Annotated in this window: 115 protein-coding genes, 3 tRNA genes, 6 pseudogenes and 1 riboswitch (2 of these 125 cut by a window edge); of the genes and pseudogenes, 72 read left to right on the top strand and 52 right to left on the bottom strand. The window is 57.9% G+C overall.

The genetic code is table 11. The features are described 5' to 3' along the window. Positions 1 to 229: the 5' portion of a manganese efflux pump MntP gene (locus E0E29_RS06760; protein WP_130849222.1), read on the bottom strand. 326 nt of this gene lie to the left of the window's left edge; 229 of the gene's 555 nt are visible here — the first part of the coding sequence; the start codon lies at positions 227 to 229; its stop codon lies off the left edge, out of view. Positions 230 to 346: 117 nt separating this feature from the next. Between E0E29_RS06760 and E0E29_RS06765 the strand changes: the two are divergent. Further along, positions 347 to 1112, top strand: a pseudogene (locus E0E29_RS06765) (IS5 family transposase). Between the two features lie 220 nt (positions 1113 to 1332). Here E0E29_RS06765 and E0E29_RS06770 read toward each other — a convergent pair. From E0E29_RS06770 to E0E29_RS06790, 5 genes and pseudogenes are all read right to left on the bottom strand, one after another. Further along, entirely contained in the window at positions 1333 to 2187 is an 855-nt protein-coding gene (locus E0E29_RS06770; RefSeq protein ID WP_130850812.1) for a cation diffusion facilitator family transporter, read from the bottom strand. A gap of 86 nt (positions 2188 to 2273) precedes the next feature. Continuing rightward, a complete protein-coding gene (locus E0E29_RS19215; protein ID WP_130849223.1) occupies positions 2274 to 2954 on the bottom strand; it encodes a transposase in 681 nt (226 codons plus the stop codon). After that, positions 2936 to 3319 (bottom strand): annotated as a pseudogene (locus tag E0E29_RS06780) (transposase); the annotation flags it as partial. The gene E0E29_RS19215 and the pseudogene E0E29_RS06780, both read right to left, overlap by 19 nt. A gap of 87 nt (positions 3320 to 3406) precedes the next feature. Continuing rightward, positions 3407 to 4798, bottom strand: a complete 1392-nt coding sequence (locus tag E0E29_RS06785) for a WG repeat-containing protein (protein ID WP_130849224.1) — start codon at positions 4796 to 4798, stop codon at positions 3407 to 3409. Further along, positions 4761 to 5526: pseudogene (locus E0E29_RS06790) on the bottom strand (IS5 family transposase). Before E0E29_RS06790 ends, E0E29_RS06785 begins: the two are co-directional and overlap by 38 nt. Before the next feature lie 234 nt (positions 5527 to 5760). Between E0E29_RS06790 and E0E29_RS06795 the strand changes: the two are divergent. The 7 genes from E0E29_RS06795 (at position 5761) to E0E29_RS06825 (ending at position 12824) form a co-directional block, all read left to right on the top strand. Continuing rightward, complete coding sequence (locus E0E29_RS06795; RefSeq protein ID WP_207303583.1) at positions 5761 to 6600, top strand: carbohydrate ABC transporter permease; 840 nt, start codon at positions 5761 to 5763, stop codon at positions 6598 to 6600. 49 nt (positions 6601 to 6649) lie between these two features. Next, positions 6650 to 7939, top strand: coding sequence for an extracellular solute-binding protein (locus E0E29_RS06800; protein ID WP_242622417.1), 1290 nt, complete (start codon positions 6650 to 6652; stop codon positions 7937 to 7939). Positions 7940 to 8064: 125 nt separating this feature from the next. Continuing rightward, complete coding sequence (locus tag E0E29_RS06805; RefSeq protein ID WP_130849226.1) at positions 8065 to 8958, top strand: carbohydrate ABC transporter permease; 894 nt, start codon at positions 8065 to 8067, stop codon at positions 8956 to 8958. Positions 8959 to 8992: 34 nt separating this feature from the next. Beyond that, complete coding sequence (locus E0E29_RS06810; RefSeq protein ID WP_242622418.1) at positions 8993 to 10003, top strand: ComEC/Rec2 family competence protein; 1011 nt, start codon at positions 8993 to 8995, stop codon at positions 10001 to 10003. After that, complete coding sequence (locus E0E29_RS06815) at positions 9990 to 10904, top strand: PfkB family carbohydrate kinase (RefSeq protein ID WP_130849228.1); 915 nt, start codon at positions 9990 to 9992, stop codon at positions 10902 to 10904. Before E0E29_RS06810 ends, E0E29_RS06815 begins: the two co-directional genes overlap by 14 nt. A 175-nt stretch (positions 10905 to 11079) precedes the next feature. Continuing rightward, positions 11080 to 12210, top strand: a complete 1131-nt coding sequence (locus E0E29_RS06820; protein WP_130850814.1) for an ABC transporter ATP-binding protein — start codon at positions 11080 to 11082, stop codon at positions 12208 to 12210. Beyond that, positions 12207 to 12824, top strand: a complete 618-nt coding sequence (locus E0E29_RS06825; RefSeq protein ID WP_242622419.1) for a YczE/YyaS/YitT family protein — start codon at positions 12207 to 12209, stop codon at positions 12822 to 12824. The genes E0E29_RS06820 and E0E29_RS06825 overlap by 4 nt, the downstream gene beginning before the upstream one ends. Before the next feature lie 165 nt (positions 12825 to 12989). Here the strand turns inward: E0E29_RS06825 and E0E29_RS06830 are convergent, their stop codons facing one another. The 4 genes and pseudogenes from E0E29_RS06830 to tnpA (E0E29_RS19220) form a co-directional block, all read right to left on the bottom strand. Further along, positions 12990 to 14267, bottom strand: coding sequence for a tyrosine-type recombinase/integrase (locus tag E0E29_RS06830; RefSeq protein WP_130848405.1), 1278 nt, complete (start codon positions 14265 to 14267; stop codon positions 12990 to 12992). Between the two features lie 79 nt (positions 14268 to 14346). Next, the gene (locus E0E29_RS06835; protein WP_130849229.1) at positions 14347 to 14550 is read right to left on the bottom strand and encodes an excisionase; all 204 of its coding nucleotides are present in this window, start codon (positions 14548 to 14550) and stop codon (positions 14347 to 14349) included. Positions 14551 to 14984: 434 nt separating this feature from the next. After that, entirely contained in the window at positions 14985 to 15092 is a 108-nt protein-coding gene (locus E0E29_RS06845; RefSeq protein ID WP_479723853.1) for a helix-turn-helix domain-containing protein, read from the bottom strand. Between the two features lie 101 nt (positions 15093 to 15193). Then, positions 15194 to 15427, bottom strand: a pseudogene (tnpA, locus tag E0E29_RS19220) (IS66 family insertion sequence element accessory protein TnpA); the annotation flags it as partial. 222 nt (positions 15428 to 15649) lie between these two features. Here tnpA (E0E29_RS19220) and E0E29_RS06855 point away from each other — a divergent pair. After that, positions 15650 to 15769, top strand: a pseudogene (locus E0E29_RS06855) (IS256 family transposase); the annotation flags it as partial. 89 nt (positions 15770 to 15858) lie between these two features. Here the strand turns inward: E0E29_RS06855 and E0E29_RS06860 are convergent. Beyond that, positions 15859 to 16071 (bottom strand): hypothetical protein, encoded by a 213-nt coding sequence (locus tag E0E29_RS06860; protein ID WP_130849231.1) that lies wholly within the window; start codon positions 16069 to 16071, stop codon positions 15859 to 15861. Positions 16072 to 16125: 54 nt separating this feature from the next. On the opposite strand from E0E29_RS06860, the gene E0E29_RS06865 reads away from it, so the two are divergent. Genes E0E29_RS06865 through E0E29_RS06875 form a run of 3 tightly spaced genes read left to right on the top strand, consistent with a single transcriptional unit; the run spans position 16126 to position 18439 of the window. Continuing rightward, on the top strand, positions 16126 to 16842 hold the full coding sequence (locus E0E29_RS06865) for a P-loop NTPase family protein (protein WP_207303584.1): 717 nt from the start codon (positions 16126 to 16128) through the stop codon (positions 16840 to 16842). Continuing rightward, positions 16829 to 18163 (top strand): FtsK/SpoIIIE domain-containing protein, encoded by a 1335-nt coding sequence (locus tag E0E29_RS06870; protein ID WP_130849232.1) that lies wholly within the window; start codon positions 16829 to 16831, stop codon positions 18161 to 18163. The genes E0E29_RS06865 and E0E29_RS06870 overlap by 14 nt, the downstream gene beginning before the upstream one ends. A 30-nt stretch (positions 18164 to 18193) precedes the next feature. Further along, on the top strand, positions 18194 to 18439 hold the full coding sequence (locus E0E29_RS06875; RefSeq protein WP_130849233.1) for a helix-turn-helix domain-containing protein: 246 nt from the start codon (positions 18194 to 18196) through the stop codon (positions 18437 to 18439). A gap of 125 nt (positions 18440 to 18564) precedes the next feature. Here E0E29_RS06875 and E0E29_RS06880 read toward each other — a convergent pair. Further along, a tRNA-Gly gene (locus E0E29_RS06880) sits at positions 18565 to 18638 on the bottom strand. Between the two features lie 632 nt (positions 18639 to 19270). On the opposite strand from E0E29_RS06880, the gene E0E29_RS06885 reads away from it, so the two are divergent. From E0E29_RS06885 to hisE, 20 genes are all read left to right on the top strand, one after another. Further along, on the top strand, positions 19271 to 19585 hold the full coding sequence (locus tag E0E29_RS06885; protein ID WP_130848458.1) for an imidazolonepropionase: 315 nt from the start codon (positions 19271 to 19273) through the stop codon (positions 19583 to 19585). A 50-nt stretch (positions 19586 to 19635) separates the two neighbouring features. Continuing rightward, the gene (locus E0E29_RS06890) at positions 19636 to 20439 is read left to right on the top strand and encodes an IS3 family transposase (protein ID WP_242622339.1); all 804 of its coding nucleotides are present in this window, start codon (positions 19636 to 19638) and stop codon (positions 20437 to 20439) included. Positions 20440 to 20958: 519 nt separating this feature from the next. After that, the gene (gene pyrH / locus E0E29_RS06895) at positions 20959 to 21681 is read left to right on the top strand and encodes a UMP kinase (RefSeq protein WP_130849234.1); all 723 of its coding nucleotides are present in this window, start codon (positions 20959 to 20961) and stop codon (positions 21679 to 21681) included. A gap of 1 nt (position 21682) precedes the next feature. Then, positions 21683 to 22237 (top strand): ribosome recycling factor, encoded by a 555-nt coding sequence (gene frr / locus E0E29_RS06900; RefSeq protein ID WP_130849235.1) that lies wholly within the window; start codon positions 21683 to 21685, stop codon positions 22235 to 22237. Between the two features lie 120 nt (positions 22238 to 22357). Further along, positions 22358 to 23104 carry an isoprenyl transferase gene (locus tag E0E29_RS06905; RefSeq protein WP_130849236.1) on the top strand — a complete coding sequence of 249 codons (747 nt, stop codon included), beginning with the start codon at positions 22358 to 22360 and terminating at the stop codon, positions 23102 to 23104. 3 nt (positions 23105 to 23107) lie between these two features. Beyond that, positions 23108 to 23926 carry a phosphatidate cytidylyltransferase gene (locus E0E29_RS06910; RefSeq protein WP_130849237.1) on the top strand — a complete coding sequence of 273 codons (819 nt, stop codon included), beginning with the start codon at positions 23108 to 23110 and terminating at the stop codon, positions 23924 to 23926. Between the two features lie 3 nt (positions 23927 to 23929). After that, entirely contained in the window at positions 23930 to 25093 is a 1164-nt protein-coding gene (locus E0E29_RS06915; protein ID WP_130849238.1) for a 1-deoxy-D-xylulose-5-phosphate reductoisomerase, read from the top strand. Positions 25094 to 25108: 15 nt separating this feature from the next. Next, a complete protein-coding gene (locus E0E29_RS06920; RefSeq protein WP_130849239.1) occupies positions 25109 to 26194 on the top strand; it encodes a M50 family metallopeptidase in 1086 nt (361 codons plus the stop codon). Positions 26195 to 26265: 71 nt separating this feature from the next. Further along, the gene (gene ispG, locus E0E29_RS06925; protein ID WP_130849240.1) at positions 26266 to 27303 is read left to right on the top strand and encodes a flavodoxin-dependent (E)-4-hydroxy-3-methylbut-2-enyl-diphosphate synthase; all 1038 of its coding nucleotides are present in this window, start codon (positions 26266 to 26268) and stop codon (positions 27301 to 27303) included. 36 nt (positions 27304 to 27339) lie between these two features. Further along, positions 27340 to 31617: a PolC-type DNA polymerase III gene (locus tag E0E29_RS06930; protein WP_130849241.1), complete on the top strand. Its 4278-nt coding sequence runs from the start codon at positions 27340 to 27342 to the stop codon at positions 31615 to 31617. Positions 31618 to 31730: 113 nt separating this feature from the next. After that, positions 31731 to 32897 carry an ATP phosphoribosyltransferase regulatory subunit gene (hisZ, locus tag E0E29_RS06935; RefSeq protein WP_130849242.1) on the top strand — a complete coding sequence of 389 codons (1167 nt, stop codon included), beginning with the start codon at positions 31731 to 31733 and terminating at the stop codon, positions 32895 to 32897. Beyond that, positions 32894 to 33535: an ATP phosphoribosyltransferase gene (gene hisG, locus E0E29_RS06940; protein WP_130849243.1), complete on the top strand. Its 642-nt coding sequence runs from the start codon at positions 32894 to 32896 to the stop codon at positions 33533 to 33535. The genes hisZ and hisG overlap by 4 nt, the downstream gene beginning before the upstream one ends. After that, positions 33532 to 34818, top strand: coding sequence for a histidinol dehydrogenase (hisD, locus tag E0E29_RS06945; protein WP_130849244.1), 1287 nt, complete (start codon positions 33532 to 33534; stop codon positions 34816 to 34818). The genes hisG and hisD overlap by 4 nt, the downstream gene beginning before the upstream one ends. Next, positions 34818 to 35429 carry an imidazoleglycerol-phosphate dehydratase HisB gene (hisB, locus tag E0E29_RS06950; RefSeq protein WP_130849245.1) on the top strand — a complete coding sequence of 204 codons (612 nt, stop codon included), beginning with the start codon at positions 34818 to 34820 and terminating at the stop codon, positions 35427 to 35429. The genes hisD and hisB overlap by 1 nt, the downstream gene beginning before the upstream one ends. Further along, a complete protein-coding gene (gene hisH, locus E0E29_RS06955; RefSeq protein ID WP_130849246.1) occupies positions 35429 to 36037 on the top strand; it encodes an imidazole glycerol phosphate synthase subunit HisH in 609 nt (202 codons plus the stop codon). The genes hisB and hisH overlap by 1 nt, the downstream gene beginning before the upstream one ends. Next, a complete protein-coding gene (gene hisA / locus E0E29_RS06960; protein ID WP_130849247.1) occupies positions 36034 to 36759 on the top strand; it encodes a 1-(5-phosphoribosyl)-5-[(5-phosphoribosylamino)methylideneamino]imidazole-4-carboxamide isomerase in 726 nt (241 codons plus the stop codon). Before hisH ends, hisA begins: the two co-directional genes overlap by 4 nt. After that, entirely contained in the window at positions 36753 to 37508 is a 756-nt protein-coding gene (gene hisF, locus E0E29_RS06965; RefSeq protein ID WP_130849248.1) for an imidazole glycerol phosphate synthase subunit HisF, read from the top strand. Before hisA ends, hisF begins: the two co-directional genes overlap by 7 nt. Before the next feature lie 12 nt (positions 37509 to 37520). After that, positions 37521 to 37787: a hypothetical protein gene (locus E0E29_RS06970; RefSeq protein WP_130849249.1), complete on the top strand. Its 267-nt coding sequence runs from the start codon at positions 37521 to 37523 to the stop codon at positions 37785 to 37787. Between the two features lie 7 nt (positions 37788 to 37794). Continuing rightward, positions 37795 to 38136 carry a phosphoribosyl-AMP cyclohydrolase gene (gene hisI / locus E0E29_RS06975; RefSeq protein ID WP_130849250.1) on the top strand — a complete coding sequence of 114 codons (342 nt, stop codon included), beginning with the start codon at positions 37795 to 37797 and terminating at the stop codon, positions 38134 to 38136. Next, complete coding sequence (hisE, locus tag E0E29_RS06980) at positions 38133 to 38459, top strand: phosphoribosyl-ATP diphosphatase (protein WP_130849251.1); 327 nt, start codon at positions 38133 to 38135, stop codon at positions 38457 to 38459. The genes hisI and hisE overlap by 4 nt, the downstream gene beginning before the upstream one ends. A 62-nt stretch (positions 38460 to 38521) precedes the next feature. On the opposite strand, the gene E0E29_RS06985 is transcribed toward hisE, so the two are convergent. From E0E29_RS06985 to E0E29_RS07015, 7 genes are all read right to left on the bottom strand, one after another. Beyond that, positions 38522 to 39004 carry a YbaK/EbsC family protein gene (locus E0E29_RS06985; RefSeq protein ID WP_130849252.1) on the bottom strand — a complete coding sequence of 161 codons (483 nt, stop codon included), beginning with the start codon at positions 39002 to 39004 and terminating at the stop codon, positions 38522 to 38524. Position 39005: 1 nt separating this feature from the next. After that, the gene (locus E0E29_RS06990) at positions 39006 to 39401 is read right to left on the bottom strand and encodes a thioesterase family protein (protein WP_130849253.1); all 396 of its coding nucleotides are present in this window, start codon (positions 39399 to 39401) and stop codon (positions 39006 to 39008) included. A 116-nt stretch (positions 39402 to 39517) separates the two neighbouring features. Continuing rightward, the gene (locus E0E29_RS06995) at positions 39518 to 40654 is read right to left on the bottom strand and encodes an ABC transporter substrate-binding protein (protein ID WP_130849254.1); all 1137 of its coding nucleotides are present in this window, start codon (positions 40652 to 40654) and stop codon (positions 39518 to 39520) included. A 60-nt stretch (positions 40655 to 40714) separates the two neighbouring features. Continuing rightward, positions 40715 to 41605: an ABC transporter permease gene (locus E0E29_RS07000; protein ID WP_207303585.1), complete on the bottom strand. Its 891-nt coding sequence runs from the start codon at positions 41603 to 41605 to the stop codon at positions 40715 to 40717. Beyond that, on the bottom strand, positions 41602 to 42459 hold the full coding sequence (locus E0E29_RS07005) for an ABC transporter permease (RefSeq protein WP_130849255.1): 858 nt from the start codon (positions 42457 to 42459) through the stop codon (positions 41602 to 41604). Before E0E29_RS07005 ends, E0E29_RS07000 begins: the two co-directional genes overlap by 4 nt. Beyond that, complete coding sequence (locus E0E29_RS07010) at positions 42446 to 43651, bottom strand: ABC transporter ATP-binding protein (RefSeq protein ID WP_130849256.1); 1206 nt, start codon at positions 43649 to 43651, stop codon at positions 42446 to 42448. Before E0E29_RS07010 ends, E0E29_RS07005 begins: the two co-directional genes overlap by 14 nt. 100 nt (positions 43652 to 43751) lie before the next feature. Continuing rightward, positions 43752 to 44732 (bottom strand): RluA family pseudouridine synthase, encoded by a 981-nt coding sequence (locus E0E29_RS07015; protein WP_130849257.1) that lies wholly within the window; start codon positions 44730 to 44732, stop codon positions 43752 to 43754. 125 nt (positions 44733 to 44857) lie between these two features. Here E0E29_RS07015 and E0E29_RS07020 point away from each other — a divergent pair, with 125 nt between their 5' ends. The 6 genes from E0E29_RS07020 to E0E29_RS07045 all read left to right on the top strand — a co-directional run bounded on the left by E0E29_RS07020 (position 44858) and on the right by E0E29_RS07045 (position 50142). Continuing rightward, the gene (locus tag E0E29_RS07020) at positions 44858 to 45367 is read left to right on the top strand and encodes a YceD family protein (protein WP_130849258.1); all 510 of its coding nucleotides are present in this window, start codon (positions 44858 to 44860) and stop codon (positions 45365 to 45367) included. A gap of 41 nt (positions 45368 to 45408) precedes the next feature. Further along, on the top strand, positions 45409 to 45609 hold the full coding sequence (rpmF, locus tag E0E29_RS07025; RefSeq protein WP_130849259.1) for a 50S ribosomal protein L32: 201 nt from the start codon (positions 45409 to 45411) through the stop codon (positions 45607 to 45609). 129 nt (positions 45610 to 45738) lie between these two features. Then, entirely contained in the window at positions 45739 to 47106 is a 1368-nt protein-coding gene (locus tag E0E29_RS07030) for a DUF512 domain-containing protein (RefSeq protein WP_130849260.1), read from the top strand. 28 nt (positions 47107 to 47134) lie between these two features. Further along, complete coding sequence (der, locus tag E0E29_RS07035) at positions 47135 to 48460, top strand: ribosome biogenesis GTPase Der (RefSeq protein ID WP_130849261.1); 1326 nt, start codon at positions 47135 to 47137, stop codon at positions 48458 to 48460. Between the two features lie 3 nt (positions 48461 to 48463). After that, the gene (locus E0E29_RS07040; protein ID WP_242622420.1) at positions 48464 to 49144 is read left to right on the top strand and encodes a glycerol-3-phosphate acyltransferase; all 681 of its coding nucleotides are present in this window, start codon (positions 48464 to 48466) and stop codon (positions 49142 to 49144) included. Next, positions 49141 to 50142 (top strand): NAD(P)H-dependent glycerol-3-phosphate dehydrogenase, encoded by a 1002-nt coding sequence (locus E0E29_RS07045; RefSeq protein ID WP_130849262.1) that lies wholly within the window; start codon positions 49141 to 49143, stop codon positions 50140 to 50142. Before E0E29_RS07040 ends, E0E29_RS07045 begins: the two co-directional genes overlap by 4 nt. Before the next feature lie 96 nt (positions 50143 to 50238). On the opposite strand, the gene E0E29_RS07050 is transcribed toward E0E29_RS07045, so the two are convergent. From E0E29_RS07050 to rpmB, 3 genes are all read right to left on the bottom strand, one after another. Beyond that, positions 50239 to 51096, bottom strand: a complete 858-nt coding sequence (locus E0E29_RS07050) for an IS3 family transposase (protein WP_130849263.1) — start codon at positions 51094 to 51096, stop codon at positions 50239 to 50241. After that, complete coding sequence (locus E0E29_RS07055) at positions 51093 to 51365, bottom strand: hypothetical protein (RefSeq protein WP_080907005.1); 273 nt, start codon at positions 51363 to 51365, stop codon at positions 51093 to 51095. The genes E0E29_RS07050 and E0E29_RS07055 overlap by 4 nt, the downstream gene beginning before the upstream one ends. 166 nt (positions 51366 to 51531) lie before the next feature. Continuing rightward, positions 51532 to 51720 carry a 50S ribosomal protein L28 gene (gene rpmB, locus E0E29_RS07060; RefSeq protein WP_130849264.1) on the bottom strand — a complete coding sequence of 63 codons (189 nt, stop codon included), beginning with the start codon at positions 51718 to 51720 and terminating at the stop codon, positions 51532 to 51534. A 222-nt stretch (positions 51721 to 51942) separates the two neighbouring features. On the opposite strand from rpmB, the gene hprK reads away from it, so the two are divergent. The 4 genes from hprK (at position 51943) to E0E29_RS07080 (ending at position 55046) form a co-directional block, all read left to right on the top strand. Beyond that, positions 51943 to 52890, top strand: coding sequence for an HPr(Ser) kinase/phosphatase (gene hprK, locus E0E29_RS07065; RefSeq protein WP_130849265.1), 948 nt, complete (start codon positions 51943 to 51945; stop codon positions 52888 to 52890). A gap of 28 nt (positions 52891 to 52918) precedes the next feature. Next, positions 52919 to 53851, top strand: a complete 933-nt coding sequence (locus tag E0E29_RS07070; protein WP_242622421.1) for a nucleoside hydrolase — start codon at positions 52919 to 52921, stop codon at positions 53849 to 53851. Between the two features lie 14 nt (positions 53852 to 53865). Next, positions 53866 to 54813: a nucleoside hydrolase gene (locus E0E29_RS07075; protein ID WP_165449831.1), complete on the top strand. Its 948-nt coding sequence runs from the start codon at positions 53866 to 53868 to the stop codon at positions 54811 to 54813. Between the two features lie 156 nt (positions 54814 to 54969). Further along, positions 54970 to 55046: transfer RNA gene (locus E0E29_RS07080), tRNA-Pro, on the top strand. 12 nt (positions 55047 to 55058) lie between these two features. On the opposite strand, the gene E0E29_RS07085 is transcribed toward E0E29_RS07080, so the two are convergent. After that, positions 55059 to 55451, bottom strand: coding sequence for a recombinase family protein (locus E0E29_RS07085; protein ID WP_130849268.1), 393 nt, complete (start codon positions 55449 to 55451; stop codon positions 55059 to 55061). A gap of 14 nt (positions 55452 to 55465) precedes the next feature. Continuing rightward, on the bottom strand, positions 55466 to 56086 hold the full coding sequence (locus tag E0E29_RS07090) for a DUF4368 domain-containing protein (protein ID WP_242622422.1): 621 nt from the start codon (positions 56084 to 56086) through the stop codon (positions 55466 to 55468). Here E0E29_RS07090 and E0E29_RS19225 point away from each other — a divergent pair. Then, positions 56076 to 56147, top strand: a pseudogene (locus E0E29_RS19225) (recombinase family protein); the annotation flags it as partial. The gene E0E29_RS07090 and the pseudogene E0E29_RS19225 overlap by 11 nt on opposite strands. 182 nt (positions 56148 to 56329) lie before the next feature. On the opposite strand, the gene E0E29_RS07100 reads toward E0E29_RS19225, so the two are convergent. The 12 genes from E0E29_RS07100 to E0E29_RS07155 all read right to left on the bottom strand — a co-directional run bounded on the left by E0E29_RS07100 (position 56330) and on the right by E0E29_RS07155 (position 68764). Continuing rightward, positions 56330 to 57187 carry an IS3 family transposase gene (locus tag E0E29_RS07100; RefSeq protein ID WP_130848459.1) on the bottom strand — a complete coding sequence of 286 codons (858 nt, stop codon included), beginning with the start codon at positions 57185 to 57187 and terminating at the stop codon, positions 56330 to 56332. After that, positions 57184 to 57498 (bottom strand): imidazolonepropionase, encoded by a 315-nt coding sequence (locus tag E0E29_RS07105; RefSeq protein ID WP_130848458.1) that lies wholly within the window; start codon positions 57496 to 57498, stop codon positions 57184 to 57186. The genes E0E29_RS07100 and E0E29_RS07105 overlap by 4 nt, the downstream gene beginning before the upstream one ends. A gap of 162 nt (positions 57499 to 57660) precedes the next feature. After that, complete coding sequence (locus E0E29_RS07110; RefSeq protein ID WP_242622423.1) at positions 57661 to 58011, bottom strand: recombinase family protein; 351 nt, start codon at positions 58009 to 58011, stop codon at positions 57661 to 57663. A 514-nt stretch (positions 58012 to 58525) separates the two neighbouring features. After that, positions 58526 to 59890, bottom strand: coding sequence for an 8-oxoguanine deaminase (locus E0E29_RS07115; protein ID WP_130849269.1), 1365 nt, complete (start codon positions 59888 to 59890; stop codon positions 58526 to 58528). Between the two features lie 5 nt (positions 59891 to 59895). Next, positions 59896 to 60687, bottom strand: a complete 792-nt coding sequence (locus E0E29_RS07120) for a nucleoside phosphorylase (RefSeq protein WP_130849270.1) — start codon at positions 60685 to 60687, stop codon at positions 59896 to 59898. Positions 60688 to 60698: 11 nt separating this feature from the next. After that, positions 60699 to 61616 carry an ABC transporter permease gene (locus tag E0E29_RS07125; protein WP_130849271.1) on the bottom strand — a complete coding sequence of 306 codons (918 nt, stop codon included), beginning with the start codon at positions 61614 to 61616 and terminating at the stop codon, positions 60699 to 60701. A gap of 2 nt (positions 61617 to 61618) precedes the next feature. Next, positions 61619 to 62617: an ABC transporter permease gene (locus tag E0E29_RS07130; protein WP_242622424.1), complete on the bottom strand. Its 999-nt coding sequence runs from the start codon at positions 62615 to 62617 to the stop codon at positions 61619 to 61621. A gap of 60 nt (positions 62618 to 62677) precedes the next feature. Next, entirely contained in the window at positions 62678 to 64168 is a 1491-nt protein-coding gene (locus E0E29_RS07135; protein WP_130849273.1) for an ABC transporter ATP-binding protein, read from the bottom strand. A gap of 97 nt (positions 64169 to 64265) precedes the next feature. Continuing rightward, positions 64266 to 65312, bottom strand: coding sequence for a BMP family lipoprotein (locus E0E29_RS07140; RefSeq protein WP_242622425.1), 1047 nt, complete (start codon positions 65310 to 65312; stop codon positions 64266 to 64268). 55 nt (positions 65313 to 65367) lie between these two features. Continuing rightward, positions 65368 to 66312, bottom strand: coding sequence for a nucleoside hydrolase (locus tag E0E29_RS07145; RefSeq protein WP_130849275.1), 945 nt, complete (start codon positions 66310 to 66312; stop codon positions 65368 to 65370). Between the two features lie 92 nt (positions 66313 to 66404). After that, positions 66405 to 67247, bottom strand: a complete 843-nt coding sequence (locus E0E29_RS07150) for a YjjW family glycine radical enzyme activase (protein WP_130849276.1) — start codon at positions 67245 to 67247, stop codon at positions 66405 to 66407. Next, positions 67244 to 68764, bottom strand: coding sequence for a YjjI family glycine radical enzyme (locus E0E29_RS07155; RefSeq protein ID WP_130849277.1), 1521 nt, complete (start codon positions 68762 to 68764; stop codon positions 67244 to 67246). The genes E0E29_RS07150 and E0E29_RS07155 overlap by 4 nt, the downstream gene beginning before the upstream one ends. 112 nt (positions 68765 to 68876) lie before the next feature. Here E0E29_RS07155 and E0E29_RS07160 point away from each other — a divergent pair, with 112 nt between their 5' ends. Beyond that, positions 68877 to 69611: a Crp/Fnr family transcriptional regulator gene (locus tag E0E29_RS07160; RefSeq protein WP_130849278.1), complete on the top strand. Its 735-nt coding sequence runs from the start codon at positions 68877 to 68879 to the stop codon at positions 69609 to 69611. 127 nt (positions 69612 to 69738) lie between these two features. Here the strand turns inward: E0E29_RS07160 and E0E29_RS19005 are convergent, their stop codons facing one another. The 3 genes from E0E29_RS19005 to rbsK are packed head-to-tail and all read right to left on the bottom strand — an operon-like array spanning position 69739 to position 71465. Next, complete coding sequence (locus E0E29_RS19005; protein WP_278045148.1) at positions 69739 to 70194, bottom strand: IS5 family transposase; 456 nt, start codon at positions 70192 to 70194, stop codon at positions 69739 to 69741. 27 nt (positions 70195 to 70221) lie between these two features. Continuing rightward, complete coding sequence (locus E0E29_RS19010; protein ID WP_278045149.1) at positions 70222 to 70503, bottom strand: transposase; 282 nt, start codon at positions 70501 to 70503, stop codon at positions 70222 to 70224. Between the two features lie 59 nt (positions 70504 to 70562). Then, positions 70563 to 71465, bottom strand: a complete 903-nt coding sequence (gene rbsK / locus E0E29_RS07170; protein WP_130849279.1) for a ribokinase — start codon at positions 71463 to 71465, stop codon at positions 70563 to 70565. Positions 71466 to 71896: 431 nt separating this feature from the next. On the opposite strand from rbsK, the gene E0E29_RS07175 reads away from it, so the two are divergent. Continuing rightward, a complete protein-coding gene (locus E0E29_RS07175) occupies positions 71897 to 72856 on the top strand; it encodes a transposase (RefSeq protein WP_242622426.1) in 960 nt (319 codons plus the stop codon). Positions 72857 to 73271: 415 nt separating this feature from the next. Here E0E29_RS07175 and tnpC (E0E29_RS07180) read toward each other — a convergent pair whose 3' ends face one another. The 4 genes from tnpC (E0E29_RS07180) to tnpA (E0E29_RS07195) all read right to left on the bottom strand — a co-directional run bounded on the left by tnpC (E0E29_RS07180) (position 73272) and on the right by tnpA (E0E29_RS07195) (position 76775). Beyond that, complete coding sequence (tnpC, locus tag E0E29_RS07180; protein ID WP_130849280.1) at positions 73272 to 74684, bottom strand: IS66 family transposase; 1413 nt, start codon at positions 74682 to 74684, stop codon at positions 73272 to 73274. Beyond that, positions 74656 to 76017 carry an IS66 family transposase gene (gene tnpC / locus E0E29_RS07185; RefSeq protein ID WP_130849281.1) on the bottom strand — a complete coding sequence of 454 codons (1362 nt, stop codon included), beginning with the start codon at positions 76015 to 76017 and terminating at the stop codon, positions 74656 to 74658. The genes tnpC (E0E29_RS07180) and tnpC (E0E29_RS07185) overlap by 29 nt, the downstream gene beginning before the upstream one ends. A gap of 57 nt (positions 76018 to 76074) precedes the next feature. After that, positions 76075 to 76431, bottom strand: coding sequence for an IS66 family insertion sequence element accessory protein TnpB (gene tnpB, locus E0E29_RS07190; RefSeq protein WP_130849282.1), 357 nt, complete (start codon positions 76429 to 76431; stop codon positions 76075 to 76077). Further along, positions 76425 to 76775: an IS66 family insertion sequence element accessory protein TnpA gene (gene tnpA / locus E0E29_RS07195; RefSeq protein WP_130849283.1), complete on the bottom strand. Its 351-nt coding sequence runs from the start codon at positions 76773 to 76775 to the stop codon at positions 76425 to 76427. Before tnpA (E0E29_RS07195) ends, tnpB begins: the two co-directional genes overlap by 7 nt. A 1342-nt stretch (positions 76776 to 78117) precedes the next feature. Here tnpA (E0E29_RS07195) and E0E29_RS07200 point away from each other — a divergent pair. Beyond that, positions 78118 to 78657 (top strand): ParB N-terminal domain-containing protein, encoded by a 540-nt coding sequence (locus E0E29_RS07200; protein WP_242622427.1) that lies wholly within the window; start codon positions 78118 to 78120, stop codon positions 78655 to 78657. An 8-nt stretch (positions 78658 to 78665) separates the two neighbouring features. Continuing rightward, on the top strand, positions 78666 to 78923 hold the full coding sequence (locus tag E0E29_RS07205; RefSeq protein WP_130849284.1) for a DUF4368 domain-containing protein: 258 nt from the start codon (positions 78666 to 78668) through the stop codon (positions 78921 to 78923). Between the two features lie 51 nt (positions 78924 to 78974). On the opposite strand, the gene E0E29_RS07210 is transcribed toward E0E29_RS07205, so the two are convergent. Together E0E29_RS07210 and E0E29_RS07215 are read right to left on the bottom strand one after the other, a co-directional pair. After that, a tRNA-Leu gene (locus tag E0E29_RS07210) sits at positions 78975 to 79061 on the bottom strand. A 94-nt stretch (positions 79062 to 79155) separates the two neighbouring features. Beyond that, positions 79156 to 79428, bottom strand: coding sequence for a DUF6514 family protein (locus E0E29_RS07215; protein ID WP_130849285.1), 273 nt, complete (start codon positions 79426 to 79428; stop codon positions 79156 to 79158). Positions 79429 to 79716: 288 nt separating this feature from the next. Between E0E29_RS07215 and E0E29_RS07220 the strand changes: the two genes are divergently transcribed. The 9 genes from E0E29_RS07220 to E0E29_RS07260 all read left to right on the top strand — a co-directional run bounded on the left by E0E29_RS07220 (position 79717) and on the right by E0E29_RS07260 (position 88205). Continuing rightward, positions 79717 to 80664 carry a 2-hydroxyacid dehydrogenase gene (locus E0E29_RS07220; RefSeq protein ID WP_130849286.1) on the top strand — a complete coding sequence of 316 codons (948 nt, stop codon included), beginning with the start codon at positions 79717 to 79719 and terminating at the stop codon, positions 80662 to 80664. 135 nt (positions 80665 to 80799) lie between these two features. Further along, a complete protein-coding gene (locus E0E29_RS07225; protein ID WP_130849287.1) occupies positions 80800 to 81393 on the top strand; it encodes a cytidylate kinase-like family protein in 594 nt (197 codons plus the stop codon). Continuing rightward, positions 81390 to 82757, top strand: coding sequence for an MATE family efflux transporter (locus E0E29_RS07230; RefSeq protein ID WP_130849288.1), 1368 nt, complete (start codon positions 81390 to 81392; stop codon positions 82755 to 82757). Before E0E29_RS07225 ends, E0E29_RS07230 begins: the two co-directional genes overlap by 4 nt. 134 nt (positions 82758 to 82891) lie before the next feature. Then, complete coding sequence (locus E0E29_RS07235) at positions 82892 to 83608, top strand: DUF554 domain-containing protein (protein ID WP_165449832.1); 717 nt, start codon at positions 82892 to 82894, stop codon at positions 83606 to 83608. Positions 83609 to 83843: 235 nt separating this feature from the next. Beyond that, positions 83844 to 84620, top strand: a complete 777-nt coding sequence (locus E0E29_RS07240; RefSeq protein ID WP_130849290.1) for an enoyl-CoA hydratase-related protein — start codon at positions 83844 to 83846, stop codon at positions 84618 to 84620. A 300-nt stretch (positions 84621 to 84920) separates the two neighbouring features. Continuing rightward, entirely contained in the window at positions 84921 to 85772 is an 852-nt protein-coding gene (locus E0E29_RS07245) for a 3-hydroxybutyryl-CoA dehydrogenase (protein WP_130849291.1), read from the top strand. 84 nt (positions 85773 to 85856) lie between these two features. Then, the gene (locus E0E29_RS07250; RefSeq protein ID WP_130849292.1) at positions 85857 to 86930 is read left to right on the top strand and encodes a M24 family metallopeptidase; all 1074 of its coding nucleotides are present in this window, start codon (positions 85857 to 85859) and stop codon (positions 86928 to 86930) included. A 106-nt stretch (positions 86931 to 87036) separates the two neighbouring features. Next, on the top strand, positions 87037 to 87351 hold the full coding sequence (locus E0E29_RS07255; RefSeq protein ID WP_130848458.1) for an imidazolonepropionase: 315 nt from the start codon (positions 87037 to 87039) through the stop codon (positions 87349 to 87351). A gap of 50 nt (positions 87352 to 87401) precedes the next feature. Then, positions 87402 to 88205, top strand: a complete 804-nt coding sequence (locus E0E29_RS07260) for an IS3 family transposase (RefSeq protein WP_242622339.1) — start codon at positions 87402 to 87404, stop codon at positions 88203 to 88205. Positions 88206 to 88295: 90 nt separating this feature from the next. Here E0E29_RS07260 and E0E29_RS07265 read toward each other — a convergent pair whose 3' ends face one another. The 3 genes from E0E29_RS07265 to fumC all read right to left on the bottom strand — a co-directional run bounded on the left by E0E29_RS07265 (position 88296) and on the right by fumC (position 92101). After that, entirely contained in the window at positions 88296 to 89318 is a 1023-nt protein-coding gene (locus tag E0E29_RS07265; protein ID WP_130849293.1) for an aldo/keto reductase, read from the bottom strand. Between the two features lie 14 nt (positions 89319 to 89332). Then, the gene (locus tag E0E29_RS07270; RefSeq protein ID WP_130849294.1) at positions 89333 to 90505 is read right to left on the bottom strand and encodes an NAD(P)-dependent malic enzyme; all 1173 of its coding nucleotides are present in this window, start codon (positions 90503 to 90505) and stop codon (positions 89333 to 89335) included. 228 nt (positions 90506 to 90733) lie between these two features. Next, entirely contained in the window at positions 90734 to 92101 is a 1368-nt protein-coding gene (fumC, locus tag E0E29_RS07275) for a class II fumarate hydratase (RefSeq protein ID WP_130849295.1), read from the bottom strand. A 325-nt stretch (positions 92102 to 92426) separates the two neighbouring features. Here fumC and E0E29_RS07280 point away from each other — a divergent pair, with 325 nt between their 5' ends. After that, complete coding sequence (locus tag E0E29_RS07280) at positions 92427 to 92933, top strand: RNA polymerase sigma factor (protein ID WP_130849296.1); 507 nt, start codon at positions 92427 to 92429, stop codon at positions 92931 to 92933. A gap of 37 nt (positions 92934 to 92970) precedes the next feature. Then, positions 92971 to 94251: a hypothetical protein gene (locus E0E29_RS07285; RefSeq protein ID WP_130849297.1), complete on the top strand. Its 1281-nt coding sequence runs from the start codon at positions 92971 to 92973 to the stop codon at positions 94249 to 94251. Between the two features lie 53 nt (positions 94252 to 94304). Here the strand turns inward: E0E29_RS07285 and E0E29_RS07290 are convergent, their stop codons facing one another. Continuing rightward, positions 94305 to 94763, bottom strand: coding sequence for an Lrp/AsnC family transcriptional regulator (locus E0E29_RS07290; RefSeq protein ID WP_130849298.1), 459 nt, complete (start codon positions 94761 to 94763; stop codon positions 94305 to 94307). 272 nt (positions 94764 to 95035) lie between these two features. Between E0E29_RS07290 and E0E29_RS07295 the strand changes: the two genes are divergently transcribed. From E0E29_RS07295 to E0E29_RS07315, 5 genes are all read left to right on the top strand, one after another. After that, positions 95036 to 95617 (top strand): chromate transporter, encoded by a 582-nt coding sequence (locus E0E29_RS07295; protein ID WP_130849299.1) that lies wholly within the window; start codon positions 95036 to 95038, stop codon positions 95615 to 95617. Then, positions 95614 to 96165 (top strand): chromate transporter, encoded by a 552-nt coding sequence (locus E0E29_RS07300; protein ID WP_130849300.1) that lies wholly within the window; start codon positions 95614 to 95616, stop codon positions 96163 to 96165. The genes E0E29_RS07295 and E0E29_RS07300 overlap by 4 nt, the downstream gene beginning before the upstream one ends. Before the next feature lie 177 nt (positions 96166 to 96342). Further along, positions 96343 to 97767: a Na+/H+ antiporter NhaC family protein gene (locus E0E29_RS07305; RefSeq protein ID WP_130849301.1), complete on the top strand. Its 1425-nt coding sequence runs from the start codon at positions 96343 to 96345 to the stop codon at positions 97765 to 97767. 18 nt (positions 97768 to 97785) lie between these two features. Next, positions 97786 to 98925: a M20 family metallopeptidase gene (locus E0E29_RS07310; protein WP_130849302.1), complete on the top strand. Its 1140-nt coding sequence runs from the start codon at positions 97786 to 97788 to the stop codon at positions 98923 to 98925. A gap of 137 nt (positions 98926 to 99062) precedes the next feature. Then, positions 99063 to 99413: an arsenate reductase family protein gene (locus tag E0E29_RS07315; protein WP_130849303.1), complete on the top strand. Its 351-nt coding sequence runs from the start codon at positions 99063 to 99065 to the stop codon at positions 99411 to 99413. A gap of 4 nt (positions 99414 to 99417) precedes the next feature. Here the strand turns inward: E0E29_RS07315 and E0E29_RS07320 are convergent, their stop codons facing one another. Continuing rightward, positions 99418 to 100356 (bottom strand): alpha/beta hydrolase, encoded by a 939-nt coding sequence (locus tag E0E29_RS07320; protein WP_130849304.1) that lies wholly within the window; start codon positions 100354 to 100356, stop codon positions 99418 to 99420. A 149-nt stretch (positions 100357 to 100505) separates the two neighbouring features. Here E0E29_RS07320 and pepT point away from each other — a divergent pair, with 149 nt between their 5' ends. From pepT to E0E29_RS07335, 3 genes are all read left to right on the top strand, one after another. Continuing rightward, positions 100506 to 101717, top strand: coding sequence for a peptidase T (gene pepT, locus E0E29_RS07325; protein ID WP_130849305.1), 1212 nt, complete (start codon positions 100506 to 100508; stop codon positions 101715 to 101717). A gap of 454 nt (positions 101718 to 102171) precedes the next feature. Beyond that, complete coding sequence (locus E0E29_RS07330; protein WP_130849306.1) at positions 102172 to 102702, top strand: nucleoside-triphosphatase; 531 nt, start codon at positions 102172 to 102174, stop codon at positions 102700 to 102702. A gap of 20 nt (positions 102703 to 102722) precedes the next feature. Next, complete coding sequence (locus E0E29_RS07335; protein WP_130849307.1) at positions 102723 to 103424, top strand: FadR/GntR family transcriptional regulator; 702 nt, start codon at positions 102723 to 102725, stop codon at positions 103422 to 103424. 50 nt (positions 103425 to 103474) lie between these two features. Here the strand turns inward: E0E29_RS07335 and E0E29_RS07340 are convergent, their stop codons facing one another. Both E0E29_RS07340 and E0E29_RS07345 read right to left on the bottom strand, forming a co-directional pair. Continuing rightward, complete coding sequence (locus E0E29_RS07340) at positions 103475 to 104470, bottom strand: hypothetical protein (RefSeq protein WP_130849308.1); 996 nt, start codon at positions 104468 to 104470, stop codon at positions 103475 to 103477. A gap of 28 nt (positions 104471 to 104498) precedes the next feature. Beyond that, positions 104499 to 105956, bottom strand: coding sequence for an MBOAT family O-acyltransferase (locus E0E29_RS07345; protein WP_130849309.1), 1458 nt, complete (start codon positions 105954 to 105956; stop codon positions 104499 to 104501). A gap of 174 nt (positions 105957 to 106130) precedes the next feature. Here E0E29_RS07345 and E0E29_RS07350 point away from each other — a divergent pair, with 174 nt between their 5' ends. The 6 genes from E0E29_RS07350 to kdd form a co-directional block, all read left to right on the top strand. Then, positions 106131 to 107258 (top strand): hypothetical protein, encoded by a 1128-nt coding sequence (locus tag E0E29_RS07350; protein ID WP_242622428.1) that lies wholly within the window; start codon positions 106131 to 106133, stop codon positions 107256 to 107258. A gap of 156 nt (positions 107259 to 107414) precedes the next feature. Further along, a complete protein-coding gene (kamB, locus tag E0E29_RS07355; protein WP_130849310.1) occupies positions 107415 to 108416 on the top strand; it encodes a lysine 5,6-aminomutase reactivase subunit KamB in 1002 nt (333 codons plus the stop codon). Positions 108417 to 108479: 63 nt separating this feature from the next. After that, on the top strand, positions 108480 to 109910 hold the full coding sequence (gene kamC, locus E0E29_RS07360) for a lysine 5,6-aminomutase reactivase ATPase KamC (RefSeq protein ID WP_130849311.1): 1431 nt from the start codon (positions 108480 to 108482) through the stop codon (positions 109908 to 109910). Positions 109911 to 109970: 60 nt separating this feature from the next. Next, a riboswitch (Lysine riboswitch) is annotated at positions 109971 to 110147 on the top strand. 151 nt (positions 110148 to 110298) lie between these two features. Continuing rightward, on the top strand, positions 110299 to 110685 hold the full coding sequence (gene kal / locus E0E29_RS07365; protein ID WP_130850820.1) for a 3-aminobutyryl-CoA ammonia lyase: 387 nt from the start codon (positions 110299 to 110301) through the stop codon (positions 110683 to 110685). An 88-nt stretch (positions 110686 to 110773) separates the two neighbouring features. Beyond that, positions 110774 to 111592, top strand: coding sequence for a 3-keto-5-aminohexanoate cleavage enzyme (gene kce / locus E0E29_RS07370; protein ID WP_130849312.1), 819 nt, complete (start codon positions 110774 to 110776; stop codon positions 111590 to 111592). A 330-nt stretch (positions 111593 to 111922) separates the two neighbouring features. Beyond that, positions 111923 to 112615, top strand: the 5' portion of a protein-coding gene (kdd, locus tag E0E29_RS07375) for an L-erythro-3,5-diaminohexanoate dehydrogenase (RefSeq protein ID WP_130849313.1). Its footprint extends 348 nt past the window's final position; 693 of the gene's 1041 nt are visible here — the first part of the coding sequence; the start codon lies at positions 111923 to 111925; its stop codon lies beyond the right edge, outside the window.

The raw sequence follows: 112615 nt of genomic DNA on the forward strand, positions 1-112615 counted from the left end.
ACAGGACAAAAGAGATCCAGTGATCCAGGCTTTCGATCGCGGCGCGGAAACCGCTGCCCAAAACGTAACCCAGCAGCGGCATGACCGCCTGCGAACCCCCAAACCAAAGTCCCGCAGACAGAAGATGTTTTGGCTCTACCTGCTCCACAGAAAGACCTTTGCAGATCGCGATGGCAAATGCGTCCATGGAAACACCGAGTGAGATGGCCATGAGTGCTCCGATTCCCATATTTTTACCTCCCAAAGGAATTGAATCGGCAGGTAAAAAAAGAGACTTACCTGCCCAAACAGATAAGGCCTTGTTTGAAAAATAAAAGTTGCACAAGAAACCAAGTTATGCGAAGCTATGAGCATGAAACGATATGAATTAACAAAAGAACAATGGGAACGAATCAAGCCGCTGCTGCCACCGGAAGAAACGGGAAAGCGGGGTCGTCCCCGGAAGGATAACGGGATCATGCTCAACGGAATGCTCTGGATCGTCCGGAGCGGTGCGCAGTGGCGTGAGCTGCCGGCGACCTATGGTCCTTGGCAGTCTATATACGCAAGATTCGCCAAATGGCGGAATGAGGGCACTCTGGAAGCGGTATTCCACACACGGTCTGCGGACGCGGATATGGAGAACCTGAGCATGGACTCCACTTGCGTAAAGGTGCATGAAAGCGCAAATGGCGGGGAAAAAAACGGCGGATAAGGCGGTTGGCCGTACCAAAGGCGGGTGGAACACAAAGCTCCACGCTGTCGTAGACGGTCTGGGAAACCCGGTGGAGTTCCTTCTCTCCGCTGGAAATGACCACGATTCGGTTCACGCTGTTGAACTGCTGAAAAAGGTCAGAATCGGCGGGAGTGCCGTGCTGGCAGACCGGGCCTATGGTGCCCGGACGATTCGGGAATATATCTCAGCGCACGGGGCCAGCTATGTGATCCCGCCGCAAAGCAACGTTTCCGATCCCTGGCCGGTTGACTGGCATCTGTATAAAGAACGCCATCTGGTGGAGTGTTTTTTCCAGAAAATCAAGTGGTTTCGCAGAATCGCCACCAGATATGACAAGTCGGATGCTTCCTTCCTAGCCTTTGTGTATCTTGCCTCCATCGCTATTTTGTTGCTTTAGCACAATCTCCGCCTTTTTTCAAACAAGCCCAAGTCTCGTCATTTAAGATAATACCAGGAAAGTTCCAGTATGTTGGTATCACCACACCAAAGTGCTGACTACTCCCTTACATAGTGGCAAGTATATCATATTGCTGTCATATTCTCAACTCAATTCGATATTTCTGCTTTGGACAAATCTTTATTTGTGTCCCAATTTGTTTCGTATCCCGCTCCCGAAATCAGCTGGTTACATCGGTCGGATTCAGGTGGATCATAATATGCTTCACATCCGGGAAGGTATGTTCTACTTCATCGTGGATATGCTCCGCCACCTCGTGGGCATCCCGTAAAGACTTTTCACCATCCACCTGGATCTCCAGATCAATATAGACCTTGTTGCCAAACATTCTGGAACGGAGCGAATCCACGTGGACCACACCTTCCTGCGCAGCAATGTATTGCTCCATTTGCGCCTCATAGCCTTTTCCGCAGGAGGTATCCAACAGTTTGACCACGCCGTCTTTCAAAATATCATAGGAAGCCTTCACAATGAACAGGCAAATCACCACACTGGCCACGGAGTCCATCACAGGAAAGCCCAGCATGGCGCCGCCGATACCGATAAGGGAGCCGATGGAAGAAAACGCGTCGGAACGATGGTGCCAGGCATCTGCCAAGAACGCTGAGGAATGGATCAGCTCGGCGTAATAACGGGTGTACCAATACATGGCCTCCTTGCTCACAATAGAAACAATGGCTGCCACCAAAGCAATCGCGCTGGGGATGGCAAGGGTTTCATAGCTGCCCGAGATGATGTGTTCCAGCCCCACTTTGCCTACGCCGAGCCCGGTTGTCAGCAGGACAATCCCCAATAGCAAAGACGCGATGCATTCCATGCGCTCATGCCCATAGGGGTGGTCAGAATCCGCTTCTTTCTTGGAGACTTTCACTCCGATCCAGGCGATCACTGTGGTAATCACATCGGAAAAGGAGTGGATCGAATCGGAGATCATGGCGCCGGAGTTGCCTGTGATACCGGCAAACAACTTGAATCCAGACAGCACCGCGTTGCCGGAAACACTGACAAAAGACATTTTGCGGATCGCAGCCGCTTCATCAACGGTGTTCCTGCGGGAAACGGTGTCAGTCTGCTTCTTGATTGTTTTCACGGAAATTCCTCCTACTCATAATGGATGTCAGGTAGTGTCAAGAGTTGGACCTGTTGACAAAGACGAAATATGGGCTGAGAAATTATATTCTCGGCCCATATTTTATCCATTAGCATTGCAGAAAAGATGGCTTTAACCATCCTTTTTAGGTTTAATGCCATGGCAGACAGGAGACATTCCTCAGTCGCTGCAAGAATGCCTCGTTTCCGAATTTTTAAAAGGTTATGCTCCCTTTTCATAGCAGCAAAGCTGCCTTCAGCCCATATTTTTCGTTTTCTCATCATGTACAGGTATTCCGGAGTATTGACCCTTAAATGCCCTCTGTAAAACGCAGGATAGCAGCTGCTGGCCAGAATTCTTCTACGCACACCGGCTGTATCAAAACAAGTCTTACGGGAAGTGCATTTCCGGCAGACATCTCCCTGTACCTGGTAACAACGAAGATATTTCCCTGTGGACTTATTGCAGTTCAGACGGTGATATACAAGAGGCTGTCCCATTGGGCAAATAAATGTATCCTGTTGCGGATCATATGAAAATCCATATTTACTTGGGTCATTGGGAAAACGGATGGCCGGAATATAACCGGTAATTCCCAGTAGTTCCAAGCCCCTGTGAACAGCACCAGTGTCATACCCTCTGTCCAAAGCAACTTTCTCCATAGACAGGCCCAACTGTTTTTGCTGCCCCATAGGGCCTCCGTGATGTCCTCCACGCGCCGGACGGACACACCTGCCAGGTACATCTCAATGAGAGCCTCTTCCACGCTGCTCTCCCGGCGGCGGTACCGCTCAATAATAGCGGTCTCAAAGGAAATCCCTTTGAGCTTAGGCACCTTCAGGGTGACATCTCCAGAAGTGGTGGTGAGATTTCGGCTATAGTGGCCGCTGCGATAGCCCTGGCGCGGCTCATTGCGTTCATACCGGGCAGCCTGGGTTAGCTTCTGAGCCTCGGCCTCCAGCAGCTCGTTGAGGGTTTCCTCTACACTGCCTCGTACCAACTCCTTGAGCTGCCCCTTGATTACTTCTTCATTTAGCTGTACTATCTTTTCAGACATGGTTTGCTGTCTCCTTTCAGGATGGTGTGTCGCGACTTCATTCTACCAGAGATCTGCAAACCATGTCTCTTTTTGTTTTTGCGAAACTTATTCTACCTTATCGGGCGTGATCTCCTGGCCCGTTACCTGTTCCACCAGATTTGCCGCCAGCTCCGCGAAGCGGCGACGGGTGATCCGGAACCCGAAATAGGCGTTGTTGCTCTCCGTAACGAGACCACATTCCTCTGCATATGACAATTCCTCAACTGCCCAGCTGCTGATTTTTTGCTCTAGCCGGGGATCAGCAAGCAATCCAAATACACCTTCTCTGTGCTGATTGAATATCACATCTGGATTTCTGCCGTCTGGGAAGACCCAGGTGACACCTTGAGAAAAATAAGAACATGAATAGGGGAGCGGTCCGATCACGACATTGCCGGCATGATCGATAAAAGAGACCTGGTAGTCCGTTCCTTCTAATTCTGCGACTCCATCAACGAAATTCCACGCTCTGGAAACAGTTTCTGGCACAGATAGAACGGCCTGCCCACTTGTATCAATATATTTCCATGCCGTGCTTCCTGATTCAAGAACGGACATGAGGCCTTCCTGATATCCCCCAGAGGTAATCATATACACCGGAGGGAGGAGCTCTTGCCCAGAAAGGTCAATGACACCACATAGCGGATATTCGGCGCCTCTCTTTTCCCAGGTCAGATCATTGTATCCCACAACAAGCCTGCCCATGGTCACGATGTCACTGTATGTCAGATCCAGGGCAGTCTGGGGCTCTATCAGCATGGTCCCGTCATAGTCTGCAAGCCCTTGAAATTTGACTCCGTTGTTATCCTCGAGTTCAACGACAAAAACGCAACCGCCGGCGTCGTTGTCCAATACGTAGATTCGGTCATAGATACAGGGAATAATGAGGTCTCCCTCGGCGTTTACCACGCCTTCTTTCCATTCTTCTGACCATACAATGGCCCTGTCTTTATAAAATGCATTCCCGCCTCTATACTCAGGTGGGACTACCCATGCGCCGGTTTTGTCAATATAGCCATAGCGCCCTGTTTCCAAACTCTGCGCCTCGACCAATCCACAAGAAAAATCGCCGCGAATATTTACGCTAGGACACAGAAGCGCTGTTTGCCCTGTCTGATCAATAAACTGATTTGGAATGCGAACCTCCTCTGAAATACCGGGATAGTCATGGATGACATGGGCGACACCTTCATGAAATTCGTGCCCAATCACCCCAATTGGAAGTTGGATCACCCATGCGCCGCTGGTATCTATATAACCAGCTTTTCCGTCTTTCTCAACATATGCCAGTCCTTCAGAAAAATCATTGCAGAAATCATAGGTTTCAACGGGAAGAAGATACTCTCCCCACTGATTTACATAATTTCCACGGTCGCCATTTACGAGACTAGGGCTTGTTTGAAAAAAGGCGGAGATTGTGCTAAAGCAACAAAATAGCGATGGAGGCAAGATACACAAAGGCTAGGAAGGAAGCATCCGACTTGTCATATCTGGTGGCGATTCTGCGAAACCACTTGATTTTCTGGAAAAAACACTCCACCAGATGGCGTTCTTTATACAGATGCCAGTCAACCGGCCAGGGATCGGAAACGTTGCTTTGCGGCGGGATCACATAGCTGGCCCCGTGCGCTGAGATATATTCCCGAATCGTCCGGGCACCATAGGCCCGGTCTGCCAGCACGGCACTCCCGCCGATTCTGACCTTTTTCAGCAGTTCAACAGCGTGAACCGAATCGTGGTCATTTCCAGCGGAGAGAAGGAACTCCACCGGGTTTCCCAGACCGTCTACGACAGCGTGGAGCTTTGTGTTCCACCCGCCTTTGGTACGGCCAACCGCCTTATCCGCCGTTTTTTTCCCCGCCATTTGCGCTTTCATGCACCTTTACGCAAGTGGAGTCCATGCTCAGGTTCTCCATATCCGCGTCCGCAGACCGTGTGTGGAATACCGCTTCCAGAGTGCCCTCATTCCGCCATTTGGCGAATCTTGCGTATATAGACTGCCAAGGACCATAGGTCGCCGGCAGCTCACGCCACTGCGCACCGCTCCGGACGATCCAGAGCATTCCGTTGAGCATGATCCCGTTATCCTTCCGGGGACGACCCCGCTTTCCCGTTTCTTCCGGTGGCAGCAGCGGCTTGATTCGTTCCCATTGTTCTTTTGTTAATTCATATCGTTTCATGCTCATAGCTTCGCATAACTTGGTTTCTTGTGCAACTTTTATTTTTCAAACAAGGCCTAGGCTATATATCTTTGCAAGTTATTTATTTTTGAGACACTTCATCTTGTGTGTTTCCACTTGCTAATTTACTTAAGCTTTACTTTTTCTTCAACCAGTACTGGTGGAAGCAGTGATGGCCCTCTGATAAAATTCTACATGAACTATTGTGATTCCGTCCATATAGCGAGGAGGAAATTCGGCATGAAAGCAAAACAGAACATCACCATGACCGCCAAGGGGATCGGCTGTGCAGTTCTGCTGTTTGGAGCGTTGTTCCCAATCTATTGGTTGCTGGCCATGGCGATTCGCCCCACAGATGAAATGAGTGGGCACATATCGCTGATCCCTGCTTCATTCACGCCGGAGCATTTCATTCGGCTCTTTACCGAAAAAGGCTTTGGACAGGCAATCATCAACAGTTTGCAGACCACCGGAGTATCGCTGGTTCTCTCCCTGATAATTGGTGTCTGCGCCGCCTATATCATCGCCCGCCGGCGTTTCAGCTTTGGGCTCAAAAAGCCCCTTACATACTGGGTGCTACTTGTTCGTGTTCTACCGCCGGTGGCATTTACCATTCCGCTCTACACCATGTTCAGCCGAGCAGGTATCCTCAACGGCAAAATACCAGTCATTTTAGCCTGTGTCTTGATCAATGTTCCCCTTATCATCTGGTTCCTGATCAGCTTTTTCCGAGAGCTTCCGGAGGAAATCGAGGAGAGCGCGAAGGTAGACGGCGCAACGGAGTGGCAGCTCTACCTGCGGATCGTACTCCCCCTGGTGGCCCCTGGTATCGCGGCGGTGGCCATGCTTTCCTTTATGTATGCCTGGAACGAGTACACCTACACCGTAATTTTTACTCGTAGCCCTGCCAACTATACAGTCCCGCTGGCTCTGTCTGTACTGAACACAGAAGATAATCTGACCAACTTCGGCCTGGTAGCCGCTGGCGGCGTAATTTCTGTGGTTCCCATTATTTTGTTTGTAATCTTTGCACAGAACTACTTGATTTCTGGCCTTTCAAGCGGCGCTGTCAAAGAATAACAAAAATTATATGTGTTATCCCCAATATGAACTTAGGAGGACGAAACTAATGAAAAAGAAATTGCTTGCTGCACTCCTGTGCAGTTCCATGGCATTGTCCCTGACTGCCTGCGGCGGACAGCCCTCTGCATCCGATCCTGGCGCTGGTGACGGGAACACTGGGAACAGCGGCAACACTGCGGCCAGCGATTCCGCGCCTACCAAAATGACACTAATCCTGCGCGGCGGCGCTTACGGTGAGTCCTTGCAGGCAATGTTGCCAGCCTTTGAGGAAGAACACAACGTGGACATTGAGGTCCAGCTTCTCTCCTTCGATGATCTACATACCGGCATTGCTCTGGACGCTGCGAATCCTGTCGGTACCTACGACCTGTGTATGGTGGATGGCTCCTGGATGGCTGAGTTCACCGCCAACGGTGTTCTGGCTAACCTGAGCGATATGGGGTATAGCTTCGACGATGACATCATCCCTGCCACCACCTCTATCTGCACGGTGGGGGAGGACATCTATCTAGCCCCTTACTATGGCAACGTCACCGTCCTGATGTATAACAAGCAGTTGATTGCCGATGCCGGTTATACACCCGAGGATATTGACAGCTTTGCTGATATTATGGATATCGCTCAGAAGACCCGCGCAGCCGATGCCAGTAAGAACGGTTTTCTGATCCGCGGCGGCAGTGCTGACAACATCGTTTCCGATTTCCTCTCCCATTTGCTGGTCCATGGCGGTTGGGTCGTGGATGAGAACAACCAACCCACCGTGAACACCCCGGAGTTCAAGGCCGCCATGGAGGAGTATCTGGCTCTCTATAATGTAGGCAGCACTCTGGACAAGGATGACATCGTTGCCTCTGTCAGCAGCGGAGAGACCGCCCTGGCTCAGATCTGGCCCGGTTGGTATGTGCCCACCGCAGACGGCCCCGCCAATTATACTACCATTCCCACTAAGCTGACGGATGACTCCGACGCTGAGGATGCAGTGGCCTTACAAGGAGTTTGGTGTATTGGAATCCCAGAGAATGCCCCCAACAAAGAACTGGCCTTGGAACTTCTGAAGTATGTGATGGACCCCCAGGTCCAGCTGGCCTCCATTGATAAGGGTGGTGTACCCTGTCGCTATTCCAGCCTGATGGATGAAACTGTCCTACAGACCTATCCCCATCTGGAAACCGTATGCGGCGCTTTGGAGACTGGTGTCTACCGTCCGGCTATTGAGGAGTGGACCCAGTTCACCAATATTTTGGGTCAGGAAATGGACAATATCATCCAGGGGATTAAGTCTCTGGACGACGGTCTGGCTGATGCGCAGTCGGCCCTTGAGGATTTAATGGGCTGATCTCACCATTTCCCAGCCAGACTTACCGATTTTGTAAGCGGCCGGGATGCCCAACGGCGTCCCGGCCGTATTTTACAACAATACGCGATGTTGGAAAGACTCTCCACGAAGAGAGGGAGAATCCTATGAATGATAAAACATTAAGACTTAATCACAGCACAATATCAGCCCGGCGATTCGGGCTCTGCATGGTGCTTCCGACCCTGATTGTACTTTTGGTCATGACGGCTTACCCGTTGATTTCCACATTTCTGTATAGCTTTACAGATTACAACTATCTCAAGGGGAATGATAGCGCCGAGTTCGTTCTATTTGACAACTATGTTTCGCTTTTCAAGAACAGCTATTTTCGTCAAGCGACCTGGAACACGGTGCTGTTCACCGCTCTGGCCGTGGTCCTGGAAATGGCGTTTGGACTTCTAATTGCGGTCTTTGTCAACAGCCTCAAGCGGGGACAAAAAGCTATGCGCACCCTACTTCTGTTACCCTATCTGCTGCCAGCAGTCACCGTGGCCCTCAGTTGGCGTATGCTGCTTTCGTCCAATTACGGAATCGTCAATCAGGTCCTAGAATCTCTAAAGCTGCCGGTATTTAACTGGTTTATGGATACCAGGACTGCCTTTGGCACCATTTTATTCATTGACGTATGGCAGAATACTCCCTTTGTATTTTTGCTGCTTTATGCTGCCCTTCAGTCTGTGCCAGCTGGGCAGTATGAGGCGGCCGGTATCGACGGGGCCGGTTTTTTCCAAAAGTTCTGGTATATCACCATTCCAAACATCAAAAGCTCTCTGGCATTGTGTGCCCTGTTGCGCACCATTGATACATTCCGGCTGTTCGAGAAGGTGAATGTGCTTACCGGCGGCGGACCTGCTGGCACGACCTCTACCATCACCCAGTTTCTCTATAATTTTGGAATCAAGTCGCTGGACTTTGGGTTCGGCAGCGCCGGGGGCATCATTATGACAATCTTTGCTCTTATCCTCTCCAGCTTCTATATTAAGAGGGCAATACAGTAGGTGTGAGGACTGTATGATACATCGGGGAAACGAAATGCGCATTACATTTGTCAATGTGGGCTACGGGGAGGCTATTTGGGTGGAGTGTCCCCAATCGGGGCAAGACAACGCCTTTACTATACTAATAGACGGTGGCAGCAACCTTGATGCTGAGTACGCTGACTGTTCCACCGGACGCGTCCGTTTGCTGGATTACTTGAAGCAATCCGGCGTGGATCATATTGATGTGATGATCCTTTCTCACATCCACGAGGACCATGTCTGCGGCCTGCTGCCAGTGGCAAGGCAATTCCCACCCAAGACTCTCTGGCAGGGGCTTCCCACAGACCTTCATCGCCATCTGCCGCCTATGCCATCGCTTCGGCCGGCACACCCGGATCGCGCAAAATTTGCGGATTCCCTCCGTGATTGGCAGAATCTGCTCTTGCTGGTGGAAAAACAAGGCTGCAATATTCGCACTCTGAAGTCCGGAGACTTTCTGATGCCCTGCGCTGGCATGGAGATCCAAAGTCTTGCCCCAACCACTCAACGGGTAGAGGAACTGTCGAAGCGAATAGAAGACGTCTTTCACACACTAGATACGGAACTCTTTTTTCAGAAATTGTCTGCCCTAGATGCTGCTATGAACAACTTCAGCCTGGTACTCCGGCTGGACTGGAAGGGGAAGCGGGTTCTCCTACCTGGGGACACCAACTTGGCTGGCTACCGGGACATCCCACTTGAAGATTTGTGGGCCCACATCTTCAAAGTGGGACATCACGGCCAGAAGGACGCGGCAGACGAGGCCCTGCTCCGGGCCGTCCACCCGGATGTCATGGTGTGCTGCGCCTCCAGTGACCGGCGTTATGGAAGCGCTTGGCTGGAGTTGATGGAACTGGCGGAGCGGTTGGGTATCCGGGTACTCTATTCCGACTGCCCACCCTTGCCGGCCCCACTGACTACGCCCCCACCCCATCGGGCCTTGCAGCTGGAGCTATTACCGGGACAGCCGATGCGAATCGAGTATTTAGGTTTGGAAGGTGACGTGTTGAATGGAGCGTTATGACATATTAGTAATTGGACCGGTCTCCCTGGATCGGAATATCGATTGCCAAGGGAATGAATGCCGTGAAGTGGGCGGGGCCGTGGTAGCCTCCGGCTTTGCAGCGGCCCGGAGTGGTGCCCACACCGCCGTGTTTACCAAACTGAACCCGGCAGATGCCGACGTGGAGCAATGCTTTTCCGACTCCGGGGCTGATGTGTACTGGGCCCCCTCCACTGTCACCTGTTCCATCCTTAACGAGTATTTCACCCCCAACAAGGAAAAACGGGCCTGTACCGCCTTGGGAGTGTGCGACCCTTTCCGTTTTGAGGAGCTCCCCCCTGTGGTAACAGGGATCTATCATTTTGCCGGGTTAGCATACGGCGACTTCGACGGTAGCCTCTTTGCTCAGGCCGCCCAGAAAGGGCGGGTGGCGGTGGATGTGCAGTGCCTGTTGCGCCATGTGGAGCCTGATCACACCATGGCCTTCCGGGACTGGGCGAAGAAGGGGGAATACCTGCCTTATATCGACTATTTGAAGACTGATGCCGCTGAAGCAGAAATTCTTACCGGCCTCACCGACCGACCCCAAGCGGCTAGGCTACTCCACCTCTGGGGTGCTAAGGAGGTGATCATTACCCATAATACCGAGGTGCTGGTGTATGCTGGAGAGACCGTCCACACCTGTCCTATCCGTGCCCGGAACCTCTCGGGGCGCACTGGCCGGGGTGACACTGCTTTCGCCGGTTACATTGCTGAGCGTCAGCATTCGGGCGTGGAGCAGGCACTGCTCTACTGTACCGCTTTGGTCTCTCTGAAAATGGAGACACCAGGCCCCTTCCGGGGCAACCGACAGGATGTGCTGAACTATATCCGGGAGTTTTATCCTGAGTACACCTTTGAGGTAGACAAGATATCTATTTGAGGCCGGAGTGTCACTCCACGGCGAAATACGCCTGGGCACTCTGGAGCCGACAAAAGGAGGAAAGATTTCCGCCGGCCGGCGGTGCAGCAGTGTGGAGACCTGCTGTAAGCTCGGGGCAGTACCGCTCTGCACCGGGGAGGCCCCCGCGATGGCGGGTGCGCTTTGGCCAACACCCATGTCAACTGTCAATCTGAAAAACATCTGTAAGATATATGAGAATAATGTCCCCGCTGTTAATGACTTCAACTTGGACATTGAGGATAAGGAGTTCATCGTCCTGGTCGGTCCCTCCGGCTGTGGTAAATCCACCACTCTGCGGATGGTAGCTGGACTGGAAGATATCTCCAAAGGCGAGTTGTATATAGACGGCAGGCTGGTCAATAATGTAGAGCCGAAGGATCGGGATATTTCCATGGTCTTTCAGTCCTACGCCCTCTACCCCCACATGACTGTTCGGGAGAATATGGGGTTTCCTCTGAAGCTTCGGAAAGTAGACAAGGCGGAGATTGCCCGCCGGGTGCAGGAGGCCGCCGAAATCCTAAGTATTACTCAGTATCTGGATCGCAAGCCCAAGGCTCTCTCTGGCGGCCAGCGTCAGCGTGTGGCCATTGGCCGGGCCATCGTGCGGGAGCCCAAAGTGCTGCTCATGGACGAACCTCTCAGTAACCTGGATGCCAAGCTGCGCAATGAGATGCGGGCGGAAATCATCAAGCTCCGACAGCGCATTAATACCACATTTATTTATGTGACCCACGATCAGACCGAAGCCATGACTCTAGGCGACCGAATCGCAATTATGAAGGATGGTGTTGTACAGCAGATTGGCACTCCCCAACAGGTCTTTAACACTCCAGCTAACCTGTTTGTGGCCAGCTTTATCGGCACACCTCAGATGAACTTTTTCAAGGCCAGGCTAGAAAAAGCAGACACAGGCTATCAGGTAGAATGCTTAGGCGCAGTCGTCCCTGTAGGCACGGAGATGGCCGGGACGCTGGCCTCAAAGGGGCAAACCAGTGCCGATGTGACGCTTGGTGTTCGCCCCGAGCATATCAGCATCCACACCGGAGCCGGAAATGCGATCAGCTCCACAGTGGAAGTATCCGAGCTGATGGGCAGTGAGATTTATCTCCACACTGTGGTAGGCGAGAGCAGCGAGCAGCAGGAAGTGGTCATGCGCATCCAGACCACCGACCTTCCGGTGGAATACCGTTCCGGTGTGCCTTACGGCGCAAAGCTGGAATTTACCTTCTGTAATCAGATGATTCATCTGTTCGATCCAGCCACCGAGCGGAGCTTGCTATGTTGAATCATGGAATGTCTTGGCCTATGCGTGGCACATTGATGGCCGGTGGTATAACACTTATCGGAGTGAGCGTTGCGCTATACCGTATGGCGGCACTTGGTGTAGATCCCTTTACTGGGATGAATCTAGGAATCAGCACTTTTCTTGGCTGGTCTTTTGGTTCTTGGCAGCTTTTGATAAACGCAATGATTCTCGTGGTAGTATTTTTTACTGTACGTAGCTGCATTGGCATAGGGACGGTGGTGAACATGATATGTGTAGGTTATATCGCCGATCTTATCTGCTGGCTGGGCCGAGATGTAAGCTTGAACCTGCCTGTTCGTGGCATTCTCATGGTGATTGCCTTGCTTCTTTCATCCTTCGGTGTTGCGCTCTACATGAAGGGAGGTATGGGTATTGCTCCCTACGATAGTGTAGCGGTGGTCATTGAAAGCCTGAGCAATCAAAAAATACCTTTCCATCTCGCTCGTATCTTATCTGATATTACCGTGATAGTCCTTGGCGTAATATTCTGCGTTGCAGCCGGGAAGGCTATTTGGTTGGTTGTAGGAGTAGGGACGGTATGTAACGCATTACTGAATGGGCCAGCGATTCAAATGTTTCTCCGAATCATTTAATAGATTTCTAATTATCTCTTTAGATGTTCTTATATGCCGGTATAGCCCGTTATTCCGGGCTTTTCCGGCACTTTTCATATCGGAAGAACCTCACAAATCTTTTTATTACCCCTCATGTTTTCGCTCTCAAAAGTAGTAAAAGCAGTAGTAAATTCTGCGTACTACTTATGCCGCCTTGGTTTCCTCGGCGCTTTCCGCCACAGGCTCCGGCTTGGCCTCTGCGGTGGTTTTTGCCTTGGCTTGCAGCCGTTCCATTTCCTCCTGTGCGGAATGGAAAGTAGCGTGGGCATAATAGTTCAGCGTCATTACAATGTTGGCGTGTCCCATGATGTACTGCAATGCCTTGGGGTTCATGCCCGCGTTTGCCATTCTGGTACAGAATGTATGCCGCATGGTGTGCGGCGTCATCACATCGGGCAGCGGCTCCTTGTGGCACTTGTTGTACTTCTTTGCAAGGCACTTGAACATGGCGTCATAGTTGACGGCGGTTTTGGGCAGGCCGTCCCGGTTCAGGAACAGGAAGTCCTTATAATCGTCAACCTCAATGCACCTGCCGTCCCTGCGCTTCTTTAACACGCGCTCAAACGCTTCATAGGCGGCTGCGCTCATCGGCACTTGGCGGAATCCGCTTTCTGTTTTTGGCGCTTCGATATAGTAGCCGTCCTCGGTGCTTCTCAAAAGCTGGTGGTCTACATTCACAAAGCGCTTCTCAAAATTCAGGTCAGCGGGCGTCAGGCCGCAGAGTTCGGAAATACGAAGCCCGGTTTCCAGCAGGATCACCACCTCGTCATAATACTTGGCATAGACGGGATCGTTCTGCATGAAGTCTAAAAGCTCGTTTTCCTGTGTAGGGGTAAGCGGCACCTTTGGTACGGTATCGTCGTTGATAACCTCATTGATCTGGAAGTCAAAGGGATTCTTGCGGAGGCAGTCATCCTGTACGGCCATATAAAAGATGGCTTTTAAGGAACGCTTGCTGTTGCAGATGGTGTTGTAGGCAACGCCCTTTTCCTGCATACGCAAGGCCCATTCTTTCGCGTCGGACAGCTTCACGCTGTCAATGCTGGCCGCGCCCAGCTTATCTTCGGACAGAAGTTTCATCAACTGCTGGCGGCTCTTTTGGGTTCCTTTCCGCACATTCCCGCGCTCCCGGGTGTACTTTTCATAAAGCTGGCACACGGTCATTTTCTTGCCGATGGTGTCGATCCCGTCGTCAAGGTCTTTCTGTATCTGCTTGATCTTCTCGCGCAGGGAAAGACAGGGCCGCTTCCCGGCAGGTACTTTGTCGGTGGGTACTAACTTCCATGAGTAAACAAACTGGGGTTCTCCAAAGGTGTCAATGTATTTGTAAGCGTATCTTCCATCTGATCGCTGGCTCTCTCCAGACTTCAAAAGGCGGCCTTTGTTGTCCCGTCTTTTTTCATCTCGTTCTTTTCTTGGCATTTCGTCATGCTCCTTTCCATGACGGAAAGAGCCTTGACACGCTTATAACCTATTATAACACGCGCAAGGCCCTTTTTCACTATATTGTGTCAAGGGAATCAATGATTTTTTCAAACTGCTTCCGCTTGATCTGGATGCGGTTGCCGTTCAGGATCACCCAGCCAGCGGTGGGGTTTTCCTCGGCAAGCCGACGCAGTTTGTTTTCCCCGATCCGAAAATATTTGGACGCTTCCTCAATGGTGAGCGTGTATTTTTCCCAAATAGGCACATCGGTATTACTCATAACATGGCCCCCTTTCTTTTCAAAACAAAGGTTGTTTTTTGTGAAAGTGGGCAGAAAATAACGGACGGCTGCTGGCACAGCTCCACGGGAATCTCACCCCCGCGTGGTTCTCACGCGGCCCTGCTCGTTGCCTGCGACGCTTCAAACGCTCGGACTACGACGACAAGGGCGTATCATTGTCCTGTCTGCGCGTCGTCGCCCGCAGGCTGCCACACCTGCTTTACGGCCCGGTAAAATCGCTCCGCTTATCCCAATGAGGGAAAGCCTCTTGGCGTACCTGCCGCCCGGCTCGGCACAGACAGAATGTATCCGTCTGCCCTATGACGCGCCGCCATTGTCCTGCGGGCGTATTTGTCAAGGAGCAAGGGGGCCGCCGGGAAAACAGGCAGGCGGGGAAAGGGAAAGCCGCCTGTCTATGGCCGGGGCCTTAACCGTCAGTCGCCAATGGGACTAACGATGGAATGGATCAGCTTGATTTGCAATCGGCGCTTCATATACTCGTCAATGCAGATATGAGGCTGGCCGCTGCCGTCATAGAGCATCCGGGTATGTGCAGCATCTCAACCAATATTTTCAGCTGCTCCATCCCACACGACGGATAGATATCCATTCTCACATTCCCGACATACAGCGTAGCGGAATGTTCTGCTTCGTTGCGGCATTCCTGCCTTGGAATCGGCACTTTTGCAAAGGCAACCCTGTCCTGTCCTTCCTGCTGTGCCATGCTGCCAGCAACAGACAGTACTTCTCGCTCCCAGCGATAATATGTAGTTGGTGTGATCCCCTGTTGCCTGCACCATTCCCGAACCGATCGCCCGCTGCTCCGGCATTCCTTGATTGCTGAAGCCCATTCCTGTAACTGTGCCTGGTGTTTCAACTCGATAGATGTCGCTGCAAGACCCCCCGTACAAAATAGTGCTGGAACGTTCCGCTACGTTCCAGCACTATTATCTCATACATGTCTATCCGCCTGCTCTTTTGACGGTTACTGACATCCGATAAGGTAGAATAAGTTTCGCAAAAACAAAAAGAGACATGGTTTGCAGATCTCTGGTAGAATGAAGTCGCGACACACCATCCTGAAAGGAGACAGCAAACCATGTCTGAAAAGATAGTACAGCTAAATGAAGAAGTAATCAAGGGGCAGCTCAAGGAGTTGGTACGAGGCAGTGTAGAGGAAACCCTCAACGAGCTGCTGGAGGCCGAGGCTCAGAAGCTAGGAAGCAAAAAGCCTACCCCAATCGGGTAGACTTTGTGTGCATGCTTGTTGTCTCTTAAATATGCTCTAACTTTTGGACAAGAGAGTGGTCATGCAGAATCAGGTGCATTAGCTTTTTTTACGGTAGGCGCTGGAGTGGTTTTTCCCTCTCCTAGGCTTTTACTGTTCTGCAGCTGTGAAGGCTTTTTGTGCGCAAGCGCATCCTGTAACCTGTCCATAACACCGGCGAAAAAATCAACATTTTTAAAATTTTCTTCGATTTCATCCATGGAAAGTGAAGTCTTCAGACTCAAATCGGACATACTAATCACTCCTTTCGGATCTCATCGTTCGTTGCCCGCAGGACATCTTGTGGCTTGTGGAATGAATCTTATTATATTCGCAAGTCCGGCGAGAAGTGGGCCGGAACCGAAAAGGCGGAGACCTCTGTGCCGGGGACCTTCTTCGAGTTTGGGGAACTGCCCACGGAGGCGGAGGAAAAGTCCCCGGTCATGCACCAGCTGCTCCAGAGCGTGAAAGAGGGCGTGACCAACACGGAGATCATCGAGCAGACCCCCAGCATGGCGTTCCGCATTCGGGAGATCGATGTGTTGCGGCAGACCCTCCTGGCGGAGAAGTACGCCGTGGAAAACCGTAAGCTGGAAGTGACCTACCTGTACGGCAGCACCGGGGCTGGCAAGACCTGGGGCATTTATGAGAGGCACGACCCCCGGAGCATTTACCGGGTGACGAATTACCGGGCGTCAAGGGGCATTTCCTTTGACGGCTACCACGGGCAGGATGTCCTGGTGTTCGAGGAATTTCACAGTCAGATCCCCATTGAAGATATGCTGAACTACCTGGACATTTACCCTCTGGCGCTCCCGGCCCGGTACAACGACAAGACGGCCTGTTACACAAAGGTCTATATCACCTCCAACCTCCCCCTGGAAAAGCAGTACAGGGACGAGCAGTGGGACAGGCCGGAGACCTGGCGGGCATTCCTCCGCCGTATTCAAAATGTAATCGAGTATCTGCCGGACGGCACCACCGTCCAGCGGAAGAAAGGGGGATTTCCCTATGACCCGAAATGAGAAATTTCAAATCCAGCGCCGGACGGTCAGGCGCGATCTCTGGCGGCGATGGGGCGGAGTTTCCGCCCTGTCCCCCAAGGTTTTCTTCATTCCGCTCTATCTGGCGGGTGCGGTCTTTGTGTGGAGCCATCAGGACGCCATCAGCGTACAGGCGGAGCGTACGGAGCTGATCTCTCCCATTCTGGAGGCCGCCATGACCCACGCTCTTGCCGCCTATCTCCTGGCGGGAGGCGTGGCCTTGGCCGTCCTGCTGGTCTATCCATTCGGACGGAGAGCGGCCCATGACCAGCTGCAGAGCATTGGCCTTGTCAATCATGCGGGGATGGCTCCCACCCTGCTCCGCAAGCGGCGGAACAGGGATAATCCCAGGGTGACAATGTGGGAGTTCCAAAATCAGAGCATTCCCCTCACCGCCTGGGAGGACAAGCGGGCTGCGATCGAGGCGGCCCTGGATGTGTCCATCGCGAAAATGACCTACGGCAAGGGAAAGAGCCGGGTGCTGGTCTACGCCGTCCCCGCCCAGGTGTCCTTACCGGAGGTGCTTCCCTGGCAGGACGAATATCTGTCCCCGGAGAGTTTTGTGCTGGTGCTGGGTGAAAGCCTGCTGGGGCAGGTGACGGTCAATCTGGCCAACATTCCCCATATCCTGCTGGGCGGCTCCACGGGGAGCGGCAAGAGCGTCCTGCTGAAGCTGCTGCTCATGCAGGCGCTCCGCAAGGGGGCGGAGGTCTGCGTTGCTGACTTCAAGGGCGGCGTGGACTACCCCAGGGAATGGCGGCAAAAGTGCCGGATGTGCTTTACTGAGGATGACCTGCTCTACACCCTCGACCAGCTTGCGGCGGTGCTGGAATACCGCAAAGAGCGGCTGGCAGATACCGGGTGCAAGGACCTGGACGCCTACAACGAGGCCACGGGGGAGAACCCGCCCCGTCTGGTGTTCGCCTGTGACGAGGTGGCGGAGCTGCTGGATAAGACAGGCCGGAGCAAGGAGGACCGGGAGCGGCTGGGGAAGATTGAGAACCGGCTTGCGACCCTGGTCCGGCTGGGGCGGGCCTTTGGCATTCACCTGATCCTCGCCACCCAGCGCCCGGACGCGAACATCATTCCCGGCCAGATCAGGAACAACATGGATTTCCGGGTATGCGGCAGGGCGGAGAGTGTGCTTTCTCAAATCATTCTGGACAACAGCAGCGCCGCCGAGCAGATACCCAAGGACGCGAGGGACCGCTTCATTACCGGGGATGGGACTGTGTTCCAGGGCTACTTGTTTGACGAAACCAACGCGCTCGGCGGAGCAGGGGGTGTCAGCATTCAGCAATGAACTCCATAGGCTGCAAAGGATATTCGATCCATGAAGTCCTCTCACGCCAATTCCACCGAAATTTCCGAGCGTGGAATGTTTCTCACGGTGACGGACATGGCCGAACTGCTGAAAGTCTCCCGATATGTGATAGACCGTATGCTCAAGAATGGTGAGCTGCCTGCGGCCAAACTGGGCGGACAGTACCGTGTCAGAACCGATGATTTTTTGAAATGGTGGGATCATCAGGTCAAACAAGAGCAAAAAAATATTTTGAGAGGGTGCCTGCCCAAGTAGGCACCCTCTTTCCGTTGTCACGCTATTTTTCATCATAGCGTGACAATTTCAAAAGCAGAAACAAAACATTTTCCTGCGAGAAAAAGAAATAAGTTGCAAAATCGCTTGATTTTGCAACTTATTTTTGGAGCAGGGTACGGGAGTCGAACCCGCCTATTCGGCTTGGGAAGCCGACGTACTACCGATGTACTAACCCTGCGTATCAAATTCCATAGAGTGACATTTAGCGTGACAATTTTGGATTTTTTGATTTCTGAAACTCGCAAACCATTGAAAATACAGGGTTTCTTTCCTGATAGTTATGGTGCTTGGGAAGCTGACGTTCTGCCATTGAACTACACCTGCATCTCAAAAGGACTTAAATATTATAACATGTGCTCTCATATTTTGCAAGAGGGGATTTTCCAGAGTTGATCGATGAAATTCGGCATAGTTAACAATTTATTTACATAAAATTTATGAACTATCCACAGACTTCTCTTGCTTTTTTACCATTGGACTGCTATACTAATTTCAAACAATAGGGAAGGAGGTATGTGCAGTGGAAAATGTTCGCGTAAAGCCCCTGGATGTGGATGATCTGATCTTTGGCGGCAATGAGGAGCGGACCGTGAGTGAGCGGTAAGCCTTGTACCAAGAAAACCGCACCGGAAGGTGTGGCTTTTTTGCTGATAGAGACAATTGATTACCAGCGGGTTGGCTTTGGGCGAAGGTGTCCAAAGCCCTTTTGCTATATAGAAGCCCCCCGTCAGCTGAACAGATCCAGTAAAAACGGACAGTGACAAAAGCCCCCCTGATGTAGGAAAATAGACTACATCAGGGGGTTTTGTCATGAAGAAACGAAATTACACACACGTTCAAATGCTTTTACCAGAGATCAAGGCCATGTTGGCAGAGGGGAAAACACAGCGGGAAGTCGCAGAATACTATGGCTTCCGGAATAAGCAGGTGGTAAAAAGACTACTTGAGCGTGAGCGCCGTAAAGAACGAAAACTGGAAGCCGGAATCCGCCCACGACCGAAAGGACGGCCGAGAAAAGATGCTGCGCCAGGAGACGTTGTGGCAGAGCAGGCCTGTGAGATCCAACGGCTTCGCATGGAAAATAAACTACTGCGGGATTTTCTGCGCTTCACAGAAAGGAAGTGAGAGCAAAGGTAAAGTATCATATCATCTATCGTCACAGGACAGAGTATCCAGTGGCAGTCATGTGCAAATTCTTTGGAGTGTCCAGAAGCGGCTACTATGCTTTTGTCCATCGCCTAGGCAAGCCAGAAAAGGATGCGGCTCTTGCGGGGCTCATCGCACAGCAGCGGGAACGCAGCTTCCGCACCTACGGCTACCGGCGGATGTGGCTGTGGCTGAAAAGCCGGAATATCTTCTGCAATCCCAAAACTGTGCTGCGAATCATGAAGAAATATGATCTGCTCTCGGAGATCCGCCGCCGCAGGAAATGGCAGCAGATGGGGCGGCAGGCACACAAATACAGGAATCTGCTGAACAGGGAGTTCCATGCGGACAAACCTAACAGCAAATGGGTAACAGACATCTCCTACATCCACACCAGGCAGGGTGTGCTGTACCTTTCCATAATCCGGGACCTCTATGACAACAGCATCATCGCCTACAAGACTGGAACCCAGCAGACAGTGAATTTGGTTCTGGATACCGTTCATCTGGCAATGAAACAGGAGAAAAAGAGGGTCGCTGCGGAGTTGCAGCTCCACAGCGACCAAGGATTTCAGTACACCTCTGCAGCATACTTCAATCTGACTCAAGCATACGGAATCACACCATCCATGTCAAGGAAAGGAAACCCGTACGACAACGCCATGGCGGAAAATTTCTTCTCTATCCTCAAAACAGAATGTATTTACCGCCACAAACCGGCGACCTTTTCCGAAGCCAATGAGATGATTGACCGCTATATTTACTTCTATAACCATGAGCGCATCCAGTTAAAAACTGGAGAGGCGCCGCTGGCGCGACGCCTCTCCGCTTAAAACTTAATCTTTCCTACTAAGGGCTCTTTTTTGTACTGTCCGCACAATCTGGGGCAGTTCACAGCTCCAGGCAGGCGGGGGCCTTTTTGTATCAGGGGAGAGAGACCGCGCAGGCAGGAGGGCCTCGGTGTACACATTCACTACGCCACTTGGACGCCCATGCCCGTGGCCGTTCTAGTGCAATTGTTGATGTGATCCCCTTCCTGGCGGCTCGTCCGCCGCAGGAATATCAATCCGTAGAAAGATCCCCTCTTTTTCTGTGTGTGGACTGCTTCATCAAGGTCGCTATAATATAAGTCCTGGCAGCAGGAAAGAGAGAAACTGAAGAGAGATTTTAGATGTGTATAAATTTTAAAAAATCTGACTGCCCCCCTATGCAAAATGGAAAAGTTATATTAAAATAGGTACGACTGAGTAAACTGCGCCGCAGCTCCGGCTGCGGGCTGTTGTGCCGTACCGGGAGGGCATCCCGCCCGGGTGCGGCCCAGGAATACAAGAATACGGAAGGGGATATTTTCTATGCCTGAACCGCAGTATAAGCGCATCCTGCTGAAGGTCAGCGGTGAGGCCCTGGCCGGAGACGCCAGCCGTGGGCTGGATTTTGACGTCATCGGCAGGGTCTGCGACGTGATCAAAAAGTGTAACGAGTCCGGTGTCCAGGTGGGCATTGTGGTGGGCGGCGGCAACTTCTGGCGCGGCGTGAAGGACGGCGGCGACCGGATGGAGCGCACCCGGGCCGACCACATGGGCATGCTGGCCACCGCCATCAACGCCCTGGCCATCGCCGACGTGCTGGAGCAGAAGGGCGTGGACGTCCGGGTGCAGACCGCCATCGAGATGCGCTCGGTGGCCGAGCCCTACATCCGCTCCAAGGCCATCCGCCACATGGAAAAGGGCCGGGTGGTCATCTTCGGCTGCGGCACCGGCAACCCGTTCTTCTCCACCGATACCGCGGCAGTGCTGCGTGCGGCGGAGATCGACGCCGACGCCATCCTGCTGGCCAAGAACATTGACGGCGTGTACAGCGCCGACCCCAGAAAGGACCCCACGGCAGTGAAGTACGACAGCATCAGCTATGATGATGTGTTGGCCCAGCACCTGGAGGTGATGGACTCCACCGCCACATCCCTGTCCATGGATAACAAGATTCCCGTCATCCTCTTCGCCCTGAAGGACCCCGAGAACATCTACCGGGTGGTCATGGGCGAGAAGGTGGGTACCATCGTCAAGGAGGAGAAGTGAGATGAACGAGATCCTGAAGGAATACGACGTAAAGATGCAGAAGACCGTGGAGGTAGTGCTCTCCGACTTCGCCAGTGTCCGGGCCGGGCGTGCCAATGCTGCCGTCCTGGATAAGATCACTGTGGACTACTACGGCAGCCCCACCCCCATCAACCAGGTGGCTGCCATTTCCTCTCCTGATCCCCGTAGCCTGCTCATCAAGCCCTGGGACTCCTCCATTCTGAAGGCCATCGAAAAGGCCATTCAGACCTCTGATCTGGGCATCAACCCCCAGAACGACGGCACTTCCATTCGTCTGGGCTTCCCACAGCTCACCGAGGAGCGCCGTAAGGAGCTCACCAAGCAGGTGAAGAAGTACGCCGAGAACGGCAAGGTAGCCATCCGGAACATCCGTCGGGACGCCATGGATAAGCTCAAGGCCAAGCAGAAGAAGTCCGAGATCACCGAGGACGACTGCAAGGAGTTCGAGAAGGAGCTCCAGGACCTGACCGACAAGCGCTGCAAGGAGCTGGATGACCTCTCCGCCAAGAAGGAGAAGGAGCTCATGGCGGTGTAACGCCCAAACCTTTTGGACATGATAGGTGCGGGGCGCTGTGCGCCCCGCACATCTTTACTGGCTCCCCGTCCCGTCCGCGGGGCGGGGAGTTGGCACGAGTAATGGATTTAGGAGGCTGACATGGCCTTTTTGAAACGCAGGCCCGCGGCGGAAGCCCAGGTGGACTTTGACCATCTGCCCCGCCACGTGGCCATCATCATGGACGGCAACGGCCGCTGGGCCAAGAAGCGGGGACTTCCCCGCACGGCGGGCCACGCTGCCGGTGCCGAGAATTTTCGTACCATCGCTACCTACTGCAAGGACATCGGACTGGAGTATCTGACGGTGTACGCCTTCTCCACGGAGAACTGGAAACGTCCGGCGGAGGAGGTCTCCGCCATCATGGGCCTTTTGAAGAAGTATTTGCTGGAGGCCATCAGCCGCATGGAGCGGGACCGGGTGAAAATGCGCTTTTTCGGCGATCTCTCCCCTCTGGACCCCGAGCTCCAGGCCCTGTGCCGGCGGACGGAGGAGATCTCCACCCACTATGAGGGCTGCCAGGTAAACATCTGCCTGAACTACGGCGGCCGGGACGAGGTGCTGCGGGCGGCCAAGGCCTTCGCGGAGGACTGCGTCCGCGGCGATCAAAAGCCGGGGGATCTGACCGAGGAGACCTTTGGTTCCTATCTCTTCTCCGACGGTGTTCCCGATCCCGACCTGGTCATCCGTCCCAGTGGGGAGATCCGGATTTCCAACTTCCTGCTCTGGCAGTCGGCCTATGCCGAATTCTACTTTACCGACGTGCTCTGGCCTGATTTTACCAAGGAAGAGCTGAACAAGGCGCTGGCGGCCTATCAGGGGCGCTCCCGCCGGTTTGGAGGCGTGTGACCCATGGGTAAACGTATTCTGGTGGCGGTGGTGTGCATCCCCCTCATCTTTGTGATCTTCTTTCTGCTGCCGCCCATCTTCCTGCCCATCATGATCTCGGCCCTCTCCATGGTGGCCGTTCACGAGGTGCTCTGGTCCACGGGCTTTGTCAAGAATCCCAAGATCTCCGCCCTCTCCATTGCCCTGTCCGGCGTCATCCCCTTTTGGGTCTTCATCGGCGAGGGTATGCGCTCTGCCCTGGTGGGCATTTTTCTCTACTTCCTGCTCATCTTTGTGGTGGCTATCTCCAGCCACTACACCGTGACCTTGGAGAAAATGGGCGGGTCCTTCTTTTTCGCCATGCTCATCCCCTATTTTCTCTCCTCCTTTGTCCGGCTGGACCATCAGCCTTTGGGGGACTACCTTATCCTCATCCCCCTGGTGGCGGCCTTCACCAGCGATGCCTTTGCTCTCTTTGCGGGCATGGCCTTCGGCAAGCACAAGCTGGCCCCTGAGCTCTCTCCCAAAAAGACGGTGGAGGGGGCTGTGGGCGGCTTCGTGGGCGCTATCGTGTGCTGCCTCATCTATGGGGCAGTGATGCAGTTCGGCTTCCAGCTCAAGGTGAACTATGTGGTCTTTGCCATCTATGGCGCTTTGGGCAGCCTGGTCTCCCAGATCGGTGACCTGTCCTTCTCCTATATCAAGCGGCAGTATGGCCTGAAGGATTTCGGCAACATTTTCCCCGGCCACGGCGGTGTGCTGGACCGGTTTGACAGCGTGATCTTCTGCGCCCCTCTCATCGAAATCCTGGTCCACTTCCTGCCCGCCATTCAGGGGGGCTGAGCCGTGAAAAAGAGAAGCATCTCTCTTCTGGGCTCCACCGGCTCCATCGGCCGACAGACCCTGGATGTAGCCGCCGCTCTGGACCTGCCGGTCCGTGCCATCACCGCCCACCGCAGCGTCCAGCTGCTGGAGGAGCAGGCCCGGCAATTCCGGCCTGAACTGGCGGTGTGCGTGGATGAGACGGCTGCCGCCGAGCTGAAGACCCGGCTGGCAGATACCTCTGTCCGGGTCCTCTCCGGGGAGGAGGGGCTCCTGGAGGCCGCTGCTCTGCCTTCCGCAGATACCGTGGTCACCGCCGTGGTGGGCATCGCCGGACTTCGCCCCACCATGGCAGCCATCCGGGAGGGCAAACGCATCGCTCTGGCCAACAAGGAGACCATGGTGTGCGCCGGTGAGCTGGTCATGGCGGAGGCACGGCGCTGGGGCGCCGAGATCGTCCCCGTAGATTCGGAGCACTCGGCCATCTTCCAGTGCCTCCAGGGCTGTAAGGACCGGGGAGAGGTCAAGCGCCTCATCCTCACCGCCTCCGGCGGGCCCTTCTTCGGTTGGAGCCGGGAAGAGCTGGAGGGGGTCACCCTGGAGCAGGCCCTCAAGCACCCAAACTGGGCCATGGGAGCCAAGATCACGGTGGACTCGGCCACCCTCATGAACAAGGGTCTGGAGTTCATCGAGGCCATGCGGCTCTACGAGCTGCCCCCCGAAAAAATTTCCATCGTGGTCCACCGGGAGAGTATAGTCCACTCCCTGGTGGAATACTGTGATAATGCGGTGCTGGCCCAGCTGGGGGCGGCGGATATGCGCCTGCCCATCCAGTACGCCCTCACCTGGCCGGAGCGGGCTCCCGGCCCGGCGGAGCCCCTGGACCTGCTGACGTGTCCCAGCCTCACCTTCCAGGCCCCCGACCCCGAGGCCTTCCCCTGTCTGGCCCTGGCCCTGGAGGCCGCCCGTACCGGCGGTACTGCCACAGCCATCCTTAACGGGGCCAATGAGGCGGCAGTGGGACTCTTTTTGGACCGGCGCATCGGCTTCATGGAGATCGCCCGTCAGGTGGCTCAGGCCATGGCTGAGGTCCCGGCAGTCCAGAATCCCAACTTGGAACAGATCTTTCAGGCAGACCAGGCGGCCCGAGAGGCCGTGGCCCGTGCCAATCCATCGGCGGGGCAGTAAGGAGAACCGGATCATATGCTTTATATCCTCATCGCCATCGTCATCTTCGGCATCCTCATTGCCCTCCATGAGTTCGGCCACTTCATCACCGCCAAGCTATTGGGGGTGCGGGTCAACGAGTTCGCCATCGGTATGGGTCCCCTCCTCTGGTCTACCACCAAGGGGGAGACCCAGTACTCCCTCCGGGCCATCCCCATCGGCGGCTTCTGCGCCATGGAGGGGGAGGACGAGGCCACCGACGACCCGGGCAGCTTTTCCAACAAGCCGGGCTGGAAGAAGTTCATCGTCCTGGTAGCCGGCTCTTTTATGAATTTCCTCACCGGTCTGGTGCTGCTGTTGGTGGTATACAGCCAGGCGGTGGGCTTTGTTACGCCGGTCATCGCCGGGTTTATGGACGGCTTTCCCAATGAAGGGGCCGACGGCCTCATGGTGGGAGACCGCATCCTTTCGGTGAACGGAGAGCGAATCTACACCAAAACGGATATCGATCTCTTTTTTGAACGGGCCGGTGGCGAGGCCATGGACCTGGTGATCCTGCGGGATGGGGAGAAGATCGTCCTGGACGACTTTCCCCTGATCCCCCGGGAGTACGATTATGAGGGCCAGACCCGGATGATGTACGGCCTCACCTTTGCTGTGGAGGAGGCCACCCCGCTGGTGCGCATCCAGCAGAGCTGGTACACCTCCCTGGACATGGTGCGCATGGTCCGCCTGAGTCTGGTGGACCTCTTTACCGGTAAGGCCGGGGTGAAGGACATGTCCGGTGTCATCGGCATCATGGACGTGATGGGCCAGGCTGGAGAGGAAGGCGCTCAGGCGGCTGCGGAGAGCGGCGGCTCCCCCTTCCTGGGGGCGCTCATGAACATCCTCAACCTGTCCGCCTTCATCGCCATCAACCTGGCGGTGATGAACCTGCTGCCCATCCCCGCCCTGGATGGTGGCCGCATCTTCTTCCTAGTGGTGAACTGGCTCTTTACTCTGGTGACCCGCCGGAAGCTGGACCCCAAGTACGAGGGCTATGTCCATATGGCCGGCTTTGTTTTGCTGCTGCTGCTGATGGTGGTGGTGGCCTTTAACGACGTGGTCCGCATTATAACCTAAACATTGACTTCAGCCGGCGGAGTTGGCCTTCCAGCTCCGCCGGCCATACCTGTTTTTAGGAGGCAGCGTACATGAGCAAGCAGATTCTGGTGGGGGGCGTACCGGTGGGCGGCGGCGCCCCGGTGACCATCCAGTCTATGTGCAACACCCGCACCGATGACGTGGACGCCACCGTGGAACAGATCCTCCGGCTGGAGGAGGCGGGGTGCGAGATCATCCGGGTAGCGGTGCCCGATATGGCGGCGACAAAGGCGGTGGGCGCCATCAAGGAGCGCATCCACATCCCCCTGGTGGTGGACATCCACTTCGACTACAAACTGGCCCTGGAGTCGGTGGCTGCCGGCGCCGACGCTGTGCGCATCAACCCGGGCAACATCGGCGACGCCGACCGGGTGAAGACGGTGGCCCAGGCTTGCGCCGGGAAAAACATCCCCATCCGTATCGGCGTCAACGGCGGCTCCCTGGAAAAGGAGTTATTGGCCAAGTACGGCGGCCCCACCCCCGAGGCCCTGGTGGAGTCTGCCTTCGGCCACATCAAGCTCCTCAACCGCTGGGACTTTGACGACATCTGCGTCTCCCTCAAGACCTCCAGCGTCCCCGGCACCATCGCCGCCTACCGGAAGATGGCCGCCGAGAGCGACTACCCCCTCCACGTGGGACTCACCGAGGCGGGCACCCCCCGGATGGGGGTGCTGAAGTCCGCCGTGGGCATCGGCGGCCTGCTGGCACTGGGCATCGGCGACACCATCCGGGTGTCCCTCTCCGCCGACCCGGTAGAGGAGGTCTACGCCGCCCAGGATATTCTGCGGGTGGTGGGCCTCCGGAAGGACGCCCCTGAGCTCATCTCCTGCCCCACCTGCGGTCGGACCAAGATCGACCTCATCGGCCTGGCCAACGAGGTTGAGGAGCGGCTGCGTGCCGTCCGCAAGCCCATCACCGTGGCCGTCATGGGCTGCGTGGTCAACGGCCCCGGGGAGGCCCGGGAGGCCGATGTGGGCATCGCCGGTGGTGACGGCGTGGGTCTCCTCTTCCGAAAGGGGGAGATCGTGAAAAAGGTGCCCCAGGCGGAGCTGGTGGACGAGCTCTTCCGCCTCATTGATACCCTGTGAATCTGACAAACCCCTGGAGAAGGAGCCGAAGCGGCCATGTCTGACAAGATCCCATTTTTCACCCTCTTTTCCGCCTGGAGTCCCTCGGCGGAGTTCCGAAGCCTCCTGGGGGAGGCAGCGGTGACCTCCGCTGTCATCGACAAGGCCAACCGCAGCCTCCAGGCGGAACTGACCGCCCCCCGGCCCATCTCCAGCGGGGTGATGGACCGGGTGTCGGCGGAGCTGGCGGCGGTCTATGGCCTGAGCGGCGCCCGGCTGAACCTCACCGTGGAGTCCTCCGCTCCAACGGAGGGACCGGCGGACGACCTGCCACCCTGGGAGGAGGCACCCATGCCCACCGAGGCCGACATGCCTCCGGAAGAGGCGCCGATGCCCACAGAGGCCGACATGCCGCCGGAAGTGGATGCACCCGCCCCGGTGGAGGAGCCCCCCGTCCCGGAGGTTCCGGCTTCCGTGGCTCCCGCCCCCGCCGCCCCGGCGGAGGAGGACCCCATGGAGGTCTTTCGCCGTACCGAGCGCATCCGCCAGGAGGCCCTGAAGCACATCAAGCCGGCGGTGCCCAATGAAAAGAAGAAGGAGAAGGGGGGTAGCAAGCTCCTCTTCGGGAAGATCACCAAAAAGTTCGGCCACATCCCCATGAGCGACATCACCCTGGACACCGAGATGGTGACCATCGAGGGCGATGTCTTTGCCACCGACCACGTGGAGATGAAGAAGCGGGGGGCGTGGATCGTCCGCTTTGACATCACCGACCGGACCAACTCCATCCGAGTGGCCAAGTTCCTGGTGGGGGAGGAGGGCAAGGCTTTGGCTGGGGCTCTGAAGGAGGGCCAGCACCTCATCGTCCAGGGTCGGGTGAGCCCCTACCAGGGTGAGCTCCAGATCGAGCCCACCGGCATCGCCGAGGGGGAACGCCCCCCGGAGCGAACCGACACCGCCCCAGGGAAAAAGCGTGTGGAGCTCCATTTACATACGAAAATGTCCTCCATGGACGCCACCACCGACATCAAGAAGGTGATCCAGCGGGCGGCGGCCTGGGGCCATCCCGCCATCGCTATCACCGACCACGGCGTCTGCCATGACTTCCCCACGGCTTACTCCACCGCCAAGAAGGCGGGCATCAAGATGCTCTTCGGTGTGGAGGCCTACTTCATCAACGACGTGGACGACATGCCCGCCGTCCGGGGAAACCTGGACGCCGATTTTCACGGGGAGTACGTCTGCTTTGACCTGGAGACCACCGGCCTGGACGCACGCCACGACGTCATCACCGAGATCGGTGCCGTGGTCTACAAGGACGGCAAGGTCACCGACGAGATCTTTTCCACCTTCGTGGACCCGGAGCGACCCATTCCCTATGAGGTGAGCCAGCTCACCGGCATCACCGACGACATGGTGAAGGGCGCTCCCAGCCAGGCCGAGGCCATCCGGCAGTTTCTGGACTTCGTGAAGGGCCGGCCCCTGGCCGCCCACAATGCCGGCTTCGACGTGGGCTTCATCGCCGAGGGCTGCCGCCGCATGGGCATCCCCCTGGATGTGACGGCGGTGGATACCCTGCCCCTGGCCCAGGCCCTGCTGCCCCAGCTCTCCAAGCACAAGCTGGATGTGGTGGCCGGCCACCTGGGGCTCCCCGCTTTCAATCACCACCGGGCCACCGACGACGCCTCCACCGTGGCCTATATGCTGGTGCCCTTCTTCAAGCGGCTGGAGGAGGACCACGACATCCACTCCCTGGGTCCCATCAACTGCTGGGTGGCCGGTCAGAACCAGAAGCGCAAGGGAAAGCGGCGTGCCCGCCACCTCATTGTCCTGGCCCGGAACCAGACGGGGCTCAGGAACCTCTATAAGCTGGTGTCCAAGGCCCACCTGGAGCATTTCCAGCGCAAGCAGTATCCGGTGATGCCCAAGAGCCTCATCGACGCCAACCGGGAGGGCCTGCTGATGGGCTCCGCCTGCGAGGCGGGAGAGCTCTTCCAGGCGGTGGCCCGGCGGTCCTCCTGGGCCGAGCTCAAGCGCATCGCCTCCTGGTATGACTATCTGGAGATCCAGCCCATCAGCAACAACGCCTTCATGCTCCGGCCAGATAAGACCGGCCGCACCCTGGCCCGGGACGAGGAGGAGCTGCGGGACTTCAACCGTACCATCGTGGAGCTGGGGCGTGAGATGGGCAAGCCGGTGGTGGCCACCGGCGACGTCCACTTCCTGGACCCGGAGGACGAGATCTACCGCCACATCCTCCTCAACACTAAGGGCTTCGAGGACGCCGACGCCCCCAACCCCCTCTACTTCCGCACCACCGACGAGATGCTGAAGGAATTTTCCTACCTGGGGGAGGAGACCGCCCGTGAGGTGGTCGTCGACAATACCCACCTCATCGCCGCCTGGTGCGGGGACCTGAACCCCCTGCCCAACGGCCTCTTTGCCCCCAAGCTGGAGGACTCGGAAGGGGAGCTCAAGCGCTTGGTGTGGGGCAAGGCCAAGCGCCTCTACGGCGAAGAGCCGCCCCAGATCGTGGTGGACCGCATCGAGACCGAGCTCCACGACATCCTCATGCGTCACTACGACGTCATCTACATGTCGGCCCAGAAGCTGGTCCAGGACTCCCTGGACCACGGCTACCTGGTGGGCTCCCGTGGCTCGGTGGGCTCCTCTATCGTGGCCTTCATGTCGGGCATCACCGAGGTCAACGCCCTGCCGCCCCACTACCGCTGCCCCAACTGCAAGCACGCCGACTTCGAGACGGCCAAGACCCTGGGGGCGGGCTGCGGCGCCGACATGCCCGACGCCGTCTGCCCGGTGTGCGGTACCAAGTACGAGAAGGACGGCTTCAACATCCCCTTCGAGACCTTCCTGGGTTTCGGCGGCGACAAGGTCCCCGATATCGACCTCAACTTCTCTGGTGAGTACCAGTCCAATGCCCACAAGCACACCTTTGAGCTCTTCGGCGAGTCCCACGTGTTCCGTGCGGGCACCATCGGCACCGTGGCGGAGAAGACCGCCTTTGGCTACGTGAAGAAGTACATGGAGGAGCGGGGCAAGACGGCCACCAAGGCCGAGATGCTCCGGCTGGCCAAGGGCTGTACCGGGGTCAAGCGGACCACCGGCCAGCACCCCGGCGGCATGGTGGTCATCCCCCAGGACAAGGAGATCTACGACTTCTGTCCGGTCCAGCATCCCGCCGACGACACCGATACCGACATCATCACCACCCATTTCGAATATCACTCCATGGAGTCCAACCTCCTGAAGCTAGACATGCTGGGACACGATGATCCCTCCATGATCCGCATGATGGAGGACCTCACCGGGATGGACGCCAAGACCATCCCCCTGGATGACCCGGACACCCGGAGCATCTTCATCACCTCCAAGGTCCTGGGCTACGAGGACGACAAGATCCTGGGGCCCACCGGCGCCACCGCCATCCCGGAGTTCGGAACCTCCTTCGTCCGGGGCATGCTGGAGGAGACCAAGCCGGCGGAGTTCGATATCCTGGTGCGGCTCTCCGGCTTCTCCCACGGCACCGACGTGTGGCTGGGCAACGCCCGGGACCTGATCCTCTCCGGCACCGCCACCGTCGGCCAGGCCATCGGCTGCCGTGACGATATCATGATCTACCTCATCTCCTGCGGCATGAACGAGAAGCGGGCCTTCAAGATCATGGAGGCCGTCCGAAAGGGCCGCGGCCTCCCGGAGGGCGCCGAGGACGAGATGCGGGAGCACGGCGTTCCCGATTGGTACATCGGCTCCTGCAAGAAGATCGCCTATCTGTTCCCCAAGGCCCACGCCGTGGCCTACGTCATGATGGCCTTCCGTATCGCCTGGTTCAAGGTCCACAGGCCCCTGGCCTTCTACGCCGCCTACTTCTCCATCCGTGCCAAGGCCTTTGACGCCACCGTCATGTGCCAGGGTCTGGAGCGGGCCAAGGCCAAGATGGACGAGATCCGGGCCAAAGACAAGGATGCCTCCGCCGTGGAGCAGGACATGCTCACCACCCTGGAGGTGGTCTACGAGTTCTATATCCGTGGCTTTACCTTTGAGCCCATGAGCCTCTACCGGTCGGACGCGGTGCGCTTCCAGGTGGACGAGGAGAAAAAGGCCCTAATCCCGCCCTTTATGGCCATTCCCGGCCTGGGTGAGACGGCGGCCGTATCCATTGTGGAGCAGCGCAAGGGGAAGGAGTACCTCTCCGTGGAGGAGTTCTCCTTTGACTGTCCCAAGGTGACCAAGGCCCATATCGAGCTGCTCAAGTCCTGCGGCGCCCTGGCCGGCATGCCGGATACCAGCCAGATGACCCTGTTTGACGGAATTTAGTCTGCCTGTGAAAGACCCTTTCCCTGCCCCAAGCGGGCAGGGAAAAGTTATTGACTTTAGCGTGGTAACGTGATACTATACGAAAGTAACTTTACAGGAAAGGGGGATTCCCCTTGTATACCATCAACACCCCCGAGGGGACCCGGGACCGGCTCTTTGCCGAGTGCCGGGAGCGGCGGCAGGTCCAGCGGGAGCTGACGGCACTTTTTCAGCGGCGGGGCTACGCCGAGGTGAGCACGCCGGAGGTGGAGTTCTACGACCTCTTCCTCCAGTCGGGCAACCCCATGCCCCAGGAGAGCATGCTCAAGATCATCGACCGCTCCGGCAAGATCATGGTGATGCGGCCCGACTGCACCACCCCCATCGCCCGGGTGGCGGCCACGAAGCTGAAGACGCTGCCCCTCCCGCAGCGGCTCTTTTACGATCAGACCGTCTTTCGCTCCGGCCAGGAGCACAAGGGCGGCAGCAGCGAGATCGCCCAGTGCGGTGTGGAGCTCATCGGAGCCGCCGGCTGGAGGGCCGACCTGGAGATGGTGGCCCTGGCGGTGGATGCCCTGGGTGCCTGCGGCGTGCAGGACTACCATGTGGAGCTGGGTCATGTGGGCTTTTTCCGGGACCTGGCCAGCCGGGTAGATATGCCCGCCGCCGTCATCGAGCAGATGCGCCTGCTCATCGAGGGCAAGAACTTCGCCGCCCTCAACGACCTGCTGGAGCCCTACGCCGGTCAGGGAGCCTGTAAGGCCCTGCGGCGGCTCTCCCGCCTCTTCGGCGGGGCGGAGGTGCTGGACGAGGCCGAGGAGCTGGCCGGAGGCAGCGCTGTGCTGGTCTACCTGCGGCAGCTCTACAACGCCCTCTGCAAGGCGGGCTACGGCGATCACATCCGCTTCGATCTGGGCATGGTCCATCAGATCGACTACTATACCGGCGTGGTATTCCGGGGCTACGTGGAGGGGGCGGGGGACGCCGTCCTCTCCGGCGGACGGTACGACAACCTGGTGGAGGCCTTCGGCCGGGCGGCGCCCGCCACCGGCTTTGCCGTGGACGTGGACGCGGTGGCCGGGTGCCTCCCTGAGGCGACGGCGGCGCGGCTGGAGACCCTGATTCACTACGGCACCGACGACCTGGGCCGGGCCCTGGCGGCAGTGGACGCCGCTGCGCCGGGGACCGTGGAGCTCTCCCCCCAAGGCGAGGTGGAGGAGACCATGGCCCTGGCCAAGGAGAAGGGCGCAAAGGCTGTGCTGGTATTGGAGAACGGGACCGAGAGGAGGGTGGAGCTATGAGCGAGCCGCTGCGGATCGCCCTCACCAAGGGGCGGCTTCAGGATAAAAGTGTGGAGCTCTTCGAGGCCATGGGCCTGGACTGCTCCCCCATCAAGGACCCGGGCCGTCGGTTGGTCCACACCATCCCCAACTACCCCCTGGAGGCGGTGCTGGCCAAGGCGCCCGACGTCATTACCTACGTGGAGCATGGGGTGTGCGACCTGGGCATCGTGGGCAAAGACACCATCCTGGAGCAGGGAAAGTCTTTTTATGAGGTGCTGGACCTGGGGTTCGGCAAGTGCCGCTTCGCCCTGGCGGTGAAGGAGGGCACCGACTTCTACGGCACCTACAAGACCCGGCGCATCGCCAGTAAATATCCCAATGTGGCCCGTGCCTTCTTTGCCAAGAAGGGCATGGACGTGGACATCATCAAGATCGAGGGCTCTGTGGAGCTGGCGCCCATCCTGGACCTGGCCGACGCCATCGTGGACATTGTGGAGACGGGGTCCACCCTGAAGGCTAACGGCCTGGTGCCCATCGAGGATGTGGCTCAGGTGAGCGCCCGGCTCATCGTCAACACCGCCAGCATGAAGCTCCACAAGGAGGCCATCGACGACTTTATCAGCCGCTGCGAGCGGGAATTGGAGAGACGGGCATGATCGAGATCATCAAAGCCGACGGGCAGGCGGAGCAGGCCCGGATCGCCGCCATGCGGGCGAGAGCCGCCCAGGTGGGGGCCGACATCCAGAGGGCGGTGTCCGCCGTCATGGCGGACGTAAAGGCCCGGGGCTATGAGGCCGTAGAGGAATACTCCCTCAAATTCGACCGCAAAGCGCCCTATGAGCTCACCCAGGCGGAGCTGGCGGCGGCCTACGACCGCTGCCCCAAGGAGCTCATCGCCGCTCTGGAGCGGGCGGCGGCCAACATCCGGGATTATAACGAAAGGCTGCTGGTGAAGAGCCAGGAGTGGACCTCCCCCGACGGGGGCATCGTGGGTCGGGTGGTCCGGGGCCTGAGCCGGGTGGGCATCTATGTGCCCGGCGGCACGGCGGCCTACCCCAGCAGCGTCCTCATGAACGCCGTCCCCGCCAAGGTGGCGGGGGTGGGGGAGATCGTCATGGTGACGCCCCCCACCGAGAACCTGAGCGACGCCGTCCTGGCCGCCGCCAAGATCGCCGGGGTGGACCGCTGCATCGCCGTGGGCGGCGCCCAGGCGGTGGCCGCCCTCACCTATGGGGCGGGCTTTATCCCCAAGGTGGATAAGCTGGTGGGGCCGGGCAACGCCTTTGTGGCCACCGCCAAGCGCATGGCCTACGGCGAGCTGGACATCGACATGGTGGCCGGCCCCTCTGAGGTGCTGGTCATCGCCGACGGAAGCGCCCAGCCCAAATTCGTGGCCGCCGACCTCCTGAGCCAGGCCGAGCACGACAAGCTGGCCTCCGCCGTGCTGCTCACCGATTCCATGGAGCTGGCGAAGGCGGTGGACGCCGAGATCATCCGCCAGACCGGCTATCTGAGCCGCTCCGAGATCATGGAGCAGTCCCTCAGGGACTTTGGCTGCGCCATCGTCTGTGAGAACCTGGACGACTGCGCCGCCCTAGCCAATGAGATCGCCCCGGAGCACCTGGAGATCGTCACCGCCGATCCCCGGTCCCTGTTGCCCAAAATCAAAAACGCCGGCGCCGTCTTCATGGGGAGCTGGTCTCCGGAGCCTCTGGGGGACTACCTGGCCGGACCCGACCACGTGCTGCCCACCAGCGGCACCGCCCGGTTCTTCTCCCCCCTGAGCGTGGACAGCTTCCTCAAGACCATGAGCGTCATTCAGTACGACCGGGGGAGTTTGGCCCCCATCAAGGACCAGATTATGACCCTGGCCGAGGCGGAAAAGCTCACCGCCCACGCCAATTCCATCCGGGTGCGGTTTGAGGAGGAGGGAATCTGATGGAAGTGCCTGTGTACCGGGAAGGGGAGAGGCCCCTCCAGGCCTATAGCATCCAGCGTAAGACCAAGGAGACCGACATCCAGCTCTCCCTGTCTCTGGAGGGCGGAGAGGTGGCGGTGTCCACCGGCATCGGCTTTTTTGACCACATGCTCACCGCCTTCGCCTTCTACGGCGGCCTGGGCCTGAAGCTGGAAGTAGACGGCGACCTGGAGGTGGACGGCCACCACACCGTGGAGGACGTGGGCATCGTCCTGGGCCAGGCCATGAGCCGGGCGCTTGGGGACCGGAAGGGCATCCGCCGGTTTGCCTCCGCCTATATCCCCATGGATGAGGCCTTGTGCTTCACCGCCCTGGATTTCTCCAACCGCCCCTTCCTGGTCTTTGACGCCGATATGCCCCAGCCCATGATCGGGGCCTATGACGCCTGCCTTACCGAAGAGTTTATGCGGGCCTTCGCGGTGAACAGCGGCCTGACCCTGCATATGAAGTGCCTCTATGGGAAAAACGCCCACCACATCATCGAGGCCCTCTTCAAGTCCCTTGGGGTGGCGGTGAAGGAGGCTGTGGCTGTCACCGGCACCGGTGTCACCTCCACAAAGGGGGTGCTCTGATGGGCTACACAGCCATCGTGGACTACGGCGTGGGCAACCTGAAGAGCGTCACCAACGCCATGGCCTATCTGGGCCTGGAGAGCAAGGTCACCGGCGACACCGGGGAGATGGAAAGGGCCGACGCCATCATCCTGCCCGGTGTGGGGGCCTTCCCCGACGCGGCGGAAAAGCTGCGGGAGACGGGGCTGGACCAGACCATCCTGGCCCAGGCGGCCAAGAAGCCCATTCTGGGCATCTGTCTGGGGATGCAGCTTCTCTTTGAACTGGGGGAAGAGGTGCGGCCCTGCGCCGGCCTGGGCCTGGTGGGCGGCAGCGTGAAAAAGATCGAGACCCACTGTAAGCTGCCCCACATCGGCTGGAACAGCCTGACCTTCCCCAATCCGTCTCCCCTCTTTGCCGGGGTGGAGCCGGGGAGCTACGTTTACTTTGTCCACTCCTTCTGCGCTGTGGCAAGCAGCCCTGACGATGTCATCGCCCGGACCGACTACGGCGTGCCCGTGACCGCCGCCGTGGGGAAGGGGAACGTGTACGGCTGCCAGTTCCACCCGGAGAAGAGCGGCGAGGTGGGGTTGCAGATCCTGAAGAATTTTGGAGGGCTGAACCGATGATCCTGCTGCCTGCCATCGATATGAAGGACGGCCGCTGCGTCCGTCTGAAAAAAGGGGATTTTGACACGGTCCACCAGGTGGCCAACAGCGCCCTGGAGACCGCTCACCGCTTTGCCGACGCCGGTGCCGCCTGGGTCCACATGGTGGACCTGGACGGGGCCCGGGACGGCACCCGGAAGAATTTCCCCTTCATCTACGAGGTCATCCAGCAGTCCGGCCTGAAGGTGGAGCTGGGTGGCGGTATCAAGACCGTCCCCGACCTCATCACCGTGGTGGAGTCCGGCGTGGCCCGGGCTGTCATCGGCTCCGCCGCCGTCACCCACCCGGAGGTGGTCACCTATGCCCTGAACCAGTGGGGGCCTGACCGGGTGGCGGTGGGTATCGACTGCCTGAACGGCAAGGTCCGCACCGCCGGCTGGGAAGAGGACGCCGGGCTGGACGCCGTGGCTTTTGCCAAACAGATGGAGGCGCTTGGGGTGCAGACCATCGTCTATACCGACATCGCCACCGACGGCATGCTCTCCGGGCCCTCCTATGACCAGCTTATCGCCCTTCAGAAGGCGGTGAGCTGCCGCATCGTGACCTCCGGCGGAGTCACCACCCTGGATGACATCAAGCGCCTGCGGGACATGGGGCTCTACGCCGCCATCATTGGCAAGGCCTATTACGCCGGTACCCTGGATCTGGCGGAGGCGGTAAAGGAGGCGGGCCCCCAATGCTAGCCAAACGGATCATCCCCTGCCTGGACGTCCGGGACGGCCGGGTGGTGAAAGGGGTCAATTTCGTCAACATCCGGGACGCCGGCGACCCGGTGGAGCTGGCTAAATACTATTCCGATCAGGGCGCTGATGAGATCGTCTTTCTGGACATCACCGCCACCAGCGACGCCCGGGGTACCGTGGCCGACGTGGTGGAGCGCACCGCCTCCCAGGTCTTCGTCCCCCTTACAGTGGGGGGCGGCATCCGTACCCTGGAGGACTTTCAGCGCCTGCTGCGGGCGGGGGCGGACAAGATCTCGGTGAACTCTGCTGCTGTGGCCCGGCCGGAACTTATTGCCGAGGCGGCGGAGCGGTTCGGCTCCCAGTGTGTGGTCCTCGCGGTGGATGGTAAGGCACGGGGCGACGGTACCTGGGAGGTGGTGGTGGCCGGCGGGCGTAAGCCCACCGGCATCGACCTCATCGAGTGGGTGAAGAAAGGGGAGGCCCTGGGGGCGGGGGAGATCCTGCTCACCTCCATGGACGCCGACGGCACCAAGGCCGGTTTCGACCTGGCCATGACCAAGGCCGTTACCGACGCTGTCTCCATCCCCGTCATCGCCTCCGGGGGCTGCGGCTCCCTGGCCCACTTCGCGGAGGTATTTGAAGAGACCAACTGTGACGCAGCCCTGGCGGCCTCCCTGTTCCACTTCGGGGAGCTGACCGTGCCCCAGGTGAAGGATTATCTCCGGGAGTGGAGCATCCCGGTGCGCTGAGGAGGGAAGACCATGCTGGACGATCTGCTGGACCTGGCCGCGGACCTGGTGGGGGATACGGCGGCGGAATTTCTGAGCGACAGCACCAGAAAGCGGCGGGGAAATGCCGCTGCCAAGTATGTGAGCCGGGAGCGGGGCCGCCCCGCCCAGCCGGCCCGGAAGGCGGCCTCAAAGCCTTCCCACCAGAACCGTACGGTGGGTAAGACCACCGCCAAACGGGAGAAACGGGGAGAGGACCCCTGGGACTGGAAGGAGGAACGGCCCCCCTGGGAGGGCTGAGCGGCCAATGTTTGATCTGGATCAACTGTTTCAGAAGAGCGACCTGATCCCCGTCATCATCCAGGAAGTGGAGACCAGGGAGGTGCTCATGCTGGGCTTCACCAACAAGGAGGCGGTGGAGCTGACCTTAAAGACCGGGACGGCATGGTTCTGGTCCCGGAGCCGGCAGCAGCTGTGGAACAAGGGGGAGACCTCGGGGAACTTTCTCCATGTGGAGCGTGTCATGACCGACTGTGACACCGACACCCTCCTTTACCTGTGCCGGCCCGACGGTCCCACCTGCCACACCGGGGCCCGGAGCTGCTTTTTCAACGAGATCCCCATGAACGGAAAGGACGATGTGCCATGAACGACACCTTAGCCAAGCTCTACCAGGTGGTGCTGGACCGGAAGGCCAACCCCCAGGAGGGCTCCTATACCTGCTACCTCTTCGACAAGGGCCTGGACAAGATTCTCAAGAAGGTGGGGGAGGAGTGCAGCGAGACCATCATTGCCGCCAAGAACGGCGTGGAGAGCGACACGGTGGGGGAGATCTCTGACCTCATCTACCACCTGACCGTCATGATGGTCCAGCAGGGAATCCCCCTGGAGGCCGTGATGGAGGAGCTGGAGCAGCGCAGCCACAAGATCGGCAACCTGAAGCAGTTCCACCAGAGCGATCACAATACATAATGAATGAAAAGAAGCACCGGACGGTAAAACCGTCCGGTGCTTTTCTTGTATTTGGCGATGGCTCAGCCCTCGGGCTGCCAGCCCTTGCACACGTCGATCCAGCCGGCGCTGCCGGAACACTCCTCCAGCTCGGGGAGAGAGAGCTCCACGGCGGAGTTGGCACTGCCGGCGGCGGGATAGACAATGTCGAAACGCTTGAGGGAGATGTCTAAATAGGTAGTGACGTTGGGGTGCTCAATGGCGAAGGGGCACACGCCGCCGATGATGTCCCCAGTGAACTCCAGCACCTGCTCAGGGCTGAGCATGGTGGCCTTGTGGTGGAACTGGGCCTTGAACTTGCTGTTGTCGATCTTGGCGTCGCCAGCACAGACGATGAGCACGGCGCCGTCCTCATGGACGAAGGAGAGGGTCTTGCCGATGCGGGCGCCCTCACAGCCCACGGCCTGGGCGGCCAACTCGACAGTGGCGCTGGACACGTCGAATTCCCGGATGCGATCCTCCATGCCTCTGGCGCGGAAGAAAGCCCGGACCTTCTCAATGGCCATCTCAGCGGCCCTCTTTCTTCTTCTCGGTCTTGGCCAGGAAGCGGTCCACGGTGATGATGAAGCGGTTGTGGGTGCCCTTGCCGATGACGCCGGCCTCGTCGTAGGCGGTGACGGAGAAGGTGAGGGCCTTGCCGTCCACAGCGGTGACCTCAGCCTCCGCCCACACCTTCATACCGACGGGGGTAGCGGAGTCGTGGGAGACATCCAGATGGGTACCAACGGAGCCCTGGCCCTCCTCCATGTAGGGGGTGAGGGCGTTGACGGCGGCGTTTTCCATGAGAGCCACCATATAGGGGGTGGCAAAAACGGGCACCAGGCCGGAGCCCACAGCGGCGGCGGTATTCTGCTCAGTGACGATGGTCTCGGCGCGGCCCTTGGCGCCAACTTCAATAGACATGGGAGATTCCTCCTTTGTATCGGAAATATAAAAACAGTGTACCTCATTGCATGGCATTTGGCAAGTAAAAAAGGAGACATCCCTCGGGATGTCTCCTTTGCGTGTGAGAGGTCGGCTCAGAGGCCCAGCTCGATCCACAGATCGTTGTAGAGGGTGCGGGTGGCCTCGGGGAGGACCAGGTAGGACTCGCAGCGGTCCAGCACCTCCTGAGGAGCGGCCATGATCTCATAGAGCTCCATGTCCAGGGGCTCGCCGTAGGTCTCCTCATAGTAGGCGGGGTACTGCTCCAGCGCCTCGGCGTTGGGGGAGGCGTACCAGATGTAGTCCATGTTGGCCAGGTTGGCCTCGGTGGAGGCCAGGAAGTTGATCCACTCGTGGGCCTCGTCCACGTTCTGGGCGTCCTTGAGGATGCACATGGCGTCCACGAACCAGTTGGAGCCCTCCTCGGGGACCACGTAGGCCAGGTCGGGGTTGTTCTCCAGCATGGTCAGGTAATCGCCGGCGTAGTAGGTGGCGATGGCGGCGTTGCCCTGCTCCATCTTCTGGAACGCCTCGTCCATGACCTTGCTCTGATAGACGCCCTTGGACACGGCGTCGGAGAGGAGCTGGAAGGCCTCACGGATCTGAGCCTCATCGGTGGTGTTCACGGAGTAGCCCAGGTAGTAGAGGGCCATACCCAGGGCGTCCCGGGAATTGTTGATGAGGAGCACGTCACCAGCGTACTTCTCATCGAACATGGCGCTCCAGCTGGTGATGGGCTCATCCACCATGGTGGTGTTGTAGATGATGCCCAGGGTGCCCCAGGTGTAGGGGACGGTGTAGAGGTTCTCGGGGTCGTAGGACAGGTTCTTGAAGCGGTCGTCGATCTTTTCAAAGTTGGGGATCTTGCTGTAATCCAGAGGCTGGAGCATATCCTCCTCGATGAGCTGGGAGATCATATAGTCAGAGGGGCAGATGACATCATAGTTGGCGCCGCCGCTCTTGAGCAGGGAGTACAGGGCTTCGTTGCTCTCAGCGGTCTGATAGTTGACCTTGATTCCCGTCTCCTCCTCGAATTGAGTGATCAGGTCCTCGTCGATGTATTCGCCCCAGTTGCACACATTGAGCACGCGGTCGCCTGTATTGGCGCTGCCTTCACTGCCGCTGCTGACTGGCGTACTGGTGTCGGTGCTCACTTGCTCCACGGAGCAGCCAGTCAGGAACAGGCCCATCGCCAGGGAGCCGGCGAGGGTCAAGGCTACGATTCTCTTCAATTGATCATTCCTCCAGTTGAATAGGTGATATTATCTTCAGGCCCCTTGGGCCAAAAGACCTCAGTCGAACCGCTGCGCGGCGGCGGCCTTTTCCGCTCTGGCCTCCCGGACATTGACGATGACCAGCAGGGCCAGTACAGTAACGAAGAGCAGTGTGGACACAGCGTTGATCTCCGGGCTCACACGCTTCTTGGTCATGCCGTAGATGGCCATGGCCAGGGTAGAGGTGGCGGAGCCGGCGGTGAAGTAGGAGATGACGAAGTCGTCCACGCTCATGGTGAAGGCGATGAGGGCACCGGAGACAATGCCGGGCATGATCTCGGGCAGGATGACCTTCCAGAAGGCCTGGAACCAGGTGCAGCCCAGATCCTGGGCGGCATCCACCAGATTCTTGTCCATCTGCCGCAGCTTGGGGCCCACCGACAGGATGACATAGGGGATGTTGAAGGTGATGTGGGCGATGAGCAGGGTGCCGAAGCCCAGAGTGAGCCTGGGGAAGGTGACACGGTAGACCTCACCGAACAGGCTGAAGGTGATGCGGTAGTTTTCGGCAAACTCGTTCCAGAGGCCGAAGACCGCCACAAAGAGCAGGCACAGGCTGACGCCGGTGACGATGTCGGCGTTCATCATGGGGATGGAGTTCACCGTCATCAGGGGGTCACGCCACCGGCGGCGCATGGCGTAGAAGCCGATGGCGGCGAAGGTGCCGGCCACGGTGGCGATGGCGGTGGCCAGCAGGGAGACCAGCAGGGTGGTGTAAATGCTCTGCATGATGAGCCGGTCCTGGAAGAGTTCTACATACCAGTGGAGGGAAAAGCCCTTCCAGACCACGCTGCTGTTGCCGGAGTTAAAAGAGAAGACGATGAGCAGGAAGATGGGGGCATACAGAAAGAGAAAGACCAGGCCCATGAACAGACGGTTCATGAAGCCGTTTTTCTTTTGCAGACTCATAGCATCACCGCCTGTTCCTCGCCCTCGCCGAAGTGGTTCATGACCCACATGCAGACGATGACGATGAGCATCATCACCAGGGCGATGGCGCTGCCCAGGTGGGGGTTATAGGCTCCCCCCAAGAACTGCTGCTCGATGAGGTCGCCCAGCAGCATCTGGGTGCCGCCGCCCAGCAGGCGGGAGATGGCGAAGGTGGACACCGAGGGGACGAACACCATGGTTACGCCGGAGAGGATGCCGGGGAGGGACAGGGGGAAGATCACCTTCCGAAAGACGGCGGTGGAGTTAGCACCCAGGTCCCGGGCAGCCTCCAGCAGGGAATTGTCCAGCTTGACAATGACCGAGTAGATGGGCAGGATCATGAAGGGCAGGTAGTTGTAGACCATGCCCAGCACCACGGCGCCCTGGGTTCCGATCATATGAAAGTATTGGATATTTGTGCCGAAGATGGAGTTGATGAGATCAAAGAGACCGATGGCAGAGAAGAACTGGTTGATGAGGCCGTTTTTCTCCAGAATGGACATCCAGGAGTAGGTCCGCAGCAGGAAGTTGACCCACATGGGGAGCATGATGAGCATCATGCCCACCCGTTGGAACCGGGGACCCTCCTTGGCCATGATATAGGACAGGGGGTAGCCGATGAGGAGACAGACAAAGGTAGCAATGATGGCCAGCTTGAAGGAGCGGGTAAAGATGACGGTATAGGTCTCCATCCGGGCAAAATTGTCCAGGGTGAAGCCGCCGCTGGCGGTGCTGAAGGCGTAGATGACCACCATGATGATGGGGGCTACCACAAAGAGGGCCATCCAGACCACATAGGGGATGGCCAGGAGGGGGCGCTTACTCTTCTTCATGGCCGTCCTCCCGGAAGCTCTCCTCCTGTTCAGGATCGTAGTCCACATCGCCGATCTCATCGTATTCCTCGGAATAGGAGGAGTAGTCGCCGAACATGCCGGAATAGGCACTTTTCTTCATGACGTGGATGCCGTCGGGATCGATCTTGATGCCGATGTGGCTGTCCACGGGGCAGAAGTCGGTGGTCTGAATGAGCCATTTGAAGCCGTAGAAGTCCACGATGGTGTCGTAGTGGACGCCTTTGAAGGTGACCGAGGTGACGGTGCCTTTGAGCTGTCCGCTGGCCTCGTCCACAATGTCCACATCCTCGGGCCGGATGACCACATCCACCGGCTCGTCCTTGGCAAAGCCCTTGTCCAGGCACTGGAACTTCCGGTTGAAGATCTCAACCACCCCGTCGGCCCGCATGATACCGTCGATGATGTTGGACTCGCCGATGAAGTCGGCCACAAAGGCGTTTTTGGGTTCGTTATAAATGTCCTCAGGGGTACCGATCTGTTGGATACGGCCTCCATCCATGACCACCACAGTGTCACTCATGGCCAGGGCTTCCTCCTGGTCGTGGGTCACGTAGATAAAGGTGATGCCCATTTCCTGCTGGATGCGTTTGAGTTCATTCTGCATGTCTTTGCGCAGGCGCATGTCCAGAGCGCCCAGAGGCTCGTCCAGAAGGAGCACCTTGGGCCGGTTCACCAGAGCGCGGGCGATGGCCACGCGCTGCTGCTGGCCGCCGGACAGGGCGGAGATGGAGCGCTTTTCAAAGCCCTTGAGGTTGACTACCTCCAGCATCTCCATAACCCGGCGGCGAATCTCAGCTTCAGGGATCTTCACCTTGCGGGTGACCGGCTTGCCATTGACCTGACTGGTCTCGGTACTGCCCAGACGAAGGCCGAAGGCCACATTCTCAAAAACATTCAGATGGGGGAAAAGGGCGTATTTCTGGAATACGGTGTTCACTGCCCGCTTGTGGGGGGGAACATCATTAATCCTCACGCCGTCAAAAAAAACGTCGCCAGAGGTGGGGGTGAGAAAACCACCAATGATACGCAGGGTGGTCGTCTTGCCGCACCCGCTGGGACCCAGCAGCGTGAGGAATTCCTTGTCATTGATATAGAGGTTTAAATGATCCAGTACAATGTCATCGTCGTAAGACATGACGCAGTCCGTCAAACGGATGAGCTCCTTGGACATTTATCACCCTCCTCTCCAAATGATGACCAGATTCCGACGGAAAATGGCAAGGTACAATATATAATGTATCCCCTGAAATGTCAATGGATTTCCCGCAATTTTACAGGGTATTTTTCCGGGGCTGACGGGGGAAATATTCCTCTACAAAATCCACCTGCTCCACCTGCCAGATTTTCCCGTTTAAGGGCTCCAGAACGCCGGCGTCGGTGGTGAAGGAAAAGACCAGTTTATAGGACCAGAGGGCCTGGAACTTCCGGTCATAGCGTTTGTTGTCACGGCTGCGGCCGTACTTGCCGTCGCCCAGGAGGGGGTGGCCGGCAGCGGCGAACTGGGCCCGGATCTGATGGGTGCGACCGGTGATGAGCTCGCACTCCACCAGGGAGAGCCCATTCTGCACCTTCAGTGTCTTATAAAGGGTGACGGCGGTCCGACCGCCGGGCACCGGCGTCTTGTGGACGGTGACCTGGTTCTTGCTCTCGTCCTTGGAGAGAAAGCCCTCCAGCCTGCCTTCGGGCGGGTTCATGCGGCCGTGAATGGCGCACAGATAATACTTTTCGATCTCCCGGTCCTTGATCTTCTGATTCATGATGCGCAGCGCCTCGGCGGTCTTGGCGGCGATGACGATGCCGCCGGTGTTCCGGTCGATGCGGTTGCACAGGGCGGGGGTAAAGGAGTGCTCCTGACGGGGGTCCCACTCCTTTTTTTGATAAAGGTAGGCCTGGATGTGGGTGATGAGGGTGTTGACGTACTCCCCCTGGTCGGGGTGGACCAACAGGCCGGGGCGCTTGTTCACCAGGAGGATGTGCTCGTCCTCATAGACGATGTCCAGCTGGGGCTTGAAGACGGAGAGGAAGGCGTTTTCAGGGGCGGGGGCGTCAAAGAACTCGTCGTTGATATAGAGCTGAAGCACATCGCCCACCGCCAGACGGGTGTCCCGCTTGGCACCCTTTCCGTTGAGCTTCACGCGCTTGAGGCGGATGTATTTCTGGGCCAGGGGAGCGGGGAGGAGGGGCAGGGTCTTGCCCAGCCAGCGGTCCAAACGCTGCCCGGCGTCGTTTTTTGTCACGGTAAACTCTCTCATTGGGACCTCCCGGTTGTGGTAGTTGCATACACTCTATCATATTTTAGAAAAAAAGTGAAGAAAGTATTTGACATTGACAGAACTCTTGACTATAATATTTGTCGTGCCATTATGCGAGGTGTGCCATGCGACTGAACCTGAAAAACATCATCAACGTGCCCGGAGGCGTGTGCCCCTTCTCCTACGAGTTGGATCTCTCCGACCTGGAGTTCGGCGGCGCCCACCCCATCGACCAGCCGGTCCGGGTGACCGGACAGGTCCGCAACATGGCGGGCGCGCTGGTGCTGGAGGGAACAGTTGCCACCACGCTCCATCTTCTCTGTGACCGGTGCGCCAAACCGTTCGCCCGGGAGAAGACGGTCCGCTTGGAAACGCTGCTGGCCCAGGAGCTGGCCGACGAGCGGAGCGACGACGAGATTGTCCTGCTGGATGGAGATGAGGTGGATCTGGACGACGTGGCTACCACGGCGTTCGTCCTCGCAATGGATAGCAAGAACCTCTGCTCAGAGGACTGCAAGGGCATCTGTCCCGGGTGCGGCGTTGACCTCAACGTGGAAGCATGCCGGTGCAAGCCCGAGGTAGACCCCCGGCTGGCAGTGCTTGCCAAGCTTTTGGAGGACAAAGAGAGCGAGTAAACTAGCAGTACCCGCGCAGGGTATTCAAGGAGGTGTCACAGATGGCAGTCCCTAAGTCTAAAGTATCCAAGCAGCGTCGGAACAAGCGCCGGAGCTCCGTGTGGAAGCTGGAGACCCCCGGTCTCAACAAGTGCCCCAAGTGCGGCGCTTACCGCCTGCCCCACCGGCTGTGCAAGTCCTGCATGACTTACAATGGCCGTGAGTTCGGCAAGGTCGAGGCCACCGAGTCCAAGGCCAACTAAACAGGCAAAAAGAAATGAGGGGGCAACCCCTCTTTCTTTTTGCCCTTCTGCAAGAAGAGATGCTTTCCCCTTCCATTTTGCCCGCAATTCGAGTACAATAAGACGAGCAACGGATAAGGATGTGAGCCTGTGAGCACGAAAATACGTTCGGTGGACAGCGGCAGCCCGGCGGAGCGGGCAGGTGTCCGCCCGGGGGAGACCCTGCTGGAGATCAGCGGCCACCGGGTGGTGGACGTGCTGGACTATAAGTTTTACGGCTATGACGCTAGGCTCACCCTGACGCTCCAGGGGGAGGACGGCCAGCGGCGGACGTTGAAGCTCCGGAAGGAGGAGGGGGAGGACCTGGGCCTCAATTTTGAGACCTACCTCATGGACCGAGCCCGCTCCTGCGCCAACCAGTGCATCTTCTGTTTTGTAGACCAGATGCCGCTTGGAATGCGGAAGACCCTCTATTTTAAAGATGATGACGCCCGGCTTTCCTTCCTGCTGGGCAACTATATCACCCTCACCAACCTCTCTCAGCGGGAAATCCAGCGGATCTGCGATCTGCGGGTGAGCCCGGTAAACATCTCCGTCCACGCCACCGATCCGGAGCTGCGCACCGCCATGCTGAAAAATCCCCGGGCGGGGGAGTGCCTGGACGTCATGAAGCGTCTGGCGGCGGCGGGGATCGAGATGAACTGCCAGGTGGTGGCCTGCCCCGGCGTCAACGATGGCCCCGCCCTGGACCGCACCCTCCGGGAGCTGGGAGAGCTCTATCCCCAGGTGAACAGCGTGGCGGTGGTGCCGGTTGGAGTGACCAAATTCCGGGAGGGACTGTGCCATATCGAGCCCTATACTCCGACGCAGGCCGCCGCCCTCATTGACCAGGTGGAGGCCTTCGGACGGGCTTTCCAGGCAGAACATGGCACTGCCTTGGCCTGGTGCTCCGATGAGTTCTACCTCATTGCCGGCCGGAAGCTGCCGGAAAAGTCCTATTATGAGGATATGGCCCAGCTGGAAAACGGTGTTGGAATGCTGCGGCTGCTGCTGAGCCAGGCGGCCATGGCCCTGGAGGACCAGGACCCTGAGGCCGTACCCCCTGCCTTTTCGGTGGCGACTGGTGTGTCAGCGGCGCCTTTTGTGCAGGAAATCGTTGACATGTGCGGGGAAAAATGCGATAAAATAAGAGGAAAGGTCTATCCGATCCGCAATCGTTTTTTCGGCGAGACCATCACGGTGTCCGGCCTCATCACCGGCACCGACCTGGTGGAGCAGCTCAAGGGGGCGGAGCTGGGGGAGCGGCTGTATATCCCCGCAAACATGCTCCGGTCCGGGGAGCGGGTCTTCCTGGACGACATGACCGTGGAGGAGGCACAGGATGCCCTGGGCGTCCCCATCATCCCCCTGGACGAGGAGAGCGGCTTCGATCTGGTGGATGCCATCTTCGGCCTGCCGGTGGAGCACACTGGCTCCGTCCTTCCACCGGAGGAGGAGTACTACCGCTATAACCCGTAAGGAGTATCATAGAAAGGATGTGCCGCCAATGAAACCTTTGGTCGCCATCGTTGGACGCCCGAATGTGGGAAAGTCCATGCTGTTCAATAAGCTGGTGGGCAAACGCCTGTCCATCGTTGAGGACACCCCCGGCGTCACCCGTGACCGGCTCTACGCCGAGGCGGAGTGGTGCGGACGTACCTTTGACATCGTGGACACCGGCGGCATCGAGCCTGGTACCGACAGCGAGATCCTGACCTTTATGCGCAAGCAGGCGGAGATCGCCATCCAGAACGCCACGGTCATCATTTTCCTCTGCGATATCAAGACCGGCCTCACCGCCTCCGACCAGGAGGTGGCCAATATGCTCCTGCGCTCCCGGAAGCCGGTGGTGCTGGCTGTGAACAAGATGGACCAGGTGGGCACCACCAACCCGGATATCTACGAGTTCTACAACCTGGGTCTGGGTGATCCCATCGCCGTCTCCGCCGTCCACGGCCACGGCACCGGCGACCTGCTGGACGCCTGCGTGCAGTACTTCCCCGAGGAGGAGGAAGACGACACCCCCGACGACGTCATCAAGGTGGCCGTCATCGGCAAACCCAACGTGGGCAAGTCCTCCCTCATCAACCGCATCCTGGGGGAGGAGCGGGTCATTGTCAGCAACATGGCGGGCACCACCCGGGACGCCGTGGACAGCTATTTTGAAAACAAGCAGGGCAAGTACCTCTTCATCGACACCGCCGGCATGCGGAAGAAATCCAAGGTGGATGACCGGATTGAGAAGTTCTCTGTCCTCCGTGCCACCATGGCCATCGAGCGCAGCGACGTCTGTCTCATCCTCATTGACGCCAACGAGGGGGTAACAGAGCAGGACACCAAGGTGGCCGGTCTGGCCCACGAAGCGGGGAAGGCCTGCATCATCGTGGTCAACAAGTGGGACGCCATCGAGAAGGACGACAAGACCATGGACCGCATGCGTGAGGAGGTCCGCCGGGACCTCTCCTACATGACCTATGCCCCCATTGTCTTCATCTCCGCCCTCACCGGCCAGCGGGTGAACCGCCTCTTTGAGCTCATCAACTATGTCAACGACCAGTCGGCCATGCGGATTACCACCGGCATGCTCAACACCCTCCTGGCCGACGCTACCCAGCGGGTGCAGCCTCCCACGGACAAGGGCCGCCGGCTGAAGATCTTCTATATGACCCAGGTGGGCGTGAAGCCCCCTCACTTCGTCTGCTTCTGCAACGACGCCCAGCTCTTCCACTTCTCCTATCAGCGCTATATTGAAAACCAGATTAGAGCTACCTTTGGCTTGGAGGGGACGCCGGTGCGGCTGACCGTCCGGCAGAAGGGCGACAAGGAGGAATGACGGATGGCACCAATGAACTCAGAGGTATCTCAGAGCTTTCTCCTACTGGCCGGAGTATTTCTGGGGGTGGCTGCGGTTGCCTATTTTCTTGGGTGCTTCAACGGTGCGGTCATCGTATCCAAATATATCCTCCGAAACGACATTCGAAACCATGGCAGCGGCAACGCGGGCCTCACCAATTTCTACCGGGTCTTTGGCGGCGGGCTGACCCTTGTGGTCATCCTCTGTGACGTCATTAAGGCAATCCTCGCCGTTCTGATCGGGACACTGGTCATCGGTATGGTGACGGGCGGCTGGATGGGGCCAGTTCTGGGTAAGTACTGGGCCGGCCTCTTCTGCCTGCTGGGCCACATGTTCCCCTGCATGTTCCACTTCAAGGGCGGCAAGGGCATCCTCTCCGGCGGCACCATCGCCCTTATGCTGGACTGGCGGGTGGCCCTGGTGGTGTGGGGCGGCTTCCTCATTCTGGCCGTGCTCACCAAGTGGGTGTCCCTGGGCTCCATCTGGGCAGGGGCGTCCTTCCCCTTCGCCACCTGGTTCGTCTATCAGGACCTCTTCCTGCTGGTCCTGTCCATCATCATCGGCGGCCTCATCGTGTGGAAGCACCGGGGCAACCTGAAGCGCATCCTCAGTGGAACAGAATCCAAGTTCAGCCTGCATAAGAAGAAGGAGGGAACGCAATGAAAACAGCGGTCCTGGGCAGCGGCGGCTGGGGTACGGCCCTAGCTCTGGTGCTGCTGGAAAACGGTAACGATGTGACCCTGTGGTCTTACTTCGAAGAGGAGTCCAAGGTCCTCCAGGAGCAGCATGAGAACCGCATGCTCAAGGGAGTGCCCCTGCCGGAGGCCCTCCACCTCACCAGCGACCTCGCCTGCGTGAAGGGCTGCCCTATGGTGGTGCTGGCCACCCCCTCCTTTGCAGTGCGCACCACCGCCCGCAACTTGAAGGGGCTGCTGGACCCGGGCACCGTGGTGGTGTCGGTGTCCAAGGGTATCGAGAAGGACACCTCTATGACCCTCACCGACGTCATCGAGGCTGAGCTGGGTCCCGGCTATCCTGTGGTGGCCCTGTGTGGACCCTCCCACGCCGAGGAGGTGGGCCGGAAGGTGCCCACGGCGGTGGTTTCCGCCTCCAAGGACCAGAAGGCCGCCGAGCTGGTCCAGGACTGCTTCATGAATGGCCGCTTCCGGGTCTACACCTCTCCCGACATCGTGGGCGTGGAGCTGGGGGCCGCCCTGAAGAACATCATCGCCCTGTGCGCCGGCTGCTGTGACGGCATGGGCTTTGGAGACAACACCAAGGCTGCTCTTATGACCCGTGGCCTCACCGAGATCGCCCGGCTGGGCATGGCCATGGGAGGCAAGAAGGAGACCTTTGCCGGTCTCACCGGCGTAGGCGACCTTATTGTCACCTGTACCTCTATGCACTCCCGGAACCGCCGCTGCGGCATCCTCATCGGCCAGGGTGTGCCGGTGGAGGAGGCTCTCAAGCAGATCGGCGCTGTGGTGGAGGGCTATTACGCCACCGCCACCGGCAAGGAACTGGCCGAGAAGCTGGGAGTGGAAATGCCCATCACTGAGGCGGCTTACTCCGTCCTCTACGAGGGCAAGGACCCCAGAGAGGTGCTGGTGGAGCTCATGACCCGGGCTAAAAAGCACGAGATCGAAGACAGTTGGGTATAATGGGCATAAGATGAAGAAAGGCCCCCGTTGCGGTTTGAACCGCCCCAAATTGTGCGGACAGCACAAAAAGGCCTCAATGTAGGGAAATATGAAGTTTTAAGCGGAGTGGCGCAGCGTGAGCGGCGCCACTCCAGTTTTTAGCTGGATGCGCTCGTGGTTGTAAAAATTGATATAGCGGTCAATCATCTCATTGGCCTCACAGAATGAGGCCGGTTTATGGCGGTAGATACACTCTGTCTTGAGGATGGAAAAGAAATTTTCCGCCATAGCGTTGTCGTAACAGTTTTCGCGTCTTGACATGGAAGGCGTAATGCCATAAGATTTTGTCAGGTCGAAGTATGCTTGCGAGGTGTACTGGAACCCCTGGTCGCTGTGGAGCTGCAACTCCGCAGCGGCCCTCTTTTTCTCCTTGCGCATGGCCAGGCGAATGGTGTCCAGCACCAGGTTGACTGTCTGCTTTGTGCCGGTCTTGTAGGCAACAATGCTGTTGTCGTAAAGGTCCCGGATCATGGACAGGTACAATACGCCCTGCTTGGTGTGGATGTAGGAGATGTCCGTCACCCATTTGCTGTTGGGCCTGTTCGCATAAAACTCCCTATTCAGCAGATTCTTGTACTTGTGGACTTGCTGCCCCATCTGCTGCCATTTTCTGCGTCTCCGGATCTCCGCAAGCAAACCATATTTCTCCATGATACGCAGGATGGTCTTGGGATTACGGTGGATGCCTCGCTTCTTCAGCACCAGCCACATTCTGCGGTAGCCATACGTACGAAAGCTGCGCTCTCGCTGTTCCGCGATGATTTCTGCAAGGGCCGCGTCTTTCTCCGGCCTGCCCAAACGATGGACGAAATCATAGTATCCGCTGCGGGATACCTGAAAGAAGCGACACATAACGGTTACCGGATATTCGTTTCTGTGCCGGTAGATTACTGCGTATTTTGCCCTTGGCCTCACTTCCTTCCTGTGGAGCGCAGAAAATCCCGCAACAGCTCGTTTTCCATCTTTAGCCGTTTGTTCTCATACTTGTACTCCGCCAGTGTTTTTGCGGGTTTACGCCCCCGCGCTTTTGGAAGGACAGGCTCCTTTAGCCAGCACTGAATAGCCCACCGGCTGATCCCATACTCCCGACATAAAGCACGCTGGCTTTCTCCTCCACGGATTCGTGACACCACTTCTTCTCGTATCCCTACCGGATACTTTTTCATCCCTTTTTTTCCGGACATAGCAAGACCCCCTAATGTAGCTTTATTTTCCTACATTAGGGGGCCTTTTGTCTATTGTCCGGTTTTACTGGAGCTGTTCAATGCCGGAGGGCCTTTTGATGTACAGGTGGAGCGGGAATAAAAAAATTCCGCACGATTACATCGTGCGGAATTTTTTATCCAATTGTCACACAGCGCGGGTGACCTTACCCGAACGGAGGCAGCGGGTGCAAACGTACACGTGCTTAGGGCTGCCGTTGACGATCGCCTTGACGCGCTTCACATTGGGCTTCCAAGGACGATTGGAACGGCGGTGAGAGTGGGACACCTGGATGCCGAACACAACGCCCTTATCGCAAAACTCGCATTTGGCCATGATTCCTTCAACCTCCTCGCTGGTCAAAGTTTCGCTCATAACAAAGCATCGAATGATATGATAGCAGATTTTTTCGAAAAATGCAAGTGCTAATTTCGATTTTCTCCGCAATTTTCCGTGGGGGTGGAATAGCCGTTGCGAAATGGGGGGAAGTCGGTTATACTAAGGTGGAAAAAACCCCTGAAGCGGGGCGTATACGGCAGTGGAAAAGGAGTGATGGATGTGGAGAACCGGTATTCCGTCAAGCTGGGGAAACTCATCGAGGAATTTGATCTGGAAGTCCTCCGTGGCGTGGAAAATTATCAGGACGTGCTCATCCAGCGGGAGGATGTGAATCGTCCGGGTCTGCAGCTGGTGGGTTTTTTCGATTATTTTGACGCCAAGCGGATGCAACTGTTGGGCCGGGTGGAGAGCACCTATCTGGAGCAGATCAGCTCGGAGGAGCGCCGCAAGTGCTTTGACGCCTTCCTGGCCCACGACATCCCGGCCTTGGTCATCACCCGGGGCATGGAGCCCTTCCCGGAGCTCATGGAGATGGCGGAGAAGTATGACCGCACCATCCTTCGCACCCAGGAGACTACAACAGCCTTCATGGGCGCGCTGATTCTGGCCTTGCGCAACTACCTGGCGCCTCGGATCACCCGCCACGGCGTGCTGGTGGAGGTATACGGCGAGGGCGTGCTGCTGCTGGGCGAGTCCGGCGTGGGCAAGAGCGAGACCGCCATCGAGCTGGTGAAGCGCGGCCATCGGCTGGTGGCCGATGACGCCGTGGAGATCAAGCGGGTGGGTGTAAAGCGCCTGGTGGGCTCCGCCCCTGAGCTCATCCGCCACTATATCGAGCTGCGGGGCATCGGCGTTGTGGACGTGCAGCAGCTCTTTGGTATGTCGGCCGTCCGTGAGGACCAGGACATCGATCTGGTGGTCAACCTGGAGCAGTGGAACGACGAGACCATGTACGACCGTCTGGGCCTGGAGCAGCTCTACACAGTGATCCTGGATGTAAAGGTCCCCGCCCTCACCGTACCGGTGAAGCCGGGCCGGAACCTGGCCATCATCGTAGAGGTGGCGGCCATGAACAACCGCCACAAGAAGATGGGCTACAATGCCGCCCAGGCATTTACCCAGCAGATCAACGAGCACTTTGACCAGGCCCTCAGCGGTCAGCTGTGAGCCTGTTGGAGAAAAAGGAGGACCCGTCTTGACCAAGCCCATCCCCATCCTGCTGGACGGCGACCCAGGCCATGACGACGCCATGGCCTGGATGCTGGCCCAGTCCTCGCACCTGCTGGAGATCCGGGGCGTCACCTCGGTCTGCGGCAACCAGACCATTGAGAAAACCACCTATAACGCCCAGCGGGTCATGACTCTGCTGGGGATCGACGCTCCCCTTGCCAAGGGCCGCACCGGCCCTCTGATTGCCGAGCACATGGCTGCCCCCAGTGTCCACGGTGAGTCCGGTCTCGACGGCCCTGTCCTGCCGGAGCCGGCGGTCTTTCCGGTGGACCTGCCCGCCTGTGCCCTCATGGCCAAGGCACTGGAGGAGAGCACGGAGCCGGTGACCCTGGTGCCCACCGGCCCGCTCACCAACGTAGCCAGCCTTCTCCTCACCCGTCCCGACCTGAAGGGGAAGATCGCCGGCATCTCTATGATGGGCGGCGGTGTCACCCGTGGGAACTGGACTCCGGCGGCGGAGTTCAACATCCTGGTGGACCCGGAGGCCGCCGACCTGGTGTTCCGCTCCGGCATACCGATTACCATGGCCGGTCTGGATGTGACCGAAAAGGCCCTGGTCTTCCCGGAGGATTTTGAGACCATTCGGGCCCTTGGCAATCCGGTGGCCTCAGTGGTGGCTGACTGGCTGGAATTTTTCTACGGCTTCCATAGAAAGCTGGGCTATGCCGGAGCGCCCGTCCACGACGCGGTGGCAGTGGCTGCCCTCATTGCGCCGGAGCTCTTCCATATGGAGGAGATGTATGTGGCGGTGGAGACCCAGGGTACCTACTGCCGGGGTGCCACCATCGGCGACCGGTATCACCTTTCTGACCATGCCCCCAACGCCCGGGTCATTCTGGACCTGGACCGGGAGGGGTTCGTGGGCCTGTTGACCAAGGCCGCCTCCTCTTACAGCTGATGGGGGGAACAAGGATGGATAAAAAGAGACAGCCGGTGATCGTGGACTGTGATCCCGGTATTGACGACGCTGTGGCGCTGCTGCTTGCCGCCAGGGCGCCGGAGCTGGAACTGGTGGCGGTGACAGCGGTGGCTGGCAACGTGGGGCTGGACAAGACCAGCCTCAATGCCAGACGCGTCCTCACCCTGGCCGGGGTGGAGGTGCCTGTCTATGCGGGTGCCGCCGGTCCCATGTTTGGGGAGCAGGTGACAGCGGACGAGGTCCATGGGGCCGATGGATTGCTGGGCATTCCGGCACCGGAGCCCGCCTTCTCCCTGGGTGAGGAGGCTGCCTGGGATGTGATTTGGCAAAAGGCCCTGAGCTATGGGGGAGAGCTGGAGATCGTAGCCACCGGCCCTCTGACCAACCTGGGGATCGCCCTTACCAAGTACCCGCAGCTCCCGGCATATATCAAGCGAATTGTCCTCATGGGGGGTGCCACCGACTTTGGAAACACCACCCCGGCAGCAGAGTATAATATTTATGCCGATCCGGAGGCGGCGGACATGGTCTTCCGCTCTGGTATCCCGCTGGTGGTGTGCGCCCTGGACGTGACCCACAAGGCCTATTTCACCCAGGCGGAGATTGACCGCCTGGAAGCGCTGGGAACACCCCAGGCCGTCTTTGCGGCCAAGACCATGGGCTTCGGCGTGGAGTGGCACCAGAAGTTTCTGGTGCCCGGTGCCCCTATGCACGACCCCTGTGCCATGATGTACGCTCTGGAGCCGGAGCTGTTTGGCGGGGTGTCCTGCTGGATGGGAGTGGAGTGCCAGGGAAAGCACACCCGCGGCAAGACGGTGACGGATGCCTTCAGCGACGCCAAGTCGCCCTCTGGCAGCAACGCTGTCCTCGTCAACCGGGTGGATCGGGCGCAGTTTGTGGAGCATCTGATCGGGCGGCTGGCGGCCTACGGCACGACGTAACGCCTGAAAACACAGGAGAAAACGGATCAGGCCCCGGGGCATTTTTCCCGGTGTTTCGGGGCCTGGAAAAATTTTTTGAGAAATTTGAAAAAAGGGCTTGCATTCTTGGGAAAAGCATGCTAATATATACGAGTCGCCCGGGTTCAGGGCTGACAACCGGGTGTGGCGAAGTTTGGTATCGCGCTTGAATGGGGTTCAAGAGGCCGCTGGTTCGAATCCAGTCACTCGGACCATGCAGAGTGTCCTTATAGGATCTGAGTATCCTGTAATGGACACTCTGCATTTTTTGTTGTCAAAATTGGGGCAGCGCCGTTTTCATCGAACAGCAGCCGATCCCGGATGCACAGGAGCTTTACCTTGTGTCGGGCGAGCAGGTCAATGTAGCTTTGGGTCATGCCCCACTCCCGGCCTATCCGGGTCAGGCTATGGACTAACACCACATCCACCTTGCCAGCGACAACGGCATCGGTCACTTTCTGGAGCGCCGGGCGCTCTAATGTGAGCCCGCTGCCGTATTCGTCCGCAGCGCCGATGATGGTATATCCCGCCTGCTTTGCGTAGAGCTGGAGCAGAAACCGCTGGTGTTCCAATGCGAAAGAATCGTCATGGGCGACACGGCAATAGAGAAATGCTCTCATATCCCACACCACCTTTACACCGCCGGGGCGTAGCTTAATGCTACGCCTTTTCTCGTTTCCAGCAGAATATCCCGCTCGGGGATTTTCCGGCAATCCGGCACATCAAAGGCCCCGATGCAGTTGTAGTGGATCGTCACCCGCTGATTGGTAACGCCGTCCTCCTTGACCGCAGAATAGACCTCGATATACTCAATGAGTTCGGCAACCATGCGCTTGGTGATGGCGGTGGCGTCGGTGTAGCGGCGCACCGTTTCCAAGAAGGTATCTACATCCATCCGCTTATCTTCCAGCTTTTTCAGTTCCAGCCGCAGCGCCTTGATTTTCTTGGCGTTTTCGCCTTGCTCCTGTTCGTATCGCTTGGACATTTTGGTGAACCGGGCATCGTCGATCTTGCCGGAAACATTGTCCTCATAGAGCCGCTCAAAGAGCATATCCAGCTCCCCGTCCCGGGCCAGCAGCCCGTCCAACTCCCGCTTCTTGCGTACCCGGTCATTTTCCGCTACCTTGGCAGAACGGCCCACCATCGCCTTGATGAAGTCGTTTTCGTATTCGTTAGCGAAGCAGGCCAGCCGGTGTACCTCGTAGAGCACAACCTGCTCCAAGAAGTCCAGCCGGATGTAGTGGGTAATCGCCATAAATGACGGTGTGGACAGTCTGAAAGGCGACGACGATTTTACCCCGTTCCGCAACATCATGAAGAACATAAGCTGTTTGGGAAGGGGGTTCTGCTGAATCACTCTTTTTCGACAAAGCGATGCGGTTCAATCGCAAACCGTTTTCATAGAATGTTGTCAGGTGTATGCCCGGACTGCGGATGTGAACTGCCCCAGATTGTGCGGACAGTACAAAAAAGAGCCCTTAGTAGGAAAGATTAAGTTTTAAGCGGAGAGGCGTCGCGCCAGCGGCGCCTCTCCAGTTTTTAACTGGATGCGCTCATGGTTATAGAAGTAAATATAGCGGTCAATCATCTCATTGGCTTCGGAAAAGGTCGCCGGTTTGTGGCGGTAAATACATTCTGTTTTGAGGATAGAGAAGAAATTTTCCGCCATGGCGTTGTCGTACGGGTTTCCTTTCCTTGACATGGATGGTGTGATTCCGTATGCTTGAGTCAGATTGAAGTATGCTGCAGAGGTGTACTGAAATCCTTGGTCGCTGTGGAGCTGCAACTCCGCAGCGACCCTCTTTTTCTCCTGTTTCATTGCCAGATGAACGGTATCCAGAACCAAATTCACTGTCTGCTGGGTTCCAGTCTTGTAGGCGATGATGCTGTTGTCATAGAGGTCCCGGATTATGGAAAGGTACAGCACACCCTGCCTGGTGTGGATGTAGGAGATGTCTGTTACCCATTTGCTGTTAGGTTTGTCCGCATGGAACTCCCTGTTCAGCAGATTCCTGTATTTGTGTGCCTGCCGCCCCATCTGCTGCCATTTCCTGCGGCGGCGGATCTCCGAGAGCAGATCATATTTCTTCATGATTCGCAGCACAGTTTTGGGATTGCAGAAGATATTCCGGCTTTTCAGCCACAGCCACATCCGCCGGTAGCCGTAGGTGCGGAAGCTGCGTTCCCGCTGCTGTGCGATGAGCCCCGCAAGAGCCGCATCCTTTTCTGGCTTGCCTAGGCGATGGACAAAAGCATAGTAGCCGCTTCTGGACACTCCAAAGAATTTGCACATGACTGCCACTGGATACTCTGTCCTGTGACGATAGATGATATGATACTTTACCTTTGCTCTCACTTCCTTTCTGTGAAGCGCAGAAAATCCCGCAGTAGTTTATTTTCCATGCGAAGCCGTTGGATCTCACAGGCCTGCTCTGCCACAACGTCTCCTGGCGCAGCATCTTTTCTCGGCCGTCCTTTCGGTCGTGGGCGGATTCCGGCTTCCAGTTTTCGTTCTTTACGGCGCTCACGCTCAAGTAGTCTTTTTACCACCTGCTTATTCCGGAAGCCATAGTATTCTGCGACTTCCCGCTGTGTTTTCCCCTCTGCCAACATGGCCTTGATCTCTGGTAAAAGCATTTGAACGTGTGTGTAATTTCGTTTCTTCATGACAAAACCCCCTGATGTAGTCTATTTTCCTACATCAGGGGGGCTTTTGTCACTGTCCGTTTTTACTGGATCTGTTCAATCCGCAGTCCGGGCATACACCTGACAACATTCTATGAAAACGGTTTGCAATTGAACCGCATCGCTTTGTCGAAAAAGAGTGATTCAGCAGAACACCCTTCCCAAACAGCTTATGTTCTTAAATAAATTACGAATTGCGGCAAAGCCGTCGCTGTCGCCCCGTTCACTGTCCACACCATCGTTGACGGCGATAAAGCGCACATCATAGCTGGGGAAAATGATGTCCGTGTACTGCCCAACGGTCAGGTAATCTCGGCCAAACCTACTGAGATCCTTGACCAGCCAGCAACCGACAAGACCCTGCTTAACCAGTGCAAAGCCTTCCTGTACGCCAGGGCGGTCGAATGTTGAAGTGGGATAACGATACCCCGAAAAAGTCAGTAAACCCCGAGGTTTATCGCTTTTGTTTCCAGGAAGGCAGCAAAAAAGCAGCATCTGTTGAAGATGCTGCCTTCCCGCAAACCCTATGCGCCACTCAGGTCGCTCCTCAGCGTTGCCCTATCCTGCGCATAGGTAAAGCATTATTATTGTAAGTTACCGTTGGATGCGAGTCAAGAGTTGCTGCAATGCTTGTAAGAGTTACTTCCGGCTACTTTTATGCAAGATTAACTTCAGCTCGACTGCCCATCCAACCGGAATTTAGTTTTTCTATTGAGGCAAATGAATGCCGGGATTCGCACGATGCCTGCAATGCCGCTGGATATCACGCGGGTGAAAGTGCCCAGAACAATATGGTGGCAGTCTGAATGCCGAACTGGATACACTGGACGGCCAGAATGTGCTCTTTCTTTTGAATGAGGCCAATGTCCATCATCAGGACACAGCCTGTAAGAGAAACCATATTACTGAAAAGGAAAGGGGAGATACACAGCTTTCGTTACCAATCCTGTGCCCACTCCGCTAAGAGCGCCGACCGGATAAAACCGGCCGACGCCCTAGAGAAGGTGAGTCAGTTTTGATTCAGATACCGAACGACGGAAAGGTTGGCCTGTTCCACGAGTTTGTCCTCGTCCACGTTGACCAGATGGCCTTCCTTGACAACGATCCGGCCATTGACTACAGTGTAATCCACACTGCCTTTGAATCCGACGGTAGCGGGAATTGCAGCAACATCTTGCAGAGTGCCGGTTAGTTCCAGGCGGTTGCTGTCGATCAGGAAGAAGTCGGCCGCCATGCCAGGGGCAATATAACCAAGGTCGCTGCGGCCAAGGAGGCTGGCGCTGCCGCGGGTGGCGATGCGCAGCATGTCGGCACCGGTGGGGGCAGTGGCGGAGTTATTAAGCCGATGCAGCAGATAGCCCACCCGCAACTCCTCCAGCAGGTTGGAGCCGTCGTTGCTGGCAGAGCCGTCCACAGCCAACCCAACGGGGACGCCAAGTTCCAGCATTCTGGGGATCTGCGCAATGCCTGAGGAGAGCTTCATGTTGCTGATGGGGCAGTGAGCCACGCCGGTCTTGGTCTTGGCCATGCGCTGCAGCTCCTCGTCAGTGAAGTGGATGCCGTGGGCGTACCACACATCAGATCCAATCCAGCCGAGGTTTTCCATGTATTCCAGGGGCCGCATACCCAGCCGCTCCAACAAATAGGCTTCCTCGTCCTTTGTCTCAGCCAGGTGGGTGTGCATCCGCACGCCCAGCTGACGGGCCAAAATGGCAGTCTGGCGCAGCAGTTCTTCACTGACACTGAAGGGGGAGCAAGGAGCCAGAGCCACCTGGTGCATGGAATAGCGGCTGGGGTCGTGGAATTTCTTGACTGCAGCCTCGGAATCGTACATGATCTTGTCAATGGTTTGGACTACGCTGTCAGGGGGAAGACCTCCGTCCTTGACGCTCAAGTCCATGCTGCCTCGGGTGGCGTGGAAGCGGACACCCAGTTCATCAGCCGCGGCAAACTGCACATCCAGGAACCGGTCACTCTTACCCTGAGGGAAGACATAGTGGTGGTCCAGGATGGTGGTACAGCCGGTTTTCAGCAGCTCACCCATTCCGGACATAGAACTATAGTAGATACTTTCCTCTTCGAGATTCTTCCAAATCTCGTACAGAGTTTTCAGCCAGGGGAACAGCTCCATCCGCTGGACCTGGGGCAGATTTCTGCTGAAAATCTGATATAGATGGTGGTGGGCATTGATCATGCCAGGGTAGAGGATCATACCAGAGGCGTCGATGACCTCGTCAGCCTTCACATCACCCGGTTGGTCGATGGAGACAATCACGCCGTTGCGCACCAGCATAGACGCATGCTCCAGTACCTCGCCCGCGTCGTTGCAGGTTACCAGCCAGCGGATATTCTTAACCAGTAAATCCTTGCTCATCTCATTCACCTCTGGCTTTCTGCGGCTTTCCGCTGCTCCATGCGGTAGATGGTTTCCAGGACGATCTGAATCTCCTTTTCCCACGCATCGTGGAGCCGCTCATTCTTTTTGGTATAGATGACCTCTGCGTTGGTCAGGTTGCCGGAGGTGCCGTTGATGGTGGCAGCCCTGACACCCCGCAGGTGGGCTACGGTGTACAGGGCGGAGGATTCCATGTCCAGATTCATTACCTTGTAGGAGCGCAGCTTGTCCAGGAACTCCGGTGTCTCACCATAGAAGGCATCGTCAGAGGAGGTAATGCCAGTGTAAACAGAGAAATCCGTGCCTTGGGTCATTTCCTTGGCAGTGTAGATCAGTTCGCTGGTCAGTTCCAGGTCGGGTACAGCGGGAAAGCTTTGGGGGACATAGAACCGGGAGGTGCCTTCGTTTTTCATGGCGCCGATGGAGATCATCAGGTCGCCAATCTTGACTCTGGGGTCCAAGGCGGCGCTGCTGCCGATGCGGATCAGGGTCTTGGCACCGATGTTTATCAACTCCTCAGCGGCGATGGTGGCGGAGGGGCAACCCATGCCGGTGGAGGTGACGCTAACCCTGATGCCCTTGTAATGGCCGGTGAAAGTCCGGTGCTCCCGGTTATTGGCCTTTAACTCGGCATTGTCTAAATACTTGGCGGCAATATCACTTCTGGCGGGGTCCCCGGGCAGAAGCACATATTCGCCGATATCCTCGGGCGTCAGGGCAATGTGATACTGCTTCTGGCCCAAGGTAACAGACATTTTATTCAGTGTAGTACTCATAGTTACCTCTCTTAATCTTTAATATCGCCCGCAGCCTGGGGTCCCTGGACACGGCGGCCGAAGCCGATGAGCACGGCCAGCGTCAGCAGATAGGGAAGCATCTGCAGGATGCGTTCAGGCAGATTGAATGCCACATTGATGCGCAGTGCCTGGGCGAAAGCGAACAGCAGACTGGCCAGCAGGGAACCCACGGGGTTCCAGCCGCCGAAGATCGTGGCAGCCATGGCCATGAAGCCGCGTCCTGCGACCATTTCCTTGACGAAAAGATTGCTCTGCACGATGGACAGGTATGCGCCGCCCAGACCGCACAGCATGCCGCACAGGGTTACACAGATATAGCGATAGCGTGTCACATCGACGCCGGCGGTGGATGCGGCCTTGGGATGGTCGCCGATGGTCCGCAGGCGCAGGCCGATGTTGGTCTTGTACATCATGTACCAGGATATGGAAACGATCAGGACGGTAATGTACAGAAATGGGGATTGTTTTTCGAAGAAGGCGCCAATGAAGGGAATCTTGCTCAGGCCGGGAATGGTGATGGTGGGAACCTGTGCGACGGTTCCGCTACTGCCGTCAGAATCCCAAATGGCCCGGCACAGGACCACCGTCAGGCCGGAGGCAAAGATGTTGATACCGACGCCGCTGACAGACTGGTTGGTGCGGAATTTAATGCACAGGACTGCATGCAACAGCCCGAACAGGCCGCCGACCAAAACGCCGAACAGTACACCAACCCAGGGATTTCCACTGATGTGGGAGCCGATAACTGCGCCGAAGGAGCCCATCAGCATCATGCCTTCGATACCTAGGTTAATGATACCGCTGCGCTCACACAGCACACCGCCGATGGACGCCAGTGTCAGGGGGATCGCCAGACGAAGGGTCGCAAGAAGCATGCTCATTGAAAGAATACTCTGTAAAACTTCCATAGTTACTTACTTCCCTTCTTGATTTTGATGAATCTGACCAGATTGGGCGTGGCGACAAACAAAATCACCAGGCCCTGCATCACACCGATCATACTGGTGGAAACGCCAGCCACATAGCTCATCTTTAAGGAGCCGGCGTCGATAATTCCGAACAGCAGAGCGCTGAGCAGAACCGCAAAGGGATTATTTCTACCCAGAACGGCAACGGCGATGCCGGTAAAGCCATAGCCGGGGGAGAACAGGTCAATGAAGCGGCCCATTTTGCCGAAGACTTCGGTGGCGCCTGCCAGGCCGGCCAACGCACCGCTGATGCCCATGGTCAGGATGATTGTGGCGGACATGGGGATACCAGAGGCCTGCGCGGCCAAGGGATTCTCGCCCATGGCACGGATATTGTAGCCTGCACGGGTCTTTGCGAAGAAGAAGTACTGTGCGACCATCAGCATCAGGGCAAGGATGATGGCAGTGGTCAGTTGAGTCTTTGGAACCAGCTTGGTTAGCATGTACCCCTCGCCGATGTGGATGGTCTTGGCAGTCTGGCTGCCCGCCTCCTTCAAGGGACCGTTGACGAAATGGCTGGTGAGGAACTTGCAGATATAGTTGAACATGATGGCGACGATGACTTCGTTGATCTGTAGCTTTGCCTTGAGCATGCCGGTCATGCCGCCTACAGCACCGCCAGCCAGCGCACCCGCCAGCATACAGACGATGATCACCACCAGTCGGGGCATCCCCTGCATGGACAGCGCCACAACAGTGGCCACGAAAGCGCCCATATACAATTGGCCTTCCGCACCGATGTTGAAGATACCGCCCTTGTTGGAGAAAGCACAGGCAAGGCCGACAAAAATCAAGGGCGTGGCTTTGGCCAGGGTGTTGGCGATGGAGTTCATGGAGCCGAAGGAGCCGTTGAGCATGGCGGAAAATGCCTGGAGGGGGTTGTAGCCTGCCGCCAGCATGATTAGTGCGGAGATCACAAACGAGAATAAAATTGCGGCCATAGAAATGGCCAGATCTCCCAGTGTGGGTTTTAATCTCCCTTTATTTCCCATGTCTTCTGCTCACTCCTTCTGTCCGGCCATCAGCAATCCGATTGCTTCGGTGGTGTAGTCTTCGTTTTTCTTCAGCGCCAGCACCTCGCCCTTGTACAGGACGGCAATCCGATCGCTGAGCTTGCGGATATCCGTCAGTTCTGCAGAGATCAGGAGTATGGCCTTTCCCTGACGGCGGAGGTCCAGGAGGATCTCGTGGATATACTGAATGGCGCCGATGTCCAGACCGCGGACGGGCTGGCAGGCGATGACAAAGTCGGCGCCCTTGGCGACTGCGCGGCTGAGGACCATCTTCTGCTGGTTGCCGCCGGAGAGGGAGCCGATGGACTGATTCTCATCAACAGCACGGACGTCGAAGCTCTTCATCAACGCCTTGGTCCGTTCCAGCAGATGTTTCTTCTTGATCAAACCGTGGCTGACATATTCGGCAGAGAACTGAGAACCCAGCAGATAGTTATCCACGATGGAAAAGCCGGACAGAATTGCCCGCTTCAACCGGTCGGAGGGAATATAGCCGATACCCTTGGCGCAGCGCTTTTTGGTGTTCCATTTGGTGATATCGTCGCCCAGCAGGACGATGCTGCCCTCTTTGCATTTTGTGAAACCCATGATCATCTCTTCAAGCTGCTGCTGGCCATTGTCTTCGACGCCGGCAATGCCCACGATCTCACCTGCGCGGATATCGAAGGACACTGTGTTCTGTGCATTGGGCAGCAAACGGACATTCCGAAGGGACAGGACTACTTCACCGGGGACCTGGTCCTCGCGCTTCTGATCGAAGGAGACTTCGTGGCCGACCATCATATTAGCCAAGTCCGTGACGCTCTTGTCGGCCACGGCGCAGGTCTCCACAGACTCACCGGCGCGCAGGACAGTGACATGGTCTGCCACAACCTTGATTTCGTTGAGCTTGTGGGTGATGAAGACGATGGTTTTGCCCTCGCTCTTCATATCCCGCAGGATATCCAGCAGCTGCAGGACTTCAGGAGGCGAGAGAACGGCGGTGGGTTCATCAAGAATGATGATATTGGCGCCGCGGTACAAGGTCTTTAGGATCTCAACGCGCTGCTTCTTGCCGACGGACAGCTCGGAAACCTTCTGGGTGACGTCCAGGTCGAAATTATACTGATCAGCCAGTGCCTGTACAGCATGGATGCTTTCCTTTTCATTGATGGTAAACTTGCCAAGCTCGTTGCCGATGATAACATTTTCCCAGATCGTCAGCGCATCCACCAGCATAAAGTGCTGATGAACCATGCCCAGCCCCAGATGGAAAGCGTTGCGGGAGGAGTGGTTTTCCACGGTTTTACCGTTGATTCTCACGGTGCCTTCCTCGGGCTTATACAGACCGAAGAGCACGTTCATCAATGTGGTCTTGCCAGCTCCGTTTTCCCCCAAGAGACAGTGGATCTCGCCCTTTTCAACAAGAAGATTCACCTTGTTATTGGCGGTGAAATCTCCGAAGCGCTTGGTAATTCCAATCATCTCTACTGCATACATCAATTGACACCTCTTGTGTAGATAATCAGGAAACGGAAAGGGCACCGCAATACTGCCCATATAAATTGCGGTGCCCTTCGTTATTCATGCCGGCAGATCAGAACTTTGCGGGGACCTCAATCTCGCCATTGATAATCTTCTGCTCCAGACCTTTCAACTGCTCGACGATTTCATCGGAAATCTGGATGTTGCTGCCCTCCAAAGTGTAGCCGATACCGCCCTGGGCCAGACCAAGGACGACTTGCTCGCCCGGCTGCAGCGTACCCTCGGAAGCTGCCTTGACGATCTCAAATGCGGCGGTGTCAACGCGCTTGAGCATACTTGCGACGATGTGGTCGGGGTCGATGATGTTCTGGTTGGAGTTGCAGCCGATGGCTATAAAATCGGCTTCCTGTGCGGCTGTGAAGACGCCCAAGCCGGAGCCGCCCGCTGCCTGATAGATGATATCACTGCCGGTGTTGAACTGACTCAGAGCGATTTCCTTGGCGGTAGTGGTGTCGCCGAAGGGATTGTCACCGCCAACATACTTGATGTCGACTTCGATGTCGGGGTTGATGTACTTAGCGCCTGCGTCGTAGCCGGCCGCGAAGCGCAGGATGGTGTCGTTCTCCATCGCGCCGACAAAGGCAATCTGGTTGTTGTCGTTCAGGCCGTAGGTGGCGGCGTCCTGCTTCATCAGGGCAGCCATAGCGCCTACCAGGAAGGAGCCTTCCTGCTCACAGCAGGAGTAAGAGACGATGTTGTCCGCGTCAATGACGCCATCAATGAATGCATAGTTCTGATCGGGGTAGTCAGGGGCGACGGTCGACAGAGCATCCATCTGATCGAAACCAACACAGACGATTACAATGTACTCGCCGGAGTCACTCATGTCGCGCATGATCTGCTCGAAATCAGAAACCTGCTTGGGTTCGGCGTAATCGAAATCGATGCCCAGCTCGTTCTTGGCGCGCTCCATACCTGCGTAGATCAGGTCATTGTAGCCTTGGTCACCCAGACCACCGACGCCCAGGATGCATGCAGCCTTCAGCTCAGACTGCGCGCTGCTGCTGGCGGGAAGAGCGATATCTTCGCTTTTGCCGCAGCCTGCGAACAGAGCGCAGGCCAGCATGACGGCCATCACAATTGCAATCGTCTTTTTCATCATATCCTCCTGTATTACGGCAATGTTTGCCGCATGTATGTTGGGCCCAAAATAATCAGTTCTGGAATGCTGCGAACAGTTCATTCAGCGCCTTTCTGGAGTTGACCTCCAGGCAGTGCTCGACGAATCTGCCCTTAATGGGCTGCTCACGTAGGTCCACCACGATTTTGCCGCGGCAGTAGGTGCCGCCGCATTCTACACGGGTCACCATTTTGCGGGTGGTTACCACGCTGGGATCCACAGCGACCACCATGGCAAGGGGGTCGTGGAGGGGACTGTACTCCATGGTGTAGTTTTGGATGCGGCTGCCGTTCATATAGTGCTGTAACGCCTTGGAGATGAAGGATACGGCATCCTTCTTTGCAGGATTGCAGCAGCGCAGCAGCTTGTCTACATCGGCACGGGTGAGATGGGTCACGGTGGTCACGTCAAGCCCCACCAACGTCATGTCCCAATCGGCCTGCATGGCGATGTCGGCCGCCTCGGGGTCACCGCCGATGTTAGCTTCTACCACAGGACTGACGTTGCCAGACGCATACACCGTACCACCCATGGCCACGACGCGCTTGATCTTTCCGGCATAATCAGGATATCTTGCCAGGGTGTTGGCCAGGTTTGTCATTCTTCCCAGGGAAATTAAAACCAGTTCGCCTGCGTGATCACAGGCCTTCTGATACATGAAGTCAGAAACATCCATGTCCATCGGGCGCTGGGACGTTGCGGGAAGCTCCACATTTCCGGTGCCGTTGACGCCGTGGATGAAGGTGGGGAAGTCCTCACATTCACCCCGCAGGGGCTTCTCAGCACCGGCACATACGGGGATCTTGCCTTCATAACCAGCCAGCTTCAGAATACGCATTGCGTTTTCAGCGCCCTTGGAAGCGGATACGTTGCCAACACTAGTGGAAATACCAACAATTTCCACATCCTTTCGGAACAGGGCGAACAAGATTGCAATGGAATCATCCACACCGGGATCGCAATCAATAAATATCTTCACGTTTTTCCTATCTTTATATGTATTTTGGAGATCCAGTTACAAAAAACCTGCGGTTTTATTGCCTTGTGTTTCCTCATGCGGCGCTGCTGATATCAGATCAGCACAATGTCGGTAAAGCCGTTGCGTCTGGCAATATCCGCCAGATGCTGAAGTTCATCGGCGGTGGGGACCCGCAACTGGCTGCGAAAGGGTTGCCGGACGCCGAAGGGGCGGTAGGCGATGATCTTGTAGCGGATGGAACCCGTTTCCAAGAAGGGGGCCAGAAGCCGGGTGATTTCAGTCACCGTCTGCTCGCTGTCCAGATAACCCGGTACCACTACGGTGCGAATCTCCTCCAGCTTGCCAGCTTTGGCGAGCTTGACGGCATTGTCGATGACCATCCGGCTGCCCATGCCGGTGAGCTTGCGGTGCAGGCCGTCATTCCAGGCCTTCACATCCAGCATGACGCCGTCGCATACAGCCATCAGTTCAGCATCAGCCGTGTAGTCGTAGCTGCCGTTGCTGTCCATCAGGCAGGTGAGCTTCTTTTCTTTGGCCAAGGTAAACAGCTCCAGCAGGAAATCCCGCTGTAGGGAGCATTCGCCGCCGGAGACGGTGATGCCCCGGATGAAGGGCAGGTCATTCTTCAGCAGCGCCATCACCTCAGATGCGGAATATTCTCGGACCTTGGCAGAGGCCATATTGGGACAGGCGGCCAGACACTGGTCACATTTGCAGCACTTCTCCTCCCGCCAGACTACCTTGCCCTGCTCCATGGTCAGGGCCCCGGTGGGGCAGGCAGAGACGCAGACACCACAATGGACGCAGCGATTGATGGTTTCGGGATTATGGCAGTAGCTGCAGGTGTAATTGCAGCCCTGGAGGAAGATCGCGGCTCTGTTTCCGGGCCCATCCACGACGCTGGTGTGGATGATTCTGTTGACAAGCGCTTTCATTCCAGACTCCGCACCTTTCTTTCCAGAATGCGGCTGTTGCGGACCTCGCCAAGCCCCCAGGTGGCGTTGGCCTGCTGAACAGCAATGCCGGCATCGAGCTTGGCGATGTCAGACTTCTTAACCAGATAGCCGGTGATGCGGATGACGTCAGCGTCAGAACCATAAGTAGAGAAGTAGCGCATGCCCTGGGCAAAGCCGCCCTTGATCAGGTCGACGATGGCGTCGGGGTTGCGCTTGGCAGTCTCGTCGAAGGGGAAAATATCGCCCACACCGGATTTGAAATAGGGGTGGAACTGACTGCAGTGGAGCAGGTGCTCATGCAGGGGCAGCTCGTCACCGATTGCGATGCGTACGCCGGGGCTGATGGAATAGTCATCGGCGATGCCGACCTGGGCATGGAGGGAGAAGTGATGACCGGTGCAGTCGCAGAAGCGGCTCTCGTAGCTTTCCACGCACGTGGTCAGTTTATCGAGGATGCGTTTTGCCATGGCGTCGGCTTCCTCGCTGTGGCCGTAGGTGCCGCTCTTACCTTCCTTTTCCATCAGAATATTGACACATTCGTTCATACCTACCAGACCGAACATGCCGGTGAATCTGTCCAAGCTGACAAAACCCTCCTGGACCAGGAAGTTAGACTTGAAGAAGTGCGTCTCCTCCACCAAGAAAGTAATTTTTTTCTCAATGTAGTCGCACAGCTCCTTGGCGGCAATCGGCAGCAGATCGTTGATCAGATGCTCGCTGTCCTTGGCCCGTTCGGCCAATCTGCTCAGCACGATGCGGGACAGCGTGAAAGCGCCGCCGCCGATGGGCAGAGCGTTGTAGCAGCTGGCAATACCATAGGGGGTAGTGTAGAACTTGCTGTACTCCTTGTGATTGGCGAAGCTGGGCTTGGCGCAGGCCAAAGCGCATTCCACGCAGAGCTTTGCAAAATCGTCTGGGGTAATGTCGGGATCGTACAGCAGTGTCATGGAGGGAATGGCGTTTTCCCACAGCTCCTTCTGGATCTCCACGATCATGCGGCCGGCGCGGGTCTCTTCGGGCCCCAGATTCATATGGCAGTAGGAGTCGGAGATGGTGCGGTCCAGGAAGATCAGGAAGTGACGGATCAGCTTTCTGGCTTCTTCCTCATCCTCAATGAAGGGTTCCAGCATTTTGTCCACCGGCCCCAGATATACAGGGAAGTGGGTGACAGAGGGAATATGCTGGTAGAAGATTTCCAGGACAGTGACGGCCTCCCACAGGTTGGTAGGGGGGTCCAGCCTCAGAAACTTGCAGCCTTCCCGCATCAGCTTTTCATAGTCGGGCAGAACGTAGCGGGGGGCGTAGGTGCCGTTGCCTTCGCTCATGGTGCACAGGACGCCGGCTTCCTGCAGCTCCCGGAACCGCGGGGTGGTATCGAAAAATTCTACATAGTTCAAGGGAATCGAAGACAGGTTCATCATCGCTTGCTCATGGGTAAGGGCACAGTTGTCGATGACGGCTTTTACATCTTTTTTCATGTCAGTAATGTTCATCATAAGAGACTGCTCCTTTCGCGTTTTTTGATATTGTGGACCTTGTGAAATTATGATACCATATGAATAAATATAATAAAATGACAGGTGTCATTTTTGAAAAAGGTTGGTTAGTATGCACAAAGACGCGTCGGTGTTTTTACACCAAATTAACAGCTGCATCCGGGGATTTAATGGTTCTATCCAGGAGGCATATCAATTTCCCCACTCGCCGCAGACCATTCAGGATCTCTCCGCCTGTGCGCCGCATCTGGTGCACCGAAAAGAGGCCAACACCTATTTATTCCATATATTTCAGCCGCTGCAATATATCTATATTCTGCTGGAGGGGACGTGCTGTGTCGAAAAGTACAATCAGGGTGGGAAACTGTTTACGGACTCAACTCGGGATGCCATGCAGATCTTCGGCCTGATCGAGGCTTCGACGGATGAACGCTGCCATACTGTGTCCATGAAATGCATCACAGACTGTACCTATGCAAAAATCCCTGTGGCCAGTTATATGAAGATCGTCCAGTCCGACCCTGAGCTGCTGATGATGTCCATGCAGTTCTTATGCATTTTCTTTAGAGAGCATGTGCAGACTACAGATCAGCTGATGCTGGATGTACCCCGCCGGAGTATCCTGTTGAAATTGTATCACTACTGCGCGGAGCGGCCTTTCCCAGTGACGGTCCAAATTCAGAAGAAAGAGCTGGCGCAGGATCTGAATATGAATCTCAGGACCCTTTACCGACACCTGGACAAGTTCTATGAAGAGGGAATATTGTCCTCACAAAAGGGAAAAATATGGATTTCAAGGAAACAGTATTTAAAAATTGAAGCGGAATTGATGGATTTGGATAAGTAGTACTGTTTTGAATACAACGGTTTCGTTTTATAGAATATCAGGATGAACAAAAAGACTGGCAGACTCAAGGTCTGCCAGTCTTTCAGCTTTGCGATTAGGGCTTGTTTGAAAAAAGGCGGAGATTGTGCTAAAGCAACAAAATAGCGATGGAGGCAAGATACACAAAGGCTAGGAAGGAAGCATCCGACTTGTCATATCTGGTGGCGATTCTGCGAAACCACTTGATTTTCTGGAAAAAACACTCCACCAGATGGCGTTCTTTATACAGATGCCAGTCAACCGGCCAGGGATCGGAAACGTTGCTTTGCGGCGGGATTACATAGCTGGCCCCGTGCGCTGAGATATATTCCCGAATCGTCCGGGCACCATAGGCCCGGTCTGCCAGCACGGCACTCCCGCCGATTCTGACCTTTTTCAGCAGTTCAACAGCGTGAACCGAATCGTGGTCATTTCCAGCGGAGAGAAGGAACTCCACCGGGTTTCCTAGACCGTCTACGACAGCGTGGAGCTTTGTGTTCCACCCGCCTTTGGTACGGCCAACCGCCTTATCCGCCGTTTTTTTCCCCGCCATTTGCGCTTTCATGCACCTTTACGCAAGTGGAGTCCATGCTCAGGTTCTCATATCCGCGTCCGCAGACAGTGTGTGGAATACCGCTTCCAGAGTGCCCTCATTCCGCCATTTGGCGAATCTTGCGTATATAGACTGCCAAGGACCATAGGTCTCCGGCAGCTCACGCCACTGCGCACCGCTCCGGACGATCCAGAGCATTCCGTTGAGCATGATCCGGTTATCCTTCCGGGGATGACCCCGCTTTCCCGTTTCTTCCGGTGGCAGCAGCGGCTTGATTCGTTCCCATTGTTCTTTTGTTAATTCATATCGTTTCATGCTCATAGTTTCGCATAACTTGGTTTCTTGTGCAACTTTTATTTTTCAAACAAGGCCTAGTCTCATTATTGAATTTCTTCTGGATTGGGAATGGAGGACTGGGCGCCTTTGCGGGTAACTGCGATGGCGGAGGCTTTCTGACCATAGGTGATGGCCTCCGCAACGTCCGCACCCTTGCTCAGCGCCAGAGCAAATGCCCCCATGAAGCAGTCGCCCGCTGCAGTGGTATCCACGGCATGCGCCTTTTTGGCAGGATAAAAATGCGTTCCCTCCCGGTTCATCAGCAGACATCCGTCGCCACCCAGGGAGACCATGACATTTCGAACACCTTTGGAGAACATTTCACCGGCGGCTGCCGCCAGATCCGCTTGGCAGCTGAGGGGCCTGCCTGCCAGAATCTCCAGTTCCGTTTCATTGGGCTTGATGTAGTCCACGCCCTGCCAGAATGAGTCCGGCAGACCGGGCAGTGCGGGCGCAGGGTCGATGATGACCGTTTTCCCCATGGATACCGCCAGATCCTTTGCGTAAGCCACGACGTTCCAGTCAATCTCCAGCTGCATCATAACGATGTCGCAGGCTTGGATCAGGTTTTGGTGTTGATCGATTATCTCCCTGGAGACCAAGCCGTTGGTACCAGCGATCAGAATAATCGAGTTGGCGCCATTATCGTCCACGGTGATAAATGCTTGGCCGGTGGTGGCGCCGGGCAGAGTGGAAATGCCGGAAGTATTCACGCCTACGGATTCCAAATTTGCTTTCAGCACTGTGCCGATGCTGTCGTCTGCGACAGCGCCGATCATGCTGACATCACCGCCGAGCTTGCCGACGGTATAGGCCTGATTGGCACCTTTACCGCCGGGGACCAGTGTGATGCTTTTGCCGGCGAGGGTTTCGCCAGACTGAGGCATGTACGGCGTTTCAATTACCGTATCCATATTCAGGCTTCCGATAACCAATATTTTTTTCATCTGCATCACCTTCCTGTTTGTAATAATTACAGCCATGAGCAAAATTCAAAAAAAGTAGTCATTGCAAGGGATTCCGGCCATGGCTGAAACCGGAAATCACTCCATTGATATAGAAAGCGAAGCCCCTTTTTGGTAAAATTAACTTGCAGAAAAACCAACCAGAAAGGGGCTGGCCGCTATCTACCGACAGGAAATCATCCAGGATGTGACGTTGTTTACATCCCAAAGCGCCGCTGTGTTCTACGGCAAGCTTTTTAGCAGTCTGGACTTCACGCTGCCCAGAGCGGCAACTGGACGGCGTGGCTTCCCCAAAGAAGCTATGCTCTGCTCCCTCATTGTCATGAAATGCGAGGGGGTTCTCTCAAGTCACCGACCTGGCCGATTATCTGAACAACAACCGGCTCATCGCCCACTACTGTGGCTTCAATATCATGGAGCCTCTGCCGTCCTACTGGACCTATGACCGCTTCCTGCGGCAACTGTACGAGTTGGGTCTAGCGGACGCCTCCTTCGTTGGTCTGGACTCTACCCCCATCATGGCGAACACAAAGCAGAACAATCCCAAGTCCTTTGTAAAGACCAAATTCTCCAAAGAGGTTCATCCGAAATGCGATCCAGACTGTGCGTTGGGAGTCCATTCAGCTTCTAACCAGCACAATGAACGCCGGTATGAGTTCTACTGGGGATACAAAAGCCATGTGCTGGTAGACTGTATCTCCGGGTTGCCCCTATACGAGCTAACCACACCAGCCAACATCATGGATTCCACGGTTGCCCTTGACATCCTCGCCGCAGCCAACCAGATAATCCCTTTGCAGGGGTGTTCCTTTCTTGCGGATAAGGGCTACGATTACGATGTTAAAAGCATCTACAACACCGTGAAATCGGTCTATGCCGGTGAAGCCTTTATACCCCTCAAAAAACGCAATTCCAAGAGCAAAGCCCTTCCTGCGGGCAACCTGATCTGTGATGCTGGACTGGCTATGCACAAAGATGGCAAAACCACCGGCAACGGTCGTATCCGTCAAAAATTCTGCTTCCCATTCCGCCAGTCCAAGCGCGGTGTTTGCCCCTGTAACCACAAGAATTGGAATAACGGGAAGAAAAACAGGGGCTGCGTTAAATACAGGATCATTCCCTCGGACTACAGGCTTTCCATTGACCGCAGCTGCCTCTCTTTCAAGAGGACATACGCTTTGTGTACAGAGTGCGAAAGATACAACTCCCGCTTTAAGGCGTCTGGGCAGGAACGATTATGGGTGCGTAATGGAAACAGTGCGGCAAACCTCAATACGCTGGCCCACATCTCCGCTCTGGCTATTGCTCTGGCCGCTGTTTTGTCTGGCTCTCACTCCTACCGCGCATCTAAATCATTTAGGCGATCCGCTTAATGGATGTTCCTATATGGCATCTCTATAATAATTATATTTTACACAATCGTAAAAAATAAATAATGTCAAATGTCATAAATTCGCGGCACACATATCGAATTTCGGGGGACCCTGCATGATTGTTCCTCTTGCGGTAATGGCGCTGCTCCCCTCCGCCGAAGCTGTCATTATGATCTCCTATGCCTACACCCGTCTCAATCGTTTGTGGGATCAACTGCAAAATGGACCGCACCCATTGTGGTTGCAGAAGCTTGCTTTAAGAAGGTCAATGCACTATCAAAGTCAGCTTTGCGATTAAGAATGAACTGAATCATGTCATTCCACTCACGGGTATCTCGTAACCGTCAAATCTCCCTGCGCATAAAAAGGCCGCCATCTCAGTGCCTGTGCATTGAGATGGCGGCCTGCAGTTCTATTATGATTTAGGACTTCTGCATTCCTGGGGTGCGTTCACCGGGAGGAAAGATTCGGCCCAGGCTTCATCCGTCTGGCTCATGTCAGGCGCGTTGTGCAGGAGCCAAACCAGGTAGCGGTAGGGATCCAGGTCGTTCTCCTTTGCGGTCTCAATCAGGCTGTAGATCACAGCGCTGGACTGGGCGCCGGCCGGGGTGTTGGAAAAGAGCCAGTTCTTCCGGCCCATGACGAATGGCTTAATGCTGCGCTCGGCACGGTTGTTGGAGAGTTCCAGCCTGCCGTCCTCCAGATAGCGTACCAGATAGGGCCACTGCTCCCGCAGATAGTGCAGTGCCTTGCCCAAGGCGGACTTGGGCGCCGTCTTGGCGCTGGTCTCATTTGCCCATGCCAACAGAGCGTCCAGAACCGGTTTCTCCAGTTCCAGCCGCTTGGTATAGCGCTCTTCCGGCGTCAGTTCCACGAGAGCCTGCTCCAACTGAAACAGCCTGGTGCAGTAACACTCGCCGGTGGCCGCCAGAGATTCCTGCCGTTTCTCTTTGAGCAGCGTTTGCAGCGCCTCGTCAAATTTTCGCCTGGCATGAGCCCAGCAGCCCACCACCCGGATGTTCTCCGGCAGCTTGTGGTAGCCCTGGTAGCCGTCTGCGTGCAGCCAGCCGGAAAAGTCCTTGAGGAAGGCCGCCGCGTGCTCCGCCTTCCGGCTGGGCTGGTACTCATACAGGACAATGGGATACTCGGCGCAGCCGCTGGTCCGGTAGACCCACATATAGGACTTGCTTGTAGAAGTCCTGCCCGGTTCCTTCAGCACCTGCAGCGTGGTCTCATCCCCGTGCAGCACGGTTTCCCGGCACAGCTTCCGGTGCAGGGCGTCATACACCGGCCGCAGCCAGGTGTCCGAGGCCTGCAGGATCCAGTTGGCCATCGTCTGCCGGGACAGCTTCAGCCCCTGCCGCTGGAACTCCTGCTCCAGACGGTACAGCGGCGCGTACATGACGAATTTCTGCGTCATGATATGGGCTACCGCCTCTGGTGAGGCGAAGCTGCCTGGGCAGAGCGTCGGCTGTTTGGGTGTTTTCCGGAGATTGCCTTCGCCTGTTTCCGCCTCGCACTGCTTGCAGGCGTAGGTGTAGTACACATCCTCCCGGATCCAGAACCGGGCCGGCTCCATCTTCAGGCTCCGGTGCACCTCTTTCCCAATCTCCTCCATAACTGAGCCGCAGGCATCACAGGTGCGCTCCTCCTCGCAAAGGCGGTGCTCCACCACTTCCGTGGGGGTCCCCTCCGGCACGATATCCAGTACATTGCCGCTGTGCCGCTTGCGGGCATGGGCCTTCACCGCCACCTGTTCCGCTGTGGCATTTTTCGTCCCATAGGCGTAGGCCTCCGCCTCATTTGCCATGAGAGACAGTTGGTCCATTAGGCCCTCCTGGAGCCGCTCTGAGGATGTGCCAAACTNGCCGGTGCAGGGCGTCATACACCGGCCGCAGCCATGTGTCCGAGGCCTGCAGGATCCAGTTGGCCATCGTCTGCCGGGACAGCTTCAGCCCCTGCCGCTGGAACTCCTGCTCCAGACGGTACAGTGGCGCGTACATGACAAACTTCTGCGTCATGATATGGGCTACCGCCTCTGGTGAGGCGAAGCTGCCTGGGCAGAGCGTCGGCTGTTTGGGTGTTTNAGTGGCCGCCAGAGATTCCTGCCGTTTCTCTTTGGGCAGCGTTTGCAGCGCCTCGTCAAATTTTCGCCTGGCATGAGCCCAGCAGCCCACCACCCGGATATTCTCGGGCAGCTTGTGGTAGCCCTGGTAGCCGTCTGCGTGCAGCCAGCCGGAGAAGTTCTTGAGGAAGGCCGCCGCGTGCTCCGCCTTCCGGCTGGGCTGGTACTCATACAGGACAATGGGATACTCGGCGCAGCCGCTGGTCCGGTAGACCCACATATAGGACTTGCTTGTAGAAGTCCTGCCCGGTTCCTTCAGCACCTGCAGCGTGGTCTCATCCCCGTGCAGCACGGTTTCCCGGCACAGCTTCCGGTGCAGGGCGTCATACACCGGCCGCAGCCAGGTGTCCGAGGCCTGCAGGATCCAGTTGGCCATCGTCTGCCGGGACAGCTTCAGCCCCTGCCGCTGGAACTCCTGCTCCAGACGGTACAGCGGCGCGTACATGACGAATTTCTGCGTCATGATATGGGCTACCGCCTCTGGTGAGGCGAAGCTGCCTGGGCAGAGCGTCGGCTGTTTGGGTGTTTTCCGGAGATTGCCTTCGCCTGTTTCCGCCTCGCACTGCTTGCAGGCGTAGGTGTAGTACACATCCTCCCGGATCCAGAACCGGGCCGGCTCCATCTTCAGGCTCCGGTGCACCTCTTTCCCAATCTCCTCCATCACGGCACCGCAGGTATCACAGGTGCGCTCTTCTTCGCAAAGGCGGTGCTCCACCACTTCCGTAGGGGTTCCCTCCGGCACGATATCCAGTACATTGCCGCTGTGCCGCTTGCGGGCATGGGCCTTCACCGCCACCTGTTCCGCTGTGGCATTTTTCGTCCCATAGGCGTAGGCCTCCGCCTCATTTGCCATGAGAGACAGTTGGTCCATTAGGCCCTCCTGGAGCCGCTCTGAGGATGTGCCAAACTGCCGTTTTTTTGCAAGACCAAGCTGCTCCAGAAGCCATTGGTTCTGGAGCTTCAATTCTTCATATTCCGCCCGTGAGATGGTCACCATTTCCGGGGTGCTTGCGGCAGTGTTCTTCTTGTTTTCCATGAGAAAATGATACCATAAAACAGGTTAAAAAGCCAGCATTTTCAATGCTTTCCGGTATCAGATCACGCTCAGGCCGCTCACTGCTTTGTTTGCCTTGGGCTGCTCTGTCTTCAGTCCCTCCATCAGCCAGCGGTACTGTTGAGGCGTCAGGGCCTGCACTTCCTTCGTACTCCGGGGCCATTGGAAACTGCCGCTCTCCAGACGCTTATACAGCAGCAGAAAGCCGTCTCCTTCCCAGTAAAGCGCCTTGAGCCGGTCCCGCCGCCGCCCGCAGAAGAGAAACAGCACCCGCTGAAACGGGTCCATCTGGAACTGGCTCTTTACCAGAGTGGCCAGTCCATCAATGCCCCGCCGCAGGTCTGTGTATCCGCAGGCGATGTACACCGGACAGCTGCAACTAAAATCGTTCAGCATATGTGCAGCATCTCAACCAATATTTTCAGCTGCTCCATCCCACACGACGGATAGATATCCATTCTCACATTCCCGACATACAGCGTAGCGGAATGTTCTGCTTCGTTGCGGCATTCCCGCCTTGGAATCGGCACTTTTGCAAAGGCAACCCTGTCCTGTCCTTCCTGCTGTGCCATGCTGCCAGCAACAGACAGTGCTTCTCGCTCCCAGCGATAATATGTAGTTGGTGTGATCCCCTGTTGCCTGCACCATTCCCGAACCGATCGCCCGCTGCTCCGGCATTCCTTGATTGCTGAAGCCCATTCCTGTAACTGTGCCTGGTGTTTCAACTCGATAGATGTCACTGCAAGACCCCCCGTACAAAATAGTGCTGGAACGTTCCGCTACGTTCCAGCACTATTATCTCATACATGTCTATCCGCCTGCTCCTTTGACGGTTACCCGAAAACACGATTTTTCCCAATACGTTTTCTCCCGTCCCGGCCCGCAGGCCGAGTAAAGAAGCGGCGTAGATCAGCCCGTGGGGTGGGCTGGTCTGCGCCGCTTCTTTGGGTTTCGGAGGGGTGGGGACGTGGGCGCAGAAATGCGGTCTTTGGCCACACTCCGACAAAACCAGGGGTTTCCAAAGGGGAATCTTCCTCCCCTTTGGCACACGACCTTGCTTGCAAGGTGTAGTGTGTTATACCTGCTGGCGCGGCTGGCGGGGGAAGCGGGGGGCGGTGCGATATGCACCCCGCTTCCATCGTCAGGAAAACAGGCGGATTTTTTGTGACTGGGAGGGAACAAAAAGCCCGTCTGTTTTCAGAGAGCGGCGGCAGGTATACAAGCCCCCGTCCCTCGTCTTTCGTCTCCCGCAGTGCTGAGACAAAGTGTCCCAAAGCTACGGAACGCCATTCCCCAAAGCCCAAAAGGGCGGGCAAGCACCCTTGGGGCTTGCCCGCCTTGGGTGCCCATCAGCAAAGACAGGCGGGGCTGTCAACAGCGGCTCAAAAAATGCGCTGTTCAACTTGATTGTTGACTGGTTCGGCTGACTTTGCTACATTTTCTTTTCATTTTTGGAGTTGTAAAAAGAAAAATAATGTAAGCCTTGCTTGGTTTCATCTCTTATACTTGATAGCGCTACTGCCTTGTTGTTTTTTTCATCTCTGAATAATTTTTCATCAGCAGGTAGTCCCTGCACATAACTCAAAAAGCGACAAAACAGTGGAGCATCAAAGAAATGATTATCCCCAGAAACAAACTCGATACCCCAATAACTCAGCTTTCTCTTTTGTACACTCATTTGCGTCGGTGGACAAAGGGATACACAATAAAACAACCAAATATGGACTGCCAACCTACTGAAATTACCGCCCTAATGAGACACAGGGCGGTTTTTTCATAGGCAGAGGAAGGAGGTATTCCTACAAGCGGGGCTTGACTGCAAAAGTCAGGCTCTTTTTTCATGCCATCAAATAAGAAGGAGGAAATGCGAATGGCCGATGAAAAAGCAAAAATCGTAACTGACGCAACCGGGCCGGGCTCTGGCCCTGCCCCGCCCAGCCCGAAGCAGCCGCACAGGTTCCCAAACAGGAACAGCCCGCTCCCAAGGTTCCCGCCCCGGATAAGGCCGAAGCTCCCGCACAGGAGGCTCCAGTTTCACAGGACAAGGCCGCAGACGCTCTCAAGGAGCAAAAGGCCGCCAGCGTGTCGGTCTTTAACTTCTCTGAAATCATGGCCGAGAAGAAGGCCACGGAGCGAGCCGCCGCCCAGCAGGAGGCAAAAGTCCCGGAAAAGGCGGCTTCTCCCGCTCCGTCCAAGGAGGCCGGGGCCAAGCAGGAGGAACAGTCCCAGTCCTCGAAACGCCGGGGCCGTCCACCCAAGGCAGACAAGGAAAAAACTGCTTCTCCCGGACAGAAAGAGGCTTCCAGCAAGAAGGGCAAGGCGGCGCAGAAACCCGCTCCCGCCAAGAAACCGGAGAAATCCCCCAAGGCTCCCAAGCCCGCCAAGGCTACGCCCGAGGTAAAGGCTCCCGTTCAGGCTGAAACGCCTGCGGCTCCTGCCGAGGCTCCCCGCCCGGGCAAGGAGGAACAGATTGTTTATATCAAGCTGTCCGAGCTCCACGCCTTCAAAAATCATCCCTTCCAAGTCCGTAATGACGAGGAAATGAAGGCTATGGTGTCCAGCGTCCGGGATAAGGGCGTAACCCAGCCCGCTATCGTCCGTCCCCGTGAGGACGGCGGGTAACGGCGGACATGTTTATCTCCACCGTCCGCAAATATACCAGAGCCAAGGCCCTGACCCCCAGGATGCTCAATGAACTGATCGATCACATCGAAGTCCACCAAGCGGAGAAGATCGACGGGATATGGGAGCAGCACCTGGTGATCCATTACAACTGTGTGGGGGCCATCTTCATCCCCGATGTATTCCCACTCCCAGCGCCCCAGGTGTCGGTAAATACAAGAAAAGGCGTAGTTGTCAACTACGCCCCAGGTCAACTCGCTGTATAAAAAAGGCGGGTGTTCTTAACAGCCTTTCAAATGCTGTAAGAACACTCGCCATGGTGCGGCTGGCGGGAGTCGAACCCGCACGCCCATACGGACACAAGCACCTCAAGCTTGCCAGTCTACCAGTTCCAGCACAGCCGCAAAATGCGACCCACGTTTGAATCGCAAGGATTATTATATCTGCTGTGGCTGGATTTGTCAACAACTTTTTTCAAACCGCAGCATTTCTCTGCGGTCACAGCCAGTCGTCCACCACATCCCGGACTCCGGCGGGGCCTACCGTGTTTCGGGTAAGTAGCTCCATGAGGCTGTCGATCCGTTCGGTGTTCACGGTGAGGTCGGGGATGGCGGCCGTCTCGCCGCCGGCTTCCCGGACCTTGACGCCATAGCTCTCACAGGCGAAGTGTCCTCCTACCTCCATCTGCCCGATGAGCACGTAGTATTCAAAGCGGTGGGGCTGTCCATCTTCTCCAGCTGCCGTGCGGCTGCCGACGAACAGTTCACGCATGCCGATCCCTCCTCATTTGTTGTAATTACCATTATATGTAATATTATTCCAATTTCAAGGGAAACGAGTCGCCTGTTCTGACAGAAAACCTCCGAAGCCGTCCCAAAAGCCGGGGAGGGGACGGGGAATGTTGGCGAAAAAGCATGGTGGAAGGTGAGAGACGTCGGACGATTCTACAAATGGTAGTACCCTTGCTTTTGACGGCACGGATGGTATAATGATGACTACCGACATAAACCGCGGGGCGGTATTCAACCGCCGGGACCGCAGAGAATGGGAGGATCACAGATGAAAATCGTACTTTTGGAGTCCCTGGGCGTGCCGGACGCCCTTCTAAACGAGTGCGCCCGGCCCTTTGTGGAGGCTGGCCACACCTTTGAGGCCTATCCCAAGGATACCGATCCCAAGGTCCAGCTCCAGCGGGCGGCTGACGCCGACGTCATCATGCTGGCCAACATGCCCCTCAGCGGGGAGGTCATTTCCGGCTGCTCCAATCTGAAGTTCATCGATGTGGCCTTCACCGGCGTAGACCACGTAGATCTGGCCGCGGCCAAGGCCAAAGGGGTGACAGTGTCAAACGCGGCGGGCTACTCCACCCAGGCGGTGGCTGAGCTGAGCCTGTGCATGATGCTCTCCCTGCTGCGGAACGTGCCCCAGGTGGGGGAGCGCTGCCGGAACGGCGGCACCAAGGACGGCCTGGTGGGTTCGGAGCTCCGGGGCAAGACAGTGGGCATCGTGGGCGCCGGCGCCATCGGTACCCGCACTGCGCATCTGTGCGCCGCTTTCGGCTGCAAGGTGTTGGCCTACAAGCGCCACGTCAAGGGGGACGAGCCCGACTTCATGACCTTCGTCTCCCTGGATGAGCTGCTGGCGCAGTCCGACATCGTCTCCCTCCACTGTCCCCTGAACAACGAGTCCCGGGGCATGATCAACTGGGAGACCATTGCCAAAATGAAGGAGGGGGCCCTCCTTATCAACGCCGCCCGTGGTCCCGTGGTGGACAGTCAGGCCCTGGCCGATGCCCTCAACAGCGGCCATCTGGGAGGCGCCGGCATCGATGTCTTTGAGATGGAGCCGCCGGTACCTCAGGACCACCCCCTGCTGCACGCCAAGAACACCATTGTCACCCCCCATGTGGCCTTCGCCACCGCCGAGTCCATGGAGGAGCGCTGCCACATCGTCTTCGACAACCTGAAGGCGTGGATGGATGGAGCGCCCGTCAACCGGGTTCTCTGAGCGCAGGGCATAAGCACTACAATATACAATAGAATGGAAGAAAACCCACGGCCTGGTGTGGAACCTGACCGTGGTTTTTTTAACGGCAATATGGTATAATGTTGACAGAGAACAAGGGAAAAAGGAGGTACCATTATGGCGCATACTGTGATCACCATCGGCCGTCAGTTCGGTTCCGGCGGACGCATCGTCGCCCAGCGGGTGGCAGAGACCCTGCATATCCCCTTCTACGACAAGGCTGTGATTGACCTGGCTGCCAAGGAGACCGGCCTCTCCGAGGAATTCATCCGTCAGGCCGAGCAGAAAAAGACCAGCAGCTTCCTCTACAACCTCTACATGAGTACACAAAATCTCCCCGTTACCGATCAGGTATTCATCGCCGAGAGCGAGGTTATCCGCAAGGTGGCCGCCGTCGGGCCCTGTGTCATCGTTGGCCGCTGTGCCGACTATGTCCTGCGCAACCAGGAGGGGGTTCTCAACCTCTTCATCCACGCTCCTCTGGACGAGCGGATCTTCCGTGCCAAGGAGGAGTACAAGGTGGATGCCCCCGATGTGAAGGCCTACGTGCTCAAGCAGGACAAAAACCGTGCCGCCTTCTATGAGCACTTCTCCGACAGAGCCTGGGGCAAGGCGGAAAACTACCATTTGGCCATCAACAGCACCATCGGCCTGAACACCACGGTGGATCTTATATTGGCACTGGCCGAGGAACGGGGGCTCCATAAGTGAATCAGCAGCCCCAGGAGAACAAGATGGGCGTTATGCCCGTCAACCGTCTCCTTATTTCCATGTCCCTGCCCATGATGATCTCCATGCTGGTGCAGGCGCTCTATAACGTTGTGGACAGCGTTTTCGTCTCCTACATCAGCGAGGATGCCCTTGCCGCCGTAGGTCTGGCCTTTCCGGCCCAGAACCTGATGATCTCGGTGGCGGTGGGTACCGGCGTCGGTATCAACGCCCTCCTCTCCAAGAGTCTGGGTGAAAAGAACTATGAGACCGCCAACCGCACGGCGGTCAACGGAATTTTCCTGGCCTTCTGCTCCTGGGTGGTCTTCGCCGTTCTGGGCGGCTTCTTCGCCCGGACCTTCATGGAACTTCAGACCCCGGTGGCGAGCATCGCCGACTACGGCACCACCTATCTCTCCATCGTTGCGGTGGCGTCGGTGGGCATGATGTTCCAGATCTGTTTCGAGCGGCTCCTCCAATCCACCGGCAAGACCATTTTCACCATGATCTCCCAGGCCACCGGCGCCATCATCAATATCATCATGGACCCCCTGCTCATCTTCGGTGTGGGGCCGTTTCCCCAAATGGGCATCGCTGGTGCCGCCTGGGCCACTGTCCTGGGCCAGATCGTGGGTGCTCTGCTAGGTCTCTACTGCAACCTGCGGATGAATCCGGAGATCTCCATCTCCTTCCGCGGTTTCCGGCCCAACGGCGCCATCATCGGAAAGATTTATTCCGTAGGCGTGCCCTCCATCATCATGTCCTCCATCGGCTCGGTGATGATCTTTGGCATGAACAAGATCCTGGGCGCCTTCAACTCCACCGCGGTGGCGGTCTTCTCCGCCTACTTCAAGCTGGAGTCCTTCATCTTCATGCCCGTATTCGGACTCAACAACGGCATCGTCCCCATCATTGCCTACAACTACGGCGCCCGCAAGCCGGAGCGTATCAGCCGCACCGTCAAGCTGGGGGTGCTGTACGCGCTGGCCATCATGGCGGTGGGTGTAGCCCTCTTCTGGCTCGTTCCCCGGCAGCTGCTGGGCATCTTCAACGCCTCCGACTACATGCTGGAGATCGGTGTGCCCGCCCTGCGGGTCATCAGTCTGAGCTTCCTCTTCGCCGCCTTCGGTATCGTCACCTCCTCGGTGTGTCAGGCCCTGGGCAAGGGCGTGCTGAGCCTGATGGTGTCGGTGCTCCGGCAGCTGGTGCTCATCCTGCCCGCCGCCTGGGTCCTGGGCCATGTGTTCGGCCTGAGTGCTGTGTGGCTGGCTTTCCCCTTTGCGGAGATCTTCTCCTTCCTTCTGAGCATGGTCTTCATGGCCTATATGTTCCGAACCATCATCCGGCCTATGGCAAAGCCCCAGTGACTGGAATGAGTGACCCGGCGGACCTCTGTCCGGCGGGTCACTTTTTGTTTTATCACTTTAACGCTTTACATAGGAAGCTGATTTGTGGTATGATAATTCCAATGCGTGCTCAAGAGAAAGAAGGTCCCGTTTTCATGCTTGCCACCGTCATCAATGCCGTGCTCGTCCTGATCGGAAGCATCCTGGGCGTGCTCTTTAAAAATCGGATCGGCGCCCGGTTCAATACCATCCTTACCCATGCGCTGGGTCTGTGCGTCCTGGGCATTGGTGTTACCTCCGCCATCGCCACGGAGAATACGCTGTGCGTCATTGTCTGCATGGTCTTGGGGACCATCCTTGGCGAGGCCATCCGCATCGAGGACCGGCTGGACGCGGCAGGGGAGCTGCTCCGTCGGAAGCTGGCCGGCGGAGAGAGTGGCGGCAGCAGCCGGTTTACCGAAGGCTTTGTGACTGCTGCCGTGCTGTTCTGTGTGGGCTCCATGGCCATCATGGGCTCTATGGAGGCCGGTATCCAGGGGAAATACGATATTCTGATCTCCAAGGGCGTCATTGACGGTGTGACCTCCATTACGCTGGCCTCTGCCATGGGTGTGGGCGTGGCCTTTTCCGTCCTGCCGCTGATGATCTATCAGGGGGGACTCACCCTCCTGTTCGCCCAGGTAGGCCCCTTCCTGGACAGCGCCGCCATCACGGAAATGAGCGCCGTAGGCGGCACCATCATTGTGGGCATCGCCATCAATATGCTTGGGCTGGGCAAGGCCAAGATCCGGGTGGGAAATATGCTGCCGGCCATCTTCCTGCCGCTGCTCTATCTGCCGGTGTCCCAGTGGATCTCCGGGTTGGCAGGGTGACAAATCCACCATAACGGGAATTTGGCGGCCAAGATGTTCCCAAAAAACGGGAAAATTGGTGCTACCACATAAAAATGATGCGAAAAAAAGCCTTTTATTTTGTAAATACTTGTGCTTTTGAAACAAAAATTTTCCCTTTTGCCCTCTTGCGCAGTAGGCAGAAACGGTCTATACTGATACTTGCGAAAGGCCTGGTGGGAAGGGCTGCATCGCATTACAAAGGAGGTAGCAAACTATGGGATTTGTCAAAGTTGAACAGCAGGGTCACGTTGGTATTTTGACCATTGACCGTCAGGAAGCCCTGAACGCCCTCAACAGCCAGGTGCTCAGCGACCTGGATGCGGCTATCGATGAAGTGGCCGCCAATGATGATATCTATGTAGTGATCCTCACCGGCGCCGGCCGTTCCTTCGTCGCTGGTGCCGATATCGGTGAGATGCGGGACCTCACCTCCATCAGCGGCAAGAAGTTCGGTGTCCACGGCGGCAGCGTCTTCCTGAAGCTGGAGAATATGGCCAAGCCCGTCATCGCCGCGGTGAACGGTTTTGCTCTGGGCGGCGGCAACGAGCTGTGCATGGCCTGTGACATCCGTCTGGCCAGCGAGAAGGCCAAGTTTGGTCAGCCCGAGGTTGGCCTGGGCATCACCCCCGGTTTCGCCGGCACCCAGCGTCTGCCCCGCATCGTGGGTATCTCCAAGGCTATGGAGCTGATCCTCACCGCCAAGGTCATCGGCGCTGCCGAGGCCAAGGCCATCGGCCTCGTGAGCGAGGTCTATCCTTCCGAGGAGCTGATGCCCAAGGCTATGGAGCTGGCCAACGCCATCTGTGCCAATGCTCAGATCGCCGTGCAGGAGTCCAAGCGCTGCATCCGTATGGGCATGCAGACCGACATCGCCACCGGTTCCGCCTTTGAGGCTGAGGCCTTTGGCGTTTGCTTCGGTACTGAGGATCAGACCGAGGGTATGAGCGCATTCCTGGAGAAGCGTGCTGAGAAGCATTTCCAGAACAAGTAAGAAAACAGGGAAAGGGCCGCACTTACCGGAGTCCCCGGCGGTCACGCCGCCAAGCGTTTTGGCCGCAGGACAAAACCTTGAAATCGACGGAATTCATTTCCGGCGATTTGAGTGAGATCACGGGGCCCCTGCAAAAGCGCCGCTTTTGCGGGGAAGGAAGCGTGCTGAGAAGCACTTCTAGAACAAGTAATACGGTTCCGGTTTATACATATGGCACCCGTTATCGCACGTCCGGACGATCAGGTCTGGAACATGATCAGACATGATTTTAATAAAAATTGGGAAAAGGGGTATGCAATTATGAAAAAGATCGTTGTCATCGGCGGCGGCACCATGGGCCTGGACATTGCTCAGGTCTTTGCCAAGAAGGGCTTTGACGTTGTGGTCCGCGACATCAACGATGACATCATCAAGGCTTCCGAGGCCCGCCTGAACAAGGGCTTGGACAAGCTGGTGTCCAAGGGCAAGCTGGACGAGGCCGGCAAGAAGGCTATCACCGACAAGATGACCTTCACCACCGATCTCAATGTTGCTGCCGATGCTGATCTGGTGGTCGAGGCCGCCGTGGAGAAGCTGGAGATCAAGAAGTCCATCTTCGCCGACTTGGACAAGATCTGCAAGCCCGAGACCATCCTGGCCACCAACACCTCCTCCATCTCCATCACCGCCATTGCCGCCGCCACTCAGCGCCCCGACAAGTTCATCGGCATGCACTTCTTCAACCCCGCTACCGTCATGAAGCTGGTTGAGGTTATCCGCGGCGCCAAGACCTCCGACGAGACCTACAAGACCATCCACGATCTGTCCGTGGAGATCGGCAAGGAGCCCGTTGAGGTTCACGAGGCCCCCGGCTTTGTGGTCAACAAGATCCTGATCCCCATGATCAACGAGGCCGCCGACCTGCTCTACACCGGTGTTGCCACCGCTGAGGGCATCGACACCGCTATGAAGCTGGGCGCCAACCACCCCATGGGCCCCCTGGCTCTGGGCGATCTGATCGGTCTGGATGTCTGCCAGGCCATCATGGACACCATCTACAACGAGACCGGCGATCCCAAGTACCGCTGCTCTCTGCTCATCCGCAAGATGGTCCGTGCCGGCCAGCTGGGCCGCAAGACCGGTGTGGGCTTCTTCGACTACACCAAGAAGTAAGATCTCCATATGGAGCTTTGAACGCGGTCCCGCCGTGCAGGCGGGCCCGCGTTCTTTTTCACTGATAGAAAGGAGTGAAAGGCTATGAATCAGACACGCCTGAACCGGGTGGTGGCGAACATGGCCGCCCAGGGCCTGGAGCAGATCGTGGTAACGGCGACGGCCTCAGTGTATTATCTCACCGGCATCCATGTGGAGCCCATGGAGCGGATGCTGGCCCTGCTCATCCGGGACGACGGCAGCTGCACGCTGTACGCCAATGAGCTCTTCGCCCTCCAGCCCCAGCCCGATCTGCCTATGAAGCTGCACACCGACAGTGACGATCCTGCCGCCATCCTGGCTGCTGATCTGAAGCCGGGAAAGCTGGGGGTGGATAAGTGGTGGCCCAGCAAGTTCCTCATCGGCATCCTGAGCCGCCGCAGCGACATTGTGCCGGTGTTGGGGTCCGCCCCGGTGGACGACGCCCGGATGTGCAAGGACGCCGCCGAGATCGACGCCATGCGCCGGGCCTCCAAGATCAATGACCAGGTGATGGCGGCCACCATTGAGGCCATCCACGCCGGTGCCACGGAGAACGAGCTGGCCGGCCTGGTGGAGAAGCTCTTTAAGGACAACGGCGCCGACCGATCCAGCGAGGGCCAGCTGGTCTGCTTTGGACCAAATGGCGCCGATCCTCACCACGGTCCCAACGACACCGTGATCAAGCGTGGGGACTCGGTGGTCATGGACATCTTCATCCCCATCGGGCGGTACTGGTGTGATATGACCCGAACTGTCTTCTTCGGCGAGGTGAGCGAGGAAGGCCGGAAGGTATACGAGACCGTCCGGGCGGCCAATGAGGCCGCCGAGGCCATGATCCGCCCCGGTATCCCCATGCGGGACATTGACGCTGCCGCCCGAAAGGTCATTACCGACGCTGGCTATGGCCCTTACTTCACTCACCGGCTGGGCCACGGCTGCGGCCTGGAGTGCCATGAGCCCCCGGACAATTCCTCCGCCTGTGAGGTGCTCACCCGGCCGGGCATGGTCTTCTCGGTGGAGCCGGGCATCTACCTGCCGGGAAAGTTGGGGGTGCGCATCGAGGATCTGGTGTTGGTCACGGAGACCGGCTGCGAGGTCCTCAATGCCTACCCCAAGGACCTGCTGGTGGTGGAATAACGACAAAAAAGGACCGTGGAACAGTATGTGAACAGATCCAGTAAAAACGGACAGTGACAAAAGCCCCCCTGATGTAGGAAAATAGACTACATCAGGGGGTTTTGTCATGAAGAAACGAAATTACACACACGTTCAAATGCTTTTACCAGAGATCAAGGCCATGTTGGCAGAGGGGAAAACACAGCGGGAAGTCGCAGAATACTATGGCTTCCGGAATAAGCAGGTGGTAAAAAGACTACTTGAGCGTGAGCGCCGTAAAGAACGAAAACTGGAAGCCGGAATCCGCCCACGACCGAAAGGACGGCCGAGAAAAGATGCTGCGCCAGGAGACGTTGTGGCAGAGCAGGCCTGTGAGATCCAACGGCTTCGCATGGAAAATAAACTACTGCGGGATTTTCTGCGCTTCACAGAAAGGAAGTGAGAGCAAAGGTAAAGTATCATATCATCTATCGTCACAGGACAGAGTATCCAGTGGCAGTCATGTGCAAATTCTTTGGAGTGTCCAGAAGCGGCTACTATGCTTTTGTCCATCGCCTAGGCAAGCCAGAAAAGGATGCGGCTCTTGCGGGGCTCATCGCACAGCAGCGGGAACGCAGCTTCCGCACCTACGGCTACCGGCGGATGTGGCTGTGGCTGAAAAGCCGGAATATCTTCTGCAATCCCAAAACTGTGCTGCGAATCATGAAGAAATATGATCTGCTCTCGGAGATCCGCCGCCGCAGGAAATGGCAGCAGATGGGGCGGCAGGCACACAAATACAGGAATCTGCTGAACAGGGAGTTCCATGCGGACAAACCTAACAGCAAATGGGTAACAGACATCTCCTACATCCACACCAGGCAGGGTGTGCTGTACCTTTCCATAATCCGGGACCTCTATGACAACAGCATCATCGCCTACAAGACTGGAACCCAGCAGACAGTGAATTTGGTTCTGGATACCGTTCATCTGGCAATGAAACAGGAGAAAAAGAGGGTCGCTGCGGAGTTGCAGCTCCACAGCGACCAAGGATTTCAGTACACCTCTGCAGCATACTTCAATCTGACTCAAGCATACGGAATCACACCATCCATGTCAAGGAAAGGAAACCCGTACGACAACGCCATGGCGGAAAATTTCTTCTCTATCCTCAAAACAGAATGTATTTACCGCCACAAACCGGCGACCTTTTCCGAAGCCAATGAGATGATTGACCGCTATATTTACTTCTATAACCATGAGCGCATCCAGTTAAAAACTGGAGAGGCGCCGCTGGCGCGACGCCTCTCCGCTTAAAACTTAATCTTTCCTACTAAGGGCTCTTTTTTGTACTGTCCGCACAATCTGGGGCAGTTCAGTATGTTCCACGGTCCTTTTTTGTATTTCTCAAATCTGCTTGCCCGCAAGGATCTCTTTGTAATCCTTGTAGTTTTCCTCCAACAGCTTGGGGGTGTCCAGGCCGTAGGGGCACTTGGCGGCGCACTGGCCGCAGTGGAGGCAGTCCTCTATTTTGGCCATCTTAGCCTGCATCTCTGGGGTGAGCTGGGCAGCCTGGGGCGCCCGGCGGATCATGAGGGACATGCGGGCGCAGTCGTTGATCTGGATGCCCACGGGGCAGGGCATGCAGTAGCCGCAGCCACGGCAGAAGCTGCCCTGGAGCTGCTCACGGTCGGCCTGGATGAGGGCTTGCCGGGCCTCGTCCAGAGCGGGGGGATCCTTCACATAGGAAAGAAACTCCTTCAGCTCGCTCTCCCGCTGGACGCCCCAGATGGGGAGGACCTCCGGGTACTGGGCCAGCCAGGCGTAGGCAGCGGAGGAGTCCCGGATAAGACCGCCGGAGAGGGCTTTCATGGCGATGAAGCCCATGCCGGCGTCCCGGGTGGCAGTGCGGATGGCCTGATCCTTGTCGGTGGCCAGGTAACAGAAGGGGAACTGGAGGGTGGCGTACAGGCCGGAGTCGATGGCCTCCTGTGCCACCGCCAAGCGGTGGTTGGTGATGCCGATGAAGCGGATCTTACCCTGGTCTCTGGCCTTCAGCATGGCCTCGTAGAGACCGGTGCCGTCACCGGGCTTGGGGCAGAAGGTGGGGTTGTGGAACTGATAGAGGTCCACATAATCAGTTTTCAGGTTGCGGAGGCTGGTCTCCAGGTCGGCCCAGAAGCCCTCTGCCGTGACGGCGGCCGTCTTGGTTGCCAGAAAGAATTCGCTCCGGCGGTGAGAAAGGGCATAGCCGATCTTCTCCTCGCTGTCGGTGTAGAACCGGGCGGTGTCGAAGAAGGTCATGCCGCCGTCCAGGGCCATGGTGAGGAGTTTGGCGGCCTCCTCCCGGCTCACCCGCTGGATGGGGAGGGCACCGAAGCCGTTTTTGTTGACGGTGATGCCGGTCTTGCCCAGAGTCACAGTGTCCATGTCATGTTCTCCTTTCAGATGCGGGCGATGCCCTGCTCCCGGGCCTCGTCGGCCACGGCCTTGGCCACGGCCTCGGCCACCGACTTGTCCAGCACCGAGGGGATGATATAGTCGGGGGTGAGCTGGTCGTCGGGGATGAGGGCGGCGATGGCCTTGGCGGCCCGGATCTTCATACCCTCGGTGATGTCCCGTGCCCGGACCATGAGGGCGCCCTTGAAGACGCCGGGGAAGACCAGCACGTTGTTGATCTGGTTGGGGAAGTCGCTGCGACCGGTGCCGATGACGGCGGCGCCGCCCTTTTTGGCCTCATCTGGCATGATCTCGGGGATGGGGTTGGCCATGGGGAAAACGATACCCTGGTTCATGGTGGACACCATCTCGGCGGTGACCAGGCCGGGCCGGGAGACGCCGATGAAGGCGTCGGCCCCCTTGAGGGCGTCGGCCAGGGTGCCGTGGAGGTGGTCGGGGTTGGTGACGTGGCTCATCTCCTCCTGCCCGGAGGTGAGGCCCTCGTCGCCCTCACAGATGATGCCGTGGATGTCGCAGAGGGTGACGGTGCCGAAGCCCATGGAGAGGAGGAGCTTGGCGATGGCGATGCCGGCGGCGCCGGCGCCGTTGATGACGATCTTCACCCTGCCCATCTCCTTGCCGGTGACCTTCACGGCGTTGAGCAGGGCGGCGGCCACCACGATGGCGGTGCCGTGCTGGTCGTCGTGGAAGACGGGGATGTCGCAGACCTCCTTCAGCCGGCGCTCCACCTCGAAGCACCGGGGGGCGGCGATGTCCTCCAGGTTAATGCCGCCGAAGCTCTTGGAGATGAGAGAAATGGTCTCTACCAGCTTGTCCACATCCTTGGTGTCCACGCACAGGGGGATGGCGTCCACATCGCCGAACTCCTTGAAGAGGGCGCACTTGCCCTCCATGACGGGCATGCCGGCGGCGGGACCGATGTCACCCAGGCCCAGCACGGCGGAGCCGTCGGTGATGACGGCCACCAGTTTGCTCCGGCGGGTGAGGGCGAAGGACTTTTCATAGTCGGCCTGGATCTCCTGGCAGGGCTGGGCCACGCCGGGGGTGTAGAGGAGGGACAGGTCCTCCCGGGTCTCCACGTGCTTGCGGGCGATGACCTCGATCTTGCCGTGGAGGGCGTAGTGGAGGTCCAGGGACTTTTGACTGATCTCATCCATGGGGATAACTTCCTTTCTTTGAGGCTGTCGACAAAGTCGACAGCCTCTCTCAAAAATGCAAGCATTTTTTCGAAGAGATGCAGCCTGCTGCGTCGCACTCGCTACGCTCGCACACTTGCAGGCTGAGCAGAGTTTTTTCCGACGCACATGTCGCCGAAAAAAACAGATTTGATTTGATTCCGTCATCTGCGGATGACGGAACTCTGCGAGGCTCTTACACAGAGCCGTTTATACCATCTCTTCGGGGTGGAAGACTTCGTCGAACTTCTCCGGGGTCAGAAAGCCCAGCTTTACGCAGGCCTCCCTGAGGGAGATGCCCTCGGCGTAGGCCAGCTTGGCGGTCTTGGCGGCGTTGTCGTAGCCGATGTAGGGGTTGAGGGCGGTGATCAGCATGAGGGAGTTGTGGAGGTTATGGCGGCACTTGTCTCGGTCGGCGGTGATGCCGGCGGCGCAGTTGCGGTCAAAGGAGACCATGGCGTCGGTGAGGAGCCGGGCTGACTGGAGAAAATTGTAGATGCACACCGGCATGAAGACGTTGAGCTCGAAATTGCCCTGGCTGGCCGCCATGCCAACCGCCACGTCATTGGCCATGACCTGAACGGCTACCATGGTCAACGCTTCACACTGGGTGGGGTTGACCTTGCCGGGCATGATGGACGAGCCGGGTTCATTCTCTGGGATGCGGATCTCCCCCAGGCCACAGCGGGGGCCCGAGGCCAGCCACCGCACGTCGTTGGCGATCTTCATGAGGTCGGCGGCCAGGGCCTTGAGGGCGCCGTGGGTAAAGACCAGCTCGTCCTTGCTGGTGAGAGCGTGGAACTTGTTGGGGGCGGTGACGAAGGCCTTGCCGGTGAGGGCGGCCACCTCCTCGGCCACCGCCGTGTCAAAGCCGGCGGGGGCGTTGAGGCCGGTGCCCACGGCGGTGCCGCCCAGGGCCAGCTCGTGGAGAGGGGGCAGAGCGGCGCGGATGAGGGCCGCGTCCCGCTCCAGGGAGGTCCGCCAGCCGCTGATCTCCTGGCCCAGGGTGATGGGCACCGCGTCCTGGAGGTGGGTGCGGCCCGACTTCACCACATCGGCGTTCTCCGCCTCCAGCCGCTTCAGAGTGGCGGACAGGCCCTCCAGGGCGGGGAGGAGATGGTCCTCCAGGCTGACCACCGCCGCGATGTGCATGGCGGTGGGGAAGGTGTCATTGGAGGACTGGGACATGTTCACGTGGTCGTTGGGGTGGAGGAGCCTTTCCCCCAGTAGCTCGTTGCCCCGGTTGGCGATGACCTCGTTGACGTTCATGTTGGACTGAGTCCCGGAGCCGGTCTGCCACACCGCCAGGGGGAAGTGGCCCTCCAGCCTGCCGGCCAGGATCTCGTCGCAGACGGCGCAGATGGAGCCGCACCGGGTCTCGTCCAGCTTGCCAAGCCGCCGGTTGGCCAGGGCGGCACCCTTCTTGAGCAGGGCGAAGGCCCGGATGATCTCCACGGGCATCTTCTCCACACCAATTTTAAAATTCTCAAAGCTGCGCTGGGTCTGGGCGCCCCAGTACCGGTCCGCCGGTACCTTCATCTCGCCCATGCTGTCCCGCTCTATGCGGTATTCCGCCATAAGCACCCTTCTTTCCGTGCAGATTTCTTCTCTATTTTTATACCACACTTCCCGCCGCCCTTCCACTCTTTGGGTGACAGGGGAAAGGAAAAATGTTAGAATGGGCAAAAAAGGGGGAATTGGACTGTGAAATTTAGGAAAATCGCTGCCGGTGTCCTCTCGGTGACGCTGCTGCTCACCGCCTGTGGTCCGGCGGGGGAGGGGGACCTCCTGCGCGATCTGACCGGCTGATGGGGTGTTTCAGCGGCATTTCCAAAACGCATGCAATATGATATAATAAACACTATAACTGCGGACGCAAAAGAAGTGAGGAGGTGTTTTCCGGATGCAGATGGATTGGGACAGCCGTTTTACCGCCCTGTATCAGGGAAATGCCACCAAGATGTTTGCCTATGCCCTGAGGCAGCTCCGCAACCGCTCTCTGGCGGAGGAGCTGGTGGAGGAGGCCTTTGTACGGCTGCTCCAGCAGAAGGAGGGGCTGGGGGACCACCCCAGTCTGGAGGGCTGGCTGTGGAAGACCCTCCAGCATCTGATCCTCACTGAGGTGAGGCTGGCCAAGTACCACCGGGAGGTACCCCTGGAGGATGCCAACACCTGGGCCGCCCAGGAGGAGGAACGCTCGGAGCTGGCCGAGGCGCTGCCTGACGGGCTTGGCAAAAGCGAGCGGGAGGTGCTGCTCCTCTTTTACGAGGAGGAGTGTTCCCATCAGGAGATCGCCCGGCGGCTGGGGATCTCGGAGATGAACTCCCGGACACGGCTGTTCCGGGCCAAAAACCACTGCAAAAAACTTTTGGAAAAAAATTTCCAGATGTGTCACAAATCCAGCGGCTAAATCGATATATGGGATGAGAGAACAGGAGGTGATGGACATGGACAAGGAAGAGCGGAAGGCCGCGGAGGCGGAGCGGCTCACGGAGGACCTCTCTGATTACCTGGATGAGGTGTCGGAGGAGGACTTTGATCCGGCGGCAGTGGATCAATGGCTGGCTGCGGCGGAGGAGCTGGACGGCGCGGAGGATTCCTTCGACGCCGGGGCCGCCGAGGCGGCGTTCCGGGAACGGTACGCGGACCTCTTTTCCAGGCCAGTGTCCAGCACTACGGTGAGACGAAATCTCCATCCCAGACGGCTCCTGCCCCGGCTGGCCGGTGTTGCCGCGGCGGCGGTGCTGGTGGTGGCTCTGGCGGCCCAGGGCCTGGGATTGGATCTCTTCCAGCATGTGGCCAGCTGGACCAGGGGGGAGTTTACCTTCACCACCGGGACGGGAGATCTGCCGGAAGGGGTATTCTATTCTGACGGGCAGGCGGCGCTGGATGCCTATGACGTCCGGGTGCCCATGCTGCCCACCTGGAACCCCGCCTGGGAAGGGGATGAAATCCCAGGGCTGGACGTAACGGTCACCGAGGAGACGGACGGCACCATCGTTTTTACTGAGGATCACCGTACTCAGGCAGGAGATGGCTATACCTTCGTGGTCCGGCAGCGAAAGGACAAACGGCAGGCAGAGGCCGACATTCAGGGAAAAGGCGATCTGGACACCATTGTCTATGAATTTGACGGCAGGTGCTATTACATTGTCCCTCTGGAGGAGGGGCAGTACCGGATCACCTGGGCCTGCGGCCGGTATTCCGGCGAGATTTACGGTGACATGGATCTGGAGCAGGCAAAGCACTTCGTGTGCTCTATTACAAAGCCGGACGAATGGGTGTACGAGGCGCCCGATATGAGCGTACCGCCGAAGTATGAGACCATCCAGGAAGCCATGGAGGCTGTGGGCATCGACACCGATTACGCTCCCACCTGGCTGCCGGAGGGCTTTGTGACGGTGGAGTCCGACACGTACATTCACCAGGAGGCAGGCTGGTATTCTGCCTATCTCTCTGCCACCGATGTGGAGGGCGAGCGGAACCTGTCCCTCTCTTTCGACCTTCACACCAACCCCGACGGTGTGGGAACCACGGTCTACCCCAAGGATGACGTTCCCATTGTCACCTTTGAGCAGGGCGGTATCACCTTCTACATCATCAGCAACGGCCCATGGCGCAGTGTGGCCTGGATGGATGGTGGGTTGGCTGGCTCCGTCGGCGGGAACCTGACCGAGGAGGAGTGCCGCCAGATCGTGGACTCCATTCCCCGCTATGCGACTGAGTAAAAGACTATATCAGACAAAAAGCCTCCGTTCCCACGGGAACGGAGGCTTTTTTGTCAGATCCGGATACCCTTTCTGGTTTTGATCCGGGAGATGATGAGCTCACTGCTGATGTGCTCGATGCCGGGCAGGGGGTAGAGCTTCTCCATGACGAAATGTTCCAGGTCCTGGTTCATTTCCAGCACGGCGTGGACATGGAGCTTGCTTGCGCCGGTCATAAGGTACATGTCGGTGACGGCCTCCTCGGCGGCCAGGGCGTCGGCCACCTGGTGGAGGCAGGAGGGGGAAACCCGAATATCAAAGAAGACAGAGACATTCCGGCCGATCTTCTCCGGGTCCAGCACCACTGTGTACTGCTCGATGACGCCGCTTTTTTCCAGCGCGTCGATGCGGTTTTTCACCGCGACGCGGCTCAGGCCCACCTGCTCAGCTATCTCAATGATCGAGGTCCTGGCATTTTCAATCAGTAAATTCAGGATCTGCTGATCCACGCTGTCCAATTCCTTGCTCTTCATAGCCGTACCCCCAAACAAGCCCTATGAAATCTTTTCCAATGGAGCGTTACATCTATGCTCTATTGTAAAAGATTATGTCCGTCAGCGCAAGTACCATTTGAATGATATTATTCAAAATGCAATCTGTGAATATTTCTTTTGAATATTCAGATAAAAAATTATATGACAAAATGAAAAAAATATATTGCATTTTGCTAATTGCAGGAGTAAGATAGGCACGATGACCGGGGGAGGGAAGCTCCCCTGAAAACTATGAGTAGGAGGAAACGGAATTGAAGCGGCTCTTTGAGATCTTTGGCATCTTCTTCAAAATCGGGCTCTTCACCATCGGCGGCGGTTATGCCATGCTGCCCATCATCCAGAAAGAAGTGGTGGAGAGCAAAGGGTGGATGACGGATGAGGAGTTTCTGGACGCCATCTCCCTGACCAACAGTCTGCCTGGCCCTCTGGCTACCAACTCGGCCACCTTTGTGGGCTACCGTGTGGCGGGGGTGCCCGGTTCGTTTGCGGCGGTGCTGGGCGCGGCGACCCCCAGCGTCATTATCATCCTGCTGATTGCCATGGTCTTTACCAATATCATCGAGTACCCGGTGGTGCAGAACGTCTTCAACGGCGTGCGTCCCGCCGTGGTGGCCCTGATCTTCTATGCGGTGGTCAAGCTGGCCCGTTCTGCCAAAATTGGCGAGTATTTCAACTGGCTGGTGGCCCTGGCGGGCTTTGCCGCCATCGCCGTGTTCGGCCTGCATCCCATCGTGGTGGTGGTGTGTGCCGCTCTCTATGGCATTTTTGTCCGCAACAGTGTGGTGAAGGCCGTGGATGCCAGCCGCGGTAAGAAGGAGGAAGAGAAGAAATGATCGAGCTTTTGATTCAGGCCTGTATCTCCTTTCTGAAGATCGGAGCCTTTTCCTTCGGCGGCGGCTACGCCGTGGTGGCGTTCATCCAGCGGGAAGTGGTGGAAGGCCACGGCTGGATCTCCCCGGAGGACTTCGTCAACATCGTGGCCATCGCCGAGATGACCCCCGGCCCCATTGCCGTCAACTCCTCCACCTTCGTGGGATATAAGATCTTCGGCGTGCTGGGCGGTATCCTGTGCTCGGCGTCCACCCTGGCCATTCCCTTTATCCTGGCTCTCATCGTGGCCATCTACTTCTCAAAATTCAAGGACAATGTCTACCTGAAAAACGCCCTGTCCGGAATCCGGCCCGCTGTGATCGGCCTCATCGCTGCCTCCTGCCTCTCTGTGGGCAAGATCTCCTTTGAGACCTGGCACAGCGTGATCTTCTTTGCCGTGGCCCTGTTCATGGTTTGGAAGTGTAAGATCAACCCCATCATCACCCTCATTACCTGCGGCGTGTTGGGCGCTGTCCTGTACGGCTGGGTTTTCCCAATGGCAGGCATCTGAGGGGTCAGATGAGAGAGGAGGTGAGCCGGCGGGAGCAGAGGGAGAGAGACTGCTGCCGCCCAAACGCCAGCCAGACATAGCCGCGGAATGCGGCAATACAAACGCAAGATACGTGTGAAAAGGTCCCATGGTAAGGGCCATCCTCTGCCTGGGGCCGGAGAAAGAGGAGGAACATACATGAGCGAGACCACACAGCGTAAGATTGTCAAACCCTGGCAGGCCTTGCTGATGATCGTCGTCGGCATCGCCATCATCTTCCTGGGACTTATGGTGTTCAAGGCCAAAAACCACGTGATCCTGCTGACCGATGGCGTCGTAATGTGCGTCATGGCCTGCTGCTTCGGCATCAAATATGACGACCTGCAGGCTGATATCAAAGCCACCATCAACTCCATGCTGGTGGCCATCCTGATCCTCATCGCCGTGGGTGTCCTGGTGGGTACCTGGATGATTTCCGGTACCGTGCCCATCATGATCTATTATGGTATGAAGGTTCTGACCCCCGGCCTGTTCCTGCCCATCACCTGCATCGTCTGTACCCTCATGTCCACCATGGCAGGTACCTCCTGGGGCACCCTGGCCACCGTGGGTGTGGCCTTCATGGGCGTGGCCCAGGGCCTGGGTGTCCCCCTGCCTGTCACCGCCGGCGCCATCTGCGTGGGCGCCTTCTTCGGTGACAAGGTCTCCCCCCTGTCCGATTCCCCTGTTCTGGTGTCCAGCGTCACCGATGTGCCCCTGATGGACGGTATCAAGCACTCCCTGGTCTCCACCGGCCCCGCCTGGCTGATCTCTGTGGTGTTCCTGGCTGTTTATGGGATGCAGTTCCACAGCGGCACCGTGGGCGGCGAGGTCTATGACGCCATCATGAGCACCGTTACCACTAGCTTCAACCTCAACCCCATTCTGCTGCTGCCCCCCGTGGTGGTTGTCGTTCTCATCGTGATGAAAAAGCCCACCCTGCCCACCTTCACCGCCGGCATCGTGGTAGGTGCTGTCCTGGCAGTGATCTTCCAGGGAGCGCCTCTGATCCAGACCACGGATGGCGCTCAGAGCATTTTCATGGCTATGTATGAGGGCTATACCGGCGATACCGGCAACGATATCGTCAACAGTATGATCCAGCGCGGCGGCCTCACCAGCATGCTCAACACCATCGGTCTGCTGATCTCCGCCGGCGTCTTCGGCGCGCCCCTGCGTACCGCCGGCGTGGTGGACATCCTGCTGGACTATGTCCGCAAGATCGCCCATAACAGCAAGGTCATGGCCACCGGCGTCCTTATCCTCCACGGCGTCTTCTTCACCATCACCGGCGCCTACTACGTCTCCTATCCCGTTGTGGGCTCCATGGTGAAGGACATGTTCCCCGAGTATGGCCTGGACAAGAAAAACCTCATGCGCATCATGCTGGATACCGGTACTGGTCTTGCCCCCCTGGTGCCCTGGGCCACCACCGGCGCCTATGTGGCCAGCACTCTGGGGGTGGACAACATGTCCCTGGCCCCCTTTGCCCCCATGCTCTGGCTGTCCATCGTGATCTCTGTGGTCATGGGTCTGACCGGCATCGGCATGGTCAAGCTGAAGGACCAGAAGGCTGTTCACTGAGAGAGGGAGGAGCTCGATATGGAAAAGATCATCCAGCGCTGGTACGATATGATCCGCATCAACTCGGTCAACGGCCACGAGGTGGATCTGGCCGACTATGTGGCCAAAGAGCTGCGGGCCATGGGGCTGGAGCCCCGGTACAGCTATTTCCCTGAGGATCGGGAGACCAAGGTCCGGCCCTCCGTCTGGACCATTCTGGACAGCGGCAAGCCGGGCAAGACCGTGATGCTCATCGGTCATATCGATACAGTGGCCGTGGCCAATGGCTGGAACACCGATCCCTTCACCCCCACTGAGGACGGGGACAAGGTCCATGGCCTGGGTGCCATGGATATGAAGGGCGGCCTGGCTGCCATTCTGGAGACCCTGGAGTATTATTCCCAGCACAAGGAGGCCTTCAACGGCCGCATTGAGGCCTGCTTCGTCTCTGATGAGGAGGGACTCTCCAAGGGCACCTATCAGCTGGTGGAGGAGGGCATCGGTGCCGACTACGCCATTATGGCCGAGTGCCGCTACGACAACGTGGCCATCGGCTTCCGCGGTCGCTACAGCTTTGAGGTCACCGTCCACGGCGTGGCCGCCCATGCCAGCTACTACCCTGCCGTGGGAGAGAACGCCCTCATCACCGGCGGCAAGCTGGCTGCGGCCATCGAGGCTCTGCCCACACTCACCCATCCCAACCTGAAGCACGGCACCTGGTGCGTGCGCTACATGGAGGGCGGCAACGCCGGCACCCTGGTGGTTCCGGAGAGCTGCTATCTCTTTGTAGACCGGTATGTGGTCCCCGGTGAGACCGAGGAGACCTGCATCGCCCAGATGATGGATGCCGCCCGGGAGCTGGGGCTGGAGGGTAAGGTGGATATCCGGCTCAAGCCCCGGTCCTCGCCCTACATGCAGTCCTTTGCCCTGGAGCCCGACGACCTCCTGGTCACCACCCTTCAGGCCAAGTACAAAGAGGTCACCGGCGGGGAGCTTCCCGTGGCCTACGACCCCTCCGTCTGCGACTCCAATATCCTGGCCGTGTCCCTGGGCATCCCCACCGTCACCTTTGGCCCCTCCGGCGGCGGCATGCACGCCGCCAATGAGTACGGCCACCCCTGGCAGGTGAAAAACTGCGCCGAGATCTACAAGCGCACCCTGGCCGACCTGCTGAAATAAGAAAAAAGAGACCGCCGGTGCCATGCTCTGCGTGGCGCCGGCGGTCTATGTGTTTGGTACAGGATTGCGGTTCGGGGCGGGATGTGGTATAACAGCAGTAACGGCCACTAATGGGCGGAGGAAGGAGCAAAACGACAATGTTATTTGTATGGTATCCCAAGTGCAGCACCTGCCAGAGGGCAAAAAAGTGGCTGGACGCCCACGGCAAGGCGGCAGAGACCCGGGACATCAAGTCTCAGCCCCCCACGGCGGAGGAGCTGTCGGCCTGGCAGGAGAAGAGCGGCCTGCCACTTAAAAAGTTTTTTAACACCAGCGGACAGTCCTACCGCGCCCTGGGGCTGAAGGACCGGCTGGACACCATGGACCGGGCCGAGCAGCTCGCCCTCCTGGCGGAGGACGGCATGCTGGTAAAGCGGCCCATCCTGGTGGACGGGGACACCGTGCTGGTGGGCTTTAAGGAGGCCGACTGGACTGCCGCTCTGGGCTGAGCCATCACACCTCCAAATGTTTTTCCAGCCAGGCGAGGAGGTCGGCAAAGACCTCCTCCCGGTTGGTCTCGTTGAGAAGCTCGTGTCGGGCACCGGGGTAGAGCTTCACGGTCAGGTCCCGGCAGCCGGCCCGGCGGAAAAAGCCCTCCACTGTTCGGACACCTTTGCCCCGGCCGCCCACAGGGTCGGCGTCTCCGGAAAAGATGCCCACCGGGGTCTCCGGGTCCATTCGGGCCAGACCCTTTGGATCGGAGATCCGCTGGAGTCCGCCCATCATGTCCCGGAACATCCCCACTGTGGGGACAAAGCGGCACAGGGGGTCGGAGACGTAGGCGTCCACCACGGCGGTATCCCGGCTGATCCAGTCGGCGCCGGTGCGGGCGGGGCGGAATTGGGCGTTGTACGCCCCCAGGGACAGGGCGGTGACCAGGGTGCTGTGGTGGCGGTTTCCCCGCAGGCGGCACAGGGCGCCGGAAACCGCCTTGCCGAAGGCCACCAGGGCGGGAGCCTCCTGGCCGGTGCCCAGGAGCAGGCAGCCGTCCACCGTTCCCGGGTACTCGATGAGGTAGGTCCGGGCCACAAAGGAGCCCATAGAGTGTCCCAGCAGGAAGTGGGGGACACCAGGGAAGCGGCTGGCCAGGTCGTCACGGAGGGCCTTTACGTCCCGTACCAGATAATCCCACCCGTCCTTATCACTGAAAAAGCCGTATTCGCTCTTGTCCAGAGCGGTGCCGCCGTGACCCAGATGGTCGTGGCCGGCCACAGCAAAGCCGTGATTGGTGAGGAAACGGGCAAAGGTATCATACCGGCCGATATATTCTGAGATGCCGTGGACCAGCTGTACCGTGGCCCGTGGCGTCTGGTCCTGAGGGAGCCACCGGAGACCGTGGATCTGGTGGACGCCGTCGCTGGAGGGAAATTGAAATTCCTCCCGTAAGGCCATAGCGATCACGCTCCTTTTATGTTAAAATAGACCTGTCATGATCTGGCGGGACAGCACCTGTCTGTCCTGCCGCTATCCAAAGTTTAGCCCAAGTGGCGCACGCCGTCAATCGTTGGATGCGCCGCCTGGGGGAAAGGATCTGATCACCTATGCATGTCGTTGAACGTTTTTTACGGTATGTCTCTTATGATACCCAGTCCAGCGAGGAATCCAGCACCGTGCCCACCACGGAGAAACAGAAGGTTTTAGGGGCCGCTCTGGCCCAGGAGCTCTCCGAGCTCGGGCTCCACGGGGCCAAGATGGATGAGTACGGCTATGTCTATGGCTGGCTGCCCGCTACCGTGGGTTGCGAGGGGGTTCCCTGCCTGGGCCTCATCGCCCACATGGACACCTCTCCCTCTGCCCCCGGCGCCGATATTCACCCCAAGGTAGTCCATTATGAGGGCGGAGACATTCCTCTCTCTGACCGTGTTGTCATGCGGGCTTCGGAATTTGCCAGCCTGTCCAAGTATGTGGGGCAGGACCTCATCGTTACCGACGGCACCACCCTGCTGGGCGCCGACGACAAGGCCGGTGTGGCTGAGATCTTCACCGCAGTGGAGTATCTGGCGGCCCATCCCGAGATCCCCCACGGCCGCATCGCTGTGGCCATCACCCCTGACGAGGAGGTGGGCAGCGGCGCCGATCACTTCGATGTGGAGGGCTTCGGCGCTGCCGCGGCCTATACCGTGGACGGCGGTGAGCTGGGTGAGCTGGAGTATGAGAACTTCAACGCCGCCTCCGCCAAGGTGACCGTCCGGGGCTTCAATATCCACCCCGGCTCTGCCAAGGACAAGATGCGCAACGCCTGCCTCATGGCCCTGGAGTTTGTCAACATGCTGCCTCCGGCGGAGACACCCGCCCACACCGAGGGCTATGAGGGCTTCTATCACCTGGGTCATATGGAGGGCGACGAGACGGAGGCGCGGCTGGAATTCATCATCCGTGACCACGATCGGGCCCGTTTTGAGGAGCGGAAGGAGCGGATGAACCTCATTGCCGCCTACCTCAATGGAAAGTATGGCCCCACCACCGTCCAGGTAGAGCTGAAGGACTCCTACTACAATATGAAGGCCCAGATCGAGCCGCACATGTATCTCATCCACCGTGCCCGTGCCGCCTTTGCCAAGGTGGGTGTGGAGGCCCAGGAGGTGCCCATCCGGGGCGGCACCGACGGTGCCCGCCTGTCCTATATGGGCCTGCCCTGTCCCAACCTGTCCACCGGCGGTGCCAACTTCCACGGCGTCATGGAGTATATCCCCGTCCAGTCCATGGAAAAGATGGTCCAGGTCCTGGTGGAGCTGGTCACCGAACAGAAATAAGAGCGATTCAAGCCGCCCCGCCGGGCAACCGGCGGGGCGGCTTCTATGTGTTGGAAAGCCGGATGTGGGACGGGAAAAGGGGAGCGGCAAGTACTGAAAAAGATAGATTAACCGTCAGGAAGACCGCGATCGGCTGGAAAAAGTAGAATAATTGGTAGGACAACTTAAGGGTATTGGTCATATCAACGATTTTCAAAGAGGCCCTACCTTTTTTAGTGAAATGTGCTATAATGATGACTGCTAAATCAATTGCGAGACGGTTTATTTGTGCGGCGTACACCTGTAATCCTTGAAAAGGTAGCGGATGGTCTACCTTTTTTTCATTTGGTCCTCTTTTTGCCTGATGACTGTATATTGTTGGTTTTGTGCAATTCGCGGCAGAATTCACAGGAAGGAATCCGCTTAGCATGCAAAATGCTGGAAGAACAGCCGGTGTGCGCCGAGGTGAACGGCAATGTATGTATTTTTAACTGGGCCGAGCGGGGTGGGAAAGTCCACCGCGCTGGACCGTACTCTGGCCCTTTTGGGGGTCAGGCCAGGAGGATTCCGCACCGGCTTTGCACCGGACCGGACACGGCTGTGTCTGTGGCCGGCTTGGGAGATGCCGGACTGGTCGGAGGAACATACGGTAGCTCGGATGGTACAGGGGCGCCTGACCGGCGACCCGGAGGCCTTTGACCGGCTGGGTCCCCGGATTCTGGCGGAGAGCCGGACTTGGGCAAGTCTTTTAGTGCTGGACGAGCTGGGCTGGCTGGAGCGGGATGCGGCAGCTTTCCGTCAGGCCGTTCAAGACAGCGTGGCGGGAGAGCTCCCGGTACTGGGTGTGATCAAGCCGGAGCAGCAGCGGGCCGGTACCTGGCTGGAGTCGCTGGCGCAGGCGCCTGACGGCACCGTGGTGACAGTGAATACGGTCAACCGGGACAGTCTGCCGGTTCTGCTGGCAGAGCAATTCGGCGCAACTCTGGCCGGTATGGAGAAAAAATAGGAAAGAGCTGGGAACAAGCAATGAAGGAAGAAAGTTTGCAGCAGGGCAAAGCCTATGAGCGTGTAATCACATATATCAAAAGCGAGATCCTGAAGGGGGATCTCAAGCAGGGAGAAAAGCTGCCGCCGGAGCGGGAGCTGGCGGAGAAGCTGGGTGTGGGCCGGAACGCGGTCCGGGAGGCCCTGCGGACCCTGAGCCTGATGGGCTTTATCTCCAGTACGCAGGGGGCGGGGAATTTTGTCTCCTGCGACATCGAAAAGAATCTGGCTGAATCTACCCAGATGATGATGCTCCTGGGGGCCACCGACTACAGGCAGGTCAGTGAGCTGCGTCAGGGTCTGGAGAGCCAGGCGGTGCTGTTGGCCTCGGAGCGGATCACCCCCGCCCAGCTCAGCGAGTTGGAGGACATCGTGTGGCAGCTCCGGGACGAAAACGACCTGGATCGGAGTACCATGCTGGACAAGCGCCTCCACTACCTCATCGGTGAGGCGGCTGGCAATCCCCTCATTATGGTCATCCTCCGTGCCATGAGCGAGACCATCGACAGCTTCATCAGCCATATGCGGGAGAAGATGATGAAGGACGAGGTCTACCGCAAGAAGCTGCAGGACAGTCACCAGGGGATCGTCCTGGCCCTTCAGGACCGCAACGGTACCGAGGCCGTCCGCATGATGCGGGAGCATTTCCAGGTGGTGGACAACGCCATGGTGGATCTGTTTTAAGCAAAAGCAAAGCCCGTGGGAAACGCAGCGGCGTTTTCCACGGGCTTTTTTTATTTCTTTCTGACTTGTACGGCACTCTGCCAGGCGGCGGTGTTTTCTGAATCCTGGGGCCTGGGTGAGACGCCCAGCTCGCCGGTGAGAAAGTCTCCCAGCCAGGCGGAGAAGATGGCCGCCCCTTCTTGGTTGAGGTGGCCGGGGTCATAGTAGTGGAGGGTGGGCGTGATGCCAATGGACTGACTCTCCTCTGTCCAGTCGAAGAAGGAGATGTCCAGCTCCGATGCGTCTTCGGCAATACGTATCCGGGTGTCGGCGGGGAGCTGACTGTAGGTGGGGTGGAAGACCAGGGCCAGGGTAATGCCCCGCTTTTCGCACAGGTCAGCGATTTTGGAGAGCCAGGTGAGGTTCTCCTCATAGACCTCCTCCAGCTGGGGCTCCCGGGTGAAGGGGCCGTCGGCGATCTGCTCAAAGACACCGCTCACCGGGGTAAAGCCCTTCAGGGTGTCGGTCTCTGAGGGGAGAAGGGCATCCGCAGCCTCGTCCACCGTCAGCTCTTTCCACCGGTTGTGGTAAAAGTAGAGGGGGAAGAGGAGGCCGGTGCGCAGCTCTGGCTCCGAGGCGGTAAAGATAGCACCCAGCTGGTTGAGCCCGGCAGGCATGTAGCCCACGTTGACCTGGGTGTAATTTTGATATTGCTGAAAGGCCAGGGCGGAGCCCTCCAATATCACAAGGGAGGGCTTTTGGGTCTTCAAGGCCTCTTTGAGGTACCAGTAGGTCTGGGAGAGGGTCTGCTCCGGCCCGGCCAGCACATACCCGGTGAGTCCGGTCTTATCGTAGATTTCCACCGGGTCCACGTCACAGTAGGCGTAGGAGCTGCCCAGATAGAGGTAGTCCAGGCTGTCCCTGGGTTCGGCCAGATAGGGGCCCCAGACGGCGCCGTAGTCCACACGGACGGGACGGAAAGCCAGGGAGAGGATACCAATGAGAAGGGCTGCCAGGATCAGAAAGAGCAGGGCGAAGATGGGCTCCCGCCATTTGGAAGTTCGCAAAAGGGACCACTCCGTTTCGTGTGCCATGTCAGAATTTGAAGTAGATGAAGTCCTGGGGGTCATAGCCGGTGCCGTAGACGCCGAAGATCAGCACCGCCAGCAGGAGCGCCAGGGCGAGGACCCAGCGAACGGGCCGGGGGAGGGAGAAGAAGGTCTGACGGGGGCTCCCGCGCAGGACCGAGAAGAGGTCCACTGCCAGCAGGAGAAGCACCGCCAGGGCCACCACCACCAGCTCGGGCAGGTCCAGGCCCCAGGCGGAGAAGGGACGGGTGAGCCAGGGCCCGGTGAGCATGGCCCGGAAGATGGACAGGGAGTGGGTAAAGGAGCCGCCCTTGAAAAAGACCCAGGCCACGGTGCTCAGCAGAAAGGTGATGACCACCTGGAGCACAATGGTGAAGGGGGCATCGTCGGCCAGACCCAGCCTGCGGCGGATACGGTCCCGTACCTTCTGGGTCATGCCGCCGATGACCTGATAGATGCCATTGAGAAGCCCCCACACCACGAAGGAAAGGGCGGCGCCGTGCCACAGGCCGCTGACGGCAAAGACGATGAGGATGTTGAGATACTTCCGCCGCCTGCCCTTCCGGCTGCCTCCCAGAGGAATGTAGAGGTAGTCCCGGAACCAGGAGGACAGGGAGATGTGCCAGCGCCGCCAGAACTCGCCGATGGAGCGGGAGAAGTAGGGGGTACGGAAATTCTCCATGAGGTGGAAGCCCATGATTTCAGCACAGCCCAGAGCCATATCGGAGTAGGCGGAGAAGTCACAATAGATCTGGATGGAGAAGGCGATGGCGGCGGCCACAACCTGGAGCCGGCCAAAGCTGTCCGGGGCGGCATATACGGTGGAGACCATCAGGCCCAGCCGGTCGGCGATGACCAGCTTTTTGAAGGCGCCCCACAGGAAACGCAGCAGGCCACGTCGAAAATTTTCCCAGCAGAAGGGGACGGGCTTGCGGAACTGAGGCAGCAGACTGCCGGCCCGGCCGATGGGGCCGGAGAGCAGGTAGGGGAAGCAGGAGAGAAAGAGGGCCAGATTCAGATAGGACTTCTCCGCCGGACGGTCCCGGCGGTAGACGTCGATGAGATAGCCGGCGGCCATGAAGAGGTAGAAGGAGAGGCCGGCGGGGAGGATCAGGCCCAGGGCGGGGGAGGAGAAGGCCAACCCGGATGCGGTCAGGACCCGTTCCAGCAGCCCAAGGGAAAAACTCAGATATTTGAGGAGGAACAGCGTCCCGAAGAGAAGCACCAGAAGGACGGCCAGGACGGCTTTCCGCCTTCCACCTTTATACCGGTCCAGGACCCGGGCGCCCAGATAGGTGACGACGGTGGCAGCCAGCAGGGAGATCAGATGCTCCGGTCCGCCGCACAGGAGGAACCACCAGCTGGCACACAGTAGCCAGAGCCGACGGGCCGTCCCGGGCAGGAGGAACCAGACCAGGGTGACCACGGGGAAGAAAAGGAAGAAGCCGGGGGAGAGAAAGCTCATAAAAAGGGGGCACCTTCTTTCGGCAAAGGGGGTGGAGCCGGACGGGGAGGACCGGCCAACAGAAAATGATTGCCTCTATTTTACCCGAGAACAGCTCAAATGGCAAGGGTATGCCGCACCGGCGGCGGCAGCACGGCATACCCTGAGTTAGAAACGGTATTGGGAGGTAAGACCATGACAACGGAACCAAAGGTCCGATATTACCTTGGAGCCAATTCCCCCAGCGGCTTCTATTCCCTCTATGACCAGCTTTTGGACCCGGGGGAGGCGGGGGAACTGCTGATTCTGAAGGGAGGCGCCGGCTGCGGCAAGTCCACCCTTATGGGGCAGGTGGCTGCCCAGGCTGAGGCCCGGGGCATTCCCGTGGAGTACATACGCTGTTCCGGGGACCCGGATTCCCTGGACGCCATCATCCTGCCCGACCGCCACGCCGCCATCGTGGATGGCACGGCGCCCCATGTGGTGGAGCCAAAACTGCCGGGAGCGGTGGAGCGGTACGTGAATCTGGGTGACTGTTACGACCACGAGGGTTTGAAGAAGGTCCGCGGGGAGCTGGAGCAGGCCATGAAGGGCTACAAGGGCTGCTACGCCCGGGCCTACCGCTGCCTGCGGGCGGCGGCCGAGATCACTGCAGACCGCACCGCCCTCATTCAGACGCCGGAGCTGGAGGAGAAGATCGCCAAGCGGGCAAAGGGCATCCTGTCCCGGGAGTGCCGCCGGGGCGGCGAGGGGGAGGGAAAGGTGCGCCAGCACTTCCTCTCTGCCGTCACCCACCAGGGCTTCCTGGTGGAGTTCGGCACCGTGGAGTGCCAGTGCCGGAGGGTCTATGAGCTGGTGGATACCTATGGCATCAGCCATCTGCTCCTCACCCACCTCCTCTCCGGCGCAGTGGCGGCGGGCTGGGATGTGATCGCCTGCCCCTCACCCCTGGCCCCTGACCGGCTGGAGCACCTCATCCTGCCCCAGCTCTCCCTGGCCTTCGTCACCACCGGGAACGGTACGGCCTACCCCAGGCATCCCTACCGCCGGCTGCGGATGGACGCTATGGTGGACCGGGAACTGCTGCGGCGGAATAAGGCCCGGCTCTCCTTCTCACGGAAGGTGTCGGCAGCGCTGGTGGAGGAGGCGGTGTCCTCTCTGGCGCAGGCTAAGGCCATGCACGACGACCTGGAGCGCATCTACAATCCCTATGTGGACTTTAGCCGGGTACGGACCACAGCGGAGTGGGCCGTCCGGGAACTGTTGGGAAATGAGCCTGAGCACCCTCTTGGAGAGGCGAGCACAGCGGATCGGCAGGAATAAAATAACTGAGCATGCTCACGCCTGGCGGCCCGATTCAGAGCCGCCGGGCTGCGTTTTCATGGGCATTGACATTTCCCTCCGCGCCCCCCATAATGAAAACAGAATGGGAAAAGCGGGAAGCAAAGATCGGCAGTGAGACGACAAGGAGGGAACGCCATGACGCCGATGCTCGCCCCCCTGGTGGGGGACGCGCCTACCGTCACGTTTATCGGACTGTGTAAGAATGCCGGCAAAACCACTGCTATGTGCCGCCTCATCGAGGAGCTGTCTGGGGAGACCCTGGCCATGACCTCGGTGGGCCGGGATGGCGAACGAACCGATGTGGTCACCGGCACAGAAAAGCCGGAGATCTGGGTCCGTTCCGGGACCCTGTTCGCCACCGCCCGGGGAATGCTCCCCCTGTGCGACACCACCCTGCGGGTGGAGGGGGTCACCGACGTGATGACCCCGCTGGGGGCGGTGGGAGTCTTTCGCGCCCTCAGCGACGGCTTTATCCAGCTGGCCGGACCCTCGGCGGTGAATCAGCTGGGACCTCTGTCCCAGACCTTCCGGGCCTTGGGTGCCCAGCGGGTCCTCATCGACGGGGCGGCGGGGCGCAAGTCCCTGGCCGGTGCCGAGGCAGGGGCCACCGCTGTTTTGTGTGTGGGCGCCTCCGTGGACGGCGGCATCCCCTTCATTGCCGCCGAGACCGCCCATATTTGCCAGCTCTTCGCCGCGCCGGAGGCGGAGGACCCCGGCCTCCACGCCGTCCTCGATACGGAGGAGGCGCGCTATGCCCTCTTCAGTCTCCAGGGGGAACGGCTGCCGCTGGAGCTGGAGCAAAGCGGACAGCCGGCATGGCATACGCTGCCCCGGGAGCACTGCGTGCTGTGGATCGGCGGCGGTATCACCGGGCCGCTGCTGCGTACCCTGGCACGTCGGGGGGCGCCCCTCACCGTGGCCGCCCCCGACGCCACCCACTTCCTCTGCGACCGGGGCTCTGCCGAGACCTTCCGCCGCTGCGGTGGGTCGCTGATGGTGGCCCGGCGTCTGCGTATCGCCGCCGTTACCGCCAATCCCTGGTCGGCCTACGGCAAGCACCTGGACGGGCCCGCCCTGCTGGCAGCCCTCCGGGAGGTCGTGGACGTACCCGTGGTGGACGTGCGGCAGGAAGCATAAGACCCCATCGGACGGTTTTCTGGCTCCGGACAGCCGGAGCACCATAACGACGAGGTGAAAAGAATGAAACTCAACGCGCAGCTCAAGGAGGACACGGGTTACAGCTGGGTCATGGCCAGGATGGAGCCCGCCTCGCCCTTTGGCCACGCTCTGGTGCGCACTCCCCGCTGGTACGGTCCGGGGGAGGAGGCGCAGCTGGAGGAGGAGCTCTCCCGAGTGGAGGCCCTCCGCACCCTGCTGGACGGCGGGGAGCTGGCTCTGGACAGCATCACCCACATCCTCTCAGAGTTCCACGACATCCGCAATTCCCTCAAGCGGCCCACCAACGCCCCCATGGACGAGGTGGAGCTCTTCGAGGTCAAGCATTTTCTCATCCACCTGGAACGGCTGGCCCAGGCATACGCCTGCATCCCCGCTCTGGAGGGGCTGGAGATCCGGCCCATGACCGAAAGCCTGAACCTGCTGGACCCCAGTGGACGGCGGCTGCCCGCCTTCTCGGTGGAGAACGCCTTTGAGCCGGCATTGGAGCGGGTCCGGGAGGAAAAGGCCCTGGTGGAGGGTCTCCTCCGGCAGACGGAGAAGAAGGGCAGAGACGACCTGATGGCCCGCAGGTCCGAGCTGGTCCGGAAGGAGGACCGGCTGGAGCTGGAGGCCCGGAAGCGGCTGACCATGGCCCTCCTGCGGGAGCGGGACACCTTCCTGGCGTCCATGGAGGCCATCGGACGCCTTGACCTGCTGCTGGCCAAGGCCCGGCTGGCCCGGCGGTTCTACTGCTGCCGTCCGGAGATCGTGGACAAGCCCAAGGTGGTGGCTGTGGACATGGTCCATCCCGAGGTGGCCGATCACCTGCAGGAGCGGGGCGGTTCCTTCACCTCCGTGTCCATCACCCTGGAGCGGGGGGCCACCGTCATCACCGGCGCCAACATGGGCGGCAAGAGCGTGTCCATGAAGAGCCTGACCCTCAATCTGCTGCTGACCCAGACTGGCTTCTTTGCCTTTGCCGGCAGTTTTTCCGCGCCGCTCTTTGACAGCGTCTCCCTCATCTGCACCGACCGGCAGTCAGTGGAGCAGGGCCTAAGCTCTTTCGGCGCCGAGGTAGCCGCCCTGGGCGATGTCCTGCGGGAGGAGAAGGGGAAGTTCTTCTACATCGCCCTGGACGAGTTTGCCCGTGGAACCAACCCCCGGGAGGGCGCCGCTCTGGCCAAGGCCTTGGTGGAGTATCTGGGCCGGCTCAACTGCGTGGCCCTCATGACCACCCACTACGACGGGGTGTCCGACGCCGCCCGGCGGCACTACCGGGTGGCCGGCCTGGGCGCTCTGGATACCGCCGCCATCCGCAAGGATGAGGCGCCGCTGGACCGGCTCTCCCGGCTTATGGATTACCACCTCATCGAGGCGGAACCCGGGGAGCCCTGCCCCCGGGATGCCCTTAGAGTTTGCAGGCTTCTGGACCTTGACCCGGAGCTCATGGAAATTTTTTCGAAAAATAGTTGACAAAAGAGCCGGGTGTGGTATAATAGGTTTTGTTAAAAGTACCTAAAACAATTTAATAATATGGTGGATAGAGGAGCGGTGCGCCAGGTACCGCCGTGATGCAAAGGGTTGGCAGACCCGATGTACGGCGTGAATGGGACCACCGCCGAAGAAACGGGGACGCTGCATGGAACCGTTTCTGCGCCGTGCGCTCAGTGCGTACGGAGTGTCATGACTACATGGTGCGCTATTCACGTCAGGGCATTGCCCTGACGTGAATAGCGCGCCTTTTTTATCGTCGTGAAGCGCTGTTCGAGTGCTGCCTTTTGGGCAGTGCCCGCAGCGCTTTGTTTTTTTGCTCGGTGAACAAATTCTAAAAAATCGACAGGAGGACATTACCATGGAAGAGATCAAATCCCTGCTCCGGCTCCGCATGAGTGCGAAGGATGCCCACTACGGCGGAAATCTGGTGGACGGCGCCCACATGGTCCATCTCTTCGGCGATGTGGCCACTGAGCTGCTCATCATCTGCGACGGCGATGAGGGCCTGTTCTGCGCCTACGACAACGTGGAGTTCCTGGCTCCCGTGTATGCCGGCGACTACATCGAAGCCGAGGGCAAGATCACCAAGATCGGCAATACCTCCCGCAAGATGGAGTTCGAGGCCCGCAAGGTCATCGTCTCCCGCCCCGACATCAACGACTCCGCCGCCGACGTGCTGCCTGAGCCCGTGGTGGTGTGCCGTGCCTCCGGTACCTGTGTGGTGCCCAAGGATAAGCAGCGCAAGACCCGGTAAGACATCTTCCGGACGACGGATCCGAAACAGAAGAAGGGCGGCTCCCCAGGGGGGCCGAACGCCAACGTGACAGAAAGGAGCGGTCCCATTGGAGAAGCTGATCATCACTGCCGCCATCTGCGGCGCAGAGGTCACCAAAGCCCATAACCCCGCAGTTCCCTACACCGTGGAGGAGATGGTCCGGGAGGCCAAGAGCGCCTTTGAAGCCGGCGCCGCCGTCATCCACGTCCACGTCCGTGAGGACGACGGAACGCCCACCCAGGACCGGGAGCGGTTCCGGGTGGTGCTGGATGCCATCAAGGAGGCCTGCCCCGGTGTCATCCTCATCCCCTCCACCGGCGGCGCCACCGGCATGACCCCGGAGGAGCGTCTCCAGCCCACTGAGCTGTGCCCTGAGATGGCCACTCTGGACTGCGGTACCTGTAACTTCGGCGATGACATCTTCGTCAACGATATGCCCACCATGCGGGCCTTTGGCAAGCGGATGCTGGAAAACCACATCAAGCCCGAGTACGAGTGCTTTGAGATCGGCCATCTGGACACTGTTGTCAGCATGGCGGAGAAGGGCCTGGTGCCCGGCGCTCCCATGCAGTTCAACTTCGTGCTGGGCGTCAGCGGCTGCACTCCCGCTACTGTGGGCAACCTGGACTATCTGGTCAAGCAGATCCCCGCCGGCTCTACCTGGACGGTTACCGGTGTAGGCCGGGGTGCCTGGCCCATGGCCGCCGCCGGCATCATCATGGGCGGCAACGTCCGGGTAGGCTTTGAGGACAACATCTACCTGGAGAAAGGCCGCAAGGCTGCCTCCAACGGCGAGCTGGTGGAAAAGGTGGTCCGCCTGGCCAAGGAGCTGGGCCGTGAGATCGCCACCCCCGACGAGGCCCGTAAGATCCTGGGCCTGATCTGAACGATCCCCTGCCGGGTGAGACCCGGAGTACATTAAGTACATTAATTTGTAGTCCCAGCCGGCGAGGACGCGAAGGGGGACCCGCGCTCCAGAGCCGGTATCCATATCCCAAACCAAACCCAATATACCATTTCCCATTCCCAATTTCCAAACCAATACCCAAACCGATCCCAAATTCCCAATTCCATTTCCCATTTCCCAAACAAAAAACCAAACCACAAAACCATTCCCATTCCCAAATTCCCAAACCCAAACAGAAGATCCCACAGCAACCCGCGCCGTCCGGACAGACGGAGGTGTCCCCAAAGCAGAATGTATGGAGGTCAAAACATGCAGAAAAAAGGCAACAAGTACGGTGTCCATCGCGTGATCGAGCCCAAGGGCCTTCTGACCCAGGCTGCCAAGAAGATCGACAACACCATGGAGTGCTGGTCCAACGAGATCCTGTGCGACGTGTCCGCCCTGAACATCGACTCCGCTTCCTTTACTCAGATCTATGAGGCCTGCGGCAAGGACCTGGATAAGACTGAGCAGATGATCCTGGATATCGTGGCTGAGCGCGGCAAAATGCAGAACCCCGTCACTGGTTCCGGCGGCATGTTCATCGGTACCGTCCGCGAGATCGGCGAGGATCTGGTGGGCAAAATCGACCTGAAGGTGGGCGATAAGATCGCCTCCCTGGTCTCTCTGTCTCTGACCCCCCTGAAGATCAACAAGATCAAGGCCATCCACCCCGAGATCGACCGTGTGGACGTGGATGCCCAGGCCATCCTCTTTGAGTCCGGCCTGTATGCCAAGCTGCCTGAGGACATGAGCGAGGAGCTGGCTCTGGCTGCCCTGGACGTGGCCGGCGCTCCCGCCCAGACCGCCAAGCTGGTGAAGCCCGGCGATTCCGTCCTCATCCTGGGCGGCGCTGGCAAGGGCGGCATGATGTGCTGCTACGAGGCCATGAAGCGCGTCGGCCCCACCGGCAATGTGGTGGCCCTGGTCATTTGCCAGGAGGACGCCGACCTGCTCAAGAGC

Source organism: Intestinimonas timonensis (genome assembly GCF_900626145.1).
Classification (GTDB): Bacteria; Bacillota; Clostridia; order Oscillospirales; family Oscillospiraceae; genus Intestinimonas; species Intestinimonas aquisgranensis.

Bases quoted from the DNA above. Each gene is read 5' to 3' on its own strand.
- E0E29_RS06835 (WP_130849229.1), bottom strand. From the start codon at position 14,550: ATGAGTAATACCGATGTGCCTATTTGGGAAAAATACACGCTCACCATT.
- E0E29_RS07285 (WP_130849297.1), top strand. From the start codon at position 92,971: ATGGACAAGGAAGAGCGGAAGGCCGCGGAGGCGGAGCGGCTCACGGAG.
- E0E29_RS07345 (WP_130849309.1), bottom strand. From the start codon at position 105,956: ATGAGCTTTCTCTCCCCCGGCTTCTTCCTTTTCTTCCCCGTGGTCACC.
- E0E29_RS06860 (WP_130849231.1), bottom strand. From the start codon at position 16,071: ATGTCCGATTTGAGTCTGAAGACTTCACTTTCCATGGATGAAATCGAA.
- pyrH (WP_130849234.1), top strand. From the start codon at position 20,959: ATGCCTGAACCGCAGTATAAGCGCATCCTGCTGAAGGTCAGCGGTGAG.
- E0E29_RS07290 (WP_130849298.1), bottom strand. From the start codon at position 94,763: ATGAAGAGCAAGGAATTGGACAGCGTGGATCAGCAGATCCTGAATTTA.
- E0E29_RS07250 (WP_130849292.1), top strand. From the start codon at position 85,857: ATGAATCAGACACGCCTGAACCGGGTGGTGGCGAACATGGCCGCCCAG.
- E0E29_RS19215 (WP_130849223.1), bottom strand. From the start codon at position 2,954: ATGGGGCAGCAAAAACAGTTGGGCCTGTCTATGGAGAAAGTTGCTTTG.
- rpmB (WP_130849264.1), bottom strand. From the start codon at position 51,720: ATGGCCAAATGCGAGTTTTGCGATAAGGGCGTTGTGTTCGGCATCCAG.
- E0E29_RS07205 (WP_130849284.1), top strand. From the start codon at position 78,666: ATGTTTATCTCCACCGTCCGCAAATATACCAGAGCCAAGGCCCTGACC.
- E0E29_RS07270 (WP_130849294.1), bottom strand. From the start codon at position 90,505: ATGGATGAGATCAGTCAAAAGTCCCTGGACCTCCACTACGCCCTCCAC.
- tnpC (WP_130849280.1), bottom strand. From the start codon at position 74,684: ATGGACCAACTGTCTCTCATGGCAAATGAGGCGGAGGCCTACGCCTAT.
- E0E29_RS07020 (WP_130849258.1), top strand. From the start codon at position 44,858: ATGCGACTGAACCTGAAAAACATCATCAACGTGCCCGGAGGCGTGTGC.
- hisA (WP_130849247.1), top strand. From the start codon at position 36,034: ATGATCCTGCTGCCTGCCATCGATATGAAGGACGGCCGCTGCGTCCGT.
- E0E29_RS06820 (WP_130850814.1), top strand. From the start codon at position 11,080: ATGTCAACTGTCAATCTGAAAAACATCTGTAAGATATATGAGAATAAT.
- E0E29_RS06795 (WP_207303583.1), top strand. From the start codon at position 5,761: ATGAAAGCAAAACAGAACATCACCATGACCGCCAAGGGGATCGGCTGT.
- E0E29_RS06845 (WP_479723853.1), bottom strand. From the start codon at position 15,092: ATGCTCTATGACGGCAGCGGCCAGCCTCATATCTGCATTGACGAGTAT.
- hisF (WP_130849248.1), top strand. From the start codon at position 36,753: ATGCTAGCCAAACGGATCATCCCCTGCCTGGACGTCCGGGACGGCCGG.
- E0E29_RS07305 (WP_130849301.1), top strand. From the start codon at position 96,343: ATGAGCGAGACCACACAGCGTAAGATTGTCAAACCCTGGCAGGCCTTG.
- E0E29_RS07125 (WP_130849271.1), bottom strand. From the start codon at position 61,616: ATGGAAGTTTTACAGAGTATTCTTTCAATGAGCATGCTTCTTGCGACC.
- E0E29_RS06810 (WP_242622418.1), top strand. From the start codon at position 8,993: ATGCGCATTACATTTGTCAATGTGGGCTACGGGGAGGCTATTTGGGTG.
- E0E29_RS07330 (WP_130849306.1), top strand. From the start codon at position 102,172: ATGTATGTATTTTTAACTGGGCCGAGCGGGGTGGGAAAGTCCACCGCG.
- E0E29_RS07155 (WP_130849277.1), bottom strand. From the start codon at position 68,764: ATGATGAACATTACTGACATGAAAAAAGATGTAAAAGCCGTCATCGAC.
- E0E29_RS07310 (WP_130849302.1), top strand. From the start codon at position 97,786: ATGGAAAAGATCATCCAGCGCTGGTACGATATGATCCGCATCAACTCG.
- E0E29_RS07160 (WP_130849278.1), top strand. From the start codon at position 68,877: ATGCACAAAGACGCGTCGGTGTTTTTACACCAAATTAACAGCTGCATC.
- E0E29_RS07235 (WP_165449832.1), top strand. From the start codon at position 82,892: ATGCTTGCCACCGTCATCAATGCCGTGCTCGTCCTGATCGGAAGCATC.
- E0E29_RS07300 (WP_130849300.1), top strand. From the start codon at position 95,614: ATGATCGAGCTTTTGATTCAGGCCTGTATCTCCTTTCTGAAGATCGGA.
- E0E29_RS07225 (WP_130849287.1), top strand. From the start codon at position 80,800: ATGGCGCATACTGTGATCACCATCGGCCGTCAGTTCGGTTCCGGCGGA.
- pepT (WP_130849305.1), top strand. From the start codon at position 100,506: ATGCATGTCGTTGAACGTTTTTTACGGTATGTCTCTTATGATACCCAG.
- E0E29_RS19010 (WP_278045149.1), bottom strand. From the start codon at position 70,503: ATGAGCATGAAACGATATGAATTAACAAAAGAACAATGGGAACGAATC.
- frr (WP_130849235.1), top strand. From the start codon at position 21,683: ATGAACGAGATCCTGAAGGAATACGACGTAAAGATGCAGAAGACCGTG.
- E0E29_RS07255 (WP_130848458.1), top strand. From the start codon at position 87,037: ATGAAGAAACGAAATTACACACACGTTCAAATGCTTTTACCAGAGATC.
- rpmF (WP_130849259.1), top strand. From the start codon at position 45,409: ATGGCAGTCCCTAAGTCTAAAGTATCCAAGCAGCGTCGGAACAAGCGC.
- E0E29_RS07085 (WP_130849268.1), bottom strand. From the start codon at position 55,451: ATGAGAGCATTTCTCTATTGCCGTGTCGCCCATGACGATTCTTTCGCA.
- kamB (WP_130849310.1), top strand. From the start codon at position 107,415: ATGACGCCGATGCTCGCCCCCCTGGTGGGGGACGCGCCTACCGTCACG.
- hisH (WP_130849246.1), top strand. From the start codon at position 35,429: ATGGGCTACACAGCCATCGTGGACTACGGCGTGGGCAACCTGAAGAGC.
- E0E29_RS07280 (WP_130849296.1), top strand. From the start codon at position 92,427: ATGCAGATGGATTGGGACAGCCGTTTTACCGCCCTGTATCAGGGAAAT.
- hisB (WP_130849245.1), top strand. From the start codon at position 34,818: ATGGAAGTGCCTGTGTACCGGGAAGGGGAGAGGCCCCTCCAGGCCTAT.
- E0E29_RS07140 (WP_242622425.1), bottom strand. From the start codon at position 65,312: ATGAAAAAGACGATTGCAATTGTGATGGCCGTCATGCTGGCCTGCGCT.
- E0E29_RS19005 (WP_278045148.1), bottom strand. From the start codon at position 70,194: ATGAAAGCGCAAATGGCGGGGAAAAAAACGGCGGATAAGGCGGTTGGC.
- E0E29_RS07130 (WP_242622424.1), bottom strand. From the start codon at position 62,617: ATGGCCGCAATTTTATTCTCGTTTGTGATCTCCGCACTAATCATGCTG.
- E0E29_RS06800 (WP_242622417.1), top strand. From the start codon at position 6,650: ATGAAAAAGAAATTGCTTGCTGCACTCCTGTGCAGTTCCATGGCATTG.
- E0E29_RS07055 (WP_080907005.1), bottom strand. From the start codon at position 51,365: ATGTCCGGAAAAAAAGGGATGAAAAAGTATCCGGTAGGGATACGAGAA.
- E0E29_RS06920 (WP_130849239.1), top strand. From the start codon at position 25,109: ATGCTTTATATCCTCATCGCCATCGTCATCTTCGGCATCCTCATTGCC.
- E0E29_RS07105 (WP_130848458.1), bottom strand. From the start codon at position 57,498: ATGAAGAAACGAAATTACACACACGTTCAAATGCTTTTACCAGAGATC.
- E0E29_RS06885 (WP_130848458.1), top strand. From the start codon at position 19,271: ATGAAGAAACGAAATTACACACACGTTCAAATGCTTTTACCAGAGATC.
- E0E29_RS07240 (WP_130849290.1), top strand. From the start codon at position 83,844: ATGGGATTTGTCAAAGTTGAACAGCAGGGTCACGTTGGTATTTTGACC.
- E0E29_RS07265 (WP_130849293.1), bottom strand. From the start codon at position 89,318: ATGGACACTGTGACTCTGGGCAAGACCGGCATCACCGTCAACAAAAAC.
- E0E29_RS07000 (WP_207303585.1), bottom strand. From the start codon at position 41,605: ATGAGTCTGCAAAAGAAAAACGGCTTCATGAACCGTCTGTTCATGGGC.
- E0E29_RS06875 (WP_130849233.1), top strand. From the start codon at position 18,194: ATGAAGTCCTCTCACGCCAATTCCACCGAAATTTCCGAGCGTGGAATG.
- E0E29_RS07220 (WP_130849286.1), top strand. From the start codon at position 79,717: ATGAAAATCGTACTTTTGGAGTCCCTGGGCGTGCCGGACGCCCTTCTA.
- E0E29_RS06985 (WP_130849252.1), bottom strand. From the start codon at position 39,004: ATGGCCATTGAGAAGGTCCGGGCTTTCTTCCGCGCCAGAGGCATGGAG.
- tnpB (WP_130849282.1), bottom strand. From the start codon at position 76,431: ATGCTGAACGATTTTAGTTGCAGCTGTCCGGTGTACATCGCCTGCGGA.
- hisE (WP_130849251.1), top strand. From the start codon at position 38,133: ATGAACGACACCTTAGCCAAGCTCTACCAGGTGGTGCTGGACCGGAAG.
- E0E29_RS06830 (WP_130848405.1), bottom strand. From the start codon at position 14,267: ATGCCAAGAAAAGAACGAGATGAAAAAAGACGGGACAACAAAGGCCGC.
- E0E29_RS07090 (WP_242622422.1), bottom strand. From the start codon at position 56,086: ATGGCGATTACCCACTACATCCGGCTGGACTTCTTGGAGCAGGTTGTG.
- E0E29_RS07135 (WP_130849273.1), bottom strand. From the start codon at position 64,168: ATGTATGCAGTAGAGATGATTGGAATTACCAAGCGCTTCGGAGATTTC.
- E0E29_RS06805 (WP_130849226.1), top strand. From the start codon at position 8,065: ATGAATGATAAAACATTAAGACTTAATCACAGCACAATATCAGCCCGG.
- E0E29_RS06870 (WP_130849232.1), top strand. From the start codon at position 16,829: ATGACCCGAAATGAGAAATTTCAAATCCAGCGCCGGACGGTCAGGCGC.
- kamC (WP_130849311.1), top strand. From the start codon at position 108,480: ATGAAACTCAACGCGCAGCTCAAGGAGGACACGGGTTACAGCTGGGTC.
- E0E29_RS07005 (WP_130849255.1), bottom strand. From the start codon at position 42,459: ATGAAGAAGAGTAAGCGCCCCCTCCTGGCCATCCCCTATGTGGTCTGG.
- E0E29_RS07320 (WP_130849304.1), bottom strand. From the start codon at position 100,356: ATGGCCTTACGGGAGGAATTTCAATTTCCCTCCAGCGACGGCGTCCAC.
- E0E29_RS07150 (WP_130849276.1), bottom strand. From the start codon at position 67,247: ATGAAAGCGCTTGTCAACAGAATCATCCACACCAGCGTCGTGGATGGG.
- E0E29_RS06990 (WP_130849253.1), bottom strand. From the start codon at position 39,401: ATGTCTATTGAAGTTGGCGCCAAGGGCCGCGCCGAGACCATCGTCACT.
- E0E29_RS07110 (WP_242622423.1), bottom strand. From the start codon at position 58,011: ATGCTGCTTTTTTGCTGCCTTCCTGGAAACAAAAGCGATAAACCTCGG.
- E0E29_RS07075 (WP_165449831.1), top strand. From the start codon at position 53,866: ATGGATAAAAAGAGACAGCCGGTGATCGTGGACTGTGATCCCGGTATT.
- hisI (WP_130849250.1), top strand. From the start codon at position 37,795: ATGTTTGATCTGGATCAACTGTTTCAGAAGAGCGACCTGATCCCCGTC.
- E0E29_RS07335 (WP_130849307.1), top strand. From the start codon at position 102,723: ATGAAGGAAGAAAGTTTGCAGCAGGGCAAAGCCTATGAGCGTGTAATC.
- E0E29_RS07315 (WP_130849303.1), top strand. From the start codon at position 99,063: ATGTTATTTGTATGGTATCCCAAGTGCAGCACCTGCCAGAGGGCAAAA.
- E0E29_RS07010 (WP_130849256.1), bottom strand. From the start codon at position 43,651: ATGTCCAAGGAGCTCATCCGTTTGACGGACTGCGTCATGTCTTACGAC.
- E0E29_RS07120 (WP_130849270.1), bottom strand. From the start codon at position 60,687: ATGAGTACTACACTGAATAAAATGTCTGTTACCTTGGGCCAGAAGCAG.
- ispG (WP_130849240.1), top strand. From the start codon at position 26,266: ATGAGCAAGCAGATTCTGGTGGGGGGCGTACCGGTGGGCGGCGGCGCC.
- E0E29_RS06815 (WP_130849228.1), top strand. From the start codon at position 9,990: ATGGAGCGTTATGACATATTAGTAATTGGACCGGTCTCCCTGGATCGG.
- E0E29_RS07245 (WP_130849291.1), top strand. From the start codon at position 84,921: ATGAAAAAGATCGTTGTCATCGGCGGCGGCACCATGGGCCTGGACATT.
- E0E29_RS07115 (WP_130849269.1), bottom strand. From the start codon at position 59,890: ATGAGCAAGGATTTACTGGTTAAGAATATCCGCTGGCTGGTAACCTGC.
- E0E29_RS06905 (WP_130849236.1), top strand. From the start codon at position 22,358: ATGGCCTTTTTGAAACGCAGGCCCGCGGCGGAAGCCCAGGTGGACTTT.
- rbsK (WP_130849279.1), bottom strand. From the start codon at position 71,465: ATGAAAAAAATATTGGTTATCGGAAGCCTGAATATGGATACGGTAATT.
- hisG (WP_130849243.1), top strand. From the start codon at position 32,894: ATGAGCGAGCCGCTGCGGATCGCCCTCACCAAGGGGCGGCTTCAGGAT.
- E0E29_RS06930 (WP_130849241.1), top strand. From the start codon at position 27,340: ATGTCTGACAAGATCCCATTTTTCACCCTCTTTTCCGCCTGGAGTCCC.
- E0E29_RS07015 (WP_130849257.1), bottom strand. From the start codon at position 44,732: ATGAGAGAGTTTACCGTGACAAAAAACGACGCCGGGCAGCGTTTGGAC.
- der (WP_130849261.1), top strand. From the start codon at position 47,135: ATGAAACCTTTGGTCGCCATCGTTGGACGCCCGAATGTGGGAAAGTCC.
- E0E29_RS07040 (WP_242622420.1), top strand. From the start codon at position 48,464: ATGGCACCAATGAACTCAGAGGTATCTCAGAGCTTTCTCCTACTGGCC.
- E0E29_RS07215 (WP_130849285.1), bottom strand. From the start codon at position 79,428: ATGCGTGAACTGTTCGTCGGCAGCCGCACGGCAGCTGGAGAAGATGGA.
- hisD (WP_130849244.1), top strand. From the start codon at position 33,532: ATGATCGAGATCATCAAAGCCGACGGGCAGGCGGAGCAGGCCCGGATC.
- E0E29_RS07350 (WP_242622428.1), top strand. From the start codon at position 106,131: ATGACAACGGAACCAAAGGTCCGATATTACCTTGGAGCCAATTCCCCC.
- E0E29_RS06910 (WP_130849237.1), top strand. From the start codon at position 23,108: ATGGGTAAACGTATTCTGGTGGCGGTGGTGTGCATCCCCCTCATCTTT.
- fumC (WP_130849295.1), bottom strand. From the start codon at position 92,101: ATGGCGGAATACCGCATAGAGCGGGACAGCATGGGCGAGATGAAGGTA.
- E0E29_RS06970 (WP_130849249.1), top strand. From the start codon at position 37,521: ATGCTGGACGATCTGCTGGACCTGGCCGCGGACCTGGTGGGGGATACG.
- E0E29_RS07045 (WP_130849262.1), top strand. From the start codon at position 49,141: ATGAAAACAGCGGTCCTGGGCAGCGGCGGCTGGGGTACGGCCCTAGCT.
- E0E29_RS07175 (WP_242622426.1), top strand. From the start codon at position 71,897: ATGGAGCCTCTGCCGTCCTACTGGACCTATGACCGCTTCCTGCGGCAA.
- E0E29_RS06770 (WP_130850812.1), bottom strand. From the start codon at position 2,187: ATGTCTTTTGTCAGTGTTTCCGGCAACGCGGTGCTGTCTGGATTCAAG.